Annotated in this window: 104 protein-coding genes (2 of these 104 running past the window's edge); 65 read left to right on the top strand and 39 right to left on the bottom strand. The window is 64.4% G+C overall.

Going from position 1 to position 115,343, the window contains the following annotated elements; translation table 11 throughout:
* The 3 genes in view from JLZ96_RS15505 to JLZ96_RS15495 are tightly spaced (each overlapping or abutting the next) and all read right to left on the bottom strand, a layout consistent with a single transcriptional unit that may run on beyond the window.
* Positions 1–120, bottom strand: partial view of a glycerol-3-phosphate dehydrogenase/oxidase gene (locus JLZ96_RS15505; RefSeq protein WP_027494672.1) — the beginning only. It extends 1,587 nt beyond the left edge of the window; only the first 120 of its 1,707 coding nucleotides appear in the window; the start codon lies at positions 118–120; the stop codon falls past the left edge of the window.
* Positions 117–1,634, bottom strand: coding sequence for a glycerol kinase GlpK (gene glpK / locus JLZ96_RS15500; RefSeq protein ID WP_032367858.1), 1,518 nt, complete (start codon positions 1,632–1,634; stop codon positions 117–119). The genes JLZ96_RS15505 and glpK overlap by 4 nt, the downstream gene beginning before the upstream one ends.
* A complete protein-coding gene (locus JLZ96_RS15495; RefSeq protein WP_027494674.1) occupies positions 1,631–2,485 on the bottom strand; it encodes an MIP/aquaporin family protein in 855 nt (284 codons plus the stop codon). The genes glpK and JLZ96_RS15495 overlap by 4 nt, the downstream gene beginning before the upstream one ends.
* 122 nt (positions 2,486–2,607) lie before the next feature.
* Here JLZ96_RS15495 and JLZ96_RS15490 point away from each other — a divergent pair, with 122 nt between their 5' ends.
* The 5 genes from JLZ96_RS15490 (at position 2,608) to JLZ96_RS15470 (ending at position 7,399) form a co-directional block, all read left to right on the top strand.
* The gene (locus JLZ96_RS15490) at positions 2,608–3,588 is read left to right on the top strand and encodes a sugar-binding transcriptional regulator (RefSeq protein WP_027494675.1); all 981 of its coding nucleotides are present in this window, start codon (positions 2,608–2,610) and stop codon (positions 3,586–3,588) included.
* A gap of 141 nt (positions 3,589–3,729) precedes the next feature.
* Positions 3,730–4,977, top strand: coding sequence for a DUF6745 domain-containing protein (locus JLZ96_RS15485; RefSeq protein WP_201010507.1), 1,248 nt, complete (start codon positions 3,730–3,732; stop codon positions 4,975–4,977).
* 68 nt (positions 4,978–5,045) lie between these two features.
* On the top strand, positions 5,046–5,501 hold the full coding sequence (locus JLZ96_RS15480; protein WP_032368697.1) for a hypothetical protein: 456 nt from the start codon (positions 5,046–5,048) through the stop codon (positions 5,499–5,501).
* A 139-nt stretch (positions 5,502–5,640) separates the two neighbouring features.
* Positions 5,641–6,972 (top strand): MCE family protein, encoded by a 1,332-nt coding sequence (locus JLZ96_RS15475; RefSeq protein ID WP_094623120.1) that lies wholly within the window; start codon positions 5,641–5,643, stop codon positions 6,970–6,972.
* A 67-nt stretch (positions 6,973–7,039) separates the two neighbouring features.
* Entirely contained in the window at positions 7,040–7,399 is a 360-nt protein-coding gene (locus tag JLZ96_RS15470) for an STAS domain-containing protein (RefSeq protein ID WP_032367862.1), read from the top strand.
* Here the strand turns inward: JLZ96_RS15470 and JLZ96_RS15465 are convergent.
* Positions 7,376–8,533: a SpoIIE family protein phosphatase gene (locus JLZ96_RS15465; protein WP_374758050.1), complete on the bottom strand. Its 1,158-nt coding sequence runs from the start codon at positions 8,531–8,533 to the stop codon at positions 7,376–7,378. The genes JLZ96_RS15470 and JLZ96_RS15465 overlap by 24 nt on opposite strands.
* A complete protein-coding gene (locus tag JLZ96_RS15460; protein WP_032368041.1) occupies positions 8,533–9,333 on the bottom strand; it encodes an alpha/beta fold hydrolase in 801 nt (266 codons plus the stop codon). Before JLZ96_RS15460 ends, JLZ96_RS15465 begins: the two co-directional genes overlap by 1 nt.
* Before the next feature lie 86 nt (positions 9,334–9,419).
* Between JLZ96_RS15460 and JLZ96_RS15455 the strand changes: the two genes are divergently transcribed.
* Positions 9,420–10,472, top strand: a complete 1,053-nt coding sequence (locus JLZ96_RS15455) for an NAD(P)H-binding protein (RefSeq protein ID WP_179274150.1) — start codon at positions 9,420–9,422, stop codon at positions 10,470–10,472.
* A gap of 32 nt (positions 10,473–10,504) precedes the next feature.
* On the opposite strand, the gene JLZ96_RS15450 is transcribed toward JLZ96_RS15455, so the two are convergent.
* The gene (locus JLZ96_RS15450; protein ID WP_201010506.1) at positions 10,505–11,989 is read right to left on the bottom strand and encodes an amidase; all 1,485 of its coding nucleotides are present in this window, start codon (positions 11,987–11,989) and stop codon (positions 10,505–10,507) included.
* 139 nt (positions 11,990–12,128) lie between these two features.
* Between JLZ96_RS15450 and JLZ96_RS15445 the strand changes: the two genes are divergently transcribed.
* Positions 12,129–13,274 (top strand): SGNH/GDSL hydrolase family protein, encoded by a 1,146-nt coding sequence (locus JLZ96_RS15445; RefSeq protein ID WP_201010505.1) that lies wholly within the window; start codon positions 12,129–12,131, stop codon positions 13,272–13,274.
* Between the two features lie 51 nt (positions 13,275–13,325).
* Here the strand turns inward: JLZ96_RS15445 and catC are convergent, their stop codons facing one another.
* From catC to JLZ96_RS15415, 6 genes are all read right to left on the bottom strand, one after another.
* The gene (catC, locus tag JLZ96_RS15440; protein WP_032368702.1) at positions 13,326–13,610 is read right to left on the bottom strand and encodes a muconolactone Delta-isomerase; all 285 of its coding nucleotides are present in this window, start codon (positions 13,608–13,610) and stop codon (positions 13,326–13,328) included.
* A 5-nt stretch (positions 13,611–13,615) separates the two neighbouring features.
* A complete protein-coding gene (catA, locus tag JLZ96_RS15435; protein ID WP_032368703.1) occupies positions 13,616–14,482 on the bottom strand; it encodes a catechol 1,2-dioxygenase in 867 nt (288 codons plus the stop codon).
* Between the two features lie 43 nt (positions 14,483–14,525).
* Positions 14,526–15,629, bottom strand: coding sequence for a mandelate racemase/muconate lactonizing enzyme family protein (locus JLZ96_RS15430; protein WP_032368704.1), 1,104 nt, complete (start codon positions 15,627–15,629; stop codon positions 14,526–14,528).
* On the bottom strand, positions 15,626–16,555 hold the full coding sequence (locus tag JLZ96_RS15425) for a LysR family transcriptional regulator (protein ID WP_201010504.1): 930 nt from the start codon (positions 16,553–16,555) through the stop codon (positions 15,626–15,628). Before JLZ96_RS15425 ends, JLZ96_RS15430 begins: the two co-directional genes overlap by 4 nt.
* A gap of 144 nt (positions 16,556–16,699) precedes the next feature.
* Positions 16,700–17,875 carry a 4-hydroxybenzoate 3-monooxygenase gene (locus tag JLZ96_RS15420; protein WP_027494688.1) on the bottom strand — a complete coding sequence of 392 codons (1,176 nt, stop codon included), beginning with the start codon at positions 17,873–17,875 and terminating at the stop codon, positions 16,700–16,702.
* A gap of 66 nt (positions 17,876–17,941) precedes the next feature.
* The gene (locus JLZ96_RS15415; protein WP_201010503.1) at positions 17,942–18,691 is read right to left on the bottom strand and encodes an IclR family transcriptional regulator; all 750 of its coding nucleotides are present in this window, start codon (positions 18,689–18,691) and stop codon (positions 17,942–17,944) included.
* A 47-nt stretch (positions 18,692–18,738) separates the two neighbouring features.
* On the opposite strand from JLZ96_RS15415, the gene JLZ96_RS15410 reads away from it, so the two are divergent.
* On the top strand, positions 18,739–19,602 hold the full coding sequence (locus JLZ96_RS15410; protein ID WP_027494690.1) for an RNA polymerase sigma-70 factor: 864 nt from the start codon (positions 18,739–18,741) through the stop codon (positions 19,600–19,602).
* A gap of 106 nt (positions 19,603–19,708) precedes the next feature.
* Positions 19,709–20,449: an SDR family oxidoreductase gene (locus tag JLZ96_RS15405; protein WP_027494691.1), complete on the top strand. Its 741-nt coding sequence runs from the start codon at positions 19,709–19,711 to the stop codon at positions 20,447–20,449.
* Positions 20,450–20,519: 70 nt separating this feature from the next.
* On the opposite strand, the gene JLZ96_RS15400 is transcribed toward JLZ96_RS15405, so the two are convergent.
* The 3 genes from JLZ96_RS15400 to JLZ96_RS15390 all read right to left on the bottom strand — a co-directional run bounded on the left by JLZ96_RS15400 (position 20,520) and on the right by JLZ96_RS15390 (position 24,732).
* A complete protein-coding gene (locus tag JLZ96_RS15400) occupies positions 20,520–22,022 on the bottom strand; it encodes a carboxyl transferase domain-containing protein (protein ID WP_027494692.1) in 1,503 nt (500 codons plus the stop codon).
* Complete coding sequence (locus JLZ96_RS15395) at positions 22,019–23,218, bottom strand: CaiB/BaiF CoA-transferase family protein (protein ID WP_027494693.1); 1,200 nt, start codon at positions 23,216–23,218, stop codon at positions 22,019–22,021. The genes JLZ96_RS15400 and JLZ96_RS15395 overlap by 4 nt, the downstream gene beginning before the upstream one ends.
* A gap of 143 nt (positions 23,219–23,361) precedes the next feature.
* A complete protein-coding gene (locus tag JLZ96_RS15390; RefSeq protein WP_027494694.1) occupies positions 23,362–24,732 on the bottom strand; it encodes an SLC13 family permease in 1,371 nt (456 codons plus the stop codon).
* A gap of 192 nt (positions 24,733–24,924) precedes the next feature.
* Here JLZ96_RS15390 and JLZ96_RS15385 point away from each other — a divergent pair, with 192 nt between their 5' ends.
* From JLZ96_RS15385 to JLZ96_RS15365, 5 genes are all read left to right on the top strand, one after another.
* Complete coding sequence (locus tag JLZ96_RS15385) at positions 24,925–25,623, top strand: FadR/GntR family transcriptional regulator (RefSeq protein WP_201010502.1); 699 nt, start codon at positions 24,925–24,927, stop codon at positions 25,621–25,623.
* Positions 25,624–25,729: 106 nt separating this feature from the next.
* On the top strand, positions 25,730–26,884 hold the full coding sequence (locus JLZ96_RS15380) for an acyl-CoA dehydrogenase family protein (RefSeq protein WP_201010501.1): 1,155 nt from the start codon (positions 25,730–25,732) through the stop codon (positions 26,882–26,884).
* Positions 26,885–26,908: 24 nt separating this feature from the next.
* Positions 26,909–29,083, top strand: a complete 2,175-nt coding sequence (locus JLZ96_RS15375) for a 3-hydroxyacyl-CoA dehydrogenase NAD-binding domain-containing protein (RefSeq protein WP_201010500.1) — start codon at positions 26,909–26,911, stop codon at positions 29,081–29,083.
* Positions 29,084–29,111: 28 nt separating this feature from the next.
* A complete protein-coding gene (locus tag JLZ96_RS15370) occupies positions 29,112–29,741 on the top strand; it encodes a TetR/AcrR family transcriptional regulator (protein WP_306436770.1) in 630 nt (209 codons plus the stop codon).
* A gap of 133 nt (positions 29,742–29,874) precedes the next feature.
* Positions 29,875–31,422, top strand: a complete 1,548-nt coding sequence (locus tag JLZ96_RS15365) for a long-chain-fatty-acid--CoA ligase (protein WP_032392894.1) — start codon at positions 29,875–29,877, stop codon at positions 31,420–31,422.
* A gap of 37 nt (positions 31,423–31,459) precedes the next feature.
* Here JLZ96_RS15365 and JLZ96_RS15360 read toward each other — a convergent pair whose 3' ends face one another.
* The 3 genes from JLZ96_RS15360 to JLZ96_RS15350 are packed head-to-tail and all read right to left on the bottom strand — an operon-like array spanning position 31,460 to position 34,009.
* Complete coding sequence (locus JLZ96_RS15360) at positions 31,460–32,347, bottom strand: siderophore-interacting protein (protein WP_032392895.1); 888 nt, start codon at positions 32,345–32,347, stop codon at positions 31,460–31,462.
* Between the two features lie 10 nt (positions 32,348–32,357).
* Positions 32,358–33,404, bottom strand: a complete 1,047-nt coding sequence (locus tag JLZ96_RS15355; RefSeq protein WP_082519123.1) for an ABC transporter substrate-binding protein — start codon at positions 33,402–33,404, stop codon at positions 32,358–32,360.
* A gap of 23 nt (positions 33,405–33,427) precedes the next feature.
* Positions 33,428–34,009, bottom strand: coding sequence for a TetR/AcrR family transcriptional regulator (locus JLZ96_RS15350; protein WP_027494702.1), 582 nt, complete (start codon positions 34,007–34,009; stop codon positions 33,428–33,430).
* 102 nt (positions 34,010–34,111) lie between these two features.
* On the opposite strand from JLZ96_RS15350, the gene JLZ96_RS15345 reads away from it, so the two are divergent.
* Genes JLZ96_RS15345 through JLZ96_RS15330 form a run of 4 tightly spaced genes read left to right on the top strand, consistent with a single transcriptional unit; the run spans position 34,112 to position 38,501 of the window.
* A complete protein-coding gene (locus JLZ96_RS15345) occupies positions 34,112–35,026 on the top strand; it encodes a metal-dependent hydrolase (protein WP_201010499.1) in 915 nt (304 codons plus the stop codon).
* Positions 35,023–36,132: a PDR/VanB family oxidoreductase gene (locus JLZ96_RS15340; protein WP_230592073.1), complete on the top strand. Its 1,110-nt coding sequence runs from the start codon at positions 35,023–35,025 to the stop codon at positions 36,130–36,132. The genes JLZ96_RS15345 and JLZ96_RS15340 overlap by 4 nt, the downstream gene beginning before the upstream one ends.
* Positions 36,133–36,147: 15 nt before the next feature.
* Positions 36,148–37,671 (top strand): NAD(P)/FAD-dependent oxidoreductase, encoded by a 1,524-nt coding sequence (locus JLZ96_RS15335; RefSeq protein ID WP_057472474.1) that lies wholly within the window; start codon positions 36,148–36,150, stop codon positions 37,669–37,671.
* Positions 37,668–38,501, top strand: a complete 834-nt coding sequence (locus JLZ96_RS15330) for an SDR family NAD(P)-dependent oxidoreductase (protein WP_057472473.1) — start codon at positions 37,668–37,670, stop codon at positions 38,499–38,501. Before JLZ96_RS15335 ends, JLZ96_RS15330 begins: the two co-directional genes overlap by 4 nt.
* A 16-nt stretch (positions 38,502–38,517) precedes the next feature.
* Here JLZ96_RS15330 and JLZ96_RS15325 read toward each other — a convergent pair whose 3' ends face one another.
* On the bottom strand, positions 38,518–39,162 hold the full coding sequence (locus tag JLZ96_RS15325) for a TetR/AcrR family transcriptional regulator (RefSeq protein WP_057472472.1): 645 nt from the start codon (positions 39,160–39,162) through the stop codon (positions 38,518–38,520).
* 124 nt (positions 39,163–39,286) lie between these two features.
* Between JLZ96_RS15325 and JLZ96_RS15320 the strand changes: the two genes are divergently transcribed.
* From JLZ96_RS15320 to JLZ96_RS15305, 4 genes are read left to right on the top strand one after another with little or no spacing between them, the layout of a single operon-like run.
* Positions 39,287–40,420, top strand: a complete 1,134-nt coding sequence (locus JLZ96_RS15320; RefSeq protein ID WP_057472471.1) for a VOC family protein — start codon at positions 39,287–39,289, stop codon at positions 40,418–40,420.
* Entirely contained in the window at positions 40,417–41,352 is a 936-nt protein-coding gene (locus tag JLZ96_RS15315; RefSeq protein ID WP_032392899.1) for a fumarylacetoacetate hydrolase family protein, read from the top strand. Before JLZ96_RS15320 ends, JLZ96_RS15315 begins: the two co-directional genes overlap by 4 nt.
* Positions 41,349–42,956 (top strand): bifunctional 3-(3-hydroxy-phenyl)propionate/3-hydroxycinnamic acid hydroxylase, encoded by a 1,608-nt coding sequence (locus JLZ96_RS15310; RefSeq protein ID WP_057472470.1) that lies wholly within the window; start codon positions 41,349–41,351, stop codon positions 42,954–42,956. The genes JLZ96_RS15315 and JLZ96_RS15310 overlap by 4 nt, the downstream gene beginning before the upstream one ends.
* The gene (locus JLZ96_RS15305; protein WP_032388066.1) at positions 42,953–43,768 is read left to right on the top strand and encodes an SDR family oxidoreductase; all 816 of its coding nucleotides are present in this window, start codon (positions 42,953–42,955) and stop codon (positions 43,766–43,768) included. Before JLZ96_RS15310 ends, JLZ96_RS15305 begins: the two co-directional genes overlap by 4 nt.
* Here the strand turns inward: JLZ96_RS15305 and JLZ96_RS15300 are convergent.
* The 3 genes from JLZ96_RS15300 to JLZ96_RS15290 form a co-directional block, all read right to left on the bottom strand.
* On the bottom strand, positions 43,765–44,865 hold the full coding sequence (locus JLZ96_RS15300; protein WP_156394456.1) for a S9 family peptidase: 1,101 nt from the start codon (positions 44,863–44,865) through the stop codon (positions 43,765–43,767). The genes JLZ96_RS15305 and JLZ96_RS15300 overlap by 4 nt on opposite strands.
* A 53-nt stretch (positions 44,866–44,918) precedes the next feature.
* Positions 44,919–46,040 carry a HoxN/HupN/NixA family nickel/cobalt transporter gene (locus tag JLZ96_RS15295; protein ID WP_051365299.1) on the bottom strand — a complete coding sequence of 374 codons (1,122 nt, stop codon included), beginning with the start codon at positions 46,038–46,040 and terminating at the stop codon, positions 44,919–44,921.
* 128 nt (positions 46,041–46,168) lie between these two features.
* Positions 46,169–46,777 carry a TetR/AcrR family transcriptional regulator gene (locus JLZ96_RS15290; RefSeq protein ID WP_201010498.1) on the bottom strand — a complete coding sequence of 203 codons (609 nt, stop codon included), beginning with the start codon at positions 46,775–46,777 and terminating at the stop codon, positions 46,169–46,171.
* Between the two features lie 110 nt (positions 46,778–46,887).
* Here JLZ96_RS15290 and JLZ96_RS15285 point away from each other — a divergent pair, with 110 nt between their 5' ends.
* The 6 genes from JLZ96_RS15285 (at position 46,888) to JLZ96_RS15260 (ending at position 53,440) form a co-directional block, all read left to right on the top strand.
* On the top strand, positions 46,888–48,465 hold the full coding sequence (locus JLZ96_RS15285; RefSeq protein ID WP_201010497.1) for a carboxyl transferase domain-containing protein: 1,578 nt from the start codon (positions 46,888–46,890) through the stop codon (positions 48,463–48,465).
* 5 nt (positions 48,466–48,470) lie between these two features.
* A complete protein-coding gene (locus JLZ96_RS15280; protein WP_167325874.1) occupies positions 48,471–50,468 on the top strand; it encodes an acetyl/propionyl/methylcrotonyl-CoA carboxylase subunit alpha in 1,998 nt (665 codons plus the stop codon).
* The gene (locus tag JLZ96_RS15275; protein WP_027494717.1) at positions 50,465–51,631 is read left to right on the top strand and encodes an acyl-CoA dehydrogenase family protein; all 1,167 of its coding nucleotides are present in this window, start codon (positions 50,465–50,467) and stop codon (positions 51,629–51,631) included. The genes JLZ96_RS15280 and JLZ96_RS15275 overlap by 4 nt, the downstream gene beginning before the upstream one ends.
* Complete coding sequence (locus tag JLZ96_RS15270; RefSeq protein WP_027494718.1) at positions 51,628–52,113, top strand: MaoC family dehydratase; 486 nt, start codon at positions 51,628–51,630, stop codon at positions 52,111–52,113. The genes JLZ96_RS15275 and JLZ96_RS15270 overlap by 4 nt, the downstream gene beginning before the upstream one ends.
* Positions 52,110–52,919, top strand: a complete 810-nt coding sequence (locus JLZ96_RS15265) for a CoA ester lyase (RefSeq protein WP_201010496.1) — start codon at positions 52,110–52,112, stop codon at positions 52,917–52,919. Before JLZ96_RS15270 ends, JLZ96_RS15265 begins: the two co-directional genes overlap by 4 nt.
* 68 nt (positions 52,920–52,987) lie before the next feature.
* Entirely contained in the window at positions 52,988–53,440 is a 453-nt protein-coding gene (locus JLZ96_RS15260; RefSeq protein ID WP_032367885.1) for a MarR family winged helix-turn-helix transcriptional regulator, read from the top strand.
* Between the two features lie 2 nt (positions 53,441–53,442).
* On the opposite strand, the gene bla is transcribed toward JLZ96_RS15260, so the two are convergent.
* A complete protein-coding gene (gene bla / locus JLZ96_RS15255) occupies positions 53,443–54,372 on the bottom strand; it encodes a class A beta-lactamase (RefSeq protein ID WP_201010495.1) in 930 nt (309 codons plus the stop codon).
* Positions 54,373–54,475: 103 nt separating this feature from the next.
* On the opposite strand from bla, the gene JLZ96_RS15250 reads away from it, so the two are divergent.
* Both JLZ96_RS15250 and JLZ96_RS15245 read left to right on the top strand, forming a co-directional pair.
* The gene (locus tag JLZ96_RS15250; protein WP_201010494.1) at positions 54,476–55,330 is read left to right on the top strand and encodes a LysR family transcriptional regulator; all 855 of its coding nucleotides are present in this window, start codon (positions 54,476–54,478) and stop codon (positions 55,328–55,330) included.
* Positions 55,327–56,247: a serine hydrolase gene (locus tag JLZ96_RS15245; protein WP_094664243.1), complete on the top strand. Its 921-nt coding sequence runs from the start codon at positions 55,327–55,329 to the stop codon at positions 56,245–56,247. Before JLZ96_RS15250 ends, JLZ96_RS15245 begins: the two co-directional genes overlap by 4 nt.
* 4 nt (positions 56,248–56,251) lie before the next feature.
* Here JLZ96_RS15245 and JLZ96_RS15240 read toward each other — a convergent pair whose 3' ends face one another.
* Positions 56,252–57,061, bottom strand: a complete 810-nt coding sequence (locus tag JLZ96_RS15240) for an enoyl-CoA hydratase/isomerase family protein (protein ID WP_236254007.1) — start codon at positions 57,059–57,061, stop codon at positions 56,252–56,254.
* Positions 57,045–58,580: an acetyl-CoA acetyltransferase gene (locus tag JLZ96_RS25005; protein WP_236254005.1), complete on the bottom strand. Its 1,536-nt coding sequence runs from the start codon at positions 58,578–58,580 to the stop codon at positions 57,045–57,047. Before JLZ96_RS25005 ends, JLZ96_RS15240 begins: the two co-directional genes overlap by 17 nt.
* 62 nt (positions 58,581–58,642) lie before the next feature.
* Here JLZ96_RS25005 and JLZ96_RS15235 point away from each other — a divergent pair, with 62 nt between their 5' ends.
* A complete protein-coding gene (locus tag JLZ96_RS15235; RefSeq protein WP_236254004.1) occupies positions 58,643–59,242 on the top strand; it encodes a TetR/AcrR family transcriptional regulator in 600 nt (199 codons plus the stop codon).
* 55 nt (positions 59,243–59,297) lie between these two features.
* Here the strand turns inward: JLZ96_RS15235 and JLZ96_RS15230 are convergent, their stop codons facing one another.
* Genes JLZ96_RS15230 through JLZ96_RS15215 form a run of 4 tightly spaced genes read right to left on the bottom strand, consistent with a single transcriptional unit; the run spans position 59,298 to position 64,452 of the window.
* Complete coding sequence (locus tag JLZ96_RS15230; protein ID WP_201010491.1) at positions 59,298–60,404, bottom strand: ABC transporter substrate-binding protein; 1,107 nt, start codon at positions 60,402–60,404, stop codon at positions 59,298–59,300.
* Positions 60,404–62,164, bottom strand: coding sequence for an iron ABC transporter permease (locus JLZ96_RS15225; RefSeq protein WP_080966139.1), 1,761 nt, complete (start codon positions 62,162–62,164; stop codon positions 60,404–60,406). The genes JLZ96_RS15230 and JLZ96_RS15225 overlap by 1 nt, the downstream gene beginning before the upstream one ends.
* Complete coding sequence (locus tag JLZ96_RS15220; protein WP_048317094.1) at positions 62,161–63,276, bottom strand: ABC transporter ATP-binding protein; 1,116 nt, start codon at positions 63,274–63,276, stop codon at positions 62,161–62,163. Before JLZ96_RS15220 ends, JLZ96_RS15225 begins: the two co-directional genes overlap by 4 nt.
* A 45-nt stretch (positions 63,277–63,321) precedes the next feature.
* Positions 63,322–64,452: a PrpF domain-containing protein gene (locus JLZ96_RS15215; protein ID WP_236254002.1), complete on the bottom strand. Its 1,131-nt coding sequence runs from the start codon at positions 64,450–64,452 to the stop codon at positions 63,322–63,324.
* Between the two features lie 182 nt (positions 64,453–64,634).
* Here JLZ96_RS15215 and JLZ96_RS15210 point away from each other — a divergent pair, with 182 nt between their 5' ends.
* A complete protein-coding gene (locus JLZ96_RS15210; RefSeq protein WP_201010490.1) occupies positions 64,635–65,531 on the top strand; it encodes a LysR family transcriptional regulator in 897 nt (298 codons plus the stop codon).
* An 11-nt stretch (positions 65,532–65,542) separates the two neighbouring features.
* Here JLZ96_RS15210 and JLZ96_RS15205 read toward each other — a convergent pair whose 3' ends face one another.
* The gene (locus tag JLZ96_RS15205; RefSeq protein WP_236254000.1) at positions 65,543–66,679 is read right to left on the bottom strand and encodes a PrpF domain-containing protein; all 1,137 of its coding nucleotides are present in this window, start codon (positions 66,677–66,679) and stop codon (positions 65,543–65,545) included.
* A gap of 113 nt (positions 66,680–66,792) precedes the next feature.
* Positions 66,793–68,193 (bottom strand): SLC13 family permease, encoded by a 1,401-nt coding sequence (locus JLZ96_RS15200; protein WP_201010489.1) that lies wholly within the window; start codon positions 68,191–68,193, stop codon positions 66,793–66,795.
* Between the two features lie 137 nt (positions 68,194–68,330).
* Between JLZ96_RS15200 and JLZ96_RS15195 the strand changes: the two genes are divergently transcribed.
* Positions 68,331–69,266 carry a LysR family transcriptional regulator gene (locus tag JLZ96_RS15195; RefSeq protein ID WP_027494728.1) on the top strand — a complete coding sequence of 312 codons (936 nt, stop codon included), beginning with the start codon at positions 68,331–68,333 and terminating at the stop codon, positions 69,264–69,266.
* On the opposite strand, the gene JLZ96_RS15190 is transcribed toward JLZ96_RS15195, so the two are convergent.
* Positions 69,250–69,921, bottom strand: a complete 672-nt coding sequence (locus tag JLZ96_RS15190) for a GntR family transcriptional regulator (protein ID WP_027494729.1) — start codon at positions 69,919–69,921, stop codon at positions 69,250–69,252. The genes JLZ96_RS15195 and JLZ96_RS15190 overlap by 17 nt on opposite strands.
* Positions 69,922–70,087: 166 nt before the next feature.
* Between JLZ96_RS15190 and glyA the strand changes: the two genes are divergently transcribed.
* From glyA to JLZ96_RS15150, 8 genes are read left to right on the top strand one after another with little or no spacing between them, the layout of a single operon-like run.
* Positions 70,088–71,368, top strand: coding sequence for a serine hydroxymethyltransferase (glyA, locus tag JLZ96_RS15185; RefSeq protein WP_027494730.1), 1,281 nt, complete (start codon positions 70,088–70,090; stop codon positions 71,366–71,368).
* Positions 71,365–72,603, top strand: coding sequence for a sarcosine oxidase subunit beta family protein (locus JLZ96_RS15180; protein WP_027494731.1), 1,239 nt, complete (start codon positions 71,365–71,367; stop codon positions 72,601–72,603). The genes glyA and JLZ96_RS15180 overlap by 4 nt, the downstream gene beginning before the upstream one ends.
* A 51-nt stretch (positions 72,604–72,654) precedes the next feature.
* Positions 72,655–72,933: a sarcosine oxidase subunit delta gene (locus JLZ96_RS15175; RefSeq protein ID WP_027494732.1), complete on the top strand. Its 279-nt coding sequence runs from the start codon at positions 72,655–72,657 to the stop codon at positions 72,931–72,933.
* Complete coding sequence (locus tag JLZ96_RS15170) at positions 72,930–75,773, top strand: 2Fe-2S iron-sulfur cluster-binding protein (protein ID WP_094623142.1); 2,844 nt, start codon at positions 72,930–72,932, stop codon at positions 75,771–75,773. Before JLZ96_RS15175 ends, JLZ96_RS15170 begins: the two co-directional genes overlap by 4 nt.
* Entirely contained in the window at positions 75,766–76,344 is a 579-nt protein-coding gene (locus JLZ96_RS15165; protein ID WP_094623143.1) for a sarcosine oxidase subunit gamma, read from the top strand. Before JLZ96_RS15170 ends, JLZ96_RS15165 begins: the two co-directional genes overlap by 8 nt.
* Before the next feature lie 41 nt (positions 76,345–76,385).
* A complete protein-coding gene (gene folP / locus JLZ96_RS15160) occupies positions 76,386–77,303 on the top strand; it encodes a dihydropteroate synthase (RefSeq protein WP_236253998.1) in 918 nt (305 codons plus the stop codon).
* The gene (locus JLZ96_RS15155; protein WP_051364920.1) at positions 77,300–77,710 is read left to right on the top strand and encodes a glycine cleavage system protein H; all 411 of its coding nucleotides are present in this window, start codon (positions 77,300–77,302) and stop codon (positions 77,708–77,710) included. Before folP ends, JLZ96_RS15155 begins: the two co-directional genes overlap by 4 nt.
* Positions 77,707–79,089 carry an L-serine ammonia-lyase gene (locus JLZ96_RS15150; protein ID WP_027494735.1) on the top strand — a complete coding sequence of 461 codons (1,383 nt, stop codon included), beginning with the start codon at positions 77,707–77,709 and terminating at the stop codon, positions 79,087–79,089. Before JLZ96_RS15155 ends, JLZ96_RS15150 begins: the two co-directional genes overlap by 4 nt.
* Before the next feature lie 79 nt (positions 79,090–79,168).
* On the opposite strand, the gene purU is transcribed toward JLZ96_RS15150, so the two are convergent.
* The 3 genes from purU to JLZ96_RS15135 form a co-directional block, all read right to left on the bottom strand.
* Positions 79,169–80,017, bottom strand: coding sequence for a formyltetrahydrofolate deformylase (gene purU, locus JLZ96_RS15145; RefSeq protein ID WP_032367897.1), 849 nt, complete (start codon positions 80,015–80,017; stop codon positions 79,169–79,171).
* A 25-nt stretch (positions 80,018–80,042) separates the two neighbouring features.
* Complete coding sequence (locus JLZ96_RS15140; protein ID WP_201010488.1) at positions 80,043–82,508, bottom strand: FAD-dependent oxidoreductase; 2,466 nt, start codon at positions 82,506–82,508, stop codon at positions 80,043–80,045.
* 176 nt (positions 82,509–82,684) lie between these two features.
* Positions 82,685–84,328 carry a BCCT family transporter gene (locus JLZ96_RS15135; protein WP_080729038.1) on the bottom strand — a complete coding sequence of 548 codons (1,644 nt, stop codon included), beginning with the start codon at positions 84,326–84,328 and terminating at the stop codon, positions 82,685–82,687.
* 362 nt (positions 84,329–84,690) lie between these two features.
* On the opposite strand from JLZ96_RS15135, the gene JLZ96_RS15130 reads away from it, so the two are divergent.
* The 6 genes from JLZ96_RS15130 (at position 84,691) to JLZ96_RS15105 (ending at position 90,523) form a co-directional block, all read left to right on the top strand.
* Positions 84,691–85,776 (top strand): S-(hydroxymethyl)mycothiol dehydrogenase, encoded by a 1,086-nt coding sequence (locus JLZ96_RS15130; protein ID WP_201010487.1) that lies wholly within the window; start codon positions 84,691–84,693, stop codon positions 85,774–85,776.
* 370 nt (positions 85,777–86,146) lie between these two features.
* Entirely contained in the window at positions 86,147–86,509 is a 363-nt protein-coding gene (locus JLZ96_RS15125; RefSeq protein WP_027494739.1) for a bifunctional 3-phenylpropionate/cinnamic acid dioxygenase ferredoxin subunit, read from the top strand.
* Positions 86,506–87,669 carry an NAD(P)/FAD-dependent oxidoreductase gene (locus JLZ96_RS15120; RefSeq protein ID WP_201010486.1) on the top strand — a complete coding sequence of 388 codons (1,164 nt, stop codon included), beginning with the start codon at positions 86,506–86,508 and terminating at the stop codon, positions 87,667–87,669. Before JLZ96_RS15125 ends, JLZ96_RS15120 begins: the two co-directional genes overlap by 4 nt.
* A gap of 94 nt (positions 87,670–87,763) precedes the next feature.
* Positions 87,764–88,915 carry an aromatic ring-hydroxylating dioxygenase subunit alpha gene (locus tag JLZ96_RS15115; RefSeq protein WP_027494741.1) on the top strand — a complete coding sequence of 384 codons (1,152 nt, stop codon included), beginning with the start codon at positions 87,764–87,766 and terminating at the stop codon, positions 88,913–88,915.
* Between the two features lie 42 nt (positions 88,916–88,957).
* The gene (locus tag JLZ96_RS15110; protein WP_201010485.1) at positions 88,958–89,650 is read left to right on the top strand and encodes a GntR family transcriptional regulator; all 693 of its coding nucleotides are present in this window, start codon (positions 88,958–88,960) and stop codon (positions 89,648–89,650) included.
* A gap of 69 nt (positions 89,651–89,719) precedes the next feature.
* Positions 89,720–90,523, top strand: a complete 804-nt coding sequence (locus tag JLZ96_RS15105) for an IclR family transcriptional regulator (protein WP_027494743.1) — start codon at positions 89,720–89,722, stop codon at positions 90,521–90,523.
* Here JLZ96_RS15105 and JLZ96_RS15100 read toward each other — a convergent pair.
* Positions 90,493–91,368, bottom strand: coding sequence for a bifunctional methylenetetrahydrofolate dehydrogenase/methenyltetrahydrofolate cyclohydrolase (locus JLZ96_RS15100; RefSeq protein WP_032382947.1), 876 nt, complete (start codon positions 91,366–91,368; stop codon positions 90,493–90,495). The two genes, JLZ96_RS15105 and JLZ96_RS15100, sit on opposite strands and share 31 nt — an antisense overlap.
* 113 nt (positions 91,369–91,481) lie before the next feature.
* On the opposite strand from JLZ96_RS15100, the gene JLZ96_RS15095 reads away from it, so the two are divergent.
* Both JLZ96_RS15095 and JLZ96_RS15090 read left to right on the top strand, forming a co-directional pair.
* Entirely contained in the window at positions 91,482–91,940 is a 459-nt protein-coding gene (locus tag JLZ96_RS15095) for a hypothetical protein (protein ID WP_201010484.1), read from the top strand.
* A 214-nt stretch (positions 91,941–92,154) separates the two neighbouring features.
* On the top strand, positions 92,155–92,430 hold the full coding sequence (locus JLZ96_RS15090) for a hypothetical protein (RefSeq protein WP_032366628.1): 276 nt from the start codon (positions 92,155–92,157) through the stop codon (positions 92,428–92,430).
* A 45-nt stretch (positions 92,431–92,475) separates the two neighbouring features.
* On the opposite strand, the gene JLZ96_RS15085 is transcribed toward JLZ96_RS15090, so the two are convergent.
* On the bottom strand, positions 92,476–93,966 hold the full coding sequence (locus JLZ96_RS15085) for a class I adenylate-forming enzyme family protein (RefSeq protein WP_201010483.1): 1,491 nt from the start codon (positions 93,964–93,966) through the stop codon (positions 92,476–92,478).
* A 94-nt stretch (positions 93,967–94,060) separates the two neighbouring features.
* On the opposite strand from JLZ96_RS15085, the gene JLZ96_RS15080 reads away from it, so the two are divergent.
* The 5 genes from JLZ96_RS15080 to JLZ96_RS15060 all read left to right on the top strand — a co-directional run bounded on the left by JLZ96_RS15080 (position 94,061) and on the right by JLZ96_RS15060 (position 100,413).
* Positions 94,061–95,344, top strand: coding sequence for a CdaR family transcriptional regulator (locus JLZ96_RS15080; protein WP_201010482.1), 1,284 nt, complete (start codon positions 94,061–94,063; stop codon positions 95,342–95,344).
* Positions 95,345–95,541: 197 nt separating this feature from the next.
* Positions 95,542–97,389, top strand: coding sequence for a DUF3556 domain-containing protein (locus JLZ96_RS15075; protein ID WP_201010481.1), 1,848 nt, complete (start codon positions 95,542–95,544; stop codon positions 97,387–97,389).
* Entirely contained in the window at positions 97,386–98,804 is a 1,419-nt protein-coding gene (locus tag JLZ96_RS15070; protein ID WP_201010480.1) for an NAD(P)/FAD-dependent oxidoreductase, read from the top strand. The genes JLZ96_RS15075 and JLZ96_RS15070 overlap by 4 nt, the downstream gene beginning before the upstream one ends.
* 85 nt (positions 98,805–98,889) lie before the next feature.
* Positions 98,890–99,666, top strand: a complete 777-nt coding sequence (locus JLZ96_RS15065) for a glucose 1-dehydrogenase (protein ID WP_230072787.1) — start codon at positions 98,890–98,892, stop codon at positions 99,664–99,666.
* A gap of 189 nt (positions 99,667–99,855) precedes the next feature.
* The gene (locus JLZ96_RS15060) at positions 99,856–100,413 is read left to right on the top strand and encodes a hypothetical protein (protein WP_032368903.1); all 558 of its coding nucleotides are present in this window, start codon (positions 99,856–99,858) and stop codon (positions 100,411–100,413) included.
* Between the two features lie 103 nt (positions 100,414–100,516).
* Here JLZ96_RS15060 and JLZ96_RS15055 read toward each other — a convergent pair whose 3' ends face one another.
* Both JLZ96_RS15055 and JLZ96_RS15050 read right to left on the bottom strand, forming a co-directional pair.
* Positions 100,517–101,110: a hypothetical protein gene (locus JLZ96_RS15055; RefSeq protein WP_201010479.1), complete on the bottom strand. Its 594-nt coding sequence runs from the start codon at positions 101,108–101,110 to the stop codon at positions 100,517–100,519.
* Positions 101,111–101,171: 61 nt separating this feature from the next.
* Positions 101,172–101,819 (bottom strand): hypothetical protein, encoded by a 648-nt coding sequence (locus JLZ96_RS15050; protein WP_201010478.1) that lies wholly within the window; start codon positions 101,817–101,819, stop codon positions 101,172–101,174.
* 214 nt (positions 101,820–102,033) lie between these two features.
* On the opposite strand from JLZ96_RS15050, the gene JLZ96_RS15045 reads away from it, so the two are divergent.
* The 11 genes from JLZ96_RS15045 to JLZ96_RS24995 all read left to right on the top strand — a co-directional run.
* Complete coding sequence (locus JLZ96_RS15045) at positions 102,034–103,665, top strand: methane monooxygenase (protein ID WP_027494756.1); 1,632 nt, start codon at positions 102,034–102,036, stop codon at positions 103,663–103,665.
* Positions 103,666–103,752: 87 nt separating this feature from the next.
* Positions 103,753–104,796 (top strand): FAD-binding oxidoreductase, encoded by a 1,044-nt coding sequence (locus JLZ96_RS15040; RefSeq protein WP_201010477.1) that lies wholly within the window; start codon positions 103,753–103,755, stop codon positions 104,794–104,796.
* Positions 104,797–104,861: 65 nt separating this feature from the next.
* Positions 104,862–105,986 carry an aromatic/alkene monooxygenase hydroxylase subunit beta gene (locus JLZ96_RS15035; protein ID WP_032366493.1) on the top strand — a complete coding sequence of 375 codons (1,125 nt, stop codon included), beginning with the start codon at positions 104,862–104,864 and terminating at the stop codon, positions 105,984–105,986.
* Positions 105,983–106,327 carry a propane 2-monooxygenase effector subunit MimD gene (gene mimD, locus JLZ96_RS15030; RefSeq protein WP_027494759.1) on the top strand — a complete coding sequence of 115 codons (345 nt, stop codon included), beginning with the start codon at positions 105,983–105,985 and terminating at the stop codon, positions 106,325–106,327. Before JLZ96_RS15035 ends, mimD begins: the two co-directional genes overlap by 4 nt.
* Before the next feature lie 422 nt (positions 106,328–106,749).
* Positions 106,750–108,399: a chaperonin GroEL gene (groL, locus tag JLZ96_RS15025; protein WP_167325897.1), complete on the top strand. Its 1,650-nt coding sequence runs from the start codon at positions 106,750–106,752 to the stop codon at positions 108,397–108,399.
* A gap of 307 nt (positions 108,400–108,706) precedes the next feature.
* The gene (locus JLZ96_RS15020; RefSeq protein ID WP_374758039.1) at positions 108,707–110,473 is read left to right on the top strand and encodes a sigma-54-dependent Fis family transcriptional regulator; all 1,767 of its coding nucleotides are present in this window, start codon (positions 108,707–108,709) and stop codon (positions 110,471–110,473) included.
* A gap of 1,083 nt (positions 110,474–111,556) precedes the next feature.
* Positions 111,557–112,291, top strand: coding sequence for a hypothetical protein (locus JLZ96_RS15015; RefSeq protein ID WP_167325899.1), 735 nt, complete (start codon positions 111,557–111,559; stop codon positions 112,289–112,291).
* 409 nt (positions 112,292–112,700) lie between these two features.
* Positions 112,701–113,321: an MspA family porin gene (locus JLZ96_RS15010; protein ID WP_308436826.1), complete on the top strand. Its 621-nt coding sequence runs from the start codon at positions 112,701–112,703 to the stop codon at positions 113,319–113,321.
* A gap of 90 nt (positions 113,322–113,411) precedes the next feature.
* Positions 113,412–113,798: a hypothetical protein gene (locus JLZ96_RS15005; RefSeq protein WP_201010475.1), complete on the top strand. Its 387-nt coding sequence runs from the start codon at positions 113,412–113,414 to the stop codon at positions 113,796–113,798.
* Between the two features lie 108 nt (positions 113,799–113,906).
* A complete protein-coding gene (locus JLZ96_RS15000) occupies positions 113,907–114,191 on the top strand; it encodes a hypothetical protein (RefSeq protein WP_236253996.1) in 285 nt (94 codons plus the stop codon).
* Positions 114,188–115,343, top strand: partial view of a hypothetical protein gene (locus JLZ96_RS24995; protein ID WP_236253993.1) — the 5' portion only. Its footprint extends 845 nt past the window's final position; the window shows 1,156 of its 2,001 coding nt (coding positions 1–1,156); its start codon is at positions 114,188–114,190; the stop codon falls past the right edge of the window. The genes JLZ96_RS15000 and JLZ96_RS24995 overlap by 4 nt, the downstream gene beginning before the upstream one ends.

Raw genomic sequence — 115,343 nt, 5'->3', positions numbered from 1 at the left:
AGCCGTTCCCGCGCCGACGACGCCGCCGCCGATCACCAGGATGTCCAGCTCTTCGGCTTCCATCCGTGCGATCGCCTCGGCGCGCGCGGTTGGACTCAAAGCCGTTGTGGTGGAACTCATTCTTCATCAACCCAATCGAGAGTACGTGTCACTGCCTTCTTCCAGCCGGCGTACAGCTTTGCCCGCTGGTCTTCGTCCATGGACGGTGTCCATGTCTTGTCCTCGGCCCAGTTCTGGCGAATGTCGTCCTCGCTCGCCCAGTACCCGACGGCGAGGCCTGCCGCGTATGCCGCTCCGAGAGCGGTGGTTTCGGCTACGACGGGCCGCACCACGTCGACGTTCAGGATGTCGGACTGGAACTGCATCAACAGTTCGTTGACGACCATTCCGCCGTCGACCTTGAGCACCTCGAGGTCGACGCCGGAGTCGGCGTTCATGGCCTCGATGACCTCACGCGTCTGGTACGCAGTGGCTTCGAGTACGGCACGGGCCAGGTGGCCCTTGTTGACGAATCGCGTCAATCCCACGATGGCACCGCGAGCATCGGCACGCCAGTGCGGAGCGAACAGACCCGAGAACGCGGGCACGAAGTACGCGCCGCCGTTGTCGTCCACCGAACGCGCGTCGGTCTCGATGTCCGCAGCCGAGGAGATCATGCCGAGGTTGTCCCGCAGCCACTGCACGAGCGAACCCGTCACCGCGATCGAGCCTTCGAGCGCGTACACCGTCGGCTGGTCGCCGATCTTGTAGCAGACGGTGGTGAGCAGGCCGTTCTTGCTCATGACCTTCTCGGTGCCGGTGTTGAGCAGCACGAAATTGCCTGTGCCGTAGGTGTTCTTGGCCTCACCGGGAGACAAGCAGGCCTGCCCGAAGGTGGCAGCCTGCTGGTCGCCCAGGATGCCGGAGATCGGCACACCGCGGAACGGTCCGCGTTCACGGCCGGTGCCGTACACCTCGGAACTCGACCTGATCTCGGGCAGCATCGACATCGGAATGCCCATGTCGGCGCAGATGCCCTCGTCCCACTGCAGGGTGTCGAGATCCATCAGCAACGTGCGCGAGGCGTTGGTCGGATCGGTGTAGTGCAATCCGCCGTCGGTTCCGCCGGTCATGTTCCACAGCACCCAGGTGTCCATGTTGCCGAAACACAGCTCTCCCGCTTCGGCTTTGGCCCGTGCACCGTCGACGTTGTCCAGAATCCACTTGATCTTCGGCCCGGAGAAGTAGGTGGCCAACGGGAGACCGGTCTTGGCGGTGTACTTGTTGGCATCGCCGCCGCCGAGTGCGGTCGCGATGCGATCGGTACGGGTGTCCTGCCAGACGATGGCGTTGTAGATCGGCTTGCCCGTCTCGCGATCCCACACCAGTGCCGTCTCACGCTGGTTGGTGATACCGACTGCGGCGATGTCCTCGCGCGTCAGATCCGCTGCGGCCATGGCACCCGCCGCGACGGCGCGCACGTTGTCCCAGATCTCCGACGCGTCGTGCTCGACCCAACCGGCCTGCGGGAAGATCTGCTGGTGTTCCTTCTGATCGACGGCGACGACGGTGCCCGCGTGATCGAAGATCATGCAGCGTGAGGACGTGGTTCCCTGATCGATCGCGGCGACGTACTTTCCTGCGAACTCGGTCATGGCTTCTCTCCTGTGGTCTGGGTGTCTGCTGGGAGTCGTGATGGCGGCTCGGGCGTCGAACCTTCTTGTTTGCGTAGGTTCTTACCGATCAACAGGTCGTACAGGAACACTCCTATCGGTCCACCTACGAGAGGTCCGACGATCGGCACCCAGAAGTACAGGCCACCGTATTGATCTCGCCACGCTCCACCGTAGCCCGTGATGTACGACGCCAGGCGAGGTCCGAAATCTCGAGCCGGGTTGATCGCGTAGCCGGCGTTGGTGGCCCAGGCGAATCCGATGGCGACGACGATGAGGCCCACGATCAGGGGAGCCATGTTGGCCATCGGCGCGGTGCCGAGCGAATCGGTCACGGCCACGATGAGGAACAGCAGAATGGCGGTACCGATGATCTGGTCGATCAGCGCCGAGGACACACTCACCGGCAGTGTCCCGTTACCGGGCAGTGTCGAGAAGATGGTCTGGGTGGCGGTGGTGTGCCCGGGGTCGACCGCGTTGATCATGTCGTTGTAGTTCCAGCGCACCAGCAGTGCTGCCACGAAGGCACCTGCGGTCTGCGCGAGGATGTACGGCGCAACCATCTTCCAGCTGAATCCGCGGAAGAGTGCGAACGTGATGGTCACCGCGGGATTGAGGTGCGCGCCGGTGATACGGCCCGCGACATAGATACCGAACATCACGCCCAGCCCCCACGCCCAGGCGATCGAGTCGTGACCGCCGAGGCTGCCGGACTCACCACCCGAGACCACCTGAGCGACGACGCCGACACCGAACAGAATGAGAATCATGGTTCCGGCGAACTCCGCGGCCATGTGCGCCGGTAGCCCCCATTCCGGTTCCTTACGTGCCATCTTTCAGCCTCCACACAGTCAGTGATACACGCCACATTGCGTGCCATTTGCCACGGTAGACGGCCTGCACTGCGTTTCACAGCTGATGCACATATGTGCAATTCGGTCGTACACTGGTGCCGGTGACGGACACCGGCATCACTCCCGAATCCGACCTGCGGACCGGCCATGCCACCCAGGCGGCGCGGCTGTACTACTTCCAGGACATGACGATGGCGGCCATCGGCCGTGAGCTGGGCGTATCTCGTTCGACAGTCTCACGACTCATCACGTTCGCGCGGGCGTCGGGACTGGTGGAAATCAAGATCTCCACCCCTCTCGGTCAGGCACCGCGGATCGAGCGCGCATTCGCCGATCTGTACGACATTCGTGCACACGTGGTGCCGGTCGCGGAGACGGTCGACGAACTGCAGCGTCTCGATCGGGTCGCGACCTTCGCCGGCCGACTGCTGACGTCCTTCTTCGAGTCGGACATGGTGATGGGCGTCGCCTGGGGAACCACCGTCAGCGCCGTCAGCCGCAAGCTCGCTCCCAAACGAACCCACAACTCGAGCGTGGTGCAACTGAACGGGGCAGCCAACATGCGCACCACGGGGGTCTCGTATGCCACCGACATCATCCGGACGTTCGCCGACGCGTACGGGGCTGCGGCACAGGGATTTCCGGTCCCCGCATTCTTCGACTATCCGGAAACGAGGCAGCACCTGTGGCGCGAGCGCAGCATCAGGCGCGTGCTCGAACTTCAGGATCGCATGAACCTCGCCGTCTTCAGCATCGGCGTCATGAGTGGAGCCGTTCCGAGTCACGTCTACAGCGCCGGCTATCTCGAACGCGAGGACAGAGCCGAGCTGCAACGTGACGGCGTCGTCGGCGACATCGCCACGGTGTTCCTCCGATCCGACGGCAGCTACAACCGAATTGCGTTGAACGACAGATCGAGTGGTCCGAGCCTCGACCGACTCAAGGCCGTCCCGCGCAGAGTCGCCATCGTGGCGGGAGAGTCCAAACTCGACGCCCTGACCGCCGCACTGCGCGGTGGCCTGATCACCGATCTGGTGATCGACGACATCAGCGCCGCGAAATTGGTGTTGCGCTCGCGCTGACCCATGTGAGTGGAAACTCGACCCCTGCTACGAACTTCCGCGCACGTGGGCAACCCTTGCGCTCGGCCGAATCTCGTGTCACTCTTGGTTCATGACAACAGGAAAGGCGGACACCGCCTCACCGAAGTGAGCGCCGTGCCGATGCCGTCGACATTCCCCCGTCGAGGCACATTGTCCGAAGATCCCGATTCCTACGCCGAAGACATCCGCGCGGTCTGTGCGCAACGCGACCGGTGGCTCGATTACGGACTGAAAGCCGGCCCAGCCGACAGACCTGTCGCGGAACATGCTGTGGCACAACTGTATCGATCTGCCGGGTTCGACGAGCCCGAGTTCCATTGGGTGCCGTCGCCTCGGGCTGCAGCGACCTTCATCGCCGGCAGACACTTGGCGAGAACACCGTCGATATCCACCGCCGGCACCGAGGTGGACGCCGCGATCGCGACCATGTTGTCCGACTCCCGGCACCGCATGGACCGCATCATCGAGCGCCGCCACATCGAATGGCCGCGGGAAGACCGGTGGAGCACAACCAACGGCAGCAACGACTTTCGAGTCCGCGGCATCGTCGCCCGCGGTACCCCGATCGAGGCGGCCCTCGCCGGGATCAGCCCGGATCCCATCATCGACCGGACCGTCCGTACGTCGTTGCACACCAGCCTGTTCGACGGAATTGCCACTGCCATCCGCACGACCACTCCCCGCCCGTTCGGCTCCATCACCTGGTACGGCCAACAAGAAGCCCATCGCGTCGCCTACTACGACGCTTTCCGTCGCCACGGACTCGCCCGGTTCTCCTTCGAAGACGTCGAACTACTCGACGTTCAAACCGCCCTCATCGAGTCGACGGGCTGGTGGTGGGCGTTCGAGAACATCGCAGTGATGGCAGAACGGCCCACCGCCGTACACGTCGAACCGCTACCCGATTCACCGCACGGTGAAGTGCGGCTGCACAATTCGGAGGGCCCGGCCGTGCAGTTCGCCGACGGCAGCGCAGTCCACGTACTGAGCGGCACCGTCGTTCCGAGCTGGGTCATCCGCGACCCGACGGTCGACCGCATCACTGTCGAACGCAACGTCGAAGTGCGACGAAGCGCCATCGAACGAATCGGCTGGGACACCTACCTGGAGCAGGCCGGTCTACGCCTCGTCGACACCGGCCAGGATCCGGGGAACCCGGGCTGCACCCTGGAGCTGTACGCAGCACCGGAGGGCTGGCAGGACGGGGGACGAATTCTGCTTGCCGTCAACGGTTCTCGTGAACGCGACGGTCGACGGCGCCGCTACGGGCTGCGGGTCCCCGCTGCCTTCACCTCCGCCGTCGACGCGGCAGGCTGGACCTACGGTCTTGCCGGAGCCGACTATGCCCGGCTCCTCCGCCGTACGTGACTCCGCACGACCTCCATCGATACCCACCCCACAACTACCCACCCCGACGACCAACCACAGGTGACCCCATGAACTCGAACATCACGCTGTCCACTCTCACCAGCCGCACCGGTCTGGATGTCTTCGACTACCTCGACAAGGAGATATCGGTGCCCGTCGTCAACGGGTCGCAGGCCCAGGGAGATCTGATCGTCGTCCCGCTCGCCGTACTCGACGGCATCGTCGTCACCACCGAACGGACACGACACGAGACCGTGCCGTTGTCCGGCATCGAACTGCTCCGCAGTGCGGCGGGCGGCAATCCGCACAGCCTCGTCGCCGACGGCCGCGGGTGCACGTGGTCGAGTCCGGTGCACGACGTTCGACGCCTTGCTCTGGGCATCCTGAGCAATTCGGAGACCGCCTACCTCATTCACCCCGAACACGGGGCCACCGGAATTGCACCCGGCCGATACGTCATCGGTCGTCAGCGCGAACGCGGCGGAGACGGCTGGTTCTCGTCGACGCAACTGATCGCGGACTGACACACCGACTGCGTGTGATCTGTATCGCATCACCCGGGCACTGATAGGTGCATCTCAGAAGGGGCGTCGGAGCAGTAAGTGTGACTCTATGTAGCACTAAGGTTCGCGTCATGACTGCTGTTGTCGCACAGACCGTCGCATGACCGGCGCCCCTTCGCCGGTGCAGAACCGTCTCCTCGGAATCGGACTGGTCGTGCTCATCGTGGTGTTCGTCGGGTGGAGTGTCACCTCGTACAACAAGACCTTCGTCGACGTCGTGACCGTCTCCCTCGAGACCGACAGCGTCGGCAACGCGCTGCCCCGCAATGCCGACGTCAAGGTGCGCGGCATGATCGTCGGCGAGGTCCGATCGGCTACGACCACCGACGGCGTCGTCACCTCGGAACTGGCGATCGAGCCGGACAAAGCGCCGATGATCCCCTCGAACGTCACGGCTCGCCTGCTGCCCAAGACTCTCTTCGGTGAGCGGTACGTCGCGTTGATTCCGCCGGACGGCAAGCCCGGTTCGCCCATCACCGAGGGCACCGTGCTGAAGCAGGATCGCAGCGGAAATGCCATCGAGGTGGGGCAATTGCTCGACGGCCTGCTGCCGTTGCTCCAAGCCGTGCCGCCACAGGATCTCTCGAACACCCTCGGCGCACTGGCACAGGGGCTCAGCGGCCGCGGAGAACAGCTGGGCCTGACGATCGATCGACTGGAGAACATCTTCTCCGGACTGAACACCGAACTCCCCGCCATCCAGCAGGACCTACGCGGATTGGCGGACTTCTCCCAGACCTACGCCGATGCAGCTCCCGAGTTGGTCAGCGCTCTCGACAATCTGCGGACCACGGGCAACACCGTCGTCGAGAAGCAATCCGCGCTCGCGACGCTGTACACGTCGGTGTCATCCGCCTCGAACACGACGGCCGGCTTTCTCGAGGCGAACTCGACGCAGCTGATCGGTCTCGCCGCGAATTCGCGCGAGGCACTCGAAGTGCTGGCCGAGTTCTCCCCCGCCCTGGGTTGCACGGTCGCGCAGTTCGCCGAAGGGGCCCGACGCGGCAGGATCGTCACCGGCGTCGGCGACGAGTATCCCGGCATCAACGTCTCGATGCCGTTCGTCAACCCGAAGGGTCGATACCTGCCGAACCAGGACGAGCCACGGCTGTTCGAGCAGACCCGCGGACCGAGCTGCTACACCCCGCTCGACCGCAATGCGGGCGACTACTTCCCGCAGTACCCGGGTGGGTCACCCAACGACGGCTCGTACCAGGTACCGACCAGAAACCCGGGCGAGCAGAACATCCCGGTGCTCTCGGCTCCGCAGCTCTCTCCTGTTCCCGCGTCGTACGCGGGCTCGGTCACCGAGCAGCAGACCCTGGCCGTCATCTACGGCGGTGCCACCGGAATCGCACCGGAGGCCGTCCCCTCCTGGACCACGACGGTGGGCGCGCCTGCGCTTCGAGGAACTCAGGTCACGCTCCGCTGACACCGCCTGATTGAATGGTCCGCATCCCCCGTCGACGAGCGCGGCGGGTAACGATTCAGGAGTACAGATGCCAGTCGACACGAACGCCGCAGGATTCTCGATCCAGTCCTCCAACGACGGGCGCGCGGCCGTCATCTCGGTAGCGGGCGAGCTCGACGTCACCACCGCTCCGGCACTGTCCGAGGCCATCACCGCACAGACCGCGACCGGCCCGGCTGCACTGATCGTCGACCTGAGCGGAGTGTCGTTTCTGGCCTCGGCGGCCATGACCGTTCTCGCGACGGCGCAACAGGATCACGGCGAGTCCCTGTCGTTCTCGGTCGTCGCCGACGGACCGACCACCAGCCGGCCGATCAAGCTGATGGGCTTGGATCAGGAATTCACCCTGCACGCCGACCTGGCGTCAGCCCTCGCTGCCCTCGGCTGAGTTTGGGGCCGGGGATACGCCCAGTGCCATGACGGCGGCGTCGTCGGCCAGACCGTCGCCGAAACTGCGCAGCAGCAACCGCAGATCGTCGACGATGGCTGCCGGAGTCGCCGGAGCGTGTGCCGTCGCGAATTCCAGGAGAGCACCGTCGTCGTCGTATCGGCCCCGGCCGACTCGCGCTTCGGTGAGACCGTCGCTGTAGAGCATCAGGGTGTCCCCTGCTTCGAGCGTGACGGTCGCCGGAACGAACCGAGCGTGCCGGAGAATCCCGATGAGCTGGCCGCCCGTCATGGTCACGTAGTGGGCGGTGCCGTCGGCACGAAGGACCAGAGGTGGGGGGTGCCCGCCACTGGCCATCGATACCTCGAATCCGGTGTCCGTTCGGCTCAGAATGCCGAAGACTGCGGTGCAGAACTGCGCATTGGCGTCCCGAAACTCTTGTCGCAGAACAGAATCCAGATTCTGCAACACCGCGACGGGGTTCTCGTCGTACACCGCTGCCGCGCGCAACGTGTACCGCGTCAGCGACGTCACAGCGGCCGCCGATGCACCTTTGCCACAGACGTCGCCGAGAAAGAAGCCCCAGCAGTCGTCGGACAACGGAAACAGGTCGTAGAAGTCGCCACCCACCTCGTCGCGGGACGCTGCCCGGTAGTGCGCCGCGGCGGTCATCCCCGACGGCGGTAGCAGTGCGGGCGGCAACAGCGACCGCTGCAGCGTCTTGGCCAACAGTTCTGCACGCGTGCGTGATTGCAGCAATTCGCGCTCGTAGGTGCGGCGATCGCGAGCGTCGAGCGCCGTGATGCGGATCAGTACCGGCCGGCCCGCTGCGTCGATCTTGACGTTCGCCGTGATGAACACCGGCAGCCGTCGGCGATCCGCCGTCACCAGGTCCAGCGCAATGCCGTCGAGCTTGCCGTTCATCAACAGCATCGGCCCGAAGTGGGTCTCGTAGTGAATGCGTCCACCGACGGTGAGAAGCTCCCCGAAATCGGTGCCGACCAGCGCGTCGACCTTGAAGCCCAGCCAGGTTGCCAGCGTCGAGTTCAGTCGCGCGATCCGCATGTCGGGGCGCACGGACAGGTACCCGCATGGCGCATTCTCGTACAGGTCCTCGACGTCGAGGTCATCGATCACGACGGTCTCACGAAGTCCGCGATGGTCTCGGCCGTCAGTTCGGGTGCGGTGATCTGCGGGCAATGGCCACTGACGTCGAGCGTGATGCGGACGCTCCCCGGGATCTGTTCGTGCACGAACCGGCCGACCTGAGGCGGTGCGAGCGAGTCGCGCGCACTGTCGATGATCAACGTCGGCACCGGTACTGCAGGCAGATCCGCCCGGTTGTCGGACAGAAAGGTGGTGCGGGCGAACACCCGTGCGCACGCCGGATCGGTTCGGCACACGCTCGCGGTCCACATGTTCTCGAGTTCCGGTCGATCGGGTGCGTTCACGACCACCGATGCCATCGATGCGGACCAACCGAGATAGTTGCTGTCCAGCGATTCGAGCAGTTCGTCGATGTCCTCTGCACTGAAGCCGCCGCGGTAGTCGCCGTCGTCGATGTACCGGGGGGACGGAGTCAGCAGAATCAGCTTGGTGAATCGATCGGGCGCAGCGGTGGCGGCCAGCACCCCCATCATCGACGCCACCGAGTGACCGACCAACGTGACGTCGGTCAGGTCCAGTTCCTGCGCTATCTCCACGATGTCGGCGGCGTACGTGCTCATGTGGGCGTATCTCTCGGCGTCCCAGGCCGCCGGGTCCGCTGCCCCGGCCCCCACGTGGTCGAACAGGACGATCCGGAATCGCGAAGCCAGGATCTCGGTGACGCCTCGCCACAACGTCTGGTCGCAGCCGAAGCCGTGCGCCAGCATCACGACCGGGCCGTCGGCAGCTCCGACGACTTTCACGTTGTTCCTGATACGCGCACTCACCTGCACAGTGTGTCATCCGGCACCGGAAGCGGGGAGTGAGACTGCCCGGACAGGGTATGACCCCTGTCTACAGAAACGAGAATCTCATGCGAGTGCTGGTCACCGGCGCAACCGGATACATCGGATCTCGGCTGATCCCCGTGCTTCTCGAACAGGGCCACGAGGTACACGCCGCGATGCGTGACCCCAAGAAGAAGTCGCGCTTCGCCTGGGGTGCGCACGTGATGGCTGTGCACTTCGACCTCGACGACCACGACAGCTTCGACTCCGCTACCGAGAATGTCGACGCGGTGGTCTACCTGGTCCACTCGATGGACGAGGGCGATTTCGTCGAGAAGGATCGCCACGCCGCGCAGTCGATGGCCGCTGCCGCGGAACGCAACGGGCTCCAACGAATCGTCTACCTGTCCGGTCTGATTCCCGACGACGGCACTCCACTGTCGGATCACCTGCGCTCACGGCTGCAGGTCGAGGAGGCGTTCCTCGACAGTTCCGTCGATGCCACCGTCCTCCGGGCCGCCATCATCCTCGGTTCCGGATCGACGTCGTTCGAGTTGGTGCGACGCATGACCGAGCGACTGCCGGTGACGCCGATTCCGACGTGGATGCGGAGGCAGGTGCAGCCGATCGCCGTCGTGGACGTCGTCGCCATCATCGCCCGCGCCCTCGGCGATACAGCCCGTCCCGGATCGTTCGACATCGGCGGCACCGAGACGATGAGCTACCCGGAACTCCTGCAGGCGTACGGCAGCGTCGCCGGTCTGCGCCGAGCACAGATTCCGGTGCCACTGCTGCCGACGGGGCTGGTTGGCCGCGCGGTCGCAGTCATCACCGCGATGCCGCCCGGCACCGTGATCTCTTTGGTGGAGAGCCTGACCCACGACATGGTCGTGCGACGCGGTAATGCCGCGACGGACGTGTTCGCAGAACCGGATACGACGTTGCTCAGTGTGCGGGAGGCCTTGGAACGCTCCATCACGGTGGCAGCCGAGGAAGGTACGGACGCACACGCCGATCCTCAGGCCGCAGCCGACACCGATCCCGACTGGGCAGGCGGAGTCGTCGACATCGTCGACGGCACCGTGCGACAGCGTCCGTCCGGCATCGCGGGCAAGGTCCAGCTCGGAGCAACCCGCTAGCCGGTGTCGCTGTCTGTCAGCTGATGTAGCTGTCAGCCGATGTCGCTGTAGCGATGAGCCCAGGGCACTGCTCGTTCCAACTGCGCTGCGAGTTGGACGAGCAGCCCCTCCCCGCCCAGCGGGGCGAGAAAGTGTGCGCCCATGGGCAGACCTGCGCTCGTCCAGTGCAGGGGAACGGACAGGGCGGGACGCCCGGTGACGTTGGCGGTCTGGGTGTACGGAATCCACGAGATGTTCTCGTCGATCATCTGATCCACGATGCCGGTGTACTTGAGCATTCCCGCAGTTCGGCTGCGCAACAGCAAGTCCGATGCCAACTGCAGCGGCTTCGCGAGCTCGAACGCCCCGATCTTCGGGGGCAGCTCGGCCAGAGTCGGGGTCAGCAGCAGGTCGTACGTCTCGAAGTAGGTGGCCAGGGCCCGCACGTGCACGTGTCGTCCCTCCACCGCATCGAGGTAGTCGACTCCGCTCGCGGATCGGCCGAGCGCGGCCATGATTCGGGTGTCCCGCTCGAATGCGTCGTCACCGCACCCGGTTCTGCGCTTGACCTCTTCCATTTCCCACGCCAGGTACGTGAACCAGGCGAGCAGGAATTCGCGGTTGAGCGCCGCGTCGTCGAACGGCGGGGCCTCGAGGAGTTCGACGGTATGGCCCAGTTCGCCGAGCGTCGTTGCCGCCGATTCCATCGCAGCGATCGCCTCCGGGGCCGGAGACGGATTCACCGAGGTCGCGGCGTACATGCCGATCCGTAACGGCCGCGGGTCGGTGTCCATCCGAGACAGGAACCCGTCGGGCGGCGGCGTCGACGAGTATCCCGACGTCGGCTCACCACCGGCGAGTACATCGAGCATCGCGGCGGTGTCGCGGACCGATCTCGACACCACGCCCTGTACTGCGGCCCCGTGCATCGGCTCGCCGAACGTCGGTCCCGACGGCACCAGCCCGCGGCCGGGCTTGAGCCCGACGAGTCCACAGCAGGCCGCCGGAATGCGGATCGAGCCGCCGCCGTCGTTCGCTCCCGCCACCGGCGCGATCCCGGCCGCGACCGCCGCGGCGGAGCCACCCGACGAACCACCGGGAGTTCTGCTGCGGTCCCACGGGTTTCGAGCCGGGCCGAACACTGCCGGCTCGGTGATTCCCTTGGCACCGAACTCCGGGGTGTTCGTCTTACCGAAGATGACCAGGCCTGCCTCGAGCCAGCGCTGCACCACCGTCGCGTGTTCGGGCATCGGCAGCTCGGTGAGTGCGCGCGAACCACTGGACGTGGGCAGCCCCGCGTAATCCTGCGACAGGTCCTTGATCAGAAACGGCACCCCGGCGAACGGGCCTTCCAGCGTTCCGGCCAGCCGCTGCTCGGCCTCCTCGCGCATCGGGCGCACGATCGCGTTGAGACCCGGGTTCACCGACTTCGCCTGCTCCAGTGCGCAATCGAGAAGTTCACGCGGGGTGACATCGCCTGTGGAGACCAACTCGGCCAGCCCGAGGCCGTCGTACGTCCGATACTCGTCGATGCGCATGTGGCCACCTTAATTACGTGCGGCCCATCCGTGTGCGAAACGGTTTGCCTAAATGCATTAGGCAAATATACGGTTCGTATAGGAAAGCAGGTGCGCCAGCTGCCTTTACCTCAGCCCGACACGAGAGATCGAGACCACCATGATCACTACCGACATCTCCGACACACTTCTGCACGGCGCGGCCGAGCTGGAACGAACCGACAACGGCGTGCTTCCTCATCGCCTGCCACGCGCAGCTCGTCAGCGCTTCACCGACCCCCAGCTCACGATGGCGGAATCTCAGCCGTCCGGAGTTCGGTTGATCTTCACCACGACCGCCACCATCATCGAGATCGAGGCAGTGGCGACCCGTCGCGCATTCCTGGGCCTGCCGCCGCGGCCGGCCGGACTGTTCGACCTGCGAATCGACGGCGTCCTCATCGAGCGCGTTCCGACGACGGGTGGCATCACCACGACCATCGACATGGCGACGGGGTCGGTCACCGATCAGGTCGAGCCGACTGGTGTCGCGCGGTTCTCCGGGCTGTCCGCAACCGACAAACACGTCGAAATCTGGTTGCCGCACAACGAAATCATCGAACTGGTCGCGCTGCGTACCGACGCCGCTGTCTCACCCGTCGTCGACACCCGACCGATCTGGATCGACTACGGCAGCTCCATCAGTCAGGGATCCAACGCCACAGGACCCAGCACCACCTGGACGGCCCTCGCCGCGACGGCCGCCGATGTGCAACTGCGCAATCTGGGTTTCGGCGGAAGCGCACTGCTCGATCACTTCGTAGCGACGGCCATTCGGGACGCGCCCGCCGACCTCATCAGCCTCGAGATCGGAATCAACCTCGTCAACTCCGACGTGATGCGGCTACGCGCATTCACCTCCACGGTGCACGGATTTCTCGACACCATCCGCGACGGTCACCCCCACACCCCACTGTTCGTGATCTCCGCGCTCCTGTGCCCCATCCACGAGAACACCCCCGGCCCAGGTGCATTCGATCCGGCGGCATTGGCGTCGGGCACGGTGAAATTCGCGGCGACGGGTGATCCCGCCGAGGTGCGTGCCGGAAAGCTGACTCTGACCGTGATCCGCGAGGAACTCGCCCGCATCGTGTCCGAGCGCGCCACCGCGGACCCCCACCTTCATTACCTGGACGGCCGAGAACTTTACGGAGACAACGATGTCGAGGACCACCCGTTGCCGGATAGGCTGCACCCCGACCAGTCGACGCATGAGCTGATCGCCCACCGCGTCGTCGACCGAATCTTCCCGCGAACTCGAAGTTAGGGACGGATTCCGCGGATATTCCGTCCCCAACTTCGAGTTCGGCGGGGTCGATCACCCCGCGGAAATGTCCGACGGGTGTTGCGCGAGCGGGGACACCTCGATCGTCATGTACGGGAACAGCGGGAGATTCCACAGGATGTCGTGAAGCCGCTCGTTGTCCCGGACATCGAAGATGCTGAGGTTGGAGTACTGGCCGACAATGCGCCAGATGCTCACCCACTCCCCGTCCCGCTGCAGTTGCTGCGAGTACGCCTTCTCCCTGGAGAGGGTGTCTGCTCGTACGTCCGCATCGAGGTCCTGCGGCAATGCGACGTGCATCTTCACGGCAAAAAGCATGTGGCTCAGCCCTTGTCGAGTACGAAGTTGTACGTCACTTCTTGGCCGCCGTCGACTTCCCGAGGGTCGAGGATCAGTTCGGGCTTGACGGCGTTGGCGACGTCGTCGTCGTTGTGTGCGTCGCCCGGGAAATAGAGCTGGGTGGTGACCTGCTGATGCCCGGCAGCCGCAACTTTGAGGTGCAGGTGTGCAGGACGCCACGGGTGCCAGCCGGCCGCGGAGATCAGCTTGCCGCAGGCCCCGTCGGTCGGGATCTGGTACGGGGCGGGCTTCATCGTGTGGATCCAGAAGTTGCCCTGATCGTCTGCCGTGACCGTGCCGCGCAGATTCCACTCCGGGATTCCGGGCGCGAACTGCGAGTAGAAGCCGTCGGAATCGGCGTGCCAGATCTCGATGACCGCATGCGGCAGTGGGCTACCGTCGACGCTCGTGACCTGACCTTGGAACAGCAGCGGTGTGCCCTGTTCGCCGTCGCGAGTGGGCAGGATCGCGGCCGACCCGAGCTCCGGGGCATTCGGAACGTAGTACGGACCTTCGATGGTGCCCTTGCTGCCTTCACGCGTTTCGCCGGCAACTTCTTCGACGACGTGCTCTACCCAGACGTCGAGAAACAGCGGCCACTCACCGGTCTGACCGACGTTGATCAGCCAGGCCTTGAGTGCGTTGTACTCGTCGTAAGTGACCTTGTGTTCGCGAATCGTGTCATGGATTGCCGAAATGACCTGTCGAGCAAGCAGACTGACTCGCTCCGGCGGGGTGTCGGCGGCTGCCTGCTTGTCGGAGGTGAAACGCTCGGTGGCGTTCGCCCCCGACGCGGCTGCGGTGGCCACCTCGGTAGCGGATTCCGTCGAGGGTGCGTGGTCGATGCTCATGGAGAACTCCTTGGCTCACAGTTGCGTTCTTCGGGGCTGAAGATCAGTGGTCGGTGCGGTATTTCGCGAGTTTGTCGGGGTCGATACGCACGCCGAGGCCCGAGCCCGGCAGTACGTGCAGTTCGCCGTCGCGGATGACGAGGCCTTCGGTCAGCAGGTCGTCGCTCATGTCCAGGAAGTTCGACAGCTCACCTGCTCGGCGTGAGGTGAGGTCGAAGGCCGCGCCGAAGGCGACGGTGCAGGCTGTGCCGAGCTGGCCGTCGATCTGGTTTCCCATCACCACGTCGACACCGAGCCCTTCGCACAGGTGATGAGTGCGGAGCGAGCGAGTGAATCCGGTGCGCGCAGTCTTGATGCTGACCGCGGTTGCGGAACCACCGAGAATCTCGCGGGTGACCTCCGCCGAGGTCGTCGCCGATTCGTCGGCAACGAACGGAACATCGAGTTGCTGTACCAGCCAACGACGCCCGAGGACGTCGTCGGCCGGGCACAGTTCCTCGGCAAGAGTGAGCCCCAGATCCGACATCTCTTTCATGGCACGCGCAGATTCGGCAGCGGTCCAACCGCGATTGCCGTCGACGTACAGTTCGACCGTCTCACCGAGCCCCTCTCGCAGTGCGCGGACCACGGCGGTGTCGAGCTCTACGGGCCTTCGCCCGACCTTGACCTTGAAGACTCCGATGCCGTATGTCTCTCGCATCCGACTCGCCTCGTCGACCATCGCTGCAGGCGTGTCGAATCCGAGCATGTGGCTCACCCGCATACGGTCGGTGTAGCCGCCGAGGAGTTCGGTGACGGGTAGGTCGAGTGTCTGCCCGAGCGCATCCCAGATGGCCATGTCCACGGCAGATTTGGCAACCGGATTACCCACTGTACGAGCAAGTTTGGCATTGACCACCTCCCTCGAGGTGAGCGGCAGTCCCACGACGGCCGGCGCGAACAGGGTCTGGATTACCGCCACCACCCCGCGCTGGGTCTCGCCGTACGTGAACGGCCGAGGCGGAGCGTCGGCGACTCCGACGACACCGTCGTCGGTATGAACGCGTACGAGAACGTGGTCGGCGGCATCGACCTCGCCGCTGGCGAACTTCAGCGGCTTTCGATACGGAATCGAGTACGGGATAGCCTCCACAGCAACGATTTTCACAACGCGTCCTTCGACTGAGCAGGCGGTACGGATAGTTCGAGCGGAGGGAGCACTCCCGCGTCCTCCAACGCTGCGACCAGCGCATCGACGAGTGCCGACGGTCGGTCGCGGTGCCACGCCAATGCCAGGTCGATCGTGCTCGCTCCGGCGATGTCGCGGAACACGACGCCGTTCAACTGCAGAGCGCGGACGGATTCGGGAACCAATGCCACACCCAACCCGGCCGCGACGAGGGCCAGCAGAACCGAGGTGTCCGGGGCTTCGTGTTCACGACGAGGACTGAAACCCGCTGCGCGACAACTGCGCACCACGGCGTCGTTCATCACCGAGTGCGTGTCCGCATACATCACGAAGTCCTCGTACATGAGGTCGGCCATGCCGAGCGCTGCCTCGGCGGCGTACCGGTGATCTACGGGCACCGCAAGCAGCAGCGACTCGGTGGTGATGGTGCGTACGACGAGGTCGTCACCTGCCACGGGTGGCCGCAGAACCGCGACGTCGAGCTGCTCCGACCGCAATCCCTCCACCTGAGCGGGGGTCAACAGATCCCCGTGAATTTCGAGCGCGATCCCGGGAACGCGCTGCTTGATCGCACGGGCGATCGGCGGCAACTGATCGAATGCCGCCGTGCCGGTGAAGCCGATACGTACCAACCCGTACCGGCCATCGGCGATGCGTCGGACACCGCGGTTGCTGCGTTCGAGATTGTCGAGGTTGCGGACGGTCTCGCGGTAGAAGAACTCCCCCGCCGGAGTCAGGCTCACTTGACGCGTGGTTCGGGTGAGCAGGGTGACGCCCAGTTCGGCCTCGAGCTGTCGGACCGACTGAGACAATGCCGGCTGCGCCAGATGCAGGCGTTTGGCTGCCTGACCGAAGTGACAGGTCTCGGCCACGGCGACGAACTGATAAAGATGCCTCAGTTCCATCGATTGCCTCCTGTCGGTTCGTATCACGCTCAGGCGTGACCCTGCCCACAGTAAGCCCGCAATCCATTGATGACAAAGACCTATTTGCAGCTCATTGATAAGTCGGAGCGATCAATTCCTCGCGGTGCACACGCCGCCCGCCGATCAGAATCCGATCGGCAATCCGGCGTAGTTCTCCGCCAGTCCCATGGCACCCGCCTCGCTGGACGCCACCCATTTCAGTTGCGAGAGTTGCAGTTGCGCGTCGAAGGGGTCGTCGCCGGTATGCAGCATCGTGGTCATCCACCACGAAAAGTGGGTGCAGCGCCAGACGCGCCGAAGTGCGTCGTCGCTGTAGCTGTCTGCGGCCCGCGAATCGTTCCCCTTCAGCTTCTGCGCCAGGGCAGGCGCGAGCAGAGCCACGTCGGCTACCGCGAGGTTGAGGCCCTTCGCTCCGGTGGGCGGCACGATGTGCGCGGCGTCGCCGGCCAGGTACAGGTTGCCGTGTCTCATCGGTGTCTGCACGTAGCTGCGCATCGGCAACACGCTCTTCTCGGTGATGGGGCCGGGGTTCAGAGTCCACCCGTCCTGACCGTGACCGAGCCTTAACGCCAGGGCATCCCAGATGCGGTCGTCGGACCACGTGTCGATATCGGTTCCGTTCGGCACCTGCAGATACAGCCGGCTGACCGTCGACGACCGCATCGAGTGCATCGCGAAGCCGTCCTGGTGCCAGGCGTAGATCAGTTCGTCGGTCGAGGGGGCGACATCGGCGAGCACACCGAGCCAGGAGTAGGGATAGACCCTTTCCCAGGTGTTGCGCACCGAATCGGGCATGGCCGCCCGGCTCGGTCCGAAGGAACCGTCGCATCCCGCAACGACTGTCGCGTCGATTCGCACCGCGTTGCCCGACGCGTCGGTGAACGTGACGTAGGGGGCGTCGGATTCGACGTCGTGCAAAGCCGTGTCCGAGACGTCGTAGTAGATCTGTTGGCCGGCCTTCTCGCGTGCCACGACGAGGTCCTTGGTGACCTCCGTTTGCCCGTACACCCAGACACTCCGGTCGACGAGATCTCGAAAGTCGATGTGGTGCCGCTCTTCCGGCCATTGCAGGTAGATGCCTCGATGCTCGTCGCCCTCGCGGTGCAGGCGCTCACCGAGTCCGTGTTCGTCGAGCAACTGGACCGTCGAGTGTTCGAGGACTCCGGCCCGGATTCGGGAGAGCACGTATTCCTGAGTACGTGACTCGATCAGAATGGAGTCGATCCCCTGCTCGTCGAGCAGGTGGGACAGCAGCAGACCCGCGGGCCCTGCACCGATGATGGCAACCTGTGTACGCATGCAAGCAGTAGACCCCGGGATTTCGAGCCGAACAAGACCGCACTTCCACTGAGTGAAAACGGCCGACTACCCGCCGAGACTTCGTCCGATCCCCTGGGCCGCAACCTGAAGTGCGGCAACCAGTCTCACTCGATCGCGGCCCAGCTTGGGAACCACGATTCCCAATGCGGCGACCACACTGTCGCCGGCATGGACCGGCACAGCCACCGAACACGCACCGAGTGTCATCTCTTCGACCGTCTGCGCGAAGCCCTCGCGACGCACTCGACGCAACTCGCTCTCCAGCTGGCCAGGATGCGTCACCGTGTACGGGGTGAGGCGATCCAGGGAGCGCATCACCTGCTCCTGCACCTCCCGCGGCGCGTACGCCAGCAGCACCTTGCCGACGCCGGTGGCGTGCAGCGGCAGCCGAGCGCCGACGCGACTGACCGCGGGAACCGATGCGTGGCCGGCCAACCTGTCGAGATAGAGCACTTCGCACCCGTCGCGGATGGCCAGGTGCACCGTCGCAAGGGTCGCTCCGTAGATGTCGTGCAGAAACGGTGATGCGATGTCGCGAAGATCGGACTGATCGGGTGCGAGCAAGCCCAGTTTCCACAACCGCCTACCGACGACGTAGCGCCCGTCGTCGCCCCGGACCAACGCACCCCACTCCACCAGTTCTCGCACCAGTCGATGCGCAGTGGCGATGGGTAGGTCGGCACCGGCGGCCAGGTCGGTCAAGGTCAGCGACGGAGCCTTCTCGTCGAACACCCCGAGCAAGGCCAGCAGCCGCGCGGCCACCGAGACTCCGGGGTCTCGAGTATTGCCAGCCATGACATGGACGATAGTGTCCCCACGAGACAGAGAGTGAGACCACGCCGATGACCGACGACGGCACCGCCGCATTCGAGCTGGCACGCCCGCGATTGTTCGGGATTGCCTATCGCATGCTGGGCAGCGCCGCCGAGGCCGAAGATGTGGTGCAGGATGTCTGGCTGAAGTGGCACGCCACCGACCGCACCACCGTCCGTAATTCACTCGCCTTCCTCACCACCGTCACGACACGCCTGGCCATCAACGTCACGCAGTCGGCGCGGGTGCGGCGGGAGTCGTACGTCGGCCCGTGGCTGCCCGAACCGATCGACACCCGAGCCGATCCGGCGACGGTGGCAGACAACGACGCCACGGTCGAGCTTGCCGTTCTTGTTGTGCTGGAACGACTTCCGGCTCGTGAGCGAGCCGCGTACGTTCTCCGGGAAGCATTCGACTATCCGTACGGCCGGATCGCCGACATAGTGGAGACAACCGAAGCCAACGCGCGTCAACTGGTGACGCGCGCCCGCAGACATGTGGCCGACGCTCGTCCGACCCCTGTCGATTCCGACCGCCATCATCGACTGCTCGACGCCTTTCTCGCCGCAGCCAAGGGGGGCGATCTGGCCGCTCTGGAAAAGATTCTTGCGCAGGACGTAGTGAGCCTGTCCGACGGCGGCGGCAAGGTGAAGGCTGCAGCCCGAATACCCATTGTCGGACGCAGCCGAGTCGCCGCATTCGTTGCGGCGTTCTCCTCGCATTTCTGGATAGGAACCACGACGTCGTTCATCCAGGTCAACGGAAGGGCTGCCGTACTGATCGTTCGTGAGTCGACGGTGACCACGCTGCTGACGATCGATGCCACCGAGGACGGGATCGGGACCGTCCTGTGGGTGATGAATCCGGACAAGCTGCACGCGCTGCCGCGCTAGGTGTCACAGATCGGAGCGCTGCCCTGTCAACACTGCGACCGGCAGCAGACAAGAGTTGACCGGCTCGTCTCGCAGGCACCCCTCCTGCGGCGAAGAGAGGATTCTCATGAAGATCGTTGTCATCGGCGGAACCGGCCTCATAGGTTCTGCAGTTGTGAGCATGTTGACCGAGCACGGTCACGATGCGATAGCGGCGTCGCCCAAGTCCGGTGTGAATACTCTGACCGGCGAGGGCCTGGCCGATGCTCTCGTCAGTGCGAATATCGTTGTCGACGTCTCGAATTCACCGTCGTTCGAGGACGCGGCCGTGTTGGACTTCTTCACACGCGCGACGACCAACATCCTCGCAGCCGAAGCGAGTGCGGGCGTGCAGCACCACGTTGCACTGTCCGTGGTCGGCAACGACCGACTGCCCGCCAGCGGCTACTTGCGCGCAAAGGTGGCTCAAGAGAAACTGATTCGCGCATCGTCGATTCCGTACACCCTCGTGCGCGCAACGCAGTTCTTCGAGTTCTTCTCCGCCATCGCACAGGGCGCGACGACGGGCGACGAAGTCCGGTTGAGCTCGGGTCTCGTCCAGCCGATCGCGGCACACGACGTTTCGACCGTTGTCGCTCGTGTCGCTCTCGAGGCACCGCGTAACGAGACGATCGAGATCGGAGGCCCGGAAGCGTTCGGGCTCAACGAGTTCGTTGAAAGAGGTCTGAAGGCACGCGGCGACAGCAGAACCGTCGTCGCCGACGACCAGGCTCCGTACTTCGGCGCACTGTTGCACGGCCGTGAACTGGTTCCAGGCGATGGGGCCGAACTGTCCACTACTACTTTCGCCGCCTGGCTCGAGTCCTGATTCTCGCCGAACTCGAAGTTATGGACACATTCGGCCTGAAATCCGTCCATAACTTCGAGCTCGGCGGATATCACACAGCGGCAGCGGCAAAACCGATTCGATTGAAACGCTTTTCGCGCGCGATCATCCGCATCGAAGGGTCCTGAGCGATCAGCTCGGCAAGTTCTCGGTGCAGTACCGCGCCCACTCGATCGCAGAACTGCTGTGATTCGTCTGCGGCGTCGGGCAACTCGGGAACGATGATGTCGACGACACCGGCCCGGAAGAGATCGAGCGAGCGCACTCCCTGCTTGGTCGCCATCTCGGCGGCGTGGGTGGTGTCGCGATGCACGATGGCCGAGGCACCCTCGGGCGGCAACGGCGAGAGCCAGGCGTGCTGAGCAGCGAGAACTCGATCCGCGGGCACCAGCGCAAGGGCACCACCGCCGGTTCCCTGCCCCAACAGCAAGGAGAGCGTGGGGGTTTCGAGGTCGACCATGTCTGCGATGCACCGCGCTATCTCGCCGGCCAGGCCGCCTTCCTCCGCCTCTTTGGACAGCGCTGCGCCGGCAGTATCGATGACGGTGACGAGGGGAAGCTTCAAATCCTGCGCCAGCCGCATGCCGCGTCGGGCCTCACGCAGAGCCGCGGGGCCGAGTGGCGTCTTCGTCGTCTGGCTCCTCCGGTCCTGGCCGAGCAGAACGCACGGCATGTCGCCGAACCGGACGAGCGCCAGAATGAGGCCCGGATCGGACTCGCCCTGACCGGTTCCGTTGAGCGGTAACACGTCTGCCGCTGTGTTGAACAGCAATTCGCGCACCCCCGGCCGATCGCTCCTGCGTGAGGCCAGAATCGAGGTCCATGCCGGCACGTCCTCGATCTCCCACTCGAGAGCATCGGAATGCCGGACGCGACACGACGGCACGTCGGTCATGATGCGTAGTGCACGGTCGACGATCTCACCGAGTTGCTCGGGCGGACGGATGGCGTCGATGAGTCCGTGCGCCTGCAGGTTCTCCGAGGTCTGCACGCCGGCGGGGAATTTCGCGTCGTACAACGCCTCGTAGACACGGGGGCCGAGAAATCCGACGAGCGCACCGGGCTCGGCAACGGTGACGTGACCGAGCGATCCCCAGGATGCGAAGACGCCGCCGGTGGTCGGGTGCCGCAGATAGACGATGTACGGCAGGTTCGCCGCCTTGTGTGCGGTGATCGCCGCGGTGATCTTGACCATCTGCAGAAACGCGACAGTGCCCTCCTGCATGCGCGTTCCACCCGAGGTCGGCAACGCGAGCAGTGGAAGCCGCTCGGCGGTGGATCGGTGCACCGCGCTGACCAAACGTTCACCGGCGGCCACCCCGATGGATCCGGCCAGAAAGGCGAACTCGCCCAACAGGATTGCCACCTTACGTCCGCGCACGGTCGCGGATCCGGTGAGAACGGATTCGTCGAGTCCGGTCTTCTCACGCGCCGCAGCCAGTTCGTTCGCGTACTCGTCGTCGATGACGTAGTCGGCAGCCGGGCTGTCCCACGACTCGAAACTCCCGGGATCGATCACCAGATCGAGAAGTTCGAGCGCGGTCATCCTCGTCATCGGATCGCTTCTTTCAACCAGTCGCGGACGAGTTCGTCGTCGGCTCCGAGAACCGGCGGTGCCAGATGCCGGTTCTCGGTGACCTCCGTGCCGTCGGACTCGAAGAATCGCAGCGGCGGCCCGGGCAGGGTCACCGTGCCCAGCGTCTCGTGCTCGACGTCGATGAGCAGGCCCTGAGACTTGGTCTGCTCCCACTCGTACACTTGCTGCACGTTGCGTACTTTGCCTGCGGGGACACCGATTTGGTCGAGAAGCGCCAACAACGGCTCGGTCTCGTAGGTACGGAAGATCTTGGACACGAGTTCGACGACGTCGTCGCGACTGTCGACGCGTTGCGGGTTGGTCGCCATGCCCTCAAGGTCGGGATCGATACCGAAGCCCTCACAGAAGCGATGCCACAGACCCTCGCTGCCCACCGAGATCTGCACGGCTCCATCGGAAGTGGGAAACAGGCCGTACGGGCAGATCGACGGGTGGTGGTTGCCCTGCGCCTCACCGATCTCGCCTGCCACGGTCCACTTGGTGCCTTGGAATGCATGCACCCCGACGACGCTGGCCAGCAACGACGTTCGAACCACCTTGCCGCGGCCGGTGCGGTCGCGCTCGCGCAGCGCAGCGAGAACGCCGAACGCTCCGTACATTCCGGCCAGCAGGTCCGCGATCGGAACCCCCACGCGCTGAACATCGTCGGGACCGGAGCCGGTGAACGACATCAACCCGGCCTCGCCCTGAGCGATCTGGTCGTAGCCGGATCGGCCACCCTCGGGGCCGTCGTGTCCGAATCCACTGATCGACAGCACAACCGTGCGCGGGTTGATCTCAGCGATGCGCTCGGGCGAGAAGCCGAGCCGATCGAGCACTCCCGTGCGGAAGTTCTCGAGCAGAACATCCGCGCGTTCGATCATGCGCTCCAACGCTTCTCGGCCATCGTCGGTTTTGAGGTCCAGCGCGATCGACCGCTTGTTGCGGTTGGCCGAAAGGAAGTACGTCGATTCGCGCTCCGCGTCACGCGGGGTGACGAAAGGCGGGCCCCACACCCGGGTGTCGTCGCCGCCCTTGGGGGTCTCGACCTTGATGATGTCCGCGCCGAGATCTCCGAGCATCATCGCCGCGTGCGGGCCGGCCAGGGCGCGCGTCAGATCCACCACCACGGTGCCGTCGAGCGGTCCGGTTCTGCCTGTCGTGTTGAGGGGCATCGAATTGATCCTTACGTCGAAAGCGATGAGGGGGGTGGATCGCCAGTTTGGCCCATTGGGTCAGTGGACTAGCCAATTTTATTGGACCAGCGATCCGAGGGGAAGTCAAGATCGAGTTCTTGGACGTCCGCGCAGCTCGATAGCTAGAGCCAGCCGGGCACGACCAGTACCGCCCAGGCGATCAACGGACCGACGACGACGACCAACGCGCTGTATTTCAGGATCTGCTTGTAGAAGACGTCCCGATCGATGTCCTGGGCGTTGGCCAGCACCAGAGCGCCGTTGGTGGAGAAGGGACTGACATCGACGATCGTCGAGGCGATGGACAGGGCCACGATGACACCGATGGCACCGACCTCGCCGGCGAGCAGGAACGGAACGGCCAGTGGGATGGTGACACCGAGGATGGCCGTCGACGACGCGAACGCCGACACGATGGCACCGATGTAGCACAGCAACAGAGCCACGAGCAGCGGAATACCGATGCCGGCAACCGCATCACCGACGTACTCGACCGTGCCGGCTTCCTGCAGCACGCCGACGAACGTCAGCACGCCACCGATGAGCAGTACCGTCGACCAGCTGATCTGGTTGATCGCACCCTTCTGAGCCTTGGGCGACGCCAGGGCGAGGACCACGGCGACCGTCATCGACACGAAGCCGACATCGAGATCGAGGACGAGTGAGAACAACGCCAGCGAGGCCAGCCCGACGAGCGTGAGGATCTGATCGAACGTGATGGCCTTGACGGCGGTGGCCAGGGGTGGCGCGTTCTCGACCGTGACCGTCTGACCGGACGGCTTGGGCGTCGACGATCCGAATCCGCGCATGACAGTTCTCGAGCCGCCCCCGCCTACTCCGCCCGAATCTCCCTCGGGGCGGGTGCCGTCCTCGTCGTGCACGCTACGACCGAGAAGCGCACGTCCGCCCAGGAACATGAACAGCAACGCACCGATTGCCGCGTTGAACAGCATGCTGCCCAGGAACAAGGTGAGTGGGCTGTTGACCAGACCCGCCTTCTGAGCGATGTTGTTGACCGTGACGCCGTAGATGCTGATCGGCGAGAACCCGCCCGCCTGTGCGCCGTGAATGACCATCATGCCCATGAGCAGGGCATTGATCTTGTACCGCGCCGCGAAGCCGAGTGCGATCGGTGCGACGATCGCCACGGCTGCCGGTCCCAGCGCTCCGATGGAGGTCAGCACGCCGGTGATACCGAACATGACCCACGGAATCAGGGCGACCCGGCCACCGACCAGCCGCACCGCACCGCGGACCAGGAGGTCGACCGTACCGTTGTTCTGGGCGATCGCGAAGAGGTAGGTGATACCGACCAGCGTCAGGAACAAGCTGCTCGGGAAGCCGGCGATGATGTCGTCGGTGCCCATGCCCACGGCAATGGTTCCGACGAAGAACGCCGCCACGAACCCCAGCGCGCCCATGTTCACCGGGAACACGGTCGCAGCGAGGAACATGACGACGAGCGCAATGATGGGTATCAACTCGGTCGACATCGAAGGTCTCCGGTTCGTCTGAGGTTGTCCCCCGAGCGGATGCCCGGGTTCCGTGGCCAATTGGACTAGCCACTGAGTCTTTACAGACTGAACCAGTGAAGTGGATCACTTGTCAACAGTTGCTATGACCCGGGCCACTATCTACCGGACGGTTAAGGTGGGGGTCCAGAGGAGCAGAGAGCGAGTGACACAGTGGCTGAGCAAATTCGCCCGGTGACCCGACCGCGGCTGTACGAGGTCATCGTGGAGCAGCTGTGCAAACACATCGCCGATCGCGACATGAAGCCCGGCGATCGACTCCCGCCCGAGCGTGAACTGGCGGGTCACCTCGGCGTCAGCAGAGCCTCACTGAGTCAGGCCCTCGTCGCACTCGAAGTACAGGGCATACTGGCCGTGCGCCACGGCGACGGAGCGGTACTCGTGCGACGGCCCGTGGGAGACATGGCCATTCGCGCCCTGCGCGAGCACGCCGATCGCCTGCCCGAGGTGATCGAAGCCCGCGAGGCACTCGAGGTCAAGCTCGCCGAGCTCGCCGCAACCCGCCGCAGCGACGCCGAAATGGCGGCGATCGACCACGCCCTGTCGGTGATGGCCTCGGAGATCACCGACGGAAATCGCGGCGACTCCGGCGACGAGCTGTTCCATCACGCCATCACCGAAGCCGCACACTCGCCGCTACTCGCCCGCCTCATGGGTGAAATCGCCGGCCTGATTCGCGAAACTCGAATCGAATCATTGTCGCAGTCGAACCGTCCGCAGACTTCATTGGAACACCACCGCCGCATCGCAGAGGCTGTGCGACAACAAGATCCGGCCGAAGCAGGACGTGCAATGGCCGAGCACATCCGCCTCGTCTCGGACGTTGCACTGCTCCGCTCCGCGGACAGCTAGAGAACTCACCCGCCACAGCACATGGTTGACATCCGTGGCCACGTCGGTGCATCGTTATTGGCACAGCGCCAACAACGCGTCGTACGCTCCGACCCGAGGACCCTCCATGACTGCACTCGCAGACCGCACCGACGACGTCACCACCGAGCTCGCCGACGTCCGACAGCTCGCCCGCAGCTTCTTCGAGAAGGAGGTCGCGCCGCACCGCGAGGAATTCGCGACGGCCGGACGCCCCAGCCGCGAGGTCTACCGGAGTGCGGGCAACCATGGACTCCTGGGAATGTCGATACCCCAGCAGTACGGCGGAGGCGGCGGCGACTTCCGCCACGAGGCGGTGCTGTTCGAGGAGCAGGTCCGCGCAGGCGACTCGGCCATGCAGTTGGGTGTGCACAGCGGCATCGTTCCGCATTACATCCTTGCGTACGCAACCGAGGAGAAGAAGCAGCGCTGGCTACCGAAGCTGTGCTCCGGCGAGTGGATCGGCGCGATCGCGATGACCGAACCGGGAACCGGCTCGGACCTCCAGGGCATCACCACCCGCGCGGTGCGCGACGGGGACGAGTACGTGGTCACGGGCGGAAAGACGTTCATTTCCAACGGAGCTCACTGCGATCTGATCATCATCGCCGCCAAGACAGATCCAACCGCCGGAGCCCGCGGGTTATCGCTGCTCGTGGCCGAGGTCTCCGACGACACCGAAGGCTTCCACCGCGGACGGGTACTGCACAAGATCGGCCAGAAAGGCCAGGACACAGCAGAACTCAGCTTCGGCGGTCTACGCGTTCCGGCTGCCAATCTGCTGGGTGAAGAAGGTCGCGGCTTCGCGCAGTTGATGCAGCAGCTTCCCCAGGAACGGCTGATCTGCGGTATTGCCGCCGCTGCGATGATCGAGGCCGCCGTCCAACAGACCGTCGACTACACCAAGACACGAAACGCGTTCGGTAAGACACTGTTCGACCTGCAGAACACCAAGTTCGAGCTCGCCGAATGCGCCACCATCGGACGCGTCGTCCGCACCTTCGTCGACGACGCAGTGGCCCAACATATTTCGGGTTCACTGGACGTGACGACGGCCGCGATGGTCAAGTACTGGACCACCGATCGACAATTCGAGGTGGTCGACCGCTGCCTGCAACTCTTCGGCGGCTACGGCTACATGGAGGAATACCCCATCGCCCGCATGTTCGTCGACGGTCGCATCGCCCGCATCTACGCCGGTGCCAACGAAGTCATGAAAGACCTCATCTCTCGCTCTCTGTAGAACCCGCACCGACCCGAGGATCCGATGAACAGCCCAGCCGCACTGCACACTTCCACCATCACCGGCGAGATCGGTACCGACCGTATCCTCGTGCTGACGATCGACGATCCCGCGCATTCCACGAACACCATGAACGCGGCATTCGGTGAATCGCTCGAGCAGACCGTCGACTGGCTCGAGACCGAACTCGATGCGTACGACGGCATCATCGTCACGTCGGGCAAGGATTCGTTCTTCTCCGGTGGCGACCTCGAATTGCTGCGCGACGCCGGTCCGTCCGACCATGCAGCCATCGCGGGTGCGCTCGATTTCACGAAGGACAAGTTTCGGCGGCTCGAGACGCTCGGCAAGCCGGTCGTGGCCGCACTGGGCGGCACCGCACTCGGCGGCGGCTTCGAGATCGCCCTGGCCTGCCATCATCGAATTGCCCTGAACAACAGCAAGGCTCGATTCGGGCTGCCCGAGGTGACCCTCGGGCTTCTCCCCGGGGCCGGTGGCGTCACCCGGACGGTCCGCATGTTCGGCATCGTCAAGGCTCTGACACAGGTGGTGGGCCAGGGCCAGCGATATCGACCGGCGCAGGCCCTCGAGCTCGGACTCATCGACGAGGTCGTCGACACCCACGAGCACATGATGGCGCAGGCACGTTCCTGGATCAGCGCCAATCCCGGGGCCCTCCAGCCCTGGGACAGAGCGGGATTCACGATCCCCGGCGGTACGGCGGCAGCACCGGCTGTGGCCGCGCAGCTGCCGGCACTCACGGCAACAGTGCGTAAACAGGTCAAGGGCGCACCGATGCCTGCCCCCATCGCAGTCGTTGCCGCGGCAGTGGAAGGATCGGTACTCGACTTCGAGGCCGCCTCGCTCGTCGAAACCCGCTACTGCACGTCGCTCGCCTGCGGGCCGATCTCGGGCAATTTGATCCAGTCGATGTTCTTCGATCTCGGCTCCATCACCAAAGGCGCTTCCCTCCCTCCGGCCGAACCACATCGAGTTCCCGAGAAAGTGCTGGTGATCGGGGCCGGAATGATGGGTGCCGCCATTGCCTACGTCGTCGCCTCGGCCGGGGTTCCGGTGATCCTCCGTGATGTCTCGATCGAATCCGCCGAGCGCGGGAAGAGTTATGCACGTTCGGTTCTCGGTAGAGCTGTCGCGAAAGGCCGCGCAAGCCAGGCCGATGCCGATGCGGTGCTCGCGCTCATCACCCCCAGCTCCGACGCGGCGGACGCCGAGGGTTGCGACTTGGTCGTCGAGGCAGTGTTCGAGGATCCCGCCGTCAAGCAGGGTGCCTTCGAGGACGTCGACAAGTACTTGACTGCCGACGCGCTGCTGTGCTCGAATACCTCCACCCTCCCCATCACCGCACTCTCGCACTCTGTTTCGCGAACCGGCGACTTCATCGGGACGCACTTCTTCTCCCCAGTCGACAAGATGCCGTTGGTGGAGATAGTGGTGGGAGAACACACCAGCGACTCCACTCTTGCCCGCGCATTCGACTTCGTCCGCCTGATCGGCAAGACACCCATCGTCGTCGGCGACAGTCACGGCTTCTTCACCACCCGCGTCATCGGCCGATTCATGGACGAGGCGATCTCGCTGGTCGCGGAGGGCGTGCATCCGGCCACCGTCGAGCAGGCCGCACTCCAGGCCGGCTACCCGTCCGGCGCACTGGCTCTGATGGACGAGATTTCGTTGACCCTGTCGCGGCACATCCGCGAGGGCATGGCCGAGGCCGCTCGAGCGGACGGTCGCCCCTGGATCGTCTCGAATTCGTACGCCCTGGTCGATCGCCTCGTCGACGAGTTCGACCGTCCGGGCCGCAAGGCGGGGCGCGGGTTCTACGAGTACGCCGAGGACGGCAGCAAGGTCCGGCTCTGGCCGGGCCTTGTGGAGCACTACCACGACCCCGAACACGGAATTCCGTTCGAGGACATGATGGATCGCATGCTCGTCGCCCAATCGCTTGATTCGGTCGCGTGCCTCGACGAGGGCGTTCTCCGAACCGTCGCCGACGCCAATATCGGTTCCATTCTGGGTATCGGCTTCCCTGCCTGGACCGGCGGTGTGCTGCAGTTCGTCAATCAGTTCGACGGCGGTCTCCCGGGATTCGTGCACCGAGCCGACGAGTTGCGGGCGCGATACGGCGACAGGTTCGTCGTACCCGCGTCGCTGCGAGCGCGCACCGAGCGGTACCTCTGAGATCGCGCTCGCTCGGTTCGGTGCGATCATGACAACCATGCCGGCTGCAAGCACACCCAAGTGGAACCGACTGGAACCGGACGAGCGACGGACCCAGATCTTGGCCGCCGCCGTTCGCTTGTTCGGCGACAAGCCGTACGCCGAGGTCTCCATGGCCGACGTGGCTGCGGCTGCGGGTGTTGCACGCGGGCTCATTCATCACTACATCGGCAGCAAACGCGATCTGTACCTCGAGTGTGTTCGTTTCCTGGTCACCGTGCCGCCGATCGAGGACGTGCACTTGCCCACGGGCTCGGTCGAGGAGAGGGCTCGCGGGAGTGTGCACTGGCTGGTCGGCGTCATCGAGGCACACGGAACGGCGTGGGTGTCGGTGGCGAGCGGCTCGGGCGTGGACCAGCAGGTGGCGCAGATTCTGGACGAGGCGGACGACCTTGCCGCCGAGCGCGTCTTGGACGCAACGGCTTTCGAGACACACCGCGGCGACAGACGCATCGCAACGTCGGCAGTGCGGGCGTTCGGCGGCATGGTGAAGGCGGCAGGTCGCGAGTGGCTGGTGCGCGGCACGCTGACCCGGGACCAGGTGGAAACACTTCTGACAGACGTGCTCGTCACCGTTCTCTCCACCGCACGCTCTCTCGACGACGCCCCAGAACGGTAGCTGGGCAATCCCTTTCACGGTTCACATCCCGTCGATCACCCCCGTCTTTGCTATTGACACCACGCCAACAAGGTGGAACTGTGACCGTATTCGCTCGGGCGTACCGCGCCCCTCTCGCACAAGGGACCTCGCCATGTATCTCACTCAAGGCCTCCATCGCTCCGCAGTCACCACACCCGATCGCGCAGCAACGGTGTTCGGCGATCGCGTGCGCACCTTCTCGGAACAGATCGATCGTGTGGCGAGGTTGGCGGCCGGTCTGCATTCCGTCGGAGTCGAGAGCGGCGATCGAGTGGCAATGCTGGCGTTCAACAGTGATCGCTACTCCGAGTACCTGCTTGCGGTCCCGTGGGCCGATGCCGTGCTCAATCCCGTCAACATTCGGTGGTCACCCGTCGAAGTTGCGTATGCACTCAACGACTCCGCCACCAAGGTACTCATCGTCGACGACACCTTCGGCGCAATGGTTCCGGCTCTACGCGCGTCGTGTCCCGACTTGGCGACCGTCGTCTACTGCGGGGACGGTTCCACCCCCGACGGCATGGTCTCGTACGAGGACCTGGTGGCATCCCACGATCCCGTCCCCGATGTACGACGCAGCGGCGACGCCCTGGCCGGCCTCTTCTACACCGGCGGCACCACCGGATTCCCCAAGGGCGTCATGCTCTCCCACGCGAATCTGGTGACCTCCGGCCTGGGGACGGTGGCCACCGGACAGCTGCTCGACGACGCGTCGGTATTGCTCCACGCCGCACCGATGTTCCACCTCGCCGATCTGGCTGCATGGGTAGGGCAGGTCATGCTCGGTGGCACCCATGTCATGGTTCCGTTCTTCGAACCGACAGCGGTACTGAGCGCGATCGCACAGCACTCCGTCACCGATGTGTTGCTGGTTCCCACCATGATTCAGCTGCTCGTCGACGACCCCACGTTGAGCCAGTTCGACACCTCGTCACTGAGCCGTGTGCTCTACGGAGGATCCCCCATCTCCGCCGGTGTCCTCGAGCGGACCCTCGCCAGGCTTCCGCAGGCCCGCCTCACGCAGGCCTACGGCATGACAGAACTCGCGCCGGTCGCATCTCTGCTGTGGCCGGAACATCATGTTGGACAACGTACCGGCTCGGCGGGACGCGCAGCCCCTCACTCGGAGATCTGTATCCTCGGCCCGGACGACGAGCAGCTCGCCACCGGTGACGTCGGCGAAATCTGCGTCCGCGGCGGTCATGTGATGCTGGGGTACTGGAACAAGCCGGAGGAGACCGCGGCCGCCGTTAGAGACGGCTGGATGCACACCGGCGACGTGGGTTACCTCGACTCCGACGGATTCCTGTTCGTCGTCGACCGCTTGAAGGACATGATCATCACCGGCGGCGAGAACGTCTACAGCGCCGAGGTGGAGAGTGCGCTCAGTCGTCATCCCGCCGTTCTGGCCTGCGCCGTGATCGGAGTTCCGGACGAGGAGTGGGGTGAACGAGTTCATGCGTGTGTCGTTCTGGCCGAGGGACTCTCACCCACGACAGCCGAGTTACGCGAGCACACTCGCACCTACGTTGCCGGGTACAAGACTCCCCGCACCATCGAGTTCGTGACGGCGCTACCCATGAGCGGAGCAGGCAAGATCCTCAAGCGCGACTTGCGTGACGCCTACGTCGCCAAGGAAGCGGCCGACGCAGTTCTGTGATCACGCGACGGTGAATGCTGTCCGACGAGTCCCTGAGTCACAGTCCGGCGCGCTCGAGAATCTCGTCCCAGTGGATCTCGGCCTCGGCCTCACCCATGCCAGCGGACGCGATGCGCTCGTAGTCGTCGATCAGTGAACCGGCGACCCGCTCATAGCGTTCGATCCATGCTTCCTTGTCGTCTCGCCAGTATCCGACGACGGCCATGCGGCGGGCAGGGAATGCGATCTCACTGCGGAAGTACTTACGTACGCCTCGACCCGCCGACGCCTCCCCACCGAACCAGACGTACCCGTTTCCGGTCGGAACTCGAAGCGTGCGCACAGCATCGACGAGTTGCGATGGTGCGCGCCCATTTCCGGCCACCCGCCAGTCGATGGTGACCGAGGCAGCCGATCGAACCTCCAGTACATCGTCGTCGTGCGCCACCTCGACGATCGCATGCGCGCGCAGGCCCGCGGGCAGTTGTTCGAGGGCACGGCACAGCGCGGGTAGCCCCGGTAGATCGGCGATCAACAACATCCACTCCGTGTCGGCGGGCGGCTCGTACCACGACCGAGTTCCCCACATCCCCAGCGCCGTACCCGGCTCGGCCGAGCGGGCCCAGGCCGCAGCCACCCCGCCGAGGTGGTCCACGAAGTCGATCGTGATCCGGTCGCCGTCCCAGCGCCGGACGGTGTAATTGCGGCATTCACGAACCACGTCGTCGTGATGCGCGAGAACGCCGTCGCGTCGGATCATCTCGGGCGGTACGTCCTCTCCGTCGGCCGGAAAGTACAGGTGCACGATTTCGTCGGGCACTCCACTCGACTCGAACCCGCGCGCATCGGAAGCATCGAACACGACTCGAATCAGCGACGGCGACAAGCGGTTCGCTTCGATTACTCGCGCTGTGAGGTAACCGCCCTCGTCACGTCGGCCGGCCATGACGAGGCCTTCAGCTCTGCTCTGCCGGCTCGATGAACACCTTTTCGATGTCGTCCATGATTTTGCCCAGGCCGATCGGGTCCGATGAATTCCACACGCTCGCCGAGACCCAGTGCACCCGATTCTGCTGCACGGCAGGCAGTGTGGACCACAACGGTGCAGCACTGATCGCGTCCCGTTCGCTGTCGGCACCCTGGTCGGTGTACACGAACAGGGTGTCGGCGGAGTTCAGCGTGTTCAGCGTCTCGTCGGTGATGTCGATACGAAACAGGCTCGGATCCTGCTGGCCCTCCGGCTGCGCCATGCCCAGACCACGGAAGGCGATGCTCTCACCCGTTCCGACGCGAATCGAGTACTCCCCGCGCTCGCTCAATCGAACAGCGGAGACCGGCTTGTCGGCCAGGTCCGCGTCGGCAACTCGCTGCTTCAGCGCGGCCATCCGGTCCATCAGATTCTGCATGAGGTCCGTTGCCTCGCTCTGCTTTCCGAGCACATCCCCTATGGCCGCGACTCCGTGCGAGACGTCCTCGAGCGACACCCCGTCGTTGTAGGCGAAGCCGTAGGTCGGCACTCCGCTGGCGGCGAGCTTGTCGTAGATCTCCTTGTTCCACGCCTTCTCGCCTTCGCCGTCGTACCCGGCGACCACCACGATCAGGTCGGGGTCCTGAGCCAGGATTCCCTCGACGTTGGGATCGAAGCCGCCACCCTCACCCGCTATGTTTGCGATGTCGCCGATGCGCTCGTCGACGTGCGCGGGTAGCGCCAGCGGGTTGAAGGACGCGGCCACGGGATTCACCTCGAGCGACAGCATCAGGGCCAGTGAGATGGGGTCGGCGGCGACGACCCGGGCGGGTCGCTCGGGAACCTCGACCGGGCCGAAGTAGTCCTGCACCGTCCTGGTGCCGGCGGCCTCGGCTGGACCGGACGGTTCCGACGTGGCGCTCGAGCATCCGACCAGAGCCAGAGAGAGTGCGCCGACGAGCGTGTACAGCCCGGCAGAGGCGGAACGTCTCATCCGGCCGGTTGCACGGCCGTGGAACACGAAGAATCGAGGCATGACTGGGCAGCCTAGCCTAAATTCTAGCCGCGGTGGTCACCGCCGACAAGCAACGGCACGATGCTCCGGTGCGCGAAGGCCAGCAGATCGTCGTACGTCTCGAGTGCAGCGCCGGCTGCCGGAGTCAGCAGAATCGAATGCACGACGCGGACCACGATTTCCGGGGCGTCGGGTACTGCGAAACTGTCCGAGTCCAGCCCTCCCCGGGCGATCTGGGCGGCAGCGTCTATTGCAGACGCGAGCAGGGTCGACGCATTTGTCGTCAACTGTTCGAGTACCAACGCACTCTCGGAGTCGAACATCTTGAGCAGGACGGGATTGGTTCGCACCGACTCGATCGTCGTCGCGAATCCGTGCGCGGCACGATCCGCCCGAGACGATTGTTCGGCGGCCGCTGCCGCCACCGCGACGAACAGTCTCGTCGACTCACGTGCCATGACCGCGCGCACCAGCTCGTCCTTGGATCCGATGCGGCGATAGACCGTCACCCGGTTGATCTTGGCGCGCTTGGCCACGTCCCCGATGGTCGTTCTGGGGATGCCGACCTCACCGAACAACTCCAACGCGGCATCGAGGATCGGCCCGTCGTCACCGTCTGGATGCATCGTCCGATCCTAACGGCACCCTCGATGATGCAATGCAACATTGCAACACTATCTGTTGCTATGTAGCATCACCTCATCAGCATTTCGACGAATGGAGCTCGAATGTCTCGTGACCGAGCGATCGACCCGAACGCGCGCCACCTGGACGAGTCCTACGCGATCGTGGCCCGCGCGGTGACGTTCGACTGGACCGGCGTTCCGCTGCGGTACATTCCGCACGAGTGGTACGCCACGCACTTCTGGAACGTGATGCACCTGGTGCTGCCCGAGGGCGAACGGGCGATGGCCGACGTGTTCGCCCTCGCGCTTCCGTACATCGACGACCGCAGACTGCACGAGGAAGTCGTCGGATTCGTCGGACAAGAAGCAACCCACGCGTCCTCGCACGAGAGCTTTCGTACGTACCTCGTCGCGCATGGAGTCGACATCGAGCCGATCCTGCAGCGCATTCGATTCGCGGTGGGCGTGGTGTTCGGCGATCACGGCCTCACCGGCCGCGCGGGCAAAGCGTGGCTGAACGAGCGCCTCGGGATCTACGCCGCAGCCGAACATTTCACCGCAGTAGTGGGCGAATGGCTGTTGGACAACACCGAATTCGATCGCCTCGGTGTCGATCCGACGATGCTGGACCTGCTTCGCTGGCACGGAGCCGAGGAACTCGAACACCGCAACGTTGCCTTCGACGCATTCCAGTACGTCGACGGGGGTGCGTTTCGCCGCGCCCGCACCGCGGTGATAGCCAGCGCGGGGTTGGCCGTGCTCTGGTTCAGCACCGCCGCGTACCTGTACAAGAACTCGGTGGCCACCCCGCGCACCGGGAAGCGCCGACTTCGCACCCCCTGGCCTCTCGCCTTCGCACGAGCATCCCGCAAGCAACTGATACCGGGCCTGTCGTTTCTGTTCGTACAACTCGCCCTGTACATCCGACCGGGTTTTCACCCATCGAAGATGGGCGACATCGACAAGGCAGTGCGATACCTGGCGACGTCACCCGCGGCACTGGCGGCACAGCAGTGACCACCGAAACAGCCTCGAGACACAGCCATCTGGGTGAGATCACGGTGACCGACCCCGGCCGTGGTCTCCGAGCCATCGCTGCGGCGTCTCGGGTGTACGCAAGACTGGTCACCGACTCGTCCGTCGTCACCGCCCTCTCCCCGGCGCGACCGCGCCGATGCGTCGGCTACGAATTCGAGACCACCATCGACGAGATCGTCGACGAGGCCGAGGACGTGCGCTCACTTCTACTGCGTCGCAGCGACGGAAGCGCATTGCCGACCTGGTTGCCCGGTGCACACATCGACGTGACCACACCGGCAGGCTCGGTTCGGCAGTACTCGCTCGCAGGTCGGCCGGCAGGAGGAGATCGGTATCGCATCGGTGTCCGTAGGATCCCCGGCGGCGCGGCCTCCACCGAGATACACGGTCTCGTTCCAGGAGACACCCTCCGAGTCCGTGGACCCCGCAACGCATTTCCCATGGCCGCCGCCGAGCACTACTTGTTCGTCGCGGCCGGCATCGGCATCACTCCCATCCGGTCCATGATCGAGCGCGCCGTCGCCGACGGCACACGGTGGACCCTCTACTACCACGGAAGATCTCGTGCGAGCCTGCCGTTCGTCGCCGAACTGCAGCAGTCCGCGCTCACCTCCCGCGGTCACGTGATCATCAAAACCGATGACGTGGAGGGACTTCCGCGTCCCTCGGACATCGTCGATCTCGGGACGGGATCCTCGGCCCTGTACGTCTGCGGCCCCGCGGCACTCTCGCGCCGGCTGCGCGAGGAGGCCACCCGAAGTACCACGGTTCGGGAGTTCCACACCGAGCTGTTCGCGCCCGCCCCCGTGGTCGACGGCCGTCCGTTCGTGCTGAAGCTCGCACGGTCCGGCGACACCGTCGAAGTCGGCGCACAGGAGACCGCCCTCGACGCCCTCCGACGAGTCCGTCCCGATCAGCCGTTCTCGTGCCGCCAAGGTTTCTGCGGTGCCTGCGTCGTCGGCCTCACCGGCGGACGCGTCGACCATCGCGATCGCGTGCTGAGCCGCACCGAACGCGAGAACTCACTCACCCTGTGCGTGTCACGCGCCGCGGTCGACGGCGACGTCGTCGTTCTCGATCTGTAGAAGGAGCCACACATCATGACCGACAACGACTCTGCCGCGTCGCACATCGACGTCGCCATCATCGGTGCCGGCTTCGGCGGGCTCGGAGCTGGAATCAGGCTCGAACAGGAAGGCCGCGGCGACTTCTTGATCTTCGAGCGTGACAGCGCGGTCGGCGGGACGTGGCACGTGAACACCTATCCCGGCGCCCAGTGCGACATTCCCTCGGCGCTGTATTCGTTCTCGTTCGCACCCAACCCGGACTGGACCCGCCTGTATCCACTGCAGCCCGAGATCGAGCAGTACCTCAACGACTGCACCGACCGGTTCGGTATCCGGGATCGAATCCGATTCGGACACGAGGTGCTCGACGCGACGTGGGACGACGACCGGGCGCGTTGGATCGTGCGAACGAGCGGCGGAACATGGACTTCTCGGATTCTGATCGGAGCCCTCGGCCCGTTCAGTGAACCAGCCACTCCGAGTATCGACGGTCTGGACTCGTTCTCGGGCAGCGTCTTTCACTCGGCTCGGTGGAACCACGAGCATTCGGTCGAGGGTAGGCGTCTTGCCGTCATCGGCACCGGCGCATCGGCGGTGCAGTTCGTACCCCGACTCGCTCCGTCGGCCGCACATCTGACGCTTTTTCAACGCACGCCCACGTGGATCCTTCCCCACCCGGACCGTCCCATCTCCGAGTCCGGCAGGTCCGTGCTCAGGAAGTTTCCGGCGGCTCAGCGCGCCATGCGTCGTACGTTCGATCTGTTCCAGGAAGCTCTGGTGCCCGGCCTGATTCGGCACCGCGCCCTGCTGACGCCGTTGACCGCACTGGGCCGGGCTCACCTACGCAGACAGGTGAAGGATCCCGTACTTCGCGAGAAGCTCACTCCCACATACACATTCGGCTGCAAGCGGCCGACGTTCTCGAACAAGTTCTACCCCGCCCTGTGCCGCGACAACGTCACCGTCGAGACCACCGCCATCTCCCGCGTCGTGCCCGAGGGCGTCGTCACGACCGACGGAACGGTCCACGAGGTCGACACCATCGTTCTCGGAACAGGTTTCACCGTCGCCGGGCATTCAGGCTTTCGGCGCATCGTCGGTCGTGGCGGTCGGTCGTTGGCGCAGACCTGGCCCGACGGAGAGATGTCGTCGTATCGAGGGACGACGGTGCACGGCTTTCCGAACTTCTTCATGGTGCTCGGCCCCAATTCGGTGGTGTACACCTCGCAGGTCGTCACCATCGAAGCACAGGTGAACTACGTTCTTGCAGCACTGCGGGCGATGGACGACAAGTGCTTGGCCGCAATCGACGTCACCCGCACTGCACAAACGGAATTCGCGGACTACACGGACGAACGGTTGGCCGGTTCGGTGTGGAACTCGGGTGGGTGCAGCAGCTACTACCTGAGCCCATCTGGCCGCAACGTCACCTACTGGCCGGGTTCGGTACGCAACTTCACCCGTCGTATGTCGGCCATCGAACTCGACCACTATTCCTGCCGCAGTGCCACTGTCGATGTGCCGGGCACACTCGCCGTCACCAAGGAGTCCGCATGAAGAACCACATGGACCTCACCGGCAAGGTCGCACTGGTGACCGGCGGTGCACGCGGCATCGGTGCCGCGACCGTAGCAAAACTGGTGGCCGCCGGTGCATCCGTGGCAGTGGTGGATCTTCACTTCCCGACCGACGCGGCTGGCGCTGCACGGGTGTTGCTGTTGACCGGGGACGTCACGGATCCGGAGGCGATGACGGAGTGCGTGCAGGCGACGGTGCGCGCCTTCGGCGGGATCGACATCGTGATCGCCAACGCCGGCATCACACCGCCGCCTGCCACCATCAGGACCGTCGACCGCGCGGTATTCGACTCCGTCATGGCGGTCAACTTCGGCGGTGTGCTCACCATCGTCCGCGCCGCGGCGGACGAGATCGTGACCAGTGGTGGGCACATTCTGCTCGTATCGTCCTGTGCTGCATTCACTCCCGGCATGGGCGGGTCTGCCTACATGGTCAGCAAGGCAGCCGTGGAACAACTGGGCCGCGCGCTACGCATCGAACTCGCAGCAGTCGGTGCATCGGCCGGTCTGGCGTACTTCGGGGTGGTCGACACCGATCTGGCGCGCCACACCCTCGACAACGACCCGATGGGGCAGCGGATCGGTGCATTTCTCCCGTGGCCGTTGAGCCGTCGACTCCCGTCCCCACGGGCGGCGGACCTCCTGGTCGACGCGGTCCGTACGCGTCGAGCACGGCTGATCGCCCCCGCAGTGTGGGCACCGTACTTCTGGTTCCGCGGGATCCTCAACCCGATCCTGGAGTGGAAGCTACTGCGTGACAACGCAGTCGGCGATATCATCCGCGACCTCGAACACAGCCGGGCGCGCTGACACCCGCACGGGCCCGTTACGCGTCGACGCTCGGAACCGCGTCCAACGGAGGCAGGGTTCGCGAACACAGCTGGCGCGCATCCGCGTCGGACATCCCGAGGGCGAGCAGCACGCTGTGCGCCATGTTGTCGACGGCATCGACGTCGCTTCGTTCCGGCTGTTCGAGCAGTAGTTGCCCCATGCCCAGTAACGCCCCCGCTGCCAGGGCCAGAGCCAGCTGGGTGTCCTGCACGCGGAAGTGCCCGCTCAGTACTCCGGCTTCGATGTCGCGCGAGGCCCGCGGACCGAGACCGTGCTTCGAGGTGATCAACTCGGGCCCGGAGTGGATGAGCACTCGGCTCAGATCCGGTTGTTGCCGGAACAGCCGGCCTGCGATGCGGAACGACCGGGTGAACGCTTCTGCGGGATCGTCCTCGTCGTCGCTCAACGAGTCCAGGTAGATGCCCAACAGCTCGAGGGCACCGTCGACCGCAGCCTGGAACAGCTGCTCTCGGCTCTCGAAATGGTTGTAGAACGACCCCATGCCGACGTCTGCGGCCTGAGTGATCTCGGCAATCGGCACGTGCAATTCGCCGCGGGCGATGAAGCTCTGCGCGGCAGAGATCAGGGCACCGCGCGTGCGCGCTTTGCGTCGCTCGAGGCGATTCGGGGTTTCGGTCATGGTCCCTACTCCTGAGTGCATTTGTCGCCGCCTTGACCCTTCCTCACCGCTGACGAATTTGTCAACACTCTTGACTGACCGATTAGTCATAGGTGACGATAGTGTCACCAACGAGGGAGGGCTGATGGGACACGACGTCGACGGCCACAAGAACATGCATGTGGATCAGGGCGCGCTTCCAGGCGAACACCCGGGAAAAGCCGCCGACCCGATCATCAAGGTGCGCGACATCGCGTGGCTCGAGTTCCGCAAACCCGACCTGGCCAAGGCCGAGGCATTCGCGGTGGCGTTCGGTTTCACCGTCTCACTGCGCACGTCCGAGGAGATTCACCTACGCGGCACGCACGTCGGGTCGCCGTGCGTGATCATCCGACGCGGCAAACGAACGCGGTTCGTCGGCGCGGCGTTCGCTGCCGCCGAGGACGCCGACGTCGTCCGCCTCGCCGATGCCACCGGGCAGCAGGTGCACCGGCTACCCGACACACTCGGCGGCATCGCCGTCACTCTGACCGATCCAGGCGGACAGCCTGTGCAGATCGTGTCGGGCTACACCGAACATCCCGAACTCCCGGGCCAGGACGCGCACACCTACAACTTCGGCGATCCACGCAACCGGATCAACGCCACCCAGAGGCCCCCGCGTCAGCCGGCGCGCGTCCAACGGCTCGGGCACGTGGTGCTGCAGCGAGTGGACTACCTGGAGAATCTGAACTGGTACCTACACCACCTGGGTCTGATCGTCAGCGATTTCCTCTACTACGACGGCCAACGCGACCGTGGACCGGTGATGAGCTTCATCCGCTGCGATCGGGGCAGCATCCCGTCCGATCACCACACGCTCGCGATGACTCTCGGCCCGTCGAATCGCTACGTGCACTCGGCGTACCAGGTGACCGACATCGACGCCATCGCCGCCGGTGGCGAATTCCTCACCGAGCGTGGGTACAAGCACTCCTGGGGCATCGGCAGACACATCCAGGGCAGTCAGATCTTCGACTACTGGCGCGATCCCGACGGTTTCCTGGTGGAGCATTTCAGCGACGGCGACATGTTCGACAGCTCGCTCGAACCCGGCTGGGCACCGATGACGGCATCCGGCCTCGCCCAGTGGGGCCCACCGGCATCGAAGGACTTTCTCGGTATCGCCCCGAGCAAAGCCTCTCTGCACGAGCTCAAATCGATCCTGTCCTCCCTACGCACCGACAACGAGTTCGACACCGAACGCCTTCGCGGCCTGATGAAAGTGGCTTCCTCATGAGCATCGCTGTACTACGCACCGCCGACGCCTGGTGGGTCGAGACCCCGGCCGGGGCGTCGCGCATCGACACGTCGGCAACCACGACCGCCGAGCTTCTCGCCGATCGCGCCGCTGTGGACGCAGCGCGTACCGGCACCGATGTGCTTGCAGTGGAGACGCTTTCGCTCCTCTCCCCGGTCACCGCACCGTGCCGGGTAGTGGCGAACATGACCAATTTCGTCTCGCACGTCAAGGACTCGGGAATGAACCCCGACACGGTGCCACTGACGTTCTTTCGGAAGACGTCCGGTTCGATCAGCGGCCCCACCGACGACATCGTCAAGCCGACGCACGTGAAACTCCTCGACTACGAAATCGAGATCGGCCTGGTATTCGGCAAGACGCTGACCGTCGGCACCAAGATCGATGCCAGCAACGTGGCCGAGTACGTCGCCGGACTCGTCATCACCAACGACGTGTCTGCGCGAGACGTCCAACTACCGAAAACCCAGTTCTACGAGGGCAAGTCGTACCCCACGTTCACGCCGGTCGGCCCACGACTGCTCCTTCTCGAGGCCGGAGAATTCGACCGGTTCGGCGAGCTGACTCTGACACTGCGCGTCAACGGGACTGTGCGACAGGACAGTACCGTGGCCGACATGATTTACCGGCCGGTCGAATCGCTGAAGGCGCTGAGCAATTTCCAGCGGCTCGACGCGGGCGATCTGCTGCTCACCGGCACTCCCGGTGGTACTGCGCTGAAGGCTCCGGCCAAGCCGATCGAGATGATCGGATCCCTGATCCCGCCGGCGCTCAAGTGGAAGGTGTTCTTCAAGAAGCAGGCCAAGAATCCCGACTTCCTGCAGGACGGCGACGTTCTCGAACTGACGTGCTCCACCCCCGACGGATCCCTCGACCTGGGAGTGCAGCGCACCCGGGTCTCGTACCGATGACCGAACGCGGATCCGACGGCACCCACCACCCGGTGGTCATCGTCGGATCCGGCCCGACGGGCATGACGGCCGCTCTGCTGTTGGCGCAGTACGGCATCCCCTGCCTGGTGCTCGATCGCTGGGCCGACGTCTATCCGCAGCCGCGCGCAGTACATCTCGACGACGAGGTGTACCGAATTCTGCACGACATCGGTGTCGCAGAGGATTTCGCCGGCATCTCACGTCCCGGGCGTGGGCTGCGACTGTGCACCAAGGATCTGCGCACCCTGGCCGAGTTCGAGCGCGATCCCGACGACAGACCGCACGGCTATCCCCAGGCGAACATGTTCGATCAACCGGACCTCGAGCGCCTCATGCGCACGCACGTCGCCCGATACGACACGATCGAGATGCGCGGCGGGTGCGAGATCACCGACGTGCAGAACCTGAAAGATACGGTCCGAGTGTCGTACACATCCACCGAGGACGACACCCCACACTGGGTGACCGCGGACTACGCGCTGGGGTGCGACGGTGCCAACAGCATCGTGCGCCGGTCCATCGGGTCGAAGATGGAGGACCTCGGGTTCGCGCAACGGTGGTTGGTGATCGATATCGCCACCGATGCCGAACTCGATCAGTGGGACGGCGTTCACCAGGTGTGCGACTCCGAACGATCCGCCACGTACATGCGAATCGGTTCCACCCGCTACCGCTGGGAATTTCGGATGCTCGACGGCGAAACCCTCGACGAGTTCGAGGATCTCGCCGCCGTCCGGCCGCTCATAGCGCCGTGGCTGCGGCACGTCGACGACCCCTCGATGGAGCTGATTCGGAGCGCCGAGTACACATTTCGGGCGCAGGTCGCCGATAGCTGGCGGGATCGACGCGTGTTCGTCCTCGGCGACGCGGCGCACTTGACTCCACCGTTCATCGGACAGGGAATGGGCGCGGGTCTGCGCGATGCGCGCAACCTCGTCTGGAAGATCGTCGGGGCCCTGGATGGGCACGTCTCCGATTCGGCACTCGACAGTTACGAAATCGAGCGAAAGGCCCATGCCACAGCCATGATTCGGATGGCCGTCGCCATGGGCTGGGCGATGACCGGCGGCAGTCAGCTGACCGGAATTCTGCGCACCACGCTCGCACCGGCTCTCGGCCACCTGCCCCTCATCGGAGCGAAGGTGTCCGACAGCGCCACTCCTCCGCTCACCCGTTCCGATTTCGTCCAGCGTCCGGCAGCGCAGATCCGTTCGGTGGTAGGCGCGCTGTGCCCCAACAGCTCCCTGGACAACGGCGCCCGACTGGACAACGTCGCACCGGGACAATTCCTGTTCGTCTCGACCACCCCGTTGACCGTCGAACAGCGACGCGAGGTCGATCGTCGTGGGGCTGTCGTCGTCGAGGTCGCGGCCTCCTCCGAGCTCGGATTGTGGTTGCGGCGCGGTCACGCGGTAGCGGCTGTCGTACGACCGGACCGAACCGTCATGGCGGCGGGTAAGTCGGTGCCGGCCTTGCACACCCGAGTTCCGAGCACCAGGTTGCGACGAATCGATCGAACCACTCCCACGGCGGCAGTCGCCACCCCGAGAACCAGAAACACCGCAACGAAGAGGCGTAGATGAACACCGCACTTGTCACCGGAGCCACGTCCGGTATCGGCCAAGCTGTCGCCGAACTACTGCTCGCTCGCGGCTACAGCGTCATCGGCACGAGCCGCAGTTGTTCCACCGTGGTCGACCCCATCCCCGGCGTCGAGTACCGAGATCTCGATCTGACCGACCCGGCCTCCATCCGGACGTTCGTCGACGGTCTTGCCGACGTGGAGATCGATGTTCTGATCAACAATGCGGGCGAAAGCCAGTGCGGCCCCGTCGAGGAACTCCCGATCGAGGCGGTCACCCGGCTGTTCCAGCTCAACGTGTTCGGTGCCGTCGAGCTCATGCAAGCCGTGCTGCCGGGGATGCGCGAACGCCGTCGGGGCAAGGTCGTCAACATCGGCTCGATGCTGGCCAGCTTCCCGTTGGCCTATCGCTCGTCGTACGCCGCGACCAAGGCAGCGATCAAGGGCTTCTCGACGGCGGCCCGCTTCGAGCTCGCGCCCTACGGGGTGGACATCACCACCGTCGAGCCCGGCTCCATCGCCACCGGACTCTCCGCCCGCCGCACCAAGTACTGCGGACCGCATTCGCCGTATCTGCGCGATTTCACGACAGTGATCTCGCACCTCGACGCCAAAGAGGCACAGGGTATCTCCGCGGACACCGTGGCCGAGACGGTCCTGAAAGCCGTCGAGGACAAGAAGACTCGGCCCCTCTACGCCGTCGGCAGCAATGCTCCCGCAGTGTTCATGGCGCAGCGACTGCTGCCGCGCACCGTGCTCGAGAAGTTCACCGCCCGGGCATACGGACTGCCCAGCAAGCGACCGGTGACCTAACGGAACAGCCCTGCGACGAACGGAATCGTGTCGGCCTGTGATTGCACGAGCGCTCCGCTGTGATCGGCATAGTAGGGCCGGAACGTCACCGGCTGACCGTTGGCGGTGAGCCTGGCGACGTACGCGGCGGTCGTCGGGAACGGGACATCGGTGTCCCGCAGCCCGTGGCCCATGAAGAACGGCTTGTCGAAGCCGGCCTCGGGCATGGCCATGTAGTCGTCGAGTACTGCGGTGAAATTCGGCAGGCTGGTCAACGGCGCAGTGAAGAAATCACCGACCTTGACACCCTCGAGCTGCTCCTCGAGGTCCGCGACACAGGCCGTCTCGGCCAGATCCACGTACTTCTTACCTACGGGAGTGAGGATGTCGTCCAGGCCCAGCTCGGGGTGCGAATAGCGTAGAGCCGCAGCGATGTACGCGACGTACGCGGTCAGACCGGCCGGGAGCGCCACCGGCGGCATCCCCGGTCCGCCGATCGAGACGAGCTTCTCGATGTACGCGGGAGTTCCGGTGCCCACTGCGCCGCGATAGTCCAGATCCGGTCCACCGAATTCGGTTGCGTAGCGCGCGGTGTAGATCGCCGCGCCGCCGCCCTGAGATTGTCCGACCGTCACCCACTTGCGCGAGAGTTGATCGCTGTAGTTGCGGCCTGCTTTCACCATGTCGACCACGTTGTGCGCCGTGGTCCGCCCGTCCAGATATGCCTGCAATCCTTCGGTGCCGAGGCCGGCATAGTCACTGGCCACAACGGCGTAGCCCTGCGCGAGCCAGTTGCCGAGGTACGGCAGATCTCGTTCGGCCAGCGCCGGTCCCGCAACCGAGGGCGCACACGAGTCACCGAGCCCGGAGGTGCCGTGGGCCCACGAGATCACCGGCCAACCGCCCTCGGGCGCAGTGCCCTGCGGGAGGAAGACGGTGCCGGTGCTGAGCGCCTTCTCGCCGAACGTATCGGTGGTGACGTAGGTGAGCACCTCGGCCGAGGACGAACCGGGGATCCAGAATTCCCGCTGTAGAGCGCGACTGGAGACGACGTCGCCGATGTTCTGAGTGATCGTCGGCGCAGCCGAGGCTGGGGCGGTCAGCAGGCCAGAAGCCATGCTCGACGCCAGCGCCGTAACTACTGCAAGGGCACCGATCCGACGACGAGCGATCACTGGGTCTCCGTTGCGTTCGAGTGTGCGCCACCGCGTTCGTCGATGCGCGCCACCTTGTAATACACGACCGCGCCGATCCAGACAACGAAAAACGTGCCGACGACGAGTTGGCCCGCGAGGTTGAGGTCGATGACGGCCAGTGCGTCCCACAGGCCACCGGTCAGCTCGAACTGCTCGGCAAGCAGCGTCAGCAGCTGGACCGTCCCGATCACCAACGCAACGAAGACCGACAGGCCCGTCATCGTCATGTTGTAGTAGATCTTGCGGACCGGTGTCACGAACGCCCAGCCGTACGCCTTGGACATGAAGATGCCGTCGATCGTGTCCATCGTCGTCATGCCCGCCGCAAACAGGACCGGCAGCGCGATGATGGCCATCGGCGGGAGCCCGCCGGCGATAGCGGTGGTGCCGGCGATCGCGAGTAGACCGACCTGAGTCGCGGTGTCGAAACCGAGTCCGAACAGCAAGCCGAGCGGGTACATCTGCCACGAATGGTTGATCATCTTGTCGTAGCGGCCCCGAAACAGTCGATTCATCAAGCCACGCTTGGCCAACAGCTCGTCGAGCCCGGCCTCGGTGACGTCACCGCGTTTCGCGCGCCGCCAGACTCCGACGATGCCGGCGAGGACCGCGATGTTCAGCGCGGCGATGAGGTACAGGAAGGTTCCCGACACCAACGTGCCGATGATGCCGCCGACCCCGGCGAACGCGTCCTGAAACGCCGTCGCCTGCGACGCGACGAACGCAATCGCAGCGACGAAGACGAACACGACCGTCGAATGCCCGAGCGAGAAGAACAGCCCGACGGCCAACGGCCGCTTACCCTTCTGCAGCAGAAAGCGGGTGGTGTCGTCGATGGCGGCGATGTGATCGGCGTCGAACGCATGCCTGAGACCGAGGGTGTACGCCAGTACGCCGGCTCCTGCGTAGACGAGAGTGCCGTCGGCTCCGGTGAGGCCGTGGATGCTGGGAATCGAGTCGTAGTGGGTGAACAGGCCCCAACCGATCACATGCAGAGCGGCGATGAAGCCGGCCATCGCCAGCAGTCGCGGCACCTCGTCACGAGTGAATCGACTCTGCCGTCGGCCGATCTCGACGGGCGAAAGTTGGGTCGTCATGTCGATCATTGTCTCCGATAACGACGATTTGCTCTTCCTGTGTGACGGCACGGTAGGTGTGCTGAGTGTCCACAATTCGTGTCTGCAGGCGGGATCGCGATCGTCGACGCCCATTGTGGACGCCCAGATCAGTGCGATACGCCCAGTGCCGCCAGTGCCATGGTTCGCAACACCGGCCGAGCATTGCGCGACGGCGTGCGGCCCGCGCTGTAGGGCGTGGAGTTGATGAGTCCGAACACCGCGTGCGCCGTGGTGCGCGCATCGGCCTCGTTCAATTCCGGGTCGACGGCACACAGGGTCGCCACCCACAGTTCCACGTACTCGCGCTGCATGCGGCGCACCTTGCGTCGCGCCCCCTCAGGGAGGCTCTGCAGGTCGCGATCCTGAATCCGAATGAAAGCCGGTGTCTCGAAGGCGAAGTCGAGGTGGAAATCGACCAGAGCCGACACCGTCTCTTCATCGACCTTCCGCGAGCCGACCACCTCGCGACCGCCGTCGAGCAGATACTCCGAGATTCCGACCATCAGTTCGACGAGCACCGCCTCCTTGTTCGGGAAGTGGCGATAGACGGCCGGTCCACTGATGCCGACGGCTGCACCCAGATCCTCGAGCCGCACCGACGCGAACCCGCGTTCGGCGAACAGCGATGCCGCAGCATCGAGCAGTTGCTGCCGACGTTCGGCTTTGCGTTGCTCACGCACAGTGGCCGGCTTGACCTCGATCTCCTGCACTGCCACCCCCTCGAACCTGGACTCTCGGTTAATCGTAGTTTACTATCATGTCAGTTATCAACCATTAACTGAACCCTGTGTGACACCGACGTCCAACCCCTGAAGGCGTGCATCTCATGGCGATCGATACCGCTGCCAACCGCGCAGATCATCAGCTACTCGCGCAGCAGCTCTCCCAGAAGCTCGCCGTGGCAGCACTCGGCGGTAGCGAGAAGTCCCGGGAACGGCACATCGCCCGCGGCAAGCTGCTCCCCCGCGACCGCGTCGACGAACTCCTGGATCCGGGTAGCCCGTTCCTCGAGATTGCACCGCTGGCGGCCAACGGCCTGTACGACGACGAGTGCCCCGGGGCAGGCGTGATCGCCGGCATCGGTCGCGTGGCCGGTCGAGAGTGCATCATCATTGCCAACGACGCCACCGTCAAAGGCGGCACGTACTACCCGATGACGGTGAAGAAGCACCTGCGCGCGCAGGAGATCGCCCTGCAGAACTCTCTGCCGTGCATCTACCTCGTCGACTCCGGTGGCGCATTCCTCCCGCGCCAGGACGAGGTATTTCCTGACCGCGACCACTTCGGACGCATCTTCTTCAACCAGGCGACCATGAGCGCCAAAGGAATTGCGCAGATCGCCGCCGTGATGGGCTCGTGCACTGCGGGTGGGGCATACGTGCCTGCAATGAGCGACGAGGCCATCATCGTCAAGAATCAGGGCACCATCTTCCTCGGCGGCCCGCCCCTGGTGAAAGCCGCGACCGGCGAGGTCGTCACCGCCGAAGAACTCGGTGGTGGAGACCTGCACTCCAAGGTCTCCGGAGTCACCGACCATCTGGCAGACGACGACCGCGACGCATTGCGCCGCGTCCGGAAGATCGTCTCCACCCTCGGGCCCCGGACGCCGCGGCCATGGGATGTCGTTCCCACCCGCGACCCGATCGTCGACCAGAGCGAGATCTACGACGTCGTCCCCACCGACCCACGCACCCCGTACGACGTACGAGAGGTGATCACCCGGGTGGTCGACGCAGGCGAATTCGACGAGTTCAAAGCCGAATACGGCAAGACACTCGTCACCGGATTCGCCCACCTCCACGGCCATCCCGTCGGGATCATCGCCAACAACGGTGTGCTGTTCGCCGAATCTGCGATGAAGGGCGCGCATTTCATCGAACTCTGCGACAAGCGCAGCATCCCACTGGTGTTCTTGCAGAACATCACCGGCTTCATGGTCGGCCGAGACTACGAAGCCGGCGGCATCGCCAAGCACGGCGCGAAGATGGTCACCGCAGTGGCCTGCGCCCGCGTTCCGAAGATCACCGTCGTCATCGGCGGCTCCTACGGTGCAGGCAACTACTCCATGTGCGGCAGAGCCTATTCCCCGCGTTTCCTGTTCATGTGGCCGAACGCCCGGATCTCGGTGATGGGCGGCGAACAGGCCGCGTCCGTCCTTGCCACCGTCCGAGGTGACCAACTGGATGCGTCGGGTAATCCGTGGTCGGAGCAAGACCAGGAAGCGTTCAAAGCTCCGATTCGTGACCAGTACGAAAGTCAGGGCAACCCCTACTATTCGACGGCCCGGCTGTGGGATGACGGCATCATCGACCCCGCCGACACCAGAACTGTTCTCGGACTGGCACTCTCGGCGTGCGCCAATGCGCCGCTCGAGCCGGTCTCCTACGGCGTTTTCCGGATGTGAGAGAGATGACCACGATGTTGGACACCATTCTGATCGCCAACCGCGGTGAGATCGCGGTACGCGTCGCTCGAACGTTGCGCCGCATGGGCATTCGGACCGTCGCCGTCTACAGCGATGCGGACGCCGACGCCCGGCACGTCCGCGAAGCCGATACCGCGGTACGACTCGGGCCCGCCAGCGCACGCGAGAGCTACCTCGACATCGACAAGGTGATCGCCGCCGCGAAAGCCACCGGCGCACAGGGAATTCACCCCGGCTACGGCTTCCTCTCGGAGAACCCCCACTTCGCTGCGGCCTGCGCCGAAGCCGGAATCGCCTTCCTCGGGCCGCCGGAGAAGGCCATCGAGGTGATGGGCGACAAGATCGCCGCCAAGGCCGCCGTCAGCGCTTTCGGCGTCCCCGTCGTACCCGGCATCTCCCGACCGGGACTGTCCGACGACGACCTCGTCGCCGGTGCACCCGACGTCGGATTCCCGGTCCTGGTCAAACCCTCGGCTGGGGGCGGCGGCAAGGGCATGCGTCTGGTCGAGCGCGCCGAGGATCTGCCTGCCGCGCTGGCCAGTGCCCGCCGCGAGGCGGCCTCCTCGTTCGGCGACGACACACTGTTTATCGAGCGATTCGTGTTGCGGCCCCGGCACATCGAGGTGCAGATCCTCGCCGACGGTCACGGCAACGTCATCCACCTCGGTGAGCGCGAATGCAGCCTGCAGCGACGCCATCAGAAGGTCATCGAAGAAGCGCCGTCCCCACTGCTCGACGCGCAGACCCGAGCGCGTATCGGCGAGGCTGCCTGCAACACCGCTCGCAGCGTCGACTACTCCGGTGCCGGCACCGTGGAGTTCATCGTCTCCGCCGACCACCCCGATGACTTCTTCTTCATGGAGATGAACACTCGACTACAGGTGGAACACCCGGTGACCGAGATGGTCACGGGCATCGACCTCGTGGAGTGGCAGGTCAGGATCGCCGCCGGCGAGTCACTGACGCTGAGTCAGAACGATATTCGACTGACCGGACACGCCATCGAGGCGCGCGTCTACGCCGAGGATCCCGGCCGCGAGTTCCTCCCGACCGGCGGCACCGTCGTCGGGTTGCGCGAGCCCACCGGCACGGGCATCCGCGTCGACTCCGGTCTCGCCATCGGTACCGAGGTGGGCAGCAACTACGACCCCATGCTCTCGAAAGTCATCGCACACGGCCCCGATCGCACTACAGCGCTGCGCAGCCTGGATCGCGCGCTGGCCGATACCTCGGTACTCGGCGTCGTCACCAACATCGAATTCGCTCGATTCCTGCTCGCCGACAACGAGGTCCGTGCCGGCAATCTCGACACCGGCCTACTGGACCGCCGCGTCGAGGATTTCGTTGCCGCCGACTCCCCCGACGAGGCGATGATCGCCGCAGCCACCGTCGCCTGGCTCGCCACGTGGCAGGAGGCGGGCCAGGATATCTGGGCAACGCCGTCGGGCTGGCGGGTGGGAGCGCACGCACCGTTCCAGCTCCGGCTGACATCCGGCACTCGGACCGCGCACGTGTCCATCACCGGGACCCTCGATGCGGCGACGGTCGTCGTCGACGACGAAGAACCGCGCCGACTGCGGGCCTCCGCTACCGAGGATTCCATCGACCTCGTACTCGACGATCGACGCGAGTCGATGACCGTAGCCCGAAACGAATCGTCCACCTGGGTATCCAGCTCACGCGGCACCTGGAGAATCGATCGAATCGCCGAACCCAATGTGCGCGAAGACGACACGCAGTCCGGCGACGCAGAGATCCTCTCGCCGATGCCGGGTTCGATCATCGCGATCGGAACGACCTCCGGCAGCGCCGTCACCGCAGGCACTGCCATCGTCGTCGTCGAGGCGATGAAGATGGAACACACTTTGACCACGCCCATCGACGGCACCGTCGAACTCACAGTCGCAGTAGGAGATCAGGTCCGCGTCGACCAGGTCCTCGCCCGCATCGTTCCCACCGACACCGAAGAGGACAAGTCATGACCGAACATCTGTCGTCGTCCAATCTGCCCGACGAATACCAGCAACTGGTCAAATCCGTGGCGGACTTCACCCGCACCGTCGTCGCGCCGGTCTCGGCGAAACACGATGCCGAGCACTCCTTTCCGTACGAGGTGGTCGCAGGGATGGCCGAGATGGGCCTTTTCGGTCTGCCCTTCCCCGAGGAGTACGGCGGCATGGGCGGCGACTACTTCGCCCTGTGCCTGGCACTCGAAGAGCTCGGCAAGGTCGACCAGAGCGTCGCGATGACGCTCGAGGCAGGCGTCTCGCTCGGTGCCATGCCCGTCTACCGTTTCGGCAACGACGAGCAGAAGCAGCAGTGGCTACCCAAGCTCACCGCGGGCAAAGCTCTCGCGGCCTTCGGGTTGACCGAGCCGGGTGCCGGTAGCGACGCGGGCGGCACCAAGACCACTGCCAAGCGCGACGGCGGTGACTGGATCATCAACGGCAGCAAGCAGTTCATCACCAACTCCGGAACCGACATCACCGAACTGGTGACCGTCACCGCTGTGACCGGCGTCGACGAGACAACAGGACGCAAGCAGATCTCGTCGATCCTGGTGCCCACCGACACTCCCGGGTTCGTGGCCGAAGCGGCGTACAACAAGGTCGGCTGGAATGCCTCGGACACACACCCGCTCAGCTTCACCGATGTACGAGTCCCGCAGGAGAACCTGCTCGGCCAGGAAGGCCGCGGGTACGCGAACTTCCTGCACATCCTCGACGAGGGCCGGATCGCGATCGCTGCCGTATCGGTCGGGGCGGCTCAGGGTTGCGTCGACGAGAGCGTCAAGTACGCCAAGGAGCGCGAGGCATTCGGTGCTCCGATTGCCCGCAATCAGGCGATCTCGTTCAAGATCGCCCGCATGGAGGCACGCGCACACACCGCGCGGACGGCGTACTACGACGCGGCCGCACTGATGTTGGCGGGCAAGCCTTTCAAGAAGGCCGCGTCCATCGCCAAGCTCGTGGCCTCGGAGGCTGCGATGGACAACGCCCGCGACGCGACGCAGATTCACGGCGGCTACGGGTTCATGAACGAATATGTCGTCGCCCGTCACTACCGCGACAGCAAGATCCTCGAAATCGGTGAAGGCACCACCGAGGTTCAGCTGATGCTCATCGCGCGGAGCCTGGGGCTATGAGCGACAAGCGCATTCGGCAACGCGGCCTGTGGTTCGAGGAGATGGAGCTCGGTACCGTCTACGAGCATCGCCCCGGCCGCACCATCACCGAGGCCGACAACACATCGTTCACCACGCAGACGATGAACACCCAGGCCCTGCATCTCGATGCCGCCTACAGTGAGACAACATCTTTCGGTCAGCGGCTGGTGAACTCGATGTTCACCGTGTCCACCCTCGTCGGATTGTCGGTGACGCAGCTGACCCAGGGCACGATTGTCGCCAACCTCGGCTTCTCCGAGGTGTCCTTCCCCAAGCCGCTGTTTCACGGCGACACCCTCTACGCGGAGACGGTGATCTCGGACAAGCGCGAATCCAAGTCCCGCCCCGGCGAGGGAATCGTGACGTTCACCCACACCGGTCGAAATCAGCACGGTGACGTCGTAGCGATCGCCGTCCGCAAGACTCTCGTCCGGATGCGGCCCGAGGACGACGCGTCGTGACCTGGATTCCCCCTGGCCCGGCGTGGCTGTTCTGTCCCGCTGATCGACCCGAGCGTTACGAGAAGGCAGCGGCCCGAGCCGATGTCGTCATTCTGGATCTCGAGGACGCTGTCGGTGCCGCGGACAAAGCCGGCGCTCGCGAGTCCGTGGTGTCGACACCGCTGGACCCGTCGCGCACCATCGTTCGAGTCAATGCGCACGGCACCGAGGACCAGGCCGCCGACCTCGACGCGTTGCAGCGCACCGACTACACGACCGTCATGTTGCCCAAGTGTGAATCTGCCGCTCAGATAACAGCTCTGGCCCCACTGAATGTCGTCGCACTGATCGAATCCCCCCTCGGGGCGATGACGGTGTTCGACGCACTCGCAGCCGACAATGCCATCGGTGCCATGTGGGGCGCCGAGGATCTGGTCGCTGCGATGGGCGGGAATTCGAGTCGACTGGGCGACGGCCGCTACCGCGATGTCGCACAGCATGTTCGGTCGCAGACATTGCTGGCCGCCAAGGCGCGGGGACTGTTCGCGTTGGATTCGGTCTACCTCGACATCCCCGATCTCGACGGGGTGCGCGCCGAGGCCGACGACGCTGTAGCCGTGGGCTTCGACGGCAAAGTGGCCATCCACCCCAGTCACATCCCCGTCATTCGCGAGGCCTATGCGCCCACGGTCGAGGAAATCGATTGGGCCACAGCCGTACTCGACGCCGTCGAGCACAATCGCGGGGTGTTCGCCTTCCGAGGTCAGATGGTGGACGCACCGGTGCTGGCCCATGCTCGACGCATCGTCGCCCGCCGACCGATGTAGTTGCAGACGCCGATTAACGGCAGGCGCTGTACGGTGGCTGTACGAGCATCGGCACGGAAGGCGCAGCAATGACGGCGAAGGACCCCGCCCTGACGGCGCTGGCCCAGAACTGGCTGGCGTTGTCGGTCCTGCACGGTCGCATCGAGAGCCGCATCGAGAAGGCTCTGCAGGCCGGCCACAACCTCAGCGCTCGCGAGTATTGGCTGCTCGACGTCCTGGCACGTCAGCACGACGGGGTGGGCGGACACCTGCAGATGAAGCAGGTGGCCGACGCCGTCGTCCTGAGCCAGAGTGCGACAACCCGCCTGGTCACCCGTCTCGAGGACCGCGGGCTACTCACCCGTTACCTCTGCCCCACCGACCGCCGCGGCATCTACACCGACGTCAGCGACGAAGGCCTGGCTCTGCTCGAGGCAGCGCGGCCGACCAACGACGCGGCCCTGCGTGAGGCCCTCGACGAAGCAGCACGTGAACCGGACCTCGTACCCCTCGTCGACGCCGTCCGCCGATCCGAGAACTGACGTCAATCCAGCTGTTCCACGACCGTCCGAGTCGTGTCGGCGACAAGGGCGTTCATGGCCGGTGAGTCCTCCGCACCCGACGTCGTAGCACTGAGGACGACGAGCAGAATCTTCTGACCTCCGGGTCCGAGCACCAGGCCCGCGTCGTTGGAGACACCGTAGCTACCGGTTCCGGTCTTGTCGGCCGACGTCCACTGCGGGGGAATGCCCGCGCGGAAGCGGGCCGTGGAGGTTTGGTTGCCCGCCATCCAGTCCAGCAACTGCTGTCGTGATGCCTGCGTCAGTGCGTCGCCGTCGAGCAGGGTCCGGTAGCCGGCGGCCATCGAGTTCGGAGTTGTGGTGTCCCGAGGGTCGTCCGGGATGGCCGTGTTCAACTCCGGCTCGGTGCGATCAAGGCGAAATTCGGTGTCGCCGAGCGATCGCGCGAAGTCGGTGAGCGCCGCTGTGCCACCTGCTTCACGTATCAGCAGATTGCCGGATGTGTTGTCGCTCTTCGTCAACGCTGCGGAGGCGAGATCTGCGATGGTGACGACCGAGCCGGGTGCCCAATCGACGGCCGACTCGGGCACCTTGTCTTCTGCGGCGATTGTTCTGGTGTCGGTGAGCTGCAGCCTGCCTGCGTCGACGGCGGCGAGTACGGCCCCGACGGCATACACCTTGAACGTCGAGCAGAACGCGAAACGTTCGTCACCGCGATAACTCTGGATGGAACCGGACGTGAGATCGAGCGCGCTGACGCCGAGCCGAGCGGCGTCCCTCGCCTCGAGCTGAGAATATGGCTGTTCGGCCATGGCCTGATCGGTCGTGGTCCGAGATGTACTCGCTGCGGATTGCGGTGGCTCGGTAGTGGCCGTCGAGGAGCACGCGACGCCTGCCGCCAACGTTGCCGCCGCGATCACGGTGATCAGTCGGGTGGATGTCGAGGTACGCATGGGGTCATGCGATCACATCCGAGCACCATCGAGCCAAGTCCCGAGGCCCGGCCGGTTCATTCCTCTTCGGTATCGCGGCAGGTGATCGTGTTTCAATAGGTCGGTGGATCTGGTTCGCCATCTCGAGTATTTCGTCGCCGTCGCAGAAGAACGGCACTTCGGCCGCGCCGCGGCCGCTCTCGGAGTGACGCAGCCACCGGTGTCTCGGGCCATCAAAGCCTTGGAGAAGCACCTCGGGCTCACGCTGATCGAGCGAACCCCCGACGGAGCCGCCGTCACCGAGCACGGGTCCGCATTGTTGCCCAGGGCCCGGTTGATCGTCGACGACGCACGCCGATTGACCACTGCCGCAGAATCACTCACAGCGTCCGGATCGATCCGCATCGGCCTCGTACCTGAGCTGGACGAGGGGATCGCCGCGCGCATAGCCGCCGCCGTAGGCGTCCAGGCACGGGTGGAGACCGCCGGTGCGGTGTCGTTGCTCGACCGTGTGCGTGCACACGAACTGGACCTCGCGGTGGTCGATCACCCAGTGGTAATCGACCGGTTGCTCGCCGGACCGGTCGTCGCACTGCCCCGCCGTGTCGTGGTTCCTGTCGGTCACCGCTCGGCGCACGCGCAGCGTCCACGCTTGACCATGCTGTCCGACCTCGCATTCGCCACCACACCGCGGACTGCGAACCCACCCGCGCATGATCTGCTGCTCGACGCGTTTCGACGCCACGCCCTCGACCCCGAGGTGTTCGCCGTGAACACATTTCGCGATGTGGCGATCGGCGTCGCGTCGGGTCGCTGTTTCGGACTCGTGCCTGCGTCCAACCCGATATTGCCTGGCACCGCGCATCTCGATCTTGCTTCGGAGGACGTGGCCCTGCGGGTTCGGATCGTGAGCCGCGACGACGAAGTAGAGCCCCTGGTGACTGTCATCGACCGAATCCTGTTGCAGGCAGGCAAGTGAATACGACCGACGAGCAGCTGCGCGCAGTATTCGCAGATGCCGGCTGCCGGGGTTGGGTACGTGCCGAACGAATCGACGGCACCGGCACGGTCGTCGACCATGAGGGAGACGATCCCGTCGTCGCTGCGTCGGTATGGAAGCTCGTGCTGCTGGTCGCTGCAGGGCGGGCCTTCGACGAAGGATCCTTGACCGCAACCGATTCGGTACGACTTGTCCCGGCCCAGTGCAGTCCTGGGCCGACCGGCATCGCGAGCTACGCAGATCCGGTCACGATGAGTTGGCGCGACATCGCACGTTCGATGATCACCGTCTCCGACAATGCCGCTGCCGATGCGCTTCTCGGTGCACTCGGCCTGAATGCACTCACGCGAGTGATCGAGGATCTCGGACTCGAGCAGACTCGGATCGTCGGTGGCACGAAGACACTGGGCGATCAGATCGTGCGGGACACCGGTCGGCTGAGCTCGGATGAGGCACTGGGATTGTTGGCCAGCAACTACACAGTGATCGACAGTGCTGGTTTCGATCCCGCCTACACCTCCTGCACGACACCCCGTGACAGCAACACCGTCCTGCGCTCGATCTGGCTGGACGCCGCGGCATCACCGGAGCAGTGCCGGTACATGAAAGAGGTTCTGTCTCAGCAGGTGTGGCCACACAGAATCCGCAGCGGAGTCCCGTACCCAGATGTGCAGGTTTCGGGGAAGACCGGAACTATCGGCCCTATTCGCAACGAGGTTGCCGTGGTCTCGTTTCCGGGCGAGAAGCCCGTCGCGGTGTCGGTGTTCACTCGGGCGGCGCGGATGGACCTGTACCTCCCACTCGTCGATCAGGCCATCGGCCACGCGGCGAGAATCGCAGTGACGGCGGTGCGTCAGGCTCCGCACCGAGAAGACCACCGTGGTTCGCGGTTCTGAGCACTCACTGCGCGGTCCATGTCGGATCGCGTTTCTGTAGGAATGCGGTGATTCCTTCGACGACGTCCTGCGTGGTGGTGAGTCGATCCAATTCCTGACGGTTCTGTGCCCACGAATCTTTCTCGTGCGCGATGGCACCGTCGGTGATACGTCGGGCCAGACGCTTGGATGCGCGCACCGCCAGCGGAGCGCCTTCCGCGCAGAGCCGAGCGAGTTCGAGTGCGGTGTCGAGGACCTCGGTCGGGGCCACAACTCTGTTGACCAATCCCCACCGTGCGGCTTCCTGCGCGGAGATCGGCTGTCCGGTCAAGATCATCACCAGGGCAATGTGTTCCGGCACCGCGGACATCAGCCGAAAAGCGCCACCTGCACCGGCGATGAGACCACGCCGGATCTCGGGCAGGCCGAACACGGCCGTGTCCGACGCGACGACCATGTCCGAGACCAGAGCTATCTCGGTTCCTCCTCCCATCGCCGACCCGTTCACGGCCGCGATGACCGGGACCGAGATCGGGTGTTGGACAATGCCGGCGAACCCCCAGTGTTCGGTCTCGGGCGGGGTCACCGCGCCGGGTCCTCCGGTGCCGAGGGCCTTCAGATCGGCACCGCCACAGAAAGTCGCCGATCCCGCGCCGGTCAGGACGATGGCTCGGATGTCTCGATCTGCCTCGGCGGACTCCCACGCCTCCCCGAGCAACGAGTGCACGCGGGCATCGATGCTGTTGGCAGCTCGCGGTCGGTTGATGGTGACGACGAGTACGTGACCTTCCCGCCTGGTCAGGACGACAGGTTCGGCGCTAGCTGCTTCGGACACGAATGTTCCCCTCGATGGTGTCGACAGTGACTGTGGTCCCGATGATTTCGCGTGCCGGGTCGGTTCGATACAGAGACAGCGCACGGGCGCTGGCCGTGTCCCCGGGTGCCGTCTGTGCGGCGACGCGTCGCCCGCGCTCGTCTCTCGCGACGAGGAACGCCTGGTTCGGTTCATGCTGCCGAGAATGCTCGACGGACACTGTCTCCACCACGAGAGTCCCGTCCTGTACAGGTGCACGAGGCGGTGGATCCGACGTCAGCACTGCGGGTTCGGGATTTCCTACGTAGCCCTGTGGGTGCTGGTCGCCACCGAGCAGCACCGAGTGGTGATACGTCATATAGCCACCGTTCGCGTGCACCAGTGCGCAGTTCTTGCCGCCGCGAATCTCGCGGACGGATGCGGTGATCGAATGCAGCGAATGGCTACTGAGGGGACCACCGAAGGACGAATGACCACCGGTCACACTGGGTACCAATGATTTCGGCGTTCCGAGGTGTCGGGTGGCGAGGGTCGGCACGATCGGGAAGCAGCTGTACACGTCGACCACGTCGAGTTGTTCGACTCCGATCTCCGCGGCGCGCAAGGCGCTGTCCATCGCATCCTCCATCGCTGAAGACCGGCCGAAATCGCTGCGGTCGAGAATGTCGACCGAATCCTCGGCACCCGCACCGCCCCAGACGAACACGAGGTCGCCCTCGGGGACACCGCGTTCTCGGGCTTCGGCCAAGCTGGTCACCACGATGCACGCTGCCTGGTCGACGAAGGGCATGGCGTTCATCGACAACGGATACGGCTCGCACACGATGCGGTTCTTCGGCGACGGCGTGCCGATGTCGGCAGCCGTCCGCACTCGCCCGTTCCACGAGTACGGGTTCTTCTGGGCGACAACGGAAAACTCCGCATACAGGTCGCTGCACTCGGCCAGTCGAGACTCCGGATCCAGTCCGGCCTCGAATCTGAAGCGGCTCTCGAACAAGGGATAGATCCGAACCGGAGTGATCAGTCCGGCGTCTTGCATTGCGGCACTTCCGAGTTGATCGAGGTCGAAGGTGGGCGGACCTCCCGGGTCCGCGCTCCATCCCCCATCCCGCACGGGCTCTCGCCCGGCCTTGACCAAGGCACCCATCGAGGCCTGCGCTTCACCGCCCGCGATCACCGCTACCGTCGACTCCCCGGACGCAATGCGCGAGGCTGCGCGATCGAGAAGGCGTGCGGGCCACTGGCCACCGATCGGCGCGTCGAACACATCTGTGGGGGTGGCACCGAATCTACGGGCCAGCGCAGCGGCGGGACTGGCGTAAGCCCAGCTGGCGATGTGGCAGAACGTGATGCTGTCCGCTCTGCGAATCCACGGCTCCGACGTCGGCGAATCCTGGAGTGTCTCGGTGGCAGCGCGCGTGATCAGTTCCATGGGTTCGACGCCCATGGGTTCGCCGCGGCCGCTTGTCTCACCGATAGCCACGATCACCGGAACACGTCTCGGATCCACCGTCGACGCCTCGTGGCGTACTGAACTCATGACCGGGAACCTATTACAGACACAGATTGTCCGCAATGCCGGGTAGGTGCCACAATCCCTGGGTGACCGACAAAACCACGAGCCGACGGGGCAGGCCGCGTGATCCCGATCTGGAGGACCGCGTCTACGACGCAGTGCTCGAGGTCTACTGGGAGAAAGGCTGGTCGGGTTTCACGCTCGACGCCGTTGCTCGCCGCGCGTCCGTCGGCAGGGCGGCGCTCTACCGACGCTGGGAATCGAAGGGGGCCTTGGTCGTCGACGCGCTGGACGCTCGAAGTCCGCTCGCGACACCGATCGACCTCGGCAACCTGCGGGCGGATCTCGTCGAATTGGCGGTGCAGCTTCTGCAGGGCTACCGAGGAACGGCCGGTCTCGTCAGCCTGCGCGTCGCCCTCGATGCGCGGGTGCACCCCGATCTACTCGGGCACATGATCGACACACTCAACCGAAGCCGACTGGTTGCGGCCCGGCTGATCGTGCACCGAGCCCAGAAACGGGGCGAATTACCCGAGTCGGCCGATACCACCAGGATTCTCGAACTCGTGACAGGAGCGGTTCTCAGCCATGTCATCTTCTCGCATCACACCGATGCCGATCGAGGCGACACCGAGGACCGCGTCTACGCAGAAAGTCTGGTCGACGCGGTCCTCGGTGGTGTCTGACTGACGGTCGTGCGCGTTTTGCGTACCTGGAGGTGCGCAAAACGCGCACGACCCGTTATTCGTTGTAACCGAAGATCGCGTTCCAGGCCTCTTGGTCGTCGGCCGAATTCTCGATCGACTCCGACTGCGTGATCCGGTTGACCTTGGGGTCGGTGAACTTCGGCAACTCGATTCCGCGGATCACCGGCGGGTCGATGTCGTTGCGCACCGAGTACTCACCGAGATCGCTGAACACCTGTTGTCCCCTCTTGGAGAGGTTCCAGTTCATGAATACCTGCGCGGCCGCAACGTTTTTCGCAGTGGACGCGACACCGGTGTAGTAGTCGTAGGCGGTGAGCCCCTCCTCCGGTACCACGAAGTTGACCGGCGCATTCTCGTTGTTGGCGATATTGACGCTGCTCACCACCACGGTCCCTGCTTCGATCTCGCCTCGAGCCAGCGCATCGAGCTGAGCTCCGATCGAGTCGAACACCCTTGCTTCCGACGAGTACTCACGGAGGTAGTCGTCACCGAGGACCTCGCGCTGGAACCGAGTCAGTGCCAGTGCGCTACCGCCGGCGCCGGCCTGAGCGATACCGAGATTGCCCTTCCACCGATCGTCGAGAAGATTCGCCCACGAGGTCGGCCTGTCGTCGCCCTCGATCAGCGCGCTGTTGTAGCCCATCGTGTAGATCGGGTCGAACGTCCGGTAGTAGTTCCCACCGTCGAACACCACGTCGTCCTGCAGCTCGGTAGCTGTCGGCGGCGTATAGGGCTGGAACACACCACGTTCGCTCAGTCCGCTGACGAAGCCGGCATCGGAGATGCGCACGACGTCCGCGTCGAGACGGCCGGCACCGTACTCGGCCACCAGTCGCTCGTACAGCCGGTTCGGGGTGAGTCGCACGAGCTTGACGTCGAGTCCGGTGTCCTTCTCGAAGTTCTTCAGCACCGTCGCCTCGGTGACCGCGGTGTAGCCGCTGTATAGGGTGATGCCACCCTCGGCCTGGGCCCGCGTCCACAGATCCGGATCGGCGATCTGTTCGCCGTCGATGACGAGACCGTTGTCGGTGATGATCTCCTCCGCCGCCCGAGCCAGAGCGGGCCGTTCGGGTGGCGGCGAGCAAGCCGTGGCCGTTGCCACTGCGACACCCAGCGCGATTGCTGTGACCAATTTTCTCATCAGACAGTTTCCTTGGATCCGAAGCGACGCGAGAGGATTGCGAGCACACCGATCACGACGCAGTACAGCAGACTCAACTCGGCCGCCGACTGGAACGAGCCGTTGTCGTAGGCGTCGAAGATCGCGATCGACAGCAACCGGGTGTCGGAGGTGAACAGGAACAGCGCGGCGGTGAGCTCACGCATGGACAGCATCAACAGCAACAGGAACGTCGAGGACAGTCCGACCTTGAGCAGCGGCGCGGTGACGAACGAGATCGCCCGATGCCGTCGTGCACCCAACATGACGGCGCTGTCTTCCAAGTCCTTGTCCAACTGGATGATCGACGCCGATACACCGCGATAGCCCTGGGGAATGGTGACAGCGACAAACGCGATCACCAGCACCGCCAGTGTTCCGTAGATCGGAAGCGGGAGCGCCAGCCACGTCCACAGCAGACCCAGCCCGAGCACGATGGCAGGAACGGCCAGCGGCAGCATCGCCAGGTACTCCAACAGCTTTCGGCCCGGAGCGTTCGTGCGATACCTCGTGTACGCCAAAGCGAAGCAGAACGCGGTACCGATGGCGGCGGTGGCGACACCGACGATGACGCTGTTGGTCATCACACTGTGGAAGTCGGCACTGCGCAACGTTTCTCCCAGTCCCCAGAACGACAGGGCCCCCGAGTCGAAGAGCTGACCGATGTTCGCGACGTACGGGCTCGTCTGCAGCGCAGCCAACACCAGGGCGATTAGCGGCAGGAGAACGGCGAGGGCGAAATACACCCACGCGAACACTGCAGCCGGGATACGCCATGCGCGCAGCGGAACCTGGCGCGCCCGAACACCTTTGCCGCTGACGGTGGTGTATTCCTTGCTGCTCATCGCGCGCTGCTGGAATGCGACGACGGCAACCAGCAGGACGGTCAGTACGACGGCGACAGCAGCGGCATCGTTACCGCGGGCCGGCGACGCGTTCATCAGCCGGTAGATCAGAGTCGGCAGAGTGTCGACTCCACCGGGAACACCGATCACCTGTGCGACCGGGAAGTTCTCCACGGTGAGTGCGAAAACCAGGATTCCCGAACCGATCACGGCAGGCATGACGAGCGGGAAGGTGATCTTGCTGAGCATCTTCGTCAGCTTGGCACCGTGCAGGCTGGCGGCGTCCTCTAGGTCGGGGTTCATCAACGACAGTGCGGAGTGGACCATCAGGAACGGGTACGGCGCGTAGTAGATGCCGAGGATGAAGATCATGCCGCCGAAGCTGTAGATGTCGATGAACCCGGGCAGGCCGATCGCTGTCAGCACCAGGTTGATGTAGCCGGTGGCCGGTCCGGCCAGCAATGCCCACGCCAGTGCGCCGACGAGTGCCGGGAGAAAGAGCGGGGCGATACCGATGCCGTAGATCATCTTTCGCCCCGGCACGTTGGTGCGGGCGGCCAGGAAAGCCAGCGTGCACCCGATCGCCAGGGCGACGATCGAGGACCCGATCCCCACCAATGCCGAATTCCACAGGGCACTCTGCGCGGTCGAGGATCCGAGCAGCGAGAAGTTGTCGAGGGTGAAGTTGCCGAAGTCGAACAGCGAGGTGCGCTCGGCGTTGTCGGTGAATGCGCCCATCACGATGAAGAACATCGGGAACAGCACGATCACGGTGAGCAGAGCCAACTGCAGAAGCGTCGGAATCCACTTCTTCAGACCGGGCCTGCGTTGGGGTGCGGGAGTGTCGACCGGCGGCGTCGTCGTGGTGACGGGCCGATTGTCGGTGGGAGCGCTCATACCGGCACCGCCTCGGAGGCGACGCGATCGTCGACGAGAACCTGAGCTCCGCCGGCTACTGCTGTGACCCGTGCGCGTTCTCCCATTCCCAGGATTCGGCTGGCGTGTCCGGTGGCGACGGCTTCGATCTCGGGGCCGTCGTCCAGTGTGACGCGGTACCGAATGGACGCCCCCTGGTAGCTGGCGACATCGACTGTGCCCATCCAGGACTGGCCCTCGGGCTCGACATCATCCAACGGGGTGACCAACAGATCCTCGGGCCGCAAGCACACCACGACGGGCCCGTCGGCGGCCGACGCTGCGTCGACCGACACTGCAATCTGTCCGAAGTCCGTCAGCTCCATCGTCGAGCGCGGTCCCGACGCAGCCGTGGCGCGGAAAATGTTGCCGACACCGAGGAACTCGGCCACCGAGGCGGACATCGGCGAGGTGTAGATGTCCTCGGGGGTACCGATCTGGACGATTCGGCCGTTCTGCATCAACGCGATTCGGTCCGCAAGGGCGAATGCCTCGACCTGATCGTGCGTGACGTAGACGGTAGTCAGTCCGAGTCGGAGCTGAAGCTCTCGCAATTCCATCCGAAGTCGTTCGCGCAGTCGGGCATCGAGGTTCGACAGCGGCTCGTCGAGGAGGAGCACGCTGGGGCGCATCACCAACGACCGAGCCAGCGCCACCCGCTGCATCTGACCGCCGCTGAGCAAGCTTGCTCCGCGGTGGGCCATTTCGCCCAACCCGACGAGGTCGAGGGCTTCGAGGACGCGCTGGTTCATCTCGGTCTTGTTCACCTTCTGCATCTTCAACGAGAACGACACGTTGTCGAAGACAGTCCGGTGCGGCCAGACCGCGTAGGACTGGAAGACCATGCCCACGTTGCGCTTGTGCGGTGGGATCGTCTTGTTCTTGTGCGAGTCGTGGACGACGCGATCACCGATGGTGATACGCCCCGCGCTGGGGGTCTCCAGCCCTGCGACACAGCGCATCGTGCTCGTCTTACCGCAACCCGACTGGCCCAGTAACACCAGGGATTCTCCGTCGGCGATCTCCAGGTCCAGGTCTCGGACCACAGTGTTTCCCGAGTATGCGAGGCTCAGATTCTCGATGCTAACCTTCATGATCTTCCTTTTCTTCAGTCGTCGAAGCCGTGTTCACTGGTCGAGCTATCCGATCGAAAGTGCCTTCGCCGCAGCGGAAACGAACAGTTCTGCCGTCGCGATGCGTCGGGCAGCGCGGTGCAGGGTCACGCTGGTGAGGTTGCCGTCCGCAGCGATGTCGACGCCGACGACCAACACACCTGCCGGTGTCCCCAGCCGTAGGGTCGAGGTAGCGGCGCCGTCGACGACTCGATCGACCACGCCGCCGCGCACGGTCGCGGCTGCGGCCACCGCCACTGCCGACGTCAGGCCGATGGACGGGTGCGGTGCCATCATCGAGAGCATCCGCACGCAGACGTCGTACTCACCGGCCGAGACGAGCGTTCCGTCTTCGAGGTGGTAATCCACCGGCGGAGCGATGATGCCGACCTTCGGCACTGCATGAGTGATGGGGTCCTCCGGGCGCGACAGGCCCATGAGCAGAGCCGATGCGCGCCGCAGTTCGACCAGCAACGGAACTCGGTCCATCAGTTCGGCATTCGACTCCGCTCCGGTCATGCCCACGTCGGCCGCATCGAACAGCGCAGCGGGAGCGCCGGCGACCACCATGGTGCCGCGGTAGTGCGATCCGTGCAGCTCCACGGTGTCCTGCACCGATCCGGTGGGGAGCAACCGAGTGCGATCGGCACCGAGGTCGACGAACGTCAGTCCGACCGGAACACCGAGGGCCGACGTTCCGGCAACCTGGGCGGATCCCTCGGACGGAACGACGCCGCCCGGTGTATCGATCTCGGTGAGCAGCACGGCACCGGTGTTGCGGTTACGCAGCCGCACGACGGTGGTGACCGGATCGACCGCCACCAGTCCCTGCTGAAGCGCGTACAGGCCGATCGCGGTGGCGCAGTTGCCACAGTTGCTGCCCCACTCCACCTTTCGGTCATCGATGGCGACCTGCGCGAAGAGGTAGTCCACGTCGATTCCGTCCTCGGAGGACCTGCTGACGATGGCCGCCTTCGAGGTGGTCGAGCTGCCGCCACCGACGCCGTCGAGCTGGCGGGGGTCGCCGGATCCGAAGGCGGAGACCAGAATCTCGTCCAGAGATCCTGCCTGTTCGATCAGTGGCTCGACATCGACGGAGCTGAAGAGCCAGCATTTGCTGGTCCCGCCCCTCATCCACGTGCCACGCAGTGAATACATTTTCGGATACCTTCCGATCGTTACTCTCGAAAAGGTTCTTGGAGTTGAACATTCGAGGGAGCGGTGCGGTCGTGTGACGCAGCTCTCGTGCGGTTGCTGTACATAGCCTGCATCACACAGCCGTCGAGTACAATTACGAAAAAGTCGAGATCCCTTAACTTTCACTTAAAGGTGGTTCGATCGTGTTCGACACCCGACGCCTACTGCTCTTGGTAGAGGTGGTGCGCACCGGGTCCATCACTGCGGCCGCAACTCGATTGAGCTTCACCACATCTGCTGTATCGCAGCAACTGAGCAAGCTCGAACTCGAAGCCGGTCAACCCCTGCTCGAACGACACGCTCGCGGGGTGCGCCTGACCGAGGCCGGCGAAGTGCTGGTCCGGCACGCCGAACGGATCGAGACTCAATTGCTCGCTGCGCGTAACGAACTCGAAGATCTGTCCGGTCTACGCGCCGGGACCTTGAGAATCGGCACTTTCCCGACGGCCGGTGCCAGCTTGCTACCTCCGGTGGTGAAGCTGTTCAAGTCGCGGTATCCAGCCGTCGCATTGACCGTGCGCAGCTCGCGGTTCGCAGGACTGCGGGGAATGCTCGACACCCGCGAGGTGGAGCTGTCTCTGCTCTGGGATTACGAGTGGGCCAGAATCACCGACTCGGATCTGACGGTGCACCAGCTCATCGTCGACCCACCGATGTTGGTCATCGCAGTCAATCACCATCTGGCCGACCGCGATTCGGTGGACATGACCGAGCTGGAACACGAGCAGTGGATCACCCGGGAAGACACTCATCCGGTCGGTGCAGCGCTCGAGCGCGCATGTCACGCTGCGGGCTTCTCCCCCACCGTCTCGTTCGCCGCGAACGACTACCAGGAGGCGCAGGCAATGGTGGCAGTGGATCTGGGCGTCTCGTTCGCACCGCGCATGGCGCTGTCCAACATCCGTGACGATGTGCGATTGGTCCCGTTGACGGGCGCGCCGTCACGTCGAATCCTGTTGGCGCACTTGGCGGAGCAGAAGCTGTCGCCGAGCGCCACCGTACTGCTGAGAATCTTTCAGGACGTCGCCGCCCGGTTCTGAAAGCCGCGACCTCAGGCGGAGACGGCACCGACCAGAGCCGGCATCGGCACCACGAAGAGGTCTGCGGTGGCGATGCGTCGCACTGCGCGGTGCAGGGTGACCGATTGAAGTAACCCGTTGGCGTCCACCGTGTAGTCGACCTCGAACACTCCCGCGGCGGTACCGATTCGGATGGTTCCCGGACGGCCGGACCCTGCGTTGGCAGTGACGACCCCACCGATGACCGTCGCCGCTGCGGCCACGGCCACCGCGGAAGTCAGTCCGATCGCCGGGTGCGGAGCCATCATCGAGAGCATGCGTACCGAGATGTCGTAGTCGGCGGATGCTACGTGCTCACCCGTCGTCGTCACGTACTCCCGCGGCGGGCCGACGAGCCCGACCTTCGGAATGGCATGCGAGACAGGTTCTTCGGGTTTGCTCAGCCCCATCCGCAGAGCGGCCTGTCGGCGTAGCGCGATCAGAGTGGGGACGTGAGCGGCGACGACGTCGTTGGACTCCGACCCGGTCAGCCCGAAATCAGCGGCGTCGAACAATGCGGCGGGCGCGCCCGCTCGAACGAACGTTCCGCGGAACTCGTTGCCGCCGAATGCGACTCGATCGACCTCGGCACCGGTGGGAAGCATCGTCACTCGGTCCGAGGCCGGATCGGTGAAGGTCAACCCCACCGGGACGCCGAGAGCCGTGGTGCCGGGGACGGACGCGTCGCCCTCGGCAGGAATGCGTCCGCCGGGGGTCGCGATCTCCGCCGCCAGAATTGCGCCGGTGTTCTCGTTGCGCATCCGAACCACGGTGACGTGGTCGTCCACAGCGACGAGACCGGTCTGCACGGCGTAGAGGCCGATTGCCGTCGCACAGTTTCCGCAGTTGCTGCCCCACTCCACGGTGCGGTTCTCGATGGCGACCTGAGCGAACAGGTAGTCGACATCGATACCGGGTGCGCTGGAGCGTCGAACGATGGCGGCCTTGGAGGTGGTGGAGCTACCGCCCCCGACCCCGTCGAGCTGACGCGGGTCACCCGATCCGAAGGCCGCGGTCAGGATGTTGTCGAGACCGCCGGCGTCGGCGATGTACGGGTCGATGTCGACCGCGTTGAACAGCCAGCACTTGCTGGTGCCTCCACGCATCCACGTTCCACGAAGAGTGAACATCTGGTGTGCCTTCCGATCAGGATCCGATGCTTCCACCCTGCGACAGAGGATGGTCAAGCACAATTACGAAATATGTTCAGGCCGTGCAGGAGCGCTTAACGCGCTAGTCCCGGTCAAAACAGCTCGGGCACGACGACCAGGATCAACCAGCACAGGGCCGGCGCGATGGCGACGACGATTCCTGCATTGAGCAGCAGCTGACGGTAGAAGCGCGGGCGCTCGATGTTCTGCGCGTTGGCCAGCACGAGCGCACCGTTGGTGGAGAAGGGCGAGACGTCGACGACGGTCGCCGAGATAGCCAGAGCAGCGACGACACCGACGACCGGCAGTGCACCGGTTCCCAGCAGCGGCATGGCCAGCGGAATGACGGCGGCCAGAAGGGCGGTTGAGGACGCGAACGCCGAGGTGATGCCGATGACGTAGCAGAGCACGATGGCCACGATGATCGGAGCGCCGATGGTGATCGCCATTTCGGCCAGGTGATCGATGGTGCCCACTTCTTGCAGGATCGAGATGTAGGTGACCATGCCGGCGACCAACAGAACCGTCGACCAACTGATGTCTGCGATCGCCTCGTTCTGCTTCTTCAAATCCGTGAACGCCAGGACCGCTCCGGCTCCGATGGCGATGAAGCTGATCGGCAAGTGCAGTACGAGAACAAGTACCAGGAGTGCGCCGATGAGGAAGAGCGTGAGCTTCTGGACGAACGTGACCGGGGCCGGGGCGTCGACCAGGGTGGTAGTGGTCGGACGAGTGAGCACCTGGGTGCTGCCGCCTGCCGAGCTGCCGCCGCCGGTACCGCCGGTACCGCCGCCGGTGGGGACGGACGACTTGACCGGCGTTCCGCCTACGGGGCCGCTACCGGGAGCGGGATCGGTGGACCCCGTTGCGGTGTACTCGAAGCCCTTCATGCGGGCCAGGGCCGCGTAGCCGACAACCGTCAGCACCGAGAGCAGCAGGTTGATGCCGTAGCTGGCGAAGAACAGCGTCCACGGGTTCAGGGCGAGGCCGTTGTTCTCGACGATGTCGCGAACCAGGACACCGGAGACGGAGATCGGGGAGAACGCGCCTGCATGGGCACCGTTGATGACCATGATGCCCATGACCAGCGGGCTCATGCCGGTTCGAGCTGCGAATGCCATGGCTGCAGGCACGATGAGCGCGACTGCGGCGGGGCTGAAGGTACCGAGTGCAGTCAGGACCGAGGCGACGAAGAAGAACACCCACGGAACGACCGTCACCCGGCCGTGCACCGCTCTGATGCAGCTGTTGACCAACAGATCGATGGTGCCGTTGCGTTTGGCCATACCGAAGAAGTAGGTGACGCCGACGATGGTCAACACGATCGAGCTGGGGAACTCGTTCAGGATTTCCTTGTCGTCGAATCCCAGTGCGAAGTACCCGACCACGAAGGCACCGATGAAGCCGAGGATGCCGATGTTGATCGGAAAGAAGGTTGCGATCACGAACATCGCAACCAATGCGATGAGCGGGAGGATCTCGATGGAGGTCATGGGCGTCTTTCAGGTGGCTGGTAAGTGCTCGGTTACATCCGCACTCGAACGTTGTCCCTGTCACATTATTGACGCCGGCCTTTTAGGACAATATCGTTTTGCTACCTGGTCGTTTAGCTGAGCTGAAAGATATCCGTATGAACCACACGTTCGACGTCGTGACGTTGTTTCTTCTTCTCGACATCGCCGAGGCCGGCTCACTGACCGCAGGTGCCGAACGAGCGAACATGACGCCCTCCGCGGCGTCCCAACGCATCAGCAAACTCGAACACGGCATCAAACAACCGGTGTTGACCCGCCTGCCACGCGGCGTACAACTCACCGAAGCCGGCGAAATCCTCACCAGCCGCGCCCGGCTGTTTCGACGGGAGATGCGCGCCGCGAGCGGCGACCTCGAAGCGATCCGAGGGCTCGAACGCGGTTCGGTTCGACTCGGCTCGTTTCCCACGGTCAGCGCGTCGCTGCTCTCGGACGCGCTGAAGGACTATCACTCACGATGGCCCGGTGTGGACGTCCGCGTGCGATCGGCGGTGCGCCCGCAGTTGCTCGACATGCTGCATTCGAGCGAAATCGACCTGGCGCTGCTGTGGAGCTATGCCTGGACGGAAGAGGCCGAACGATCACTGTCACTCGAGCCGCTGATGGAAGACCCGACCGTGCTGCTGCTGCCGATCGACGACGATCGGGTGCAGCACGATGTGTCGCTGCACGATCTTCGTGACGCACGATGGATCATCCGCAGCAACGACCACCCGGCTGCCGAAGTTCTCTATCGCAGTTGTCGCGTAGCAGGATTCGAGCCCGACGTCGTCTACGAGGCACACGACTATCAGGAGATCGAGGCCATGGTGGCTGCCGGTGTCGGCATCGCAATGGTGCCCGGGTTGTCGGTCATTCACCATCGACCCGACGTCACCACCATCGACTTCCCCGACACGGATCGGGTACCGACGCGCGTCATCTACATCGCGTCACTCGCCAGGCGTCAGTACACCCCGGCGATGTATGCCATCTCGACCGCATTGCGCGGTGCGGCCGAGCGCATCGCAGCTGCGACTACAGCAGTTCCCTGATGGCGTTCTCGAAGCCGGTGACGTGTTCGAGGGTCAGTTCGGCCGCGGTGTCCGCATCGCCGTCGATGATCGCCTGCAGCAACACGACGTGCTCACGGACATGGCCGGCCACGTTAGGCAGTCGGTCGAGAAACAGGCACCAGATGCGCGTGGCGTGCGCGTCGAGGCTGACCAGAATGTCTTCGAGGTGAGGATTGCCCGACGCCCGATAGATCTCTCGATGCACCGCAACATCTTTGCGCAGCACCTCGCGTGAATCGTCGGTGTCGTCGATGCTCGCGATGGAGGCCGCGAGCTCGGCCAGCCGGTCTCGAGCCGCCCGTGTCGCGGTCCGCGCCGCACGAGCCGAGGCCGCCGGCTCGAGCTGCTTGCGGATCTCCGAGATGTTGGCCAGGTCGGTCATGTCGACGGCGGTCGCGAAGGTTCCGCGTCGGGGATACGCGACGACGAGGCGCTCACGTTCGAGTCGTTTCAGACCCTCACGAATCGGTGTGCGCCCCAGCCCCAATTGCTCGGCCAGGCGGTCGTCGTTGATCGGTTCACCGGGACGAATTTCCAACATGATCAGCTGCTCACGCACTATTTCGTAGGCTCGATCGGCGTTGGTTCCGACAAACTGCGTTGCATCCATCACCGGCTGAATTTCGATCGTCATCTTGTCTGCTCACTCCCGGTCGACGCCCCGCCCTTGACGGCTCTGCTTTGTGATCTTACTCTATTGGCATCTTGATATATCAGTTCCAGATCATTGATCTTCCAGAAGGGCGGCCATCTTGACGCAGGACTTCGCACCGACAGCGACGGCACCGCACCCGAGAGGCGTGACGAACCGAGTACTCGCCGATCTCGACCCCGAGGTGCACCGCGCGATCAGTGCCGAGCTCGGCCGCCAGCAGAACACCCTCGAAATGATCGCGAGCGAGAACTTCGCACCCTTGGCCGTCATGCAGGCGCAGGGTTCGGTACTGACGAACAAGTACGCCGAGGGCTACCCCGGCCGGCGCTACTACGGCGGATGCGAAAACGTCGACGTCATCGAGCAACTCGCGATCGACCGGCTCAACGCCTTGTTCGGATCGTCGTTCGCCAACGTGCAGCCGCACTCCGGTGCGCAGGCCAATGCCGCTGCCATGGCGGCACTGCTGCAGCCGGGCGATTCGATTCTCGGTCTCGCACTCGCCCACGGCGGACACCTCACGCACGGCATGAAGCTGAACTTCTCCGGCAAGCTGTACGACGTCTCGGCCTACCACGTCCGCGAAGACGACCATCTCGTCGACATGGCAGAGGTGGAGCGCCTCGCCCACGAGCACCGTCCCAAGCTGATCATGGCCGGTTGGTCCGCCTACCCGCGCCACCTCGACTTCGCCGAATTCCGCCGCATCGCAGACGAAGTCGGTGCCTACCTAATGGTGGACATGGCGCACTTCGCCGGCCTGGTCGCCGCCGGACTGCACCCGTCACCGGTACCGCACGCGCACGTGGTCACCTCGACGACGCACAAGACGCTCGGCGGACCGCGCGGCGGCGTCATCATCACCAACGACGCCGCGCTGGCGAAGAAGTTCAACTCCTCGGTCTTTCCCGGTCAGCAGGGCGGGCCCCTCGAACACGTCATCGCCGGCAAGGCCGTCGCCTTCAAACTTGCTGCAGAAGAGGACTTTCGGGAACGGCAGCAGCGCACCCTCGAAGGCGCGAAGATCTTGGCCGATCGACTGTTGACCGACGACGCAGCAGCCGCAGGCATCGACGTGGTCTCGGGCGGCACCGACGTCCACCTCGTTCTCGTGGACCTGCGCAAGTCCGAACTGGACGGCAAGCAGGCCGAGGACAGACTCCATCACGTCGGAATCACCGTGAACCGCAACGCAGTTCCGTTCGATCCACGGCCACCCATGGTGAGCTCCGGAGTCCGCATCGGCACCCCGGCCCTCGCGACCCGCGGCCTGGACGCCACGGCCTTCGCCGAGGTCTCCGACGTCATCGCCCACGCGTTGCGTCCCGACACCGACGACCGCGGACTCGATGCACTGCGAATCCGGGTCGAAGCCGTCGCCGCGCAGTTCCCCCTCTACTCCGACCTGACGGAAGGCTACCGATGACCGCCCCCGTAACCCCTCCGGGCGCACATCTGCCCGACCACCCGGACTTCCTGTGGCGCAACCCCGAGCCGAAGAAGTCGTACGACGTCGTGATCATCGGCGGCGGCGGACACGGCCTGGCCACCGCGCACTACCTCGCCAAGAACCACGGCATCACCAATGTGGCTGTGCTGGAGAAGGGGTGGCTCGCCGGCGGAAACATGGCGCGCAACACCACCCTCATCCGGTCCAACTACCTGTGGGACGAGAGCGCGCGCATCTACGAGCACTCGCTGAAGCTGTGGGAAGGGCTCGCCGACGACCTCGACTACCCCATCCTGTTCAGCCAGCGCGGCGTCCTCAACCTCGCGCACAGTCTGCAGGACGTGCGCGACAGCGTGCGACGCGTCGAGGCCAACCGACTCAACGGCATCGACGCTCAGTGGGTCGACCCCGACGAGGTCAAGAAGCTGTGCCCGATCGTCAACATCTCCAGCGACATTCGCTACCCGGTGCTCGGTGCGACGTACCAGCCACGCGCCGGCATCGCCAAGCACGACTACGTCGCCTGGGGATTTGCCCGACGCGCCGACGCGGCCGGTATCGACATCATCCAGAACTGTGAGGTCACCGGCTTCACCACCGACGGCAACCGCGTCACCGGGGTCAAGACCACGCGTGGCGACATCGCCACCGGCCAGGTCGCGCTGTGCGCAGCCGGGCACACCTCGACGCTGACGGACATGCTCGGCATCAAGACTCCGCTGCAGAGCCATCCGCTGCAGGCCCTCGTCTCGGAGTTGCTCGAGCCCGTGCATCCCACGGTCGTCATGTCGAATGCCGTGCACGTGTACGTCTCTCAGGCCCACAAGGGCGAACTGGTGATGGGTGCGGGCGTCGACTCCTACAACGGCTACGGCCAGCGCGGTGCGTTCCACATCATCGAACGGCAGATGGCAGCTGCAGTCGAGTTGTTCCCCGTCTTCGCTCGCGCGCACCTGCTGCGCACCTGGGCCGGCATCGTGGACGTCTGCCCCGATGCCTCCCCCATCGTCGGACGCACGCCGTTCGACAACGTGTTCCTCAATTGCGGTTGGGGTACAGGCGGATTCAAGGCCACCCCCGGTGCCGGTTGGTGCCTGGCCGACACCATCGCCAACGACGAGGTCCACGAGTACATCGCACCGTTCAGTCTGGACCGATTCGTCACCGGCGCGCTGGTGGACGAGCACGGTGCCGCAGGCGTGGCTCACTAGTTTCTCCGCCCCGACACACGCAGCACCCGAACGAGAAATCTTGGAGTGGCAATGCAATTGATCGAATGCCCGTGGTGCGGGAGTCGAGAAGAGACCGAGTTCCACTACGGCGGCCAGGCGCACATCGCCTACCCCGAGGATCCCTCGGCTCTGACCGACGAACAGTGGGCGCACTTCGTGTTCTTCCGCGACAACCCCAAGGGGCTCTTTGCGGAACGGTGGAGCCACAGCGCGGGCTGTCGGCGTTGGTTCAACGCCGTGCGGGACACCGCCACCTATCGAATCCACAGTGTCTATCGCCTCGACGACCCGAAGCCGGTGAACCCATGACCGCATTCCGCACCGCATCCGGCGGCCGCATCGACCGCACGAGCACCTTCGACTTCACGTTCGGCGGCTCGGCCCTGCAGGGCCACCCGGGCGACACGCTGGCATCTGCGTTGCTCGCCAACGGTATTCATCAGGTGACCACCAGCATCAAGCTCGGCAGGCCCCGTGGATTCACCGCTGCATGGGCCGAGGACACCGGCGGACTCGTACAGATCGAGGAGCCGTTCCCCGAGCCGATGCTGCTCGCCACGACGATCGAGCTGTACGACGGCCTGGTCGCTCGGGGCATCCCCGGACAGGGGCGTCTCGCCGAGATCTCCGACTCCGCCAAGTACGACGCCATGCACGCCCACGCCGACCTGTTGGTCGTCGGTGCCGGCCCGGCCGGTCTGACGGCCGCTCTGGTCGCCGCCCGCAGTGGCGCTCGCGTGGTCGTCGTCGACGATCAGAGTGAATTCGGCGGCTCCCTGCTCGGCTCCGACGACGTCATCGACGGACGGCCGGCCCTGGACTGGGTTGCCGACGCGGTGGCCGACTTGTCGACCTTCCCCGACGTGACGTTGCTGCGCCGCACCACCGCGTTCGGTTCCTACGACGACGGCTTCGTGCTCGCCCTCGAGCGTCGCACCGATCACCTGGGCTTGGAAGCTCCTGCAGCGCTGAGCCGTCAGCGAGTCTGGCGTATTCGCTCGCGTCACATCCTGGTGGCCACCGGTGCCCACGAGCGGCCCGTCGTCTTCACCGACAACGACCGACCCGGAATCATGTTGGCGCACAGTGCACGTACGTTCCTGCATCGCTACGGCGTGACGGTAGGAACCGAGGCCGTGGTGTTCACCACCAACGACAGCGCGTACAAGGCAGCCGTCGATGTGCACGACGCCGGGGTCCGCATCGCGCGCATCGTCGATGCCCGCTCCGAGGCACCGGAACACTGGCTCGGCCCGTGCCGCGAGCGCGGTATCGAGGTGCGCACCGGCAGCGTCGTATCCGGCACCCGCGGCGACACCCGCGTCACTCATGCATTGGTGACCGGTGCCGACGGTGCCACCGACACCGTGGCGTGCGACGTACTGCTCGTCAGCGGTGGCTGGAACCCCGCCGTCCACCTGTTCAGTCAGGCCCGCGGAAAGCTCCGCTACGACGGCGAACTCGGTGCGTTCGTTCCCGCGGACGACGTCGAGGGCATCAGTGTCGCCGGGTCGGCCTCGGGAGTGTTCGATCTGGCAGGATGCCTCCGCGACGGTAACTCGGCCGCGGCAGGTGCGCTGACCCGTCTCGGCTTCGACGTCACCGAAACGTCGCCACCAGCAGTCGAATCCGTGCCCAGCAGCGAGTCGCTGGTGCTGTGGCGGGTGCGCGACGACTTAGGAGCCGACAGCCAGTTCGTCGACGTGCAGCGTGACGCGACGGTGGCCGATCTGGTCCGCGCCGTCGGTGCAGGCATGTCGTCGATGGAACACATCAAGCGCTACACCACGATCGGCACCGCGCACGATCAGGGCAAGACCTCCGGTGTGGTGTCCTCGGGCATCGTGGCGGAGCTGCTCGACAAGCCGGTGGAGAACCTGGGCACCACCACCTTCCGACCGCCGTACACCCCGGTGGCGTTCGCGGCGTTGGCCGGCCGCAACCGCGGCATGGCCTTCGACCCGGAACGGGTTACTGCAGTTCATGATTGGCACGTCGCCCGCGGCGCGGTCTTCGAGGACGTCGGACAGTGGAAGCGGCCCCGCTACTATCCACTGCCCGGCGAGGAGATGCACGACGCCGTGCTCCGCGAGTGCGCGGCCGTGCGTGCAAGCGTTGGCATGCTCGACGGTTCGACACTGGGCAAGATCGACGTGCAGGGCCCCGACGCCGGTGTGGTGCTGGACATGTTCTACACGAACATGATGAGCAACTTGAAGGTCGGTATGGTTCGCTACGGCGTGATGTGCGGTGCCGACGGCATGGTGATCGACGACGGCACCGTGATGCGGTTGGCGGACGACCGATTCCAGGTGTTCACCACCACGGGCGGCGCAGCAGGAATGCTCGACTGGATGGAGGAATGGCTGCAGACCGAATGGCCGCACCTGGCGGTTCGGCTGACGTCGGTGACCGAGCAGTGGGCCACGTTCCCCGTCGTCGGACCGCGCTCCCGCGACCTCGTCGGCGAGATCTTCCCCGAGCTCGACGTCTCCAACGAGGCGTTCCCGTTCATGGCCTGGCGTGACGCCTCGGTCGACGGTGTGCCGGTACGCGTGGCGCGCATCAGCTTCTCCGGTGAACTGGCCTTCGAAGTGAACATCGATTCTTGGCACGCCCACGCACTGTGGTCGCGGCTGATCGATGCGGGCGAGAAGTACGGCATCACCCCCTACGGCACCGAGACCATGCACGTGCTGCGGGCCGAGAAGGGCTACCCGATCGTCGGCCAGGACACCGACGGGACCGTCACCCCACAGGACCTCGGTATGAGCTGGGCGGTATCGAAGAAGAAGCTCGACTTCATCGGAAAGCGCTCGTTCGACCGTGCCGAGAACCGGAACCCGTTGCGCAAGCAATTCGTCGGGCTCCTGCCCGTCGATCGGGAGACCGTCCTCCCCGAGGGCTCGCAGATCATCGAGCACTCCGAGAGCGGCGTCCTCCCCGAGCTTCCGGTTCCGATGCTCGGCCACGTCACGTCGAGTTACGCCAGCGCAGAATTGGGCAGGCCGTTTGGGCTGGCCCTGCTCGAGGCCGGGCGTGACCGACTCGGCGACATCCTGCACGTCCCGGTGGGCGACACCCTCGTCGCCGTGGAAGTCACCGGCTCCGTACTCGTCGACCCGGAAGGTAACCGCCGTGATGGCTGACCGACTCGCCGCCAGAAGCCCACTCGCAGAAACAGTTCTGCCGGACTCGTCTGCTGTCCGCATCGTGGAGGAGCCGTTCCTGGCCGGGATCGACCTGTGGGTCGACCCGAGCGGGCCGGGCGGTGCCGCTGCCTCGGCCGAGCTCGGCACCGAGCTGCCCGGCCCCGGACGCGTTGCCGAGGGCACGAACACCACCGCGATCTGGCTCGGCCCGGAGGAGTGGCTGGTGATCGGGGCGGGCCTCGATCCGGTCGAACTCGAACACCGTCTCGGCTCGGCCGTTCGTGAGCATCGCGGTGCGGCAACCGATGTGTCCGCTCAGCGAACCAGTCTGCGGCTGAGCGGTTCCCGGGCCCGCGACGTGTTGGCGAAGGGGTGCTCGATCGATCTGCACCCTCGCGTCTTCCCGGCCGGGTCGACGGTACAGACGATGCTGGCGATGGCAGGCATGATCCTCATTGCCTGTGACGACACCGGAACGGACTATCGAATCCTGGTGCGCTCGTCGTTCGCACGCTATCTCGCTGCCTGGCTGACCGACGCGGCCGAGGAATACACCGACGCCGGCTGAGTCGGACCACCGAACCCGACGCGAGAGAAAAGGTGACCGCAGTGCTCACGACCGTCTCCACGGCAACCCGGGCAGCCGATGCCCGCGACCGGCTGCTGACCCGGTTGACGACCTCGCATCCGGTCGTCTGCGGGATCGTCAACGTCACCCCGGATTCGTTCTCCGATGGCGGCCGCTTCCTGGACTCGGATCGTGCTGTGGCGCATGCTCTGTCGATGGTCGACGAGGGTGCCGAACTGCTCGACATCGGCGGTGAGTCGACCCGGCCGGGGGCAACCCCGCCCACCGTCGACGAGGAGATCGCCCGAGTCGTACCGGTGATCGACGCCCTGTCCAGGCTCACCTCGACACCGCTGTCGGTCGACACCTCACGGCCAGAGGTGATGCGAGAGGCGGTACGCGCCGGGGCGAGCGTCATCAATGACGTTCGTGCTCTTCGTCTTCCGGGCGCACTCGCCGCAGCTGCCGAACTGGACGTTGCGGTATGCCTGACGCACATGCTGGGCGAGCCGTCGACGATGCAGAATTCCCCTCGGTACGGCGATGTCACGGCAGAGGTCCGCGAGTTCCTCGACGACCGGGCCGCCGAATGCATCAGGGCCGGAATCCCGGCGTACCGCATCCTGGTCGATCCCGGATTCGGGTTCGGGAAAACTCTCGAGCACAATCTGCAACTGCTGCAGGGCCTTCGGGCGCTCACCGCGGCCGGGCGACCGATCATGGCGGGTCTGTCGCGGAAGGGCATGATCGGTGCCATCACCGGCCGAGAGGTCGACGGCCGACTCGCCGGATCACTCGCCGCCGCGATCTTCGCGGCCCAGAACGGGGCGTCACTCCTGCGGGTTCACGACGTCGCCGCCACCATCGACGCACTGGCCGTGATGCGGGCAGTGCGGTCGCTCGACGTACTGCCCTCACACCCAGGTCAATCCACGACGAATGCCGAGGCCACCTCATGACCGCATCCCTCTCCTCCGCCCGTCGGCTCTTCAGCGCCGAGCACGGTTGGATGGCCGTCGACCCGTTCGGTTCACCGGCCCAGACTCCGAGCCGTGTGGGGGTGACGCCGGCAGCGTTGGCCGACGCGGCCGACATTATCGGCGTCGATCTTCCGTCGGTACGTACCGTGCTCGCCGCCGGTGATGCGTGCGGCACTATCCACACCTCCGCCGGCTCGGTCACGGTGTACGCCCCGGCGAGCGGCATGGTCACGATCGTCAACCCCGCTGTGCGCGAGGACCCGTCGCTCGTCGCTGCCGATCCGCTCGGTGCCGGCTGGCTGTTCGCGGTCCTGACTCCCGCGGCCTCGTCGTTCGACGACCTGACCATGCGCGAGCCGACCGGCGCAGTGCGGACGACCTCATGACCATCAGTGTGTTCGACCTCTTCTCCGTCGGAGTCGGCCCCTCGAGTTCGCACACCGTCGGACCGATGCGCGCGGCCGCCCGATTCGTCGACGATCTGCGGACCATGTCTGCGTTCGACGACGTTCGAGAGCTGGCGGTCGATCTGTACGGCTCGTTGGCCGCGACCGGAGCCGGCCACGGCACCATGACCGCCGTACTGCTGGGGCTGGAAGGCCATGCGCCCGAGACCATCACGACCGAGGTCATGGAAGAACGGCAGGCATCGATGGCGGCCACCGGCCGAATCGTCTTCGGTGGTCACCGAGAGATCGACCTAGCGGTCGACGACATCGTGCTGCGTCCGTTGACGGTACTGCCGTTCCACCCCAACGGGATGAAACTGACTGCGCGCAGAGCGGATTCGACCGAACTGCACAGCGAAGTGTACTTCTCCGTCGGTGGCGGCTTCGTGGTGACCGAGGCCGAAAGCGTCGAGGCCGTCGCACCCCTCGCCTCCGCGAACGGATTCGCGTCGGCCAAGGAACTACTTCAGCTCTGTGAACGTCGGCGCTGCAGCATCAGTGACGTCATGACCGAGGTCGAGCTCGAACGCCGCACACACGAGGAGATTCGGGACGCGTTGCTGCACATCCGTGACGTCATGGTCGAGTGCGAGGTTCGCGGCATCTCCCGCGACGGCTACCTTCCCGGCGCCCTGGGAGTGCGGCGTCGAGCACGGGACTGGTTCCTGCGGCTCGATGCCGAGGATCCGAACCGTTCGAGCGAATTCGCCGAGGACTGGGTCAATCTCGTCGCACTCGCCGTCAACGAGGAGAACGCGTCGGGCGGACGAATCGTCACAGCACCCACCAACGGCGCAGCCGGCATCATCCCGGCCGTGCTGCACTACGCGACCCGCTACACCGCGGCAGGGGTCGCCGATCCCGACGGCAGCACAGTGCGTTTTCTGCTCACCGCCGGCGCGATCGGATCGCTCTACAAGGAGATGGCGTCGATCTCCGGTGCCGAAGTGGGTTGCCAGGGCGAGGTGGGTTCGGCAGCGTCGATGGCCGCAGCCGGTCTGGCCGAGGTACTGGGCGGCACACCCGAACAGGTGGAGAACGCCGCCGAGATCGCGATGGAGCACAGCCTCGGTCTCACGTGCGACCCCATCGGCGGACTGGTGCAGATTCCGTGCATCGAACGCAACGCCATCTCGGCAGGCAAGGCTATCAACGCCGCTCGGATGGCATTGCGCGGCAACGGTACCCACCGCGTCAGCCTGGACCAGGTGATCGAGACGATGCGGTCCACCGGGGCCGACATGCACTCGAAGTACAAAGAGACCTCCAGCGGCGGCCTCGCGATCAACGTGCCGGTGAACTTCGTGGAGTGCTAGAGGCCGAGAACTTTCTCCACCGCCACACAACGACGAGGGGCCCGTACCGATTCGGTACGGGCCCCTCGTGCGTGTCGGCTCAGCTGAAGATGACCGTCCGGTGTCCGTGCAGCAGAACGCGATTCTCGCAGTGCCAGCGGACCGCTCGCGAGAGTGCGAGTGCCTCGGCGTCCTGTCCGACGGTGGCCAGACGAGACGGGTCGTGAGTGTGGTCGATACGAATGACCTGCTGCTCGATGATCGGGCCCTCGTCCAGGTCGGGGGTGACGTAGTGCGCCGTCGCTCCGACCTGCTTGACGCCCCGGTCGAATGCCTGGTGGTAGGGCTTCGCGCCCTTGAAGCCAGGAAGGAACGAGTGATGGATGTTGATCGCCTTGCCGTGCAGGGCTCGACACGTCTCGTCGGAAAGCACCTGCATGTAGCGGGCCAGCACCACCAGGTCGACCTCGTACTCGGCGACGAGGTCCAGCAGGCGTTGCTCGGCCTCGGCCTTGGTACCCGGGGTGACGGGAACGTGGACGAACGGCAGCCCGGCAGCCTCGGCCATCGGCCGCAGCACCTCGTGATTGCTCACCACGGCCACCAGTTCGCCGCCGAGATTCTGTGAGCGCCAACGGAAGATGAGGTCGTTGAGGCAATGCCCCATCTTGGACACCATGACGAGCACGCGCGGCTGGCTGCAGCCGTTGAAGGTATACGTCATCGCGAATCGATCGGCCACCTCGCGGAAGCTGTCCGTCAGCTTCTCGATGTCGGTGGCACCGCTGGCCACGAACGACGTGCGAAGGAAGAACGAGCCGTCCGTGGAGTCGTCGAACTGTTGGTGTTCGGCGATGTCGCAGTCGTTGTCGAAGAGGAATGCACTGACGGCCCGGACGATGCCCGGCCGCTGGCCGCAGCTGAGCGTGAGGGTGAAGTTCTCGGTCATCGAATCTCCTGGTACTGGTGGGTCGTCAGCTGCGGATCTTGGCCATCTCGGGGTCGACGAGGGGCTCGGCCACGACGGTGGCGGACACGAGCCGATCGAAGTATCGAATCTGTACTGCTGCAGCGGGTTCTGCGCTACCGGCAGGAACCCAGGCGTAGGCGATCGGCGCACCGACGGTGTGACCGAACGCGGCGCTGGTGACGTAGCCGGCGGGTTCACCGTCCACCAGGACGGGCTCGTGGCCGAGTACCACCGACGTGCCGTCGTCGATCTTCAAGCAGACCAACTTCTTCGAGACGGTGTCGTCGGACATCTCGAGTACGGCGTCGCGGCCGCGGAATTCGCCCTTCTGTGGGCGTACCGCGAAGCCGAGGCCTGCCTCGTAGGGGTTGTGCTCGGTGGTCATGTCCGAACCCCACGACCGGTAGCCCTTCTCCATGCGCAGGCTGTTGAACGCAGCGCGCCCGCCGGCGATGATCCCGAACTCGGAACCGGCCTGCCACAACATGTCCCACAGTCGCTGGCCGTAATCGGCGGTGGTGTACAGCTCCCACCCGAGCTCGCCCACGTATGACAACCGCATCGCGGTGACGGGCACTCCCCCGATACGAACCTGCTTGCAGCGGAAGTACTTGAAGTTCTCGTTCGAGAAGTCGTCCTGGGTGAGCTTCTCCACGACCTCGCGGGCGTGGGGACCCCACAGGCCGATGCAGCACGTGGATCCGGTGATGTCGTCGACGGTGACGCTGCCGTCACTCGGCGCTTCGCGGCGGAGGTAATCGAAGTCGAGATTGCCGTTGGCTCCGACCTGGAACTCGTCGGCGGACAACCGCGCCACGGTGAGATCGCTTCGGACGCCGCCCTTCTCATCGAGAGCAAGGGTGTACGTGACGGCCCCGACGGTCTTGTCCATCTTGCCGGACGTCAATCCCTCCAACAGTGCCAGCGCACCGGGTCCGCGTACGCGCAGACGCTTGAGCGGGGTCATGTCGTACATGGCGACGGACGTACGGGTCTTCCACGCCTCGGCCGCGGCAATGGGCGAATGGAACATCGACGCCCACTCGTCGCGCTCGGGCGGCTGCCACTCGACGGGTAGCTGTTGCACCAGATCGGCATTGGCCTCGTACCAGTGCGGGCGTTCCCACCCGCCGCCTTCGAGGAACACGGCACCGAGTTGATGCTGCCGCGCGTTGAAGGGGCTGACCCGAACGTCACGCGGGGACAACCGCGGCTGCGAGGGATGCAGCACGTCGTAGATCTCGACGAAGTTCTGCTGCGAGGTTTCGCTGACGTACGCGGGATCGAGCTGGAAATCCTCGAAGCGGTTGACGTCGCATCCGTGCAGTTCGACCTCGGAGCGTCCGTCGACCAGCAACTGTGCGATGGCCCGGCCGACTCCGGCCGAGTGCGTCACCCACACGGCCTCGGCGATCCAGAAGCCCTTGACGTCCGGGGATTCACCGAGCAGCGGTCCGCCGTCGGGGGTGAACGAGAAGACTCCGTTGAAGCCGTGGTCGATCTTGGCGGTCTCCAGGCAGGGCAACAGCAGCTTGGACTGCTCCCACGACGGGGCGAAATCCTCCTGCGTGAAGTCGAGCATGGACGGCATCGCCTCGTCGGACACACCGTCTCCGCCGGGCAGGGTCTTGGTGTCGACGGGCATCGGGCGGTGCGCGTAGGTTCCGATGCCGAGACGGTCGACGTGCTCGCGGAAGTACAGGTCCTGATCCTGATGACGAAGAATGGGCATGCCGGCCTCGGCCGCTTCGGTGTTGCGTCCCACCAGTTCCGGGATCTGATCGGTCTTGGCGTACTGGTGCGCCAAGGGCAGCAGCGGCACCTTCATGCCGACCAGTTCGCCCACATCGGGGCCCCAGAAGCCGGCGCAGGACACCACGATGTCGGCCTCGATGACGCCGTTGTCGGTTGCCACACCGGTGACGCGGCCACCCGTCTGTTCGATACCGATGACCTTGGTGGAACCACGGAAGACCGCTCCGCGCGATTCTGCGCGACGGGCGAGTGCCACGACGGCACGGGACGCTTTGGCAAGACCGTCGGTCTCGACGTACAGACCGCCGAGAACCCGCGAACGATCGATCAGCGGATGTAGTTTGGCGCATTCGGACGGGTCGATGACCGATCCTTCGATGCCCCAGGACGTGGCCCAGCCCTGCTTGCGATGCAGGTCGGCCAGTCGCTCCTCGGTGGTGGCCACTTCGAGGCCGCCGAGCTGATTGAAGCACCACTGCCCGTCCACCTCGAGGCCCATGAACTTCTCGACGGTGTATCGGGCGAGTTCGGTCATGGTCTTGGATGCATTGGTCTGGAACACCAGACCCGGTGCGTGCGAGGTGGATCCACCCGTGAGAGGGAGCGGCCCCTGATCCAGCACGGTGATGCGATCCCAACCGCGTGCGGTGAGCTCGTCGGCCACGTTGGTACCGACTATGCCGGCGCCGATGATGACAACTCTCGGTGAACCCATGGTGGTCCTTCCGTATCGGGGTGGAGAGATGGAGCTCGGCCGAAGCGGTCTACGGCCTGCACGACAACTAACCAGAGATTGATATATCAAGAGTATGGGCAGGGATGGATGTGGTCAACCCCCGAAATACCGATGGTGCGGGACGCATAGTTTCGCGTCCCGCACCATCGCTCACTTCACTTGCCGGCCTTGACTTTCGGCGGGGCCTTGGGGTTCTTGACGATGAACGGATCGTTCGTGACGTCCTTGTACAGCGAGACACACGTACCGATCATCACCAGTACGAACGGTGCCGCCACGATGATGGTCATAGTCTGCAACCCGTTGAGGGCGTCCGAACCTCCCGTCCACAGCATCAGGATCGCGATGCCGCCGGTGACCACACCCCAGAAGGCGACGACCCCACGGGACGGATCCAGGGTGCCGCGTTGCGACAGGGTGCCCATCACGATCGAGGCAGCGTCGGCACCACTGACGAAGAAGATGCCCACCAAGACCATCACCAACACCGACGAGATGCCGGCCAACGGGAAGTGGTCGAGAACCGCGAACAGCTGCGACTCCGGCTTACCGAGGGCCACCAGATCCTCGGTTCCCTTCTGCTGCTCGCCGATTGCCGCTCCACCGAAGATCGAGAACCAGACCAAGCTCACCGACGTCGGGATGAGAATGACGCCGATGACGAACTGGCGGATGGTACGGCCGCGACTGATGCGAGCGAGGAACATACCGACGAAGGGGGTCCACGAGATCCACCAGGCCCAGTAGAAGATCGTCCAGGACGAGAGCCAGGACTCGGTCTCGGGGCCACCGGATGCCGCCGACCGCGCCGACATGCCGGCGATGTGCGCGGCGTAGTCGCCGAGAGTGGTGGGCAGCAGATTCAGGATCAGGACCGTGGGGCCCGCGACGAACACGAAGATCGCAAGCACGAGAGCCAGCACCATGTTGATGTTCGACAGCCACTGAATTCCCTTGGAAACCCCGGACACTGCCGAGGCCACGAACGCAAGTGTCAGGATGGCGACGACAGCCACGAGCAGAAGCGTCCCCGCTTGGTTGACCCAGCCGAGAACCTCGATACCGGAACCGATCTGGAGTGCGCCGAGACCGAGGGATGCCGCGGTGCCGAACATCGTGGCGAAGATCGCCAGAATGTCGATGACCTTGCCGATGGGGCCTTCGGCGCGGCGACCGATCAGCGGAATGAACGAGGAGCTGATGAGCTGCTTGCGGCCCATCCGGTAGGTGCCGTAGGCGATGGACAATCCGACCACCGCGTACATCGACCACGGATGCAGTCCCCAGTGGAAGATGGCCGTCGAGAGTGCCGTTCCCACAGTCGAATCGGTGATTCCGGGCGGCGGGGTGACGAAGTGGGTGAGGGGCTCGGCCACTCCCCAGAAGATCAAGCCGATTCCCATGCCGGCGCTGAACATCATCGCGATCCAGCTGACGGTGTTGAATTCGGGCTTCTCACCGTCTTTGCCGAGCGGAATCTTTCCGTAGCGACTGAGTGCGAGCCACAGCGCGAAGATCACGAACCCGGTGGCCGAGAAGATGAACAGCCAGCCGACGTTGGTCACGACCCAGTCGAGTACCGACGCGTTGACGGACTTCATGTTCTCGGTGCCGAGGATGCCCCATGCCAGAATCGCGATCACGATGGCGGCGGTGATACCGAACACCACCTTGTCGGTGCGCGGCTTGCCCTCCTCTCCGTGGTGGTAGACCTCGAGGGGGCCGTAATGATGAGGGGCATGTTTCTCGGGTGCAGCGACGCGAGTTTTGTCGCCCCGGGGTTTGCTGTTCGTTGTCACATCGTTCTCCCTCCGGCTCTCGCCGAATAGGTGTGTCGCCCGTGCACGCAGCGTGGGTGGTCGGATAGGTGCGCGACTCGTTGCTCTCTGCGCAACTACGATTTGTTTGGACTCGAACAAGACTGAGCCGACCCAGGGGCTATGTCAATAGATGGCTGGTCATTTCGACGCGTTCATCACGGATTTTCGAAACGGACAACGCCTCTGAACAGCATCTACGCAATTTCAAATGCCAAAAGTTGTCCGAATTCGATACTCGCTTTTAACATTCGATACTGTCCGGTAACTGATATATTAAGCCTATTCCACCACCGTCGGCGGCCTCGAACGCCGCTCCTTCACTTCACTCAGGAGTACCAACCATGCCGCAGCAGGTCCGCGCCGTCGTCGCCAAAAGCAAAGGCGAGCCCGTCTCGATCGAGACGATCACCATTCCCGATCCCGGCCCGAACGATGTCGTGGTCACCATCGCCGCGTGCGGGGTGTGTCATACCGACCTGCATTACCGCGAGGGCGGCATCAACGACGAGTTCCCGTTCCTGCTCGGCCACGAAGCCGCAGGCACCGTCGAAACCATCGGTGACGCTGTCACTCATGTCGAGGTCGGCGATTTCGTGGTGTTGAACTGGCGTGCGGTGTGCGGGGAATGCCGAGCCTGCAAGAAAGGCACCCCCTGGTACTGCTTCGACACCCACAATGCGTCGCAGAAGATGACTCTCGCCGACGGCACCGAACTCTCTCCTGCGTTGGGGATCGGGGCGTTCGCCGACAAGACTCTCGTCCACGAAGGCCAGTGCACCAAGGTCGACCCGGACTCCGATCCGGCGGTGGTGGGGTTGCTCGGCTGCGGGGTGATGGCCGGGTTGGGTGCGGCGATGAACACCGGGAACGTCTCCCGCGGTGATTCGGTCGCGGTGATCGGGTGCGGCGGTGTCGGTGATGCTGCGATCGCCGGGGCCCGCCTGGCGGGGGCGTCGACGATCATCGCCGTCGACCGCGACAAGAAAAAACTCGACTGGGCCCTCGAACTCGGCGCCACCCACACCGTCGATGCCTCGCAGGTCGATGCCGTCGAGGCCATCCAGGAGCTCACCGGTGGATTCGGGGCGGATGTGGTCATCGATGCCGTCGGCCGCCCGGAAACCTGGAAGCAGGCGTTCTACGCCCGCGATCTCGCCGGGACCGTCGTCCTCGTCGGTGTGCCGACGCCGGAGATGACCGTCGAGATGCCGTTGATCGATTTCTTCTCCCGGGGTGGGTCGTTGAAATCGTCGTGGTACGGCGATTGCCTGCCCGAGCGGGATTTTCCGATGTTGGTCGATCTGTACGAGCAGGGCCGGTTGCCGCTCGAGAAGTTCGTGACCGAACGGATCGGTCTTGGTGATATCGAGGCGGCGTTCGAGAAGATGCATCAGGGCACGGTGCTGCGTTCGGTGGTGGTCCTGTGAGCGGGCAGTTGCGGGTCGAGAAGGTGGCCGCTTCCGGTGACTCGAGCCCGTGCGCTGCGGCTCGACACCCCTGATATATCAAAGTGGGCCCTTTTACCCGTCGGTAGCGTTTTGCCTCATGGTGCCCTCGACGTATTCCGACGTCGGGGGCATCATCGAGTCGAGCGGATGCGGCACTGGCTACGCAAGTCCTTGCACGGGCTAACCACCTGCTCAGCTGGTACAACGCGTGGTTTGTCCGGTTCCGGTTACGCCGTGTTTCGCATGTATGAAAAGTGCCGTCACCTATTGACACACTCTTGTGGCGATGTTCACACTGTTGTTGCGGGAAGTAAGACGTGTTCCGCATAGCGATACAGAAAGGATCCGAATGCTCAAGGTGTGTTCCTTGGCCGATCTCCCCGGCGGCGAAGCTCTGCGCGTCGACACCACCCCTCCGGTGGCGGTGTTCCACACCGAGGACGGTGAGCTGTTCGCGATCGATGACACCTGTACGCATCAGGACGCGTCGCTCGCCGACGGCTGGCTCGAAGGGTGCGCGGTCGAATGCCCACTCCACGCGTCCACCTTCGACCTGCGTACCGGTGCTGTCGACGCTCCGCCCGCCAAGTTGCCTGTCCGCACGCACACCGTCGTCGTCGAGGACGGCGTCGTCTACGTCGAGCTGAGCACCGCGGCCCCCAATCTTCCGCCCGACGTTCGCAGCCGGTTGGCCGCCGAGGGACATTCATGAAGAGCGTCACCATCGTCGGAGCCTCCCTGGCAGGCCTGTGCTCCGCGCGTGCACTACGGGCCGCTGGGTTCGACGGCTCCGTCACCATCGTCGGTGCCGAGAGTCACCGACCCTACGACCGCCCTCCCCTGTCGAAGGAATACCTCGCCGGCGACGTGGACGTGAGCACTCTCGCCCTCGAACCCGACGACGAAAACCTCGACGCCACCTGGATTCTGGGCCGCACAGCCACCGCTCTCGATCCATCGCGTCGCACCGTCACTCTCGACGCCGGTGCCGAGCTGACCTCCGACGGCGTCGTCCTCGCCACCGGCTCACGCGCGCGATCGCTTCCCGGTACCGATCACCTCGCCGGTGTGCACGTATTGCGTACGATCGACGACGCCGACCGGCTGCGTGCAGATCTCACGCCCGGCGCACGTCTCGTCGTCATCGGCGCAGGCTTCATCGGAGCCGAAGTAGCTTCCACCGCAAGGAAGTTGGGCCTCGAGGTCACTGTCGTCGAAGCCGCCCCGTCACCGCTCGCCGGGCCACTCGGTGCACGGTTGGGTAGCGCGGTGGGCAATCTGCACCGCGACAACGGCACCACGTTGATCTGCGGAATCGCCGTCGACGGCTTGACCGGCACCGACCGAGTGACAGGCGTTCGACTCGCGGACGGCCGACTCCTCGACGCCGACGTCGTGGTTGTCGGCATCGGCGGCATTCCGAACATCGACTGGCTCGGCACCAGCGGACTCGCACTGGGCAACGGAATCCTGTGCGACGGCGGCGGCGCGACCGCCGTACCCGGAGTGGTCGCAGTCGGCGACTGCGCCGCATGGCTGGATTCGACCGGCGTCCACCGACGCGTCGAGCATTGGGCCGGGGCGTCCGAACGACCCACCGTTGCAGTGGCCACCCTGCTCTCGGGCAGTTACGGCGGCCAACACGTCAAACCTCCGTATTTCTGGTCCGACCAGTACGGGTCACGTATTCAGTTCGCCGGCACCGCCGGACCGGACAGTGAATGCACCATCGAAGAGGGTTCGCCCGAACTCGGGAGTTTCCTCGCCGTGTATCGATCCGACGGACTTCCGGTCGGTGTACTCGGTGTCAATCAAGTTCGATTGTTCACCCGCTGGCGCCGACAGCTCTCGGCTCCCGCTCGCGCGGTCTGAAATCACCCAGGCCGCTGCTCCATCCGTCGTATTCCATTACCCAAGTTGACGTCTCGTCACCGATCCACAAGATCGGCCACGTACGGAGGACCCCTTGACCACCATTCCCGACACCACGCCGCCCGCAACCTCCCTTCCCCTGCCCGAAAGCCTCATCTCCACCCTTCCCGGTCGCTACTACACCGATCCGGCCATCTTCGAGCTCGAGCAGGAGAAGATCTTCGAGGAACTGTGGATCTGCGCGGTCCGTGCCGCCGATCTGGACAAGCCCGGTGCCTTCCGCACCGTGCAGATCGGGCGCGAAAGCGTCATCGTGACGCGCACCCGAACCGGGGCGATCAAGGCCTACCTGAACGTGTGCGCGCACCGCGGTGCTCGAATCTGCATGGAGGACAAGGGCGAAGTCAAGCGATCGTTCCAGTGTCCGTACCACGCCTGGACCTACGATCTCGACGGAAAGCTCATCGCAGCACCGAATCTCACCAAGATGCCCGACATCGATCGGGTTCGCTACGGCCTGGCGTCGGTGTCGGTCGAGGAATGGCTCGGGTACGTCTGGGTCAATCTCAGCGACAATCCGGCCTCCTTCGACACCACTGTGGTGCAGGACATCCGTGATCGACTCGGCGACGTCGAGTCGATCGACCGCTACAAGATCGAAGACCTCGGTCTCGGCCGCCGCGTGAGCTACGACGTCAAGGCCAACTGGAAGCTCATCATCGAGAACTTCATGGAGTGCTACCACTGCGCCACCATCCACCCCGAGCTGACCGAGGTACTTCCCGAATTCGCCGACGGTTACGCGGCCCAGTACTACGTGGGCCACGGAGCCGAATTCGGGGAATCCGTCAAGGGATTCACGCTCGACGGTTCCGAGGGACACGACTCCATTCCCGGAATCGCACCCGAACAGGACCGGCGCTACTACGCCATCACCGTCCGGCCACAGGTGTTCGTCAACCTCGTCCCGGATCACGTGATCATCCATCGGATGTATCCGCTTGCCGCCGATCGCACTCTGGTGGAATGCGATTGGCTGTACCTGCCCGGCGTCGTCGCATCGGGACGGGATCTGCAGAAATCGGTGGAGTTGTTCCACCGCGTCAATCTGCAGGACTTCGAGGCGTGCGAACGCTGCCAGCCCGCCATGAGCTCACGGAAGTACCGCGACGGCGGAGTGCTGGTGGGCAGCGAACACCACATCGGCATCTTCCACGATTGGCTGAAGAACCGCATCGAGGCCTGACCGCACGCTGACCCGCACTCGGTGCCGATAGGATCGGTAACCATGAGTGTCGAGGTCGCATCGCCGGGCGCCCCCGGATCGTCGGGGGTGCCGGGCGAACCCGGAGCGACGATGGCCGACGTCGCCTACTCGGCTATCCGCGACAAACTGATCATGCTGACCATCAAGCCGGGTGAGGCCGTCGTCGAATCGGCGTTGTCCGCCGAGCTGGGCGTTGGACGCACGCCGGTACGGGAAGCTCTCAAACGGCTCGAGTACGAGCGCCTCGTCATCTCGCACGCCCGCCGCGGCACTTTCGCCACGGCCATCGACGTCGCCGATCTGGGCGACATCTCCGAAATCCGCCAGCGGCTCGAGCCTCTTGCCGCCGCCAAGGCAGCCACCGCGGCCACCGCAACCCAACGCCAAGTTCTGCTGGGCATGGCCGACCGCACCGAGAAGTTCGAGGCGACGCCGCCGAGCCAACACGACCTGATCAACTGGGATGCCGAAGTGCATCGCACCGTCTACCGGCTGGCGGCCAACCCGGTTCTCGAAGACGCATTGATTCGCTACAACAATCTCGCGACGCGAATCTTCTGGTTGTTCATGGATCGACTGCCTCCCCTGGCCGACCACGTGGGGACGCACACCGAGCTGCTGCGCGCCATCGCGGCAGGCGATGCCGAGAAGGCCGCGACCATCGCCCGAGCACACGTGACCGAGTTCGACGACGCGGTGCGCGCCGTCATCTAGATCGCCGGCTCGGGCCACGCTCCGAGGGGCAACACCACGGCCAAGTGCCTGTTACGTATAGTCGCGGGGGTGGCCAGCGACGATTCGACACGTGCCCCCGAGGGTGGCGTCCAGTCCGTCGACCGCGCATTTCGGGTGCTCGAGGTCGTGGCACGGCTCGGAGAGGCCGGCGTGAGCGCCATCGCCACCGAGATCGGTGTGCACAAATCCACGGTGTCGAGGCTGCTGGCGTCGCTCGAAGAACACGACATGGTGATGCAGACGCACAATCGCGGCAAGTACCGGCTCAGCCTCGGAGTCCTCCGGCTCGCGGCGGCCGTGCCCGAGCGTCTGGAGATCACCGAATACGGCCACGCGGTCTGTGAACGCCTCGCCGGCAAGCTCGGCGAAACGGTCAATATCGCTGTGCTGCGGTCCAATACAGCGGTCCACCTGGATCAGGCCCGCGGGCCGAGTTCGGTGGGAACCCACAACTGGATCGGGGAGCAGACACCGCTGCACGCCACCGCGAGCGGCAAGGTGTTGCTGGCTGCCCTCGACTCCGATACGCGTCAGGACGTCGTGGACGGACTCGACCTCCACCGATACACCGAGCACACACTCACCACCAAAGCCGGTCTCACTGCCGAACTCGATGCTGCGGTATCCCTCGGATACGCCGTCGTCGTCGAAGAGTTCGAGACCGGACTCAACGCCATCGCAGCCCCGATTCTCGACTACACCGGCAAGACGACCGCGGCGCTGAGCATCTCGGGACCGGTCTACCGCTTCGACGAAACCAGAATGCGGGCCATCGTCCCCGACGTGCTGGCCGCCGCCGCCGAGATCAGCGAGAAGATGGGCTACCGGGAGTCCTTCATCCCCTCGGCCTGAGCGGCCTCCGCACACTCCACCACGTTCGTCAGCAGCATCGCCCTGGTCATCGGCCCGACCCCGCCGGTCGCTCCGCTGAGCCGCCCCGCAATGTGCTCGACGCCGGGGTGCACGTCGCCGAGAATGCCCTCGACGGTACGGGTGATTCCCACCGACAACACCGTGGCTCCGGCACTGATCCAGTCCGGTTGCACCAGATGCGCAACACCCGCTGCCGCGATGACCACGTCGGCGGCCCGAGTGTGTGCGGCGGTGTCCACCGTCGCCTCGTGACACATGGTCACGGTGGCGTGTTCGCTGCGACGCGTCAGCATCAAGCCGAGCGGACGACCCACCGTGATTCCACATCCGATGATGCAGAAGCGAGCACCGGTGATCGGAACATCGTGGTGCCGAAGCAGTTCCAATATCCCCCGTGGGGTGCAGGGCAGCGGCCCGTCCATGCCGAGTACGAGCCGGCCCAAATTGGTCGGATGCAGCCCGTCGGCATCCTTGCGAGGATCGATCAGCTCGATCACCCGATGGGTGTCGATGTGCGAGGGCAGCGGCAACTGAACGATGAACCCGGTGCACTCGGGATCCTCGTTGAGAGCGTGCACGGCATCTTCGATCTCCTGCTGACTCGCGGACGCAGGCAGCCGAACCTGAATCGAATGCAGTCCCACCTCGGCGCAGTCGCGATGCTTCGCCGCGACATAGGAACGGCTCCCCGGATCGTCGCCCACCAGAATCGTGCCCAGGCCGGGCCGAATCCCCTGCTGGGCGAGCCGTTCGACGCGGTATCGCAGATCGTCCTTGACGATCGCGCTGACCGCGGTTCCGTCGATCTTGAGCGCTGTGGTCATACTTTCGATTCCTCGGTTCGGCGGGCCGCTGCGGATCTGATATATCAACTGTCGGTCAGGGTACGGTGAGTCGCAGGGACCGGTCAAGAGCCGCGGTATGGGAGGGTCGAGACATGGAGCCCCTGCAGCCGATGCGGCCGGTCGACGTGCAACGGGTCGAGCGAGAGGCCGCACCTCGATGGAAGGTGTGGGGTGCGCGCATCGTCCTTGTAGGACTTGTTCTGACCGCGGTTCTGGTCGAGGACGGACAGTCATGGATGGTCGTCGCAGGGATATGCACGACAGCGATAGGCGCGGCGCTGACCGTTGCGTCGACGCGCCGAAGGATGCGCGAGAACGCGGGCCGCCGAATTCCCTGGAACGGTCGGCCGCCGATCGAACCCCGGCGGGTAGACCTACTGGACACCTTCGGATTTCCGATGGTCGTCTTCGGCGTCGCGTTGACCGCGAAGAGCGCATACGTGCCGTGGTCTTTCGCAGTAGCGGTCGTCTGCATCGGCGTTGCCGGGGTGCCCCTGGCGGCACATGCATGGCACAACTACCGCGTCCGCAGAAGCACGCCCAAGCCCTGACCATTCGGGTCGGGTGCAAGGCTCGACGGCGATTGCCCGACGGCACAGCGCATACAACCGGCCGCGACTCCCACCCCGTTCCGATGAAATCCGACTGACCGTCGCCGATGAAGAGATGATCGAGTCTCTACTATGGAGGCGTCGTTGCCGGTCACCTGCAGAAGAACAGGTCGGGGCGGTGCTGCCGCACTGCATGCGAGAAGGAGTGCCGGTGATGCGCAAGTCCCCTTCTCGGTCGATGTTCCGTGACGGTGCCGGAAACCTGGCGTTGATTGCGGGCATCGTCGCGGTCGTCTGCGCGTTCGTGCCGTTCGTCGGAGACTTCGTGACCATCCCGGCCGGAGTGATCGCGGTGGTCAGTGGCTGGATCGGTCTGGGCCGCGCAGTCGAGGGCGACGCGTCCAACGGTCGCGACGCCGTGATCGGAGCAGCGCTCGGTGGCATCGGATTGTTCGTCGTGTTCCTGACCTTCGCGGCCTCGTCCATGTGACCGCGACCGTCCTGACCCGGTAGCGACAGGGCAGGTCGGATCGGACTACGCGCCGAGCTCCTTCTTCACGATCTTTCCGACGGAGTTCTTCGGTAGAGCGTCGTGGACCACTGTCCGAGTCGGTCGCTTGAACTTGGCCAGGCTCCGCGCACAGTGCGCGTCCAGCTCGTCGACCGAGATACTGCGACCGGCTCGTGCAACGACGTGCGCGACGGGCACCTCCCCGTAGACCGGATGCGCTTCGCCGACGACGGCCGCTTCCAGGACGTCGGGATGGGATTGCAGGACATGTTCGATTTCGCTCGGCGCGATGTTCTCGCCGCCGCGAATGATCATGTCCTTGAGTCGATCCACCAAGACGAGATAGCCGTCCTCGTCGAGGACTCCGATGTCGCCGGTGTGCAACCACCCCTCTCGAATGGTCTTAGCGGTCACGTCCGGCAGGCCCAGATATCCCTGCATGACCGTCTCTCCGCTCACCAACACTTCACCGGTCCGGCCAGGAAGGGAGCTCGGACCGTCGGGTGTATCGATCGCAATGTCGATACCGGGGAGCGCGATGCCGACCGTGCCCGGCTTCCGAATCCCGTTCGGCGGGTTGATCGTTGCCGCCACAGTGCATTCCGACAGGCCGTACCCTTCGACGACCGGCACGCCGAAGATCGATTCGAACGACGCGATCAGGCCGGCAGGCATGGGCGCTGCTCCACAGATGACGAATCGAAGCGACGAGATGTCGCGGTCGGTCGAGCCGCGGTCCGCCAACAGTGAGTACATGGTGGGCACTGCGGAGAAGTAGGTGGGCCGGACAGTCTCCACGTTGTCCCAGAACGTGTCCGGCGAGAAACGAGGCGCGATGTGCACCCGTCCGCCGGCTCGTAGTGGAGCGACCGAGCCGACGACGAGTCCGTTGCAGTGAAAGAGTGGAAGCACCAGCAGGCTCGTGTCGGCATCGGTCAATTCGCAGGCCGTCACGATCGCGGCGCTCATCCGGTCGACGTTGCGATGAGTCAGCACACAGCCTTTCGGCCGCCCCGTCGTTCCCGAGGTGTAGACGATCAAGGCCGGTGCCGAGCTGTCGGCAGGCCCCGCTCCACGATGCATGCCGTCCAACTGCGGCATGCGGGGACGACGATCGCTGGAGTCCACGTCGATGAACGAAATACCCTGTGCGCGTGCGAGAGTGCAGGCTCGCTCGCTACCGACGAGCACTCGGGCGGTCGAGTCCTCGAGTTGATAGCGCACCTCGTCGTCGGTGAGTGCGGGATTGACGGGAGTCAGCGTTGCTCCCAGCACCCATGCCGCGAACATCGTGGTGATGATGTCGATGCGATTCGGGAGCAAGACTGCAACCACATCACCCGCTCCCACCCCCGCGTCGACGAGTTCGGCGGCAACCGAGTCGACTTCGAGCCCGAACTCGGCATTGCTCAACCGAGTGGAGTCGTCGGACAGACACGCGCCGTCCGGGTCGTTGTCGATGCGGCGGTACATGGCCTGCAGAACCGGCGAGGAGGCGTCGAGAATTGGCAGCATGTGACGTAGGTTACGGATTGCCCATTTGAAAGACTTCGGTCCAGCAGCACAAAAACCGCGGATTATTTGTAGCCCGAAACGAAAAGGAACACCCGTGCCGACACCTGCCGACATCTCGCCCGCCTCCGCCGAGGCGGTGCGCACTCACGTGGCTGCTGTTGCCGCGCACCTCAATGCCCGGCTGGCAGATGTCGTGGCGCAGATGCGCACGACACTCGCGTCGCGCATCACGGAACTGAACAACGAACCATCGCTGATCGAGCTGCTGGGATCGAGTATCGAGGGCAACGTCGACACCATCCTGCACGCTCTACAGCACGACATCGGCGGTGCCGGATTCGAGCCGCCGGCGGCGGCCATCGAATATGCGCGCCGCCTGGCTCAGTGGGGCGTGCCGGTCAATGCCTTGGTTCGCGCCTATCGACTCGGACAGCAATTTCTGCTCGATCGAGCGTTCGAGACCTCGATGTCGCTGGCCGCGCCGGACCCGGTCCGGATGGAAGCGCACCGCGTGATCGTCGATTCGGTGTTCGACTACATCGACTGGATCTCGCAACGGGTGGCCGCGGTGTACGAGACCGAGCGGGAGTCCTGGCTGGCGGACCGCGAGAATGCTCGACTCGATGCGGTACTCGATCTCCTGAACGGCAAGGGATCGGTGGACGTCGTCGAGCGAGTGACCGGGTATCGACTGCGCGGACGACACCTGGCCGTCGTGGCCTGGGTCGGCGAGTCCGCCGTTCGCGGCGACCGGATGCGCAGGTTCACCACGACCATCCGCGCTCTGGCGGTGGACTTGGACAGTCCGGCCCCTCCCCTGGTGGTCGGACGCGACGGCGCTACCGCGTGGGGATGGATTCAGGTTCCATCGAACGACACAGATCTCGCCGTCGTTCTCGATCGCATCAACACTCGACCGCGGACCGAGGACGCACCCCTGTTGGCGGCCGGGGCCATCGGACTCGACGCGGCCGGGTTCGTCACATCCCACCGGCAGGCTCAGCGCGCCCATCACGTGGCCGTTCTGGGTGGCCGAGGCCGAACGATCGAACGCTACGACGACCCCGGGTTGGCCGTGGTGGACCTGTGCGCTCGCGACCCGTCGGCACTACAGGCCTGGGTCCTGACCGTGCTGGGACCGCAGTTGGCCGCCGACACCACACATGCCGAACGATTGCGCACCACGTTGCGGATCTACCTCGCGTGCGAACGGAGCCTCTCCGCGGCGGCTGCGGTGATGACGATGCACAAGAACTCGATTCGCTACCGCGTCGACAATGCCGAGAAGCTGCTCCCCCGGCCACTGTCCGACGACCGACTCGCCGTCGAGGTTGCCCTCACCGCATGTCAGTGGCTCGGGGCTCGGATCCTCTCCTGAGAGTGCACTTTGTGTCGGCGTCACAAAAACGAAGGTGAGCCTCGGGTCGGCGAACCATTGGGACCGCCGATAGGAACCCCGTAGCTTTCTGTGGTGCAGGACACAGTCCGATGGTTGCGTCACCGCGACCCGAGCCTCGGGCGACAGGGCTGACTCCTGCTCCTTCATCCTCAGCGCTCGCTACAGAAAGCTCACTCATGGGATTCAAGAACGGACAGTTTCCACCTGTCGACCTCGAAACCTTCCTCGACCGGCCCCTGCTGGAACGAGTGAAAACCCTTGCACTGCATTGGGTCGACTACGGCTTCGGCTCGCCGAAGGTCATCCCCACCACCTACGTCGTCAAGCTCCTGGTGCTCTACATCGGGATCGGCCTGACTCTGGCGACACTGACTTCCGGCGTCGGGATGCCGTGGGACGTCGGCTCGTGGTGGGACGACATGATCGTCTACCAGAAGTTGGTCTACTGGACGATGCTGCTCGAAACCGTCGGACTCGCGGGGTCGTGGGGACCGATCGCCGGCAAGTTCAAGCCGATGACAGGCGGAATCCTGTTCTGGGCGAAACCGGGGACCGTTCGGATGCCTCCGTGGCCGGGCAAGATGCCGTTCACCTCGGGCGACACCAGGACGCCGCTGGACGTCGTGCTGTATCTCGCGCTCCTGGTGAGTCTGTTCGTACCCGTCATCGCGCCCGGAACATCGCCCGGTGCATTTGCCTCGATCCTGCCCGAGGGCATCGGCAACCTCGTCGATCCACGCTGGGCGATCGCGCCGGTCTTGCTCACCATCGTTGTGGGCCTTCGTGACAAGACGATCTTCATCGCTGCCCGCGCCGAGCAGTACGGTCCTGCGATAGTCCTGTTCGGTCTCGTGGGAATCCTCGGTGACAACGCCATCGTCGACCTCGTCGTCGGACTCAAACTGCTCATCTTCTCGGTGTGGGTCGGGGCCGGCATCTCGAAATTCGGTGCACATTTCGCCAACGTCGTTCCGCCGATGGTCTCGAACAGCCCCTGCATTCCCACGCGCTGGGCCAGGCGCAAGCACTACCGGAATTTCCCGGACGACATTCGCCCCTCGGCAACGGCCAAATTGATCGCGCACGTATTGGGCACCACCGTCGAGATCGCGGTACCGGTCGTGTTGCTGCTCACCACCAACACGACCGTCGCACTCGCCGGAGCACTTCTCATGGTGGCATTCCACCTGTTCATCATCTCGACGTTCCCGCTGGCGGTCCCGCTCGAGTGGAATCTGTTGTTCGCCTACGCAGCGGTGTTCCTCTTCGTCGGACATCCTGCAGGACAGGGATTCTCGATCTTCGACGCCTCCCCGTGGTTCGTGGCGACAGCGCTGGTGTGCTTGTTCTTCTTCCCGGTGCTGGGTAACCTACGACCGGACCTCGTGGCCTTCACGCCCTCGATGCGCCAGTACGCGGGCAACTGGGCCTCCGGTCTCTGGGCGTTCGCACCGGGTGCTGAGGACAAGCTCGATCAGATCGTGCGCCCCACCCGCAATCAGGTACGACAGCTCGAAGCCATGGGTTACCCGCCTGCCGTCGCCGAGATCACGATGCAACAGACCATCGCATGGCGCTCGATGCACAGTCAGGGCCGCGGATTGTTCTCGCTTCTGATCCGCAACGTTCCCGACATCGATCGATGGACGGTGCGTGAAGGCGAATTCGCCTGCAACTCGATCCTCGGCTTCAACTTCGGCGACGGCCACCTGCACGACGCCTCCCTCATCGCAGCGATTCAGCGACGCTGCAACTTCGAACCGGGCGAGTTCGTGGTGGCGTGGGTCGAATCGCAGCCCATCCATCGAAAGACGCAGTCGTACAAACTCATCGATGCCGCCCTCGGCGTGATCGAAACCGGTACGTGGAACGTCGACGACGCGGTGTCCGCCCAGCCGTGGCTACCCGACGGCCCCATCCCCATGTCGGTGACGTGGCTGCGTCGCGCAGACTCGACAACCGCTCGACACTCGGCACCGGAGACGTCGTCGGCGACGGCCGGTGCTGGAGAATCGACATCATGACGCGATCCGCGACGATAGTGGGCAGCGGCCCGAACGGGCTCGCCGCTGCACTTGCTCTGGCGCGCGACGGAATCCACGTCACCGTGCTTGAAGCGGAGAGCGAGATCGGCGGCGGCACCCGTAGCCACCGGCCTTTCACCACCGTCGATCTGCTCGTCGATCACTGTGCCGGTTTCCATCCGATGGCGGTGGGTTCACCTGCCCTCGCCGGTCTCGAGCAACACGGACTGACGTGGCGGTGGCCCGAGATCGATTGTGCACATCCGCTTCTCGACGACGCGGCAGCGCTGCTCCATCGATCGATAAACGAGACTGCTGTGGGCCTGGGTGCGGACGGCAAACGATGGAAGGCACTGTTCGGGCAACCGTCGTCGTCGTACGACAGACTGTCCGAAGACCTACTCGGACCGGTCGTGCACCTGCCCCGACATCCACTGCTGCTGGCGAGATTCGGTGCGCCGACTGCTCTGCCAGCTGCGGCGTTGTCACGGGTGTTCGCCACGCCGCAGGCGCGGGCACTGTTCGTCGGAGCAGCGGCACACGCGATGCGGCCGTTGACCGAAGTGTTCTCCTCCGCCATCGGGGTGGGAATCCTGACCGCCGGACACCACAACGGATGGCCGGTGGCGGAGGGCGGAACCGCGGCGATCTCACGGGCGATGCACTCCGCGCTCATCGAACTCGGAGCAACCGTGCAGACCTCGACGCGGGTTGCCTCGCGAGCAGATCTGCCGCCGTCGGACATCACGATCTTCGACACGGCGCCGTCCGTGGTGGCCGACGTACTCGGCCAGGATCTGACGACGCGTACACGACGCTCCTACAACAGGTTTCGGCACGGTCCGGCTGCGTTCAAGGTCGACCTCGCGGTGCGCGGCGGAGTCCCGTGGACCGACTCCCGGGTCGCGCAGGCCGGCACTGTGCACGTGGGAGGTAGCGCCGAGGACACCATCGCAGCCGAGGCGGCCGTTGCTGCAGGACGAATGCCCGATCGGCCGTTCGTCCTCGTCGGGCAGCAGTTCGTCGCAGATCCTCAGCGCACGGACGGAGACGTCGTACCGTTGTACGCATACGCCCATGTTCCCGCCGGCCTCGACCACGATGTCACCGACGTCGTGATCGACCGCATCGAACAGTTCGCACCGGGCCTGCGTTCGCGAATTGTGGAGACAGTCAGCACGTCTCCGCAGAGCTTCGCCGATGGAAACGCGAATTTCGTCGGCGGCGACATTCTGTGCGGTACGTCGTCACCGACACAATTGCTCCTCGGACCACGGCCCGGCCGAGACCCGTACCGCACGGGTACGCCGGGGTTCTATCTCTGCTCGGCGGCAACTCCCCCCGGACCCGGTGCACACGGCATGGCGGGACTGAATGCAGCGCGACGAGCTCTGGATGACCTGCTGAAGCGCTGAAACAGCGACACAGCAATACCTTTCGTCTTCTCTGTCGTCAGCGAGAAGGCACTACCTCTGCTTTCCCACGGAAGGACCGAACACAATGCCCATCGACGAATCTCTCCACGGCAAGGTCGCACTCGTCACCGGTGCCGGGGCAGGCCTCGGTGCCGCCATCGCGCGGCGACTGGCCTCCGACGGTGCACAGGTGGTCGTCTCCGACATCGATCTCGACGCTGCCCGCCAGGTGGCGTCCTCGATCGACGGTGCGATCGCCGTCGCGACAGACGTCACCGACGAGGATCGAGTTCGATCTCTCGTCGAGCAGACCCTCGAACACTTCGGCAACCTGCACATAGCAATTCCCAACGCCGGTGTCGGCGAGGTCAGAGCGATCGCACAGATGTCGTACGCCGATTGGCGGCGTACCACCGCAGTCAACCTGGACGGCGTGTTCCTGACCATCCGATATGCCGCACCCGCGATCGCAGCATCCGGCGGTGGCTCCATCGTCACCATCAGCTCGATCACCGCGACGGCAGGTTCGGCGCTGCTCGCGCCCTACGCCGCCAGCAAGGCCGCGGTGAGAAATCTGACCGAAACCGCCGCAACGGAGTTCAGAGCGCAGGGTGTTCGAGTCAACGCTGTGCTGCCAGGGTTCATCGATACCGCTCTGGTCACCAAGGCAGCCCCCGAATTCGAGGCAGCTCTGGGGCTACCGGAAGGAGGGTTCGACACCCTCATCGCCGACAAACAAGGGCGCTACGGCACACCGGAGGAAGTAGCAGCAGCTGTCGCGTTCTTCGCATCGCAACAGTCGTCCTGGTGCACGGGGAGCAGCCTCGTCCTGGACGGCGGACTGGTCGGCTCACTGCTCTGAACGCCTGACGGGTTTCGAGGAGCGAGGGCGCATCCGTGGCGTTCCGGTTCGAGTCGGCGTGGGGCCCAGGTGTGGAAACCGCTCACGCGGGTAACCGATGGACAAGGAGCCGTTGACGCGGCCGCCAAAACCTCTGTTATATCGCGCGTTTCGCGATCGGAGCAGCGCACACAACCGAAGGATCCTCAGATGTCCAACAGAAATACCCTCATCCGTTCGCTACACGATCTCGGTGCTGCTGCCTGGTTCGGCGGCTCGCTCATGGGTGCCGTGGGCGTGAACGGTGCTGCCACTGCGGTGCAGGATCCGCGAGACCGCGCACAGGTTGCCGCGGCAGGGTGGGCGAAATGGGCTCCGGTCAACGCCGCGGCCATCGGTGCACATCTCATCGGCGGCGCAGGCATACTCATGGCCAACCGCGGTCGGGCTCGTCATCAGCAGGGTGTCACCGCCAACACCAACTTGAAAATCGCCGTTACCGGTGCCGCCCTGGCCGCCACTGCATACAGCGGCGTTCTCGGCGCGAAAACGACCAAGGCTCAGGGCCATTCGATCGATTCGGCAACCGAGCCGTCAGCAGGCACCCCACGCGAGGCCGCCGCAGCACAGAAGCAATTGAAGTACCTCCAGTGGGCATTGCCGGTCCTGACCGGAACCCTCGTGGTGCTGGGTGCTCAGCAGGGTGAGCAGCAAAGGCCGACCGAGATCTTGTCGGGAATCGCAGGAAAGCTGGTCGCCCGCGCGTAGAAACACGCGCATGTGCCCTACCCCGTCGCAGACATTGCGGCGGGGTCGGACTTGTTGGGGCAGTTCCGACACCGGCGTGCAAGGTACGGCGGTCAAGGGGGGCCTAGGAATTCCAGCGAAGACTGGGCGTCATCGCGATGTCGGTCACTTGCTGGGCCGTCAACATAGGGTCGGCGGATACATCGACGATGCTGCCGTCGGTCCCGTATACCTCTACGCGACTACGTCTTTCGGATGACCTGACATCGACGACTGTGCCGTCACTCAGCGTCCGACGCTCATCGACGTAGCCGGCCAAACATGGACCGGCAGATTGGTCGGATGTCGACAGCCTCACGTTCAGGTCACCCACGGCTCCGCCCAGCGAGATACGCCCGTACGCAGAGGCGCTGGAGTCGAATGTCAGCGGCGGGAACATGGCATCGGGTTCTACCGTGGTCCCGGCGGGAAGGGCTCGCGCCAAAGCGGCCGACTTGGCTGCTGCGTCGAACCCCGCCGGGGCGGAATCCGGTCCGACAATGGCGTAGTTGATTCTCTGCATGTCCTCGGGCTGGACGACCTCCGCACAGCCGGGTATCGACACGGCGTCGGGTTGCGGATCGTGGAGAAGACCGGCGACCACGACGCCTGCTGCCACGGTGCCGACGATCACCGAGACTGTCGTCCACACCGACTTCGGGTCACCTGGGCTGGCCATCCTGCCAGTGTCCACCGCCGGCGACGACCCCCATCGCCCGGGTCACGCTGCGTTGCAGGCTTTACCGCCGGGACCGTTCGGCAAACCCCGACCCCACTGCTCCGACCGCGAACACCGCTGCGGTCAGCACGATGTTCGGCCACAGACCGAAGCGGGGGTCCAGTGCCCACTCCCGCGGCACGAGATTCTCGACGTTGTAGAGGTTGGACACCAGTCTCGCAGCAACGGCGACAACACCGATTGCCACCAGCAACCGCGACCGCAGGCCGACACCCCACACCAGGACCGCGATCGATATCGCCAGTAAGGGCAACAATCCTCGAATCGTCATGTTACCCACGTAGAACATCATTCCGTTCTGCACGAAAACTGCTGTTGCACTCGACAATCCGAGACTCGCGACGAGCCACAGCCGAACATGCATGGCGACGCCCGATCGGCGTTCGCTCCACACGCAGTAGACCGCGACGGCCCCGATGCACACCGGCAGAGCGCACAGCCAGTAGACATCGGCTGCTGGTTCTCCGAGGTGCGCACCGCCGAACCACGCCGGACCCGACACTGACTCACCGCCGACGACCGGTTGCCGAACGTAGAACGGCAACGCACCGACGAAGAGCACCGAGATGAACAACAGCGGGATGAACAACGGCGAACCCTGAGCATTCGACTCGCTCACAGTCGCCGTTCTGCCTGATCCAAAACTCACGTGCCCTCCTCGGCGAGACGATCACACCTTACGTTCGGTTTGTTTCCATTGGGTGCACTTTCGACCGGTCTCTACGCCGTCTACCAGGCCGCACATTGAGTGCCACAAATCTCAAACTGAGACGGATGAGACGTAGATCACGGTGTTCAATCATGTGCACATCTTCCCGAGAAGGTCGACAACCCCTGCCGACCTCGCATCCAGGAGGCGCACATTGAGTAGGCAAAGCCTTACCAAGGCACACGCGAAGATTTCGGAGCTGACGTGGGAACCCACGTTCGCTACCCCTGCTACTCGCTTCGGCACGGACTACACGTTCGAGAAAGCACCCAAGAAGGACCCACTCAAGCAGATCATGCGGTCCTACTTCCCCATGGAGGAGGAGAAGGACAACCGCGTGTACGGCGCGATGGACGGTGCCATTCGCGGCAACATGTTCCGCCAGGTCCAGCAACGCTGGCTCGAGTGGCAGAAGTTGTTCCTCTCGATCATCCCGTTCCCCGAGATTTCGGCGGCACGTGCGATGCCGATGGCGATCGACGCCGTGCCGAACCCCGAGATCCACAACGGCCTTGCCGTTCAGATGATCGACGAGGTGCGTCACTCGACGATTCAGATGAATCTCAAGAAGCTCTACATGAACAACTACATCGACCCGGCCGGCTTCGATATGACCGAGAAGGCGTTCGCGAACAACTACGCGGGCACAATCGGCAGGCAGTTCGGCGAGGGCTTCATCACCGGTGATGCCATCACGGCGGCAAATATCTATCTGACGGTGGTGGCGGAGACGGCGTTCACCAACACCTTGTTCGTGGCCATGCCGGACGAGGCCGCCGCCAACGGCGACTACCTGTTGCCGACGGTGTTCCACTCGGTGCAGTCCGACGAATCACGGCACATCTCGAACGGGTACTCGATTCTGCTCATGGCCCTCGCCGACGAGCGGAATCGTCCTCTCCTGGAACGCGATCTGCGTTACGCCTGGTGGAACAACCACTGCGTCGTCGACGCGGCCATCGGCACGTTCATCGAGTACGGCACCAAGGATCGACGCAAGGACCGCGAAAGCTACGCCGAGATGTGGCAGCGGTGGATCTACGACGACTACTACCGCAGCTACCTGATCCCGCTCGAGAAGTACGGCCTGACGATCCCCCACGACTTGGTCGAAGAAGCGTGGAACCGGATCACGAACAAGGGCTACGTGCACGAGGTCGCGCGATTCTTCGCCACCGGTTGGCCGGTCAACTACTGGCGCATCGACACCATGACCGACACGGACTTCGAGTGGTTCGAGCACAAGTACCCCGGCTGGTACAGCAAGTACGGCAAGTGGTGGGAGGAGTACAACCGGCTCGCGTACCCGGGGATCAACAAGCCGATCGCATTCGAGGACGTCGGCTACCAGTACCCGCACCGCTGCTGGACGTGCATGGTGCCGGCCCTCATCCGCGAGGACATGGTGGTCGAGAAGGTCGACAACCAGTGGCGCACTTACTGTTCGGAGACGTGCTACTGGACCGACGCAGTTGCCTTCCGCGGCGAGTACGAGGGCAAGGAGACGCCGAACATGGGTCGTCTCACCGGTTTCCGTGAATGGGAGACACTGCACCACGGCAAGGATCTCGCCGACATCGTCTCCGATCTCGGCTACGTCCGCGACGACGGCAAGACGCTCGTCGGTCAGCCACATCTCGATCTGGATCCGAAGAAGATGTGGACACTCGACGATGTCCGCGGGAACACCTTCCAGAGCCCGAACGTGTTGCTGAACCAGATGACCGAATCGGAGCGGAACGCACACATCGCCGCGTACCGAGCCGGCGCGACCATGCCTGCCTGATCACAGACTCGGTGGGCAGCGGCCGATCACGGGCGCTGCCCACCGCATCCAGCACGATCACTTTCTTTCGATTCAGGAGAACCCCTCGTGGCCGACACACACCGAATCACGTTCGACCCGGTCGACATCGAGATGGAAGTCCGAGAGGACGAACACATTCTCGACGCGGCCTTCCGACAAGGAATCCACCTGATGCACGGCTGTCGCGAAGGACGTTGCTCGGCGTGCAAGTCGTTCGTTCTCGACGGAGACATTCAGATGGAGGGCCACTCCACTTTCGCGTGCAACGAGGCAGAACAGGACGAGGGTTTCGTACTGCTCTGTCGCACAAAGGCTTACAGTGATTGCACCATCGAGCTGCTCAATTTCGACGAAGACGAACTACTCGGTGGAATTCCGATTCAGAACGTCACCACCCGCGTAGTCTCGGTCGAGTCGGTCACCGCCGACATCGTGGCCCTACGCCTCGAACCGATCGAGCCCGAGGTGTTCGAGTTCAAACCCGGCCAATACGCCGATCTGCAGATCCCCGGCACCGACGAGTTCAGATCCTTCTCCATGGCGTCGACACCGTCTACGCCGAACCAGGTCGAATTCCTCATCAAGAAATATCCGGGCGGCGTATTCGCGGCCTTGCTGGACGACGGAATTTCGGTCGGCGACAGCATTTCCCTGACCGGCCCGTACGGTTCCTCGACCCTCAAGGACGGTCACGTCCTGCCGGTGGTCTGCATCGGCGGTGGCGCCGGCATGGCACCCGTCCTGTCGCTGGTCCGGCACATGAGCGAGTCCGGCAACACCCGTCCCGTGCACTTCTACTACGGCGCGAGAACCCCGGCCGACTTGTTCTACGTCGACGAGATCATTGCCCTCGGTGCAGGTTTGGTCGACTTCACCTTCGTGGCGTGCGTATCCGACGCAACGGGAGTCGCATCCTCGGGATCCTTGTCGATCGAAGAGGGAAACGTCACCGACGTCGTACGTCGCCTCGAGCCCGACATCGCCAGAGCCGAGGTCTACCTGTGCGGACCTCCCCCGATGGTCGACGCTGCGTTGGACCTCCTCGACGTGTGCGGAACGCCGACGGACCAGATCTTCTTCGACAAGTTCACCAGCCCTGCCTTCGACTAGTTCACCGCCGAGACCGGGCACGCGCACCACGAACACCAGCCCCTACCTCAACCGAGAGGCCAGACATGACTGCCACCACTGACTCGACTGCCACGACGGAGCCGAAGCAACGCAGCTTCCCCACAATCGAATTCACCGATTCCGAGGCCGGAGCCAAGGAGTTCCCCAGTTCGAGAAGCCGTACGTACAGCTACTACACACCGGCCAAACGTCGGGCAACGATGTACGAGGACGTGACCGTCGACGTTCAGCCGGACCCGGATCGGCACCTCACGCAAGGGTGGATCTACGGCTTCGGCGACGGCCCGGGCGGTTACCCACAGGAGTGGACGGTCGCGAAATCCTCGAACTGGCACCAATTTCTCGATCCCAACGAAGAATGGGACCAGACGATCTTCCGCAACAACTCCGCGGTCGTGCATCAGGTCGAGCTGTGTCTGAGCAACGCCAAGCGGGCCCGTGCCTACGCCGGCTGGAACACCCCGTGGCTGAAGTTCATCGAGCGGAACGTCGGGGCGTGGATGCACGCGGAAAATGGACTGGCACTGCATGTGTTCACGTCCATTCAGCGTTCGGGGCCGACGAACATGATCAACACGGCCGTTGCGGTGAACGCCGCCCACAAGATGCGGTTCGCACAGGATCTCGCATTGTTCAATCTCGATCTGTCCGAAGCCGATGTCTCCTTCGACGGTTCGGCCCACATGGAGGTGTGGAAGAGCGCACCCGAGTGGCAGCCGACACGTGAGGTCGTGGAACAGCTGACGGCTGTACCGGATTGGTGCGAATTGCTCTTCGCAACCAACATCGTCTTCGAGCAACTCGTCGGCTCCCTGTTCCGCACCGAACTGGTGATGCAGATTTCCGCCCGCAACGGCGACTACATCACCCCGACCATCGTCGGTACCGGCGAGCACGACTACGACCGCGACCTCAACTACACCCGGACGCTGTTCCAGCTGCTCACACACGATCCAGAACACGGCGAAGCCAATCGCGCACTGTTCGGCGAATGGATGTCGCTGTGGGTACCGAGATGTCTCGCCGCCGCACGCGCATTGCAACCCATCTGGTCGCAGCCCGCGGACAAGGCCGTGACGTTCGCGACCAGCTTGGACGCGGCGATCGCCAAATTCACCGTTCTGCTCGAATCACTCGGCCTCGACATCCCGCAGGAGTTGGCACTATGACCATGCATTTCGGATCGGACACGGAGTTCTCCAACAAGTGCGGCGTGACGCTGATGAACACGCCGGTCGGACGTGTGGTTGCCGAGGTGATGGGTGACAAGGACGGCGTCGAGCTCACCGAGTATCCCTCGATGATCCGCGTCGACGGCACCAAACTCCTCTCGTTCGACTACGACGAGCTGACCGATGCACTCGGCCAGGAATTCGACGGGTCGGTCTTCGAGGAGATCAGCTCGACGCATTACGGCCGCATGGTGCACCTCGACGACAAGACGATGCTCTTCGCCAGCCCCGAGGACGCCGCCAAGTACATCGGGTTCGATCTCGCCGAACGGCCCTGACCTCGCTTCGGCCGATCGAGCGCCGGCCATCGATGCGCAGCCCCGAACCGACACGAGTGGGAGATTCGAAGATGTACGAAACCGACGTCGACCAACACGAGACTGCCTGTCGCGAAGCATACTTCGCGGTTCTGGAGCGTTCGATCGAGGAGCATCTGGCTCGCACCGGAGAAGGTACCGATCGTGTTCGTTCCCTGACACTCCGCGATATCAGAGGCGAAACACACACCACAGCGTTGTTGCGACGGCGGAGCGCGCTCGGGCTGAGCATCTGTCCCAACAGTCGCGTCTTCGTGGACGAGAGCGGCAAACCCATGATGCCGGACGACCGAAGAGGGCCTCGACATTCGTCCGGACAGTCCACGCTCTCGACCCCGTGAACCGAACCGACCGCACATCACACCACTCGAAGGGAATACGTCATGGCCAAAGAACTGCGGTTCAACACCGAGGCGCGCGCTTTACTGGAGCAAGGCGTCAACGCACTCGCCGACGCGGTCAAGGTGACTCTGGGCCCGAAGGGCCGCAACGCCGTGCTCGAGAAGCTCACGGGCCCACCGACTATCACCAACGACGGCGTCACGATCGCGAAAGAGATTCAGCTCAGCAACCCGTTTGCGAACATGGGTGCGCAGCTGGTCAAAGAGGTGGCGATGAAGACGAACGGAGTGGTCGGCGACGGAACCACCACTGCCACCGTGCTCGCCCAAGCGATGGTGCGGGAGGGGCTGCGAGCAGTGGACGCCGGTGCCAACCCGATGCGTCTGCGCCGAGGCATCGAGACCGCCGTCTCGGCCGTCGTCGATTCCTTGCGCGCTCAAGCCGTCGAAGTGGTCGGCAATGCAGACCTCGAGCGCATCGCGACACTGGCGGCCAGCGACGACGACGCCATCGGCCAGTGCGTGGCCAAAGCCGTGGAGTACGTGGGTAAGTCGGGCATCGTCACCACCGAGGAAAGCGACACTCTCGGGATGTCGGTCGACGTGGTCGACGGCATCGAGTTCGATCACGGGTTCATTTCCGGCTACATGATCACCGATCACGAGCGTGCAGAAGCCGTCCACGAAAATCCGGTCATTCTGTTGACCAACAAGAAGATCAACCAGGTCCAGGACATCATGCCGAGCATCGAAGCTGCGAAGCGCGCAGATCGTCCCCTGGTGGTCATCGCCGAGGACGTCGATGGACCGGCGCTGCAGCTGTTGGTCGGTGGGAACATGCACAACACGATGCAGTCCGTTGTGGTGCGAGCACCGGGCTTCGGACATCGCCGCGTCGCAGAACTCCAGGACCTCGCCGTGTCGCTCGGGGGTCAGGTCATCGCCAAGGACACCGGCCTCGAACTGTTCGAGGTCTCGCTCGACCAACTGGGCTCGTGCGACCGCATCACCGTCACCGAGCACTCGACCACCATTGTCGGTGGCCGGGGCGAACCCAAGCTGCTCGACGCGCGCGTGGCTCAGCTCGAGTCGCAATTCGAGCGCTCCAAGATCGACGGTGACCGGGACAGCCTCGAGCAGAGGATCGCACGACTGACCGGCCGGGTGGCCGTGGTCAAGGTAGGCGGGGCCACCAGTGTCGAGCTCAAGGAACGCATGCTGCGTGTCGAGGACGCCCTGGCGGCGTCTCGAGCAGCTCTGGAATCCGGGATCGTCTCCGGCGGGGGTACCGCGTTGGCGCAGTCCCATCGCGCCCTCGGCGAGTTGGAGCTGACCGGAGACCAGGCGATCGGTGCCGAAGTGGTCCGCAAAGCGCTCACCGAACCACTTCGATGGATCGCCATCAACGCCGGCTACGAAGGCGACGACGTCGTGGAGATCGTGTCCGGACTGCCACTGGGCCATGGCTTCAATGCGCTCACCGGCGAATACGGAGACATGTTCGACGACGGAGTGATCGATCCCTTCAAAGTGACGCGTGCGGCGCTCGAAAGTGCGGCTTCCATTGCAGCGCTGCTGATCACCACCGAAACCGCAGTGGTGGAAGAGGTATTCGGCAATCCGGGCGCGATCATGGCCCCCGGATTCGGCGATCTCGCCGAAGGAATGGTCCGCCCCTCGAACATCTACTGAAACCTAACAAGTTTCACGCTGCTCGGGGGTCGGCATCGCAGTGAGGACGCCGATCCCCGAGCGGCACCAAGGAGACAACCACGATGTCCTCATCGAATCCGCGACGCGAGCTGACCGATCACGACCTCCGAGTCGTGCTGCGAGTTCTGACCGGCATTCATATCGGCCCCGAGGTGCCTGCCGCAGCCGAGTGCCAAAAACCGCAGACGCCACGCTTTTCGACGGGTAGACTCGATCCCCGCAGAACACCTACGCCGAATCATTCACGCGCAGGCGGTAATTGAGTTTCCTCGATTGTTGTGGGTAGGTGGCGGCTTTGGCAAGACAGGGCGCACGCGATCTCTCGAGAGCGCGTGACAAGTTCTTCGTAGAGAACGAGTTCGACGACGCGGTCCGAGACCAGATCTCGTTCTCGTGGGAACGATCGCGCGCACTGAACATCCAACCCGACATTCTGCACCTGCCCTTCGTTCGCGAACCCGACTTGGACAGCCCTCTCGTCGTCGCCGCAGCGCCCGTACTTCGCCAGCTCGCAACAGGTTTGGTGGACGAGCCGATCTCGGTGATCCTCACCTCGGCCGACGGTGTGGTGTTGGACCGCGTGGCCGGTAGCAAGCCACTGCTGGACAATTTGGACAACGTCAATCTCGCACCGGGCTTCAGCTACTCGGAAGAATATGCCGGCACCAACGGCATCGGCACAGCGCTCGAGACTCGCAAACCGACTCTGGTCTACGGAGCCGAACACTACGTCGAGAGCTTGGGCGGGTTGGTGTGCGCCGGCGTCCCCATCGTTCATCCCATATCCGGCCTCGTCGTCGGAGTTCTCGACGTGACCGGGTGGATCGACGACGGAGCTCCACTCCTGGTGACACTCGCGCAATCGGCGACGGCACAGATCGAAGGTCGACTGCTGTCCCAATCGAGTCAGGAGCAGACCGCTCTGCTCAACACCTATCTCAAAGCGTGCAGGCGATCCCAACAGGTCGGAGTTCTGGCACTCGGCGACGACATCGTCCTGCTCAATCGCAAGCTACGCAATGCCCTTACCCCGCAAGACCAAGCCGCGTTGCTCGAGCACGCAGTCGATCTGAGCGTCCACACCGACAACAGCAAGTATCTGCTGACCCTGCCCGGTGGGCAGACCGTCAGGTTGTCGCCGTTCCACGACGACGCCCTTGCGCCTCGACACGGCGTGGCGGTGTACCACGCCTACCTCAACGACACAGCCGGGCCGGCGGCGATAGCCATCGAGGGCATCAGGTCGCTGCCCGGCATCGTGGGAGACAGCGCATCGTGGAGGCGCGCGACCCGAGACGTGTCGCAGTGCGTCCGCAGGCACGAATGGGCCGTGGTGGCAGGCGAATCCGGCTCGGGCCGATTCGCGGTCCTCAAAGCTGCAGCACAACAGCATATTTCCAGTCGCACACACTTCGTCACCGCAGCCGAACTCGCCGACGGGGACGCAGGGATGCGGGCGCTCGAAACCGAGATCGAACAGGACGAATTCAGCGTCATCATTCGCGACCTCGACCTGGTTCCGAACTCTGTCCAGCAAGAGATCGCGAGCCTGATTCAAGGGCGCGAACACGCCGGATGGATGGGAGCCACCATCGGAACCGGTACGCAGAGCGCCGGAAGCGAGGCACTGATACTTCCCTTCTTCGGCCACACCGTGCACGTACCCGCCCTTCGACACCGCATCGAAGACCTCCACAAGTTGATTCCCTACCTACTGCGCCAAGTCAGTCGCGGTCAGGAGCTGTCACTGTCGGCGGCTGCTGTCCGCCAGCTGACCAAATACAGCTGGCCCGGCAATGTCGGACAGCTCCGCGACGTGCTCCAGGAGGTCGTGCAGAGTCAACGTTCAGGGGTCGTCGAGGCAGACAAGCTGCCACCATCCGTCCGAGCGGTGAGCCGCAGAACCCTCACCCCGATAGAGGCAATGAACCGAGACGCAATAGTGCGCAGCCTCGAGGAAAACGGTGGGAACAAGCAGGCCGCCGCCGATGCCCTCGGAATGTCACGGGCCACGATCTACCGAAAAGTCCGAGAATTCGGCATCGAGTTCTAGACAGGCCAGACGCCGAGCCGGCCGCAGGTCGGATGCTCGACGAAAAAGCCCCGAACCGCATCGCTGCAGTTCGGGGCATCTTCTTCTGTGCGCCCGAAGGAATTCGAACCGAGCGGGTTGTGGGTTCGAGCGACCTCGAAGGTCTAGCTCAGTCCAACCACGTTTTCCCGCCCAGGTGTCTGCGTGATCGGACACATTGACGAGGTCGTATCGACTGCGAGGAGCCGGGTGCGCTGTCGCAATTCGGCACGTGCACTCGGGGCCACCCGCGCCACGAGACGCCTCGTGGCACTGCGTCGATGTTTCCGGCTTCACTCGGCTGGCACTTCAGCGGTGCCGAACAGGAGCGGACCACCGCCGCAGGGGTTTTGGCGGTCGGTGGTCGACTTCATATCGGAAGGCGTCCAGCTGATTGAAAACCTGCGCACCAAGCCGCCAAACGGGCACGAATACGTCACACAGCGTCCGATCGCGGCGTTCCACGCAGGCGCATGAGGGTGTTGTCTGATTCAATATCGCCATGACTGGGACGCGGAGTAACACACAAATTGGCCACAAGGTTGGTGACAAAGTCCAAATTCGACGCGAAGGAGGTATCAGCAAAGGGACCCTTGTCGAAGATTTCGCAGACTCGTTGATTCCCACCGAGCAGCTCGGGCGAGAGTGGGCACAGCCACACCGGTGGGCCGTTGCACTCGATACGGGTGTGCTCGTATTCGCGGACGACAGTGATGTCGTCGCGGGTGACGCCGTCAGGGCACAGTGACATCGATGACCGCGAGTGAGCCGGCGGCAACGACCGCTTCACTGTCGACGCGGTAGCCGTCGAATGCGGCAACACTCGAGCTCGTGCACGGCGAGAGCACTAGCCGCTCGGAATTGTTCTACGACAGCAGCTATCGCCTGCCGACTCGGTGGACTGGGTTCAGAGGGGACATGGTCTCGGTCCTCTGGGGGCTGTCCCTGACCGCTGTCGAACGCCCGCACCCCGTGCGGAGCGGCCTGTCCGTGGATTGGTCGGTGTGAGATAGTCCCGTCTTCCGGCCCTCCAATTGTGTTGCGAGAGAGGGCAGCATTGGTGGTGTGATGAAGGTACTGATGTGGTGGCTACCTGCGCGCCGCAGAGCCGCGCGGGTAGAGATCGCAGCCGTGGTGGAAGAGGCGCGAAAGGCGTTGATAGAGCATCAGAAATTGGCGCGGACTGCGCAGATCACTGGCAGTGCCGACGATCAGTGGGCTGCGGACGACGCGCGCAGACGGTGTCAGCATCAATGGTTCGCGATCGGCGACGCAATGCGGGCTCTACCCAAGCGTGAGCGTGAGCTGGTCGAGGTATGGGACCGGGCAGCCGCCATGGCGTGGTGGCACCGCACCAGTGACCGTCAGGGATGGGCATGCTTCGAAGCTGCAGCGGCACAGGTGATCGCAGCTCTACCGGGCGGCGTGGATTCCGATGCCGTTGCGGCTGTGATCGAGGCGAGTGCACGTCGTTTCGACGTTGAGCTGCAGCGGCGGAGCGAAGTGAATCCCGACCCGTCGACACCGAGTGCGCCCGAGCTGATCGACCAGGAAGAGCTGGTGCGGCTGCTGCGCGAAAATCTGCTGGAGGTACTCGCAGACGAGTCCGGCTCGGCGCGGGCGGACATGGCGTTGCGGCATCTCGAGCCTTGGCTGTGTGAGTCAGTTGTAGAGCTGGCGAAGCCACAGTCGCAGCATCGTCTGCGCGAAATCCTCGATCGGTGGCGCGCACTGCGCGCGCAGTTCTCCCCGCCCCGGATTGGTGGTCCGAGCGATCCCACACCGGCGCGAGGCGAGTGACCGCACGTTCCCATCCTCGCTTGCCATTGAGACCGATCTTGGTCGCGTCGGATACAGCCCACCCTCACGGGCACGGTGAATGCGATTCGGCCGTGTTCGGGACTGACAATTGTGAGCCCTGTCACCCTCGTTCGGTCAGCAAACCGCCTGGTCCACGACTTGCCGAAATGTTCCTGTAACTCCAAGTACAGCTATTCGTGGGCCATTCGAGCCTCGTGAACCGGTCGAGTGCCGGTGTGGTGTTGTAGCGTGCCATCCAAAATGCTCAGCAAATATCCAGCAACATAGATAGTCCTGACCTTTCCGGTCCGCCGAGGGAGACAACAAAGTGGGAACAACGACAAGCAGAACATCCACATCGAGGACGGCGCGGAGCCGCCACGCTGTGAAGAGAATCGCTATTCCAGCGGTGGTTTCGACGTTATTGGCCGCGGGTTCGCTTGCGTTCGCAGGCAGTGCCGCAGCAACCCCGACGCCATTGGCCGACAAGTTTTCGAGCACGGTCACCGATGACGGATGGATCCTCGATCTCACCGCGAGCAAACTATCGGCGAACCCAGTTCCGAACCTGGCGACTACAGCGTTCACGCGCGAGGGATTCGTGTCGGCAAAGGTGACCGGCACCGTCACCGGTGCCGGTGATAGCGCGGTGAAAACAGGGTATATCGAGCAGGGGTTGCAGATCGGGTGTCAGATCGATGTCTCGTCCGGACTCGGCTTGGGACTCGGCTTTTCGTTCGGTCCGTCGGTGGGTGTGTCCATCTCTGGGGTTCCCTCGGCAAATATCGGTGTCAATGCTTCGGTGAACCCGAACATCCAGGCCACCATCGCTCCAGGAACGATCACCACGATTCCGCTCGGCAAGAAGGATCTCGAAACCTCGAAGGCCTCGATCACGGCGGAGAACATACATGTGAAAGTCGATGCCTGCCTGGGACCGGTCACCATCCGCTCCTACGCGCAGTTCGCGGTGTCGACAGCGACCTCGGACAACAGTGTGTTCGTGTACTCCGACCCCACTTGGCTCTGACCGACGTCTCGATTTCATCGAAACAGCACTGAGGCTGTTACCCAACAGTGTTCGAGCCCATCGAACCTGATCATTCACAGGGAGTACTCCATGATCGACGCACGTATGAACAAAGCCGCGGCTGTGGCCGCAGCAGCGACGACTGTGGCCGGTGGCGTTCTGCTCGCCTTCGCACCGGCAGCATCGGCAGCACCCACCCTTGCTGAACTCGGTGCCCCCGTTGTGCAGATACCCATCGACCACACTGTCGCTATAGCAGCCCGGGACAGCGGCATCCCGGCCGCTCTGGCCAACGCGGATATCACGATTCCGGTGCAGGGGTGGGAGAGGGTGATCGACTCCTCAGCGAACGTTCTGGCAATCGCGACCGCTCGAGCTGCGCAGTACCCCAACGGTTGCGCTTCCTATCAGTTCTACCTTCCGCCGAGCGGGAAGTGGGCAGCCGCGGCCACCTCGTACATCAATTGCCCCTGGTAGAGAACACCTTCTTCCTGTCCAGATGCATCTCCTCCCGCCATGCGCCCCAGCTGATTGGGGTATCTCGAGTCCCGCGTTTCTTCTGGTAGAGAAAGGCATTCACTTTCGATGACCACTTCACCGGCCGACCCGATGACCCCACCGACCCGCTGCGTCGGCGCAGCACGGAACCAAACCTCCACAGCGGTGATCGCGACGCTGTTCGGGCTCGGGTTGCTTATTGTGGCGTTCGCGGTGATCGGACGCCTCGCCGGGTGGGCTGCCGAGAACGGGACGATCCTGGTGTATCTGGCGTTCTTTCTGTGGATGTCGATCGCGGGCCGGGTGTTCTGGTGGGGCGCAGACAGATTGGTTGCCACGGTCCGGAAGACGGCGGCCCAGGACCACCGATGAAACCGGAACCTATATCGAAACCGCCTGCGGCATCGAGGAAGCCGGCGCTACGCAGGTCGGTGGCGGGAGTCCTCGCTGCCGGGGCACTGTTGGCCGGGACCGCCGCAGTGATCGGTGCCGCGATCGTGCTCACAGCAGGGCCGGCGTATGCGACACCGGAAGAGGATTGTGCGGCGGTGCGGGCGCGGGATCATCAGATCTACCTGAACCTGATTGCCTCCTTACCGCCGGGCTCTCCGATCCCGCCGGAATACATCAACCCGTGCCTGACCGCACCGTCGACGACCACGACTGCTCCGCCGACGAGCACCGCCGGATTGCCGGGCGCGCAAGCACCCGGCGGTGGCCCGAACGTCGGAGCGAACGCGCCGACGAACTTCCCCACCTACAACGGCACCCCCATCGTCCCCGTGCCTGTACCTGCGCCGGGGGCGGCGCAGACCGCAACACCCGGCGCACCAACGGCCCCGGGTGTCGAGAACCCGACAGGCGTCCCGGCTGCGACGACGACCAGTGGGGATGCGCCGACATCGCCGCAGCCTGCTGGATCGACCGCACCCACCGCGGTACCCGATCGTGGCCCCGGGCCGATACCTACCAATACCGCACCAGCGCAACCGGTTTCGGAAGCTGGATCCTCGATAGCCGGGGAGGGTGCAGATCGTGACAGGTATCTCGAACTCGTGTTGGTCGGTGCCGCCGCGTTCACCGCAGCCGGGATCGGAGTGCGTGGGCGGCCCGGACCGTTCAGCCCTCGGACTCCGGAATCGATTCTCTCCCAAGCGGTCGGCACTGTTGCTTCGCCGTTGATCGCGTATGCCCCTGGTGGGCAGTCGAAGATCACCGTCCCCGATCCGGGTGGGGGTCGCCGCACGTTCTTCCTCATCCACGACCCGTCGTCCTCGCACGAATCGGTGATTCCTGTCGACGTGCCGCCCGGTGGCCACATGTCGATCGATCCGGACGGTTCGGTGACCGTTGTCGACGCCGACGGAAACCCGGTGTCGACGGTCGCCGCGCCGTGGGCGTACGACGCCGACGGCACACCGATTCCCACGCACTACGAGATCCGCGACGGACACCTCGTCCAAATCGTCGACACCGTGGGCATCGAGAACATTCTGTATCCGATCCTGGCCGACCCCTTGTCCG

The sequence above is a fragment of the Rhodococcus sp. NKCM2511 genome, assembly GCF_014905595.1.
Classification (GTDB): domain Bacteria; phylum Actinomycetota; class Actinomycetes; order Mycobacteriales; family Mycobacteriaceae; genus Rhodococcoides; species Rhodococcoides fascians.
This window is presented reverse-complemented; position numbering and strand designations above follow the sequence as displayed.

What these genes read in the sequence shown, in the direction of transcription:
- bla (WP_201010495.1), bottom strand. Translation starts at nt 54,372, where the DNA reads ATGCGTACCTCGACATCCACCCGACTGATCACCGTGATCGCGGCGGCA.
- JLZ96_RS15300 (WP_156394456.1), bottom strand. Translation starts at nt 44,865, where the DNA reads ATGGCTTCTGGCCTGCTGACCGCCCCAGCCTCGGCTGCGCCGACGATC.
- JLZ96_RS15070 (WP_201010480.1), top strand. Translation starts at nt 97,386, where the DNA reads ATGACGCGATCCGCGACGATAGTGGGCAGCGGCCCGAACGGGCTCGCC.
- JLZ96_RS15325 (WP_057472472.1), bottom strand. Translation starts at nt 39,162, where the DNA reads ATGACCGAAACCCCGAATCGCCTCGAGCGACGCAAAGCGCGCACGCGC.
- JLZ96_RS15215 (WP_236254002.1), bottom strand. Translation starts at nt 64,452, where the DNA reads ATGTATTCACTGCGTGGCACGTGGATGAGGGGCGGGACCAGCAAATGC.
- JLZ96_RS15305 (WP_032388066.1), top strand. Translation starts at nt 42,953, where the DNA reads ATGAACACCGCACTTGTCACCGGAGCCACGTCCGGTATCGGCCAAGCT.
- JLZ96_RS15380 (WP_201010501.1), top strand. Translation starts at nt 25,730, where the DNA reads ATGACTGCACTCGCAGACCGCACCGACGACGTCACCACCGAGCTCGCC.
- JLZ96_RS15195 (WP_027494728.1), top strand. Translation starts at nt 68,331, where the DNA reads ATGAACCACACGTTCGACGTCGTGACGTTGTTTCTTCTTCTCGACATC.
- JLZ96_RS15445 (WP_201010505.1), top strand. Translation starts at nt 12,129, where the DNA reads ATGATCACTACCGACATCTCCGACACACTTCTGCACGGCGCGGCCGAG.
- JLZ96_RS15090 (WP_032366628.1), top strand. Translation starts at nt 92,155, where the DNA reads ATGCGCAAGTCCCCTTCTCGGTCGATGTTCCGTGACGGTGCCGGAAAC.
- glpK (WP_032367858.1), bottom strand. Translation starts at nt 1,634, where the DNA reads ATGACCGAGTTCGCAGGAAAGTACGTCGCCGCGATCGATCAGGGAACC.
- JLZ96_RS15425 (WP_201010504.1), bottom strand. Translation starts at nt 16,555, where the DNA reads ATGGAACTGAGGCATCTTTATCAGTTCGTCGCCGTGGCCGAGACCTGT.
- JLZ96_RS15335 (WP_057472474.1), top strand. Translation starts at nt 36,148, where the DNA reads ATGACCGACAACGACTCTGCCGCGTCGCACATCGACGTCGCCATCATC.
- JLZ96_RS15220 (WP_048317094.1), bottom strand. Translation starts at nt 63,276, where the DNA reads ATGAAGGTTAGCATCGAGAATCTGAGCCTCGCATACTCGGGAAACACT.
- JLZ96_RS15205 (WP_236254000.1), bottom strand. Translation starts at nt 66,679, where the DNA reads ATGTTCACTCTTCGTGGAACGTGGATGCGTGGAGGCACCAGCAAGTGC.
- JLZ96_RS15035 (WP_032366493.1), top strand. Translation starts at nt 104,862, where the DNA reads ATGACTGCCACCACTGACTCGACTGCCACGACGGAGCCGAAGCAACGC.
- JLZ96_RS15285 (WP_201010497.1), top strand. Translation starts at nt 46,888, where the DNA reads ATGGCGATCGATACCGCTGCCAACCGCGCAGATCATCAGCTACTCGCG.
- mimD (WP_027494759.1), top strand. Translation starts at nt 105,983, where the DNA reads ATGACCATGCATTTCGGATCGGACACGGAGTTCTCCAACAAGTGCGGC.
- JLZ96_RS15270 (WP_027494718.1), top strand. Translation starts at nt 51,628, where the DNA reads ATGAGCGACAAGCGCATTCGGCAACGCGGCCTGTGGTTCGAGGAGATG.
- JLZ96_RS15100 (WP_032382947.1), bottom strand. Translation starts at nt 91,368, where the DNA reads ATGACCACAGCGCTCAAGATCGACGGAACCGCGGTCAGCGCGATCGTC.
- JLZ96_RS15365 (WP_032392894.1), top strand. Translation starts at nt 29,875, where the DNA reads ATGTATCTCACTCAAGGCCTCCATCGCTCCGCAGTCACCACACCCGAT.
- JLZ96_RS15350 (WP_027494702.1), bottom strand. Translation starts at nt 34,009, where the DNA reads ATGCATCCAGACGGTGACGACGGGCCGATCCTCGATGCCGCGTTGGAG.
- catA (WP_032368703.1), bottom strand. Translation starts at nt 14,482, where the DNA reads ATGAGCATCGACCACGCACCCTCGACGGAATCCGCTACCGAGGTGGCC.
- JLZ96_RS15200 (WP_201010489.1), bottom strand. Translation starts at nt 68,193, where the DNA reads ATGACCTCCATCGAGATCCTCCCGCTCATCGCATTGGTTGCGATGTTC.
- purU (WP_032367897.1), bottom strand. Translation starts at nt 80,017, where the DNA reads ATGACCGAGAACTTCACCCTCACGCTCAGCTGCGGCCAGCGGCCGGGC.
- JLZ96_RS15150 (WP_027494735.1), top strand. Translation starts at nt 77,707, where the DNA reads ATGACCATCAGTGTGTTCGACCTCTTCTCCGTCGGAGTCGGCCCCTCG.
- JLZ96_RS15400 (WP_027494692.1), bottom strand. Translation starts at nt 22,022, where the DNA reads ATGACGAGGATGACCGCGCTCGAACTTCTCGATCTGGTGATCGATCCC.
- JLZ96_RS15355 (WP_082519123.1), bottom strand. Translation starts at nt 33,404, where the DNA reads ATGCCTCGATTCTTCGTGTTCCACGGCCGTGCAACCGGCCGGATGAGA.
- JLZ96_RS15360 (WP_032392895.1), bottom strand. Translation starts at nt 32,347, where the DNA reads ATGGCCGGCCGACGTGACGAGGGCGGTTACCTCACAGCGCGAGTAATC.
- JLZ96_RS15345 (WP_201010499.1), top strand. Translation starts at nt 34,112, where the DNA reads ATGTCTCGTGACCGAGCGATCGACCCGAACGCGCGCCACCTGGACGAG.
- JLZ96_RS15330 (WP_057472473.1), top strand. Translation starts at nt 37,668, where the DNA reads ATGAAGAACCACATGGACCTCACCGGCAAGGTCGCACTGGTGACCGGC.
- JLZ96_RS15180 (WP_027494731.1), top strand. Translation starts at nt 71,365, where the DNA reads ATGACCGCCCCCGTAACCCCTCCGGGCGCACATCTGCCCGACCACCCG.
- JLZ96_RS15230 (WP_201010491.1), bottom strand. Translation starts at nt 60,404, where the DNA reads ATGAGAAAATTGGTCACAGCAATCGCGCTGGGTGTCGCAGTGGCAACG.
- JLZ96_RS15075 (WP_201010481.1), top strand. Translation starts at nt 95,542, where the DNA reads ATGGGATTCAAGAACGGACAGTTTCCACCTGTCGACCTCGAAACCTTC.
- JLZ96_RS15125 (WP_027494739.1), top strand. Translation starts at nt 86,147, where the DNA reads ATGCTCAAGGTGTGTTCCTTGGCCGATCTCCCCGGCGGCGAAGCTCTG.
- JLZ96_RS25005 (WP_236254005.1), bottom strand. Translation starts at nt 58,580, where the DNA reads ATGAGTTCAGTACGCCACGAGGCGTCGACGGTGGATCCGAGACGTGTT.
- JLZ96_RS15405 (WP_027494691.1), top strand. Translation starts at nt 19,709, where the DNA reads ATGAAGATCGTTGTCATCGGCGGAACCGGCCTCATAGGTTCTGCAGTT.
- JLZ96_RS15280 (WP_167325874.1), top strand. Translation starts at nt 48,471, where the DNA reads ATGACCACGATGTTGGACACCATTCTGATCGCCAACCGCGGTGAGATC.
- JLZ96_RS15480 (WP_032368697.1), top strand. Translation starts at nt 5,046, where the DNA reads ATGAACTCGAACATCACGCTGTCCACTCTCACCAGCCGCACCGGTCTG.
- JLZ96_RS15495 (WP_027494674.1), bottom strand. Translation starts at nt 2,485, where the DNA reads ATGGCACGTAAGGAACCGGAATGGGGGCTACCGGCGCACATGGCCGCG.
- JLZ96_RS15470 (WP_032367862.1), top strand. Translation starts at nt 7,040, where the DNA reads ATGCCAGTCGACACGAACGCCGCAGGATTCTCGATCCAGTCCTCCAAC.
- JLZ96_RS15155 (WP_051364920.1), top strand. Translation starts at nt 77,300, where the DNA reads ATGACCGCATCCCTCTCCTCCGCCCGTCGGCTCTTCAGCGCCGAGCAC.
- JLZ96_RS15390 (WP_027494694.1), bottom strand. Translation starts at nt 24,732, where the DNA reads ATGTCGACCGAGTTGATACCCATCATTGCGCTCGTCGTCATGTTCCTC.
- JLZ96_RS15450 (WP_201010506.1), bottom strand. Translation starts at nt 11,989, where the DNA reads ATGCGCATCGACGAGTATCGGACGTACGACGGCCTCGGGCTGGCCGAG.
- JLZ96_RS15295 (WP_051365299.1), bottom strand. Translation starts at nt 46,040, where the DNA reads ATGACGACCCAACTTTCGCCCGTCGAGATCGGCCGACGGCAGAGTCGA.
- JLZ96_RS15415 (WP_201010503.1), bottom strand. Translation starts at nt 18,691, where the DNA reads ATGGCTGGCAATACTCGAGACCCCGGAGTCTCGGTGGCCGCGCGGCTG.
- JLZ96_RS15055 (WP_201010479.1), bottom strand. Translation starts at nt 101,110, where the DNA reads ATGGCCAGCCCAGGTGACCCGAAGTCGGTGTGGACGACAGTCTCGGTG.
- JLZ96_RS15130 (WP_201010487.1), top strand. Translation starts at nt 84,691, where the DNA reads ATGCCGCAGCAGGTCCGCGCCGTCGTCGCCAAAAGCAAAGGCGAGCCC.
- JLZ96_RS15410 (WP_027494690.1), top strand. Translation starts at nt 18,739, where the DNA reads ATGACCGACGACGGCACCGCCGCATTCGAGCTGGCACGCCCGCGATTG.
- catC (WP_032368702.1), bottom strand. Translation starts at nt 13,610, where the DNA reads ATGCTTTTTGCCGTGAAGATGCACGTCGCATTGCCGCAGGACCTCGAT.
- JLZ96_RS15140 (WP_201010488.1), bottom strand. Translation starts at nt 82,508, where the DNA reads ATGGGTTCACCGAGAGTTGTCATCATCGGCGCCGGCATAGTCGGTACC.
- JLZ96_RS15310 (WP_057472470.1), top strand. Translation starts at nt 41,349, where the DNA reads ATGACCGAACGCGGATCCGACGGCACCCACCACCCGGTGGTCATCGTC.
- JLZ96_RS15175 (WP_027494732.1), top strand. Translation starts at nt 72,655, where the DNA reads ATGCAATTGATCGAATGCCCGTGGTGCGGGAGTCGAGAAGAGACCGAG.
- JLZ96_RS15095 (WP_201010484.1), top strand. Translation starts at nt 91,482, where the DNA reads ATGGAGCCCCTGCAGCCGATGCGGCCGGTCGACGTGCAACGGGTCGAG.
- JLZ96_RS15395 (WP_027494693.1), bottom strand. Translation starts at nt 23,218, where the DNA reads ATGCCCCTCAACACGACAGGCAGAACCGGACCGCTCGACGGCACCGTG.
- JLZ96_RS15420 (WP_027494688.1), bottom strand. Translation starts at nt 17,875, where the DNA reads ATGCGTACACAGGTTGCCATCATCGGTGCAGGGCCCGCGGGTCTGCTG.
- JLZ96_RS15005 (WP_201010475.1), top strand. Translation starts at nt 113,412, where the DNA reads ATGATCGACGCACGTATGAACAAAGCCGCGGCTGTGGCCGCAGCAGCG.
- JLZ96_RS15485 (WP_201010507.1), top strand. Translation starts at nt 3,730, where the DNA reads ATGCCGTCGACATTCCCCCGTCGAGGCACATTGTCCGAAGATCCCGAT.
- JLZ96_RS15170 (WP_094623142.1), top strand. Translation starts at nt 72,930, where the DNA reads ATGACCGCATTCCGCACCGCATCCGGCGGCCGCATCGACCGCACGAGC.
- JLZ96_RS15165 (WP_094623143.1), top strand. Translation starts at nt 75,766, where the DNA reads ATGGCTGACCGACTCGCCGCCAGAAGCCCACTCGCAGAAACAGTTCTG.
- JLZ96_RS15000 (WP_236253996.1), top strand. Translation starts at nt 113,907, where the DNA reads ATGACCACTTCACCGGCCGACCCGATGACCCCACCGACCCGCTGCGTC.
- JLZ96_RS15065 (WP_230072787.1), top strand. Translation starts at nt 98,890, where the DNA reads ATGCCCATCGACGAATCTCTCCACGGCAAGGTCGCACTCGTCACCGGT.
- JLZ96_RS15260 (WP_032367885.1), top strand. Translation starts at nt 52,988, where the DNA reads ATGACGGCGAAGGACCCCGCCCTGACGGCGCTGGCCCAGAACTGGCTG.
- JLZ96_RS15085 (WP_201010483.1), bottom strand. Translation starts at nt 93,966, where the DNA reads ATGCTGCCAATTCTCGACGCCTCCTCGCCGGTTCTGCAGGCCATGTAC.
- JLZ96_RS15320 (WP_057472471.1), top strand. Translation starts at nt 39,287, where the DNA reads ATGGGACACGACGTCGACGGCCACAAGAACATGCATGTGGATCAGGGC.
- JLZ96_RS15225 (WP_080966139.1), bottom strand. Translation starts at nt 62,164, where the DNA reads ATGAGCGCTCCCACCGACAATCGGCCCGTCACCACGACGACGCCGCCG.
- JLZ96_RS15275 (WP_027494717.1), top strand. Translation starts at nt 50,465, where the DNA reads ATGACCGAACATCTGTCGTCGTCCAATCTGCCCGACGAATACCAGCAA.
- JLZ96_RS15475 (WP_094623120.1), top strand. Translation starts at nt 5,641, where the DNA reads ATGACCGGCGCCCCTTCGCCGGTGCAGAACCGTCTCCTCGGAATCGGA.
- JLZ96_RS15375 (WP_201010500.1), top strand. Translation starts at nt 26,909, where the DNA reads ATGAACAGCCCAGCCGCACTGCACACTTCCACCATCACCGGCGAGATC.
- JLZ96_RS15315 (WP_032392899.1), top strand. Translation starts at nt 40,417, where the DNA reads ATGAGCATCGCTGTACTACGCACCGCCGACGCCTGGTGGGTCGAGACC.
- JLZ96_RS15190 (WP_027494729.1), bottom strand. Translation starts at nt 69,921, where the DNA reads ATGACGATCGAAATTCAGCCGGTGATGGATGCAACGCAGTTTGTCGGA.
- JLZ96_RS15120 (WP_201010486.1), top strand. Translation starts at nt 86,506, where the DNA reads ATGAAGAGCGTCACCATCGTCGGAGCCTCCCTGGCAGGCCTGTGCTCC.
- JLZ96_RS15110 (WP_201010485.1), top strand. Translation starts at nt 88,958, where the DNA reads ATGAGTGTCGAGGTCGCATCGCCGGGCGCCCCCGGATCGTCGGGGGTG.
- JLZ96_RS15455 (WP_179274150.1), top strand. Translation starts at nt 9,420, where the DNA reads ATGCGAGTGCTGGTCACCGGCGCAACCGGATACATCGGATCTCGGCTG.
- groL (WP_167325897.1), top strand. Translation starts at nt 106,750, where the DNA reads ATGGCCAAAGAACTGCGGTTCAACACCGAGGCGCGCGCTTTACTGGAG.
- JLZ96_RS15370 (WP_306436770.1), top strand. Translation starts at nt 29,112, where the DNA reads ATGACAACCATGCCGGCTGCAAGCACACCCAAGTGGAACCGACTGGAA.
- JLZ96_RS15060 (WP_032368903.1), top strand. Translation starts at nt 99,856, where the DNA reads ATGTCCAACAGAAATACCCTCATCCGTTCGCTACACGATCTCGGTGCT.